Source organism: Slackia heliotrinireducens DSM 20476, from assembly GCF_000023885.1.
Classification (GTDB): domain Bacteria; phylum Actinomycetota; class Coriobacteriia; order Coriobacteriales; family Eggerthellaceae; genus Slackia; species Slackia heliotrinireducens.
Window position 1 is genome coordinate 1,837,351 of sequence record NC_013165.1, and the last position, 115,343, is coordinate 1,952,693.

General features: G+C 61.6%; 92 protein-coding genes (2 of these 92 only partly in view). 26 read left to right on the plus strand and 66 right to left on the minus strand.

The genetic code is table 11. The features are described 5' to 3' along the window. From SHEL_RS07990 to SHEL_RS08005, 4 genes are all read right to left on the minus strand, one after another. Nucleotides 1–637 carry the 5' portion of an undecaprenyl-diphosphate phosphatase gene (locus tag SHEL_RS07990; protein ID WP_012798756.1) on the minus strand. The gene continues 308 nt to the left of window position 1, outside the view, so only the first 637 of its 945 coding nucleotides appear in the window; the start codon lies at nt 635–637; its stop codon lies beyond the left edge, outside the window. Nucleotides 638–1,525: 888 nt separating this feature from the next. Beyond that, nucleotides 1,526–3,286 carry a threonine--tRNA ligase gene (thrS, locus tag SHEL_RS07995; RefSeq protein ID WP_012798758.1) on the minus strand — a complete coding sequence of 587 codons (1,761 nt, stop codon included), beginning with the start codon at nt 3,284–3,286 and terminating at the stop codon, nt 1,526–1,528. A gap of 116 nt (nt 3,287–3,402) precedes the next feature. Continuing rightward, nucleotides 3,403–4,221, minus strand: coding sequence for a hypothetical protein (locus tag SHEL_RS08000; protein ID WP_012798759.1), 819 nt, complete (start codon nt 4,219–4,221; stop codon nt 3,403–3,405). Continuing rightward, a complete protein-coding gene (locus SHEL_RS08005; protein WP_012798760.1) occupies nt 4,215–4,781 on the minus strand; it encodes an SGNH/GDSL hydrolase family protein in 567 nt (188 codons plus the stop codon). Before SHEL_RS08005 ends, SHEL_RS08000 begins: the two co-directional genes overlap by 7 nt. A 90-nt stretch (nt 4,782–4,871) precedes the next feature. On the opposite strand from SHEL_RS08005, the gene SHEL_RS08010 reads away from it, so the two are divergent. Further along, nucleotides 4,872–5,483, plus strand: coding sequence for an ATP/GTP-binding protein (locus tag SHEL_RS08010; protein ID WP_012798761.1), 612 nt, complete (start codon nt 4,872–4,874; stop codon nt 5,481–5,483). A 62-nt stretch (nt 5,484–5,545) separates the two neighbouring features. On the opposite strand, the gene SHEL_RS08015 is transcribed toward SHEL_RS08010, so the two are convergent. Then, complete coding sequence (locus SHEL_RS08015; protein ID WP_050749560.1) at nt 5,546–7,603, minus strand: ABC transporter ATP-binding protein; 2,058 nt, start codon at nt 7,601–7,603, stop codon at nt 5,546–5,548. Nucleotides 7,604–7,804: 201 nt separating this feature from the next. Between SHEL_RS08015 and SHEL_RS08020 the strand changes: the two genes are divergently transcribed. The 3 genes from SHEL_RS08020 (at nt 7,805) to SHEL_RS08030 (ending at nt 11,265) form a co-directional block, all read left to right on the plus strand. Further along, a complete protein-coding gene (locus SHEL_RS08020) occupies nt 7,805–8,773 on the plus strand; it encodes an NADase-type glycan-binding domain-containing protein (RefSeq protein ID WP_012798763.1) in 969 nt (322 codons plus the stop codon). A 195-nt stretch (nt 8,774–8,968) separates the two neighbouring features. Then, entirely contained in the window at nt 8,969–10,105 is a 1,137-nt protein-coding gene (locus SHEL_RS15380; RefSeq protein WP_012798764.1) for a tocopherol cyclase family protein, read from the plus strand. Between the two features lie 263 nt (nt 10,106–10,368). Next, nucleotides 10,369–11,265, plus strand: a complete 897-nt coding sequence (locus SHEL_RS08030) for a proline iminopeptidase-family hydrolase (protein WP_012798765.1) — start codon at nt 10,369–10,371, stop codon at nt 11,263–11,265. A 62-nt stretch (nt 11,266–11,327) separates the two neighbouring features. On the opposite strand, the gene SHEL_RS08035 is transcribed toward SHEL_RS08030, so the two are convergent. The 15 genes from SHEL_RS08035 to SHEL_RS08105 form a co-directional block, all read right to left on the minus strand. Continuing rightward, nucleotides 11,328–11,873, minus strand: coding sequence for a hypothetical protein (locus SHEL_RS08035; RefSeq protein ID WP_012798766.1), 546 nt, complete (start codon nt 11,871–11,873; stop codon nt 11,328–11,330). An 8-nt stretch (nt 11,874–11,881) separates the two neighbouring features. Continuing rightward, entirely contained in the window at nt 11,882–13,669 is a 1,788-nt protein-coding gene (locus tag SHEL_RS08040; protein ID WP_012798767.1) for an ABC transporter ATP-binding protein, read from the minus strand. A 144-nt stretch (nt 13,670–13,813) separates the two neighbouring features. After that, nucleotides 13,814–15,157: a sodium-dependent transporter gene (locus SHEL_RS08045; RefSeq protein ID WP_012798768.1), complete on the minus strand. Its 1,344-nt coding sequence runs from the start codon at nt 15,155–15,157 to the stop codon at nt 13,814–13,816. A 76-nt stretch (nt 15,158–15,233) separates the two neighbouring features. After that, nucleotides 15,234–16,565, minus strand: a complete 1,332-nt coding sequence (locus tag SHEL_RS08050) for a Na+/H+ antiporter NhaC family protein (RefSeq protein ID WP_012798769.1) — start codon at nt 16,563–16,565, stop codon at nt 15,234–15,236. Between the two features lie 231 nt (nt 16,566–16,796). Continuing rightward, nucleotides 16,797–18,047, minus strand: a complete 1,251-nt coding sequence (gene hydF, locus SHEL_RS08055; protein ID WP_012798770.1) for a [FeFe] hydrogenase H-cluster maturation GTPase HydF — start codon at nt 18,045–18,047, stop codon at nt 16,797–16,799. Nucleotides 18,048–18,109: 62 nt separating this feature from the next. Beyond that, nucleotides 18,110–19,564, minus strand: a complete 1,455-nt coding sequence (gene hydG / locus SHEL_RS08060; protein ID WP_012798771.1) for a [FeFe] hydrogenase H-cluster radical SAM maturase HydG — start codon at nt 19,562–19,564, stop codon at nt 18,110–18,112. Between the two features lie 75 nt (nt 19,565–19,639). Beyond that, nucleotides 19,640–20,695, minus strand: a complete 1,056-nt coding sequence (gene hydE / locus SHEL_RS08065; protein WP_012798772.1) for a [FeFe] hydrogenase H-cluster radical SAM maturase HydE — start codon at nt 20,693–20,695, stop codon at nt 19,640–19,642. A gap of 24 nt (nt 20,696–20,719) precedes the next feature. Further along, nucleotides 20,720–20,971, minus strand: a complete 252-nt coding sequence (locus tag SHEL_RS08070) for a TM1266 family iron-only hydrogenase system putative regulator (RefSeq protein ID WP_012798773.1) — start codon at nt 20,969–20,971, stop codon at nt 20,720–20,722. Between the two features lie 123 nt (nt 20,972–21,094). Then, on the minus strand, nt 21,095–22,804 hold the full coding sequence (locus SHEL_RS08075; RefSeq protein WP_012798774.1) for a [FeFe] hydrogenase, group A: 1,710 nt from the start codon (nt 22,802–22,804) through the stop codon (nt 21,095–21,097). After that, the gene (locus SHEL_RS08080) at nt 22,798–24,636 is read right to left on the minus strand and encodes an NAD(P)-binding protein (protein WP_012798775.1); all 1,839 of its coding nucleotides are present in this window, start codon (nt 24,634–24,636) and stop codon (nt 22,798–22,800) included. Before SHEL_RS08080 ends, SHEL_RS08075 begins: the two co-directional genes overlap by 7 nt. A 453-nt stretch (nt 24,637–25,089) precedes the next feature. Continuing rightward, nucleotides 25,090–25,380 carry a hypothetical protein gene (locus tag SHEL_RS08085; protein WP_012798776.1) on the minus strand — a complete coding sequence of 97 codons (291 nt, stop codon included), beginning with the start codon at nt 25,378–25,380 and terminating at the stop codon, nt 25,090–25,092. Nucleotides 25,381–25,481: 101 nt separating this feature from the next. Then, a complete protein-coding gene (locus tag SHEL_RS08090) occupies nt 25,482–26,999 on the minus strand; it encodes an aminotransferase class I/II-fold pyridoxal phosphate-dependent enzyme (protein WP_012798777.1) in 1,518 nt (505 codons plus the stop codon). Between the two features lie 294 nt (nt 27,000–27,293). Further along, on the minus strand, nt 27,294–28,985 hold the full coding sequence (locus SHEL_RS08095; protein WP_012798778.1) for an FAD-dependent oxidoreductase: 1,692 nt from the start codon (nt 28,983–28,985) through the stop codon (nt 27,294–27,296). A 4-nt stretch (nt 28,986–28,989) separates the two neighbouring features. Continuing rightward, nucleotides 28,990–29,310, minus strand: a complete 321-nt coding sequence (locus SHEL_RS08100; RefSeq protein WP_012798779.1) for a rhodanese-like domain-containing protein — start codon at nt 29,308–29,310, stop codon at nt 28,990–28,992. 113 nt (nt 29,311–29,423) lie between these two features. Next, the gene (locus tag SHEL_RS08105; RefSeq protein WP_012798780.1) at nt 29,424–30,536 is read right to left on the minus strand and encodes an aldo/keto reductase; all 1,113 of its coding nucleotides are present in this window, start codon (nt 30,534–30,536) and stop codon (nt 29,424–29,426) included. Between the two features lie 128 nt (nt 30,537–30,664). On the opposite strand from SHEL_RS08105, the gene SHEL_RS08110 reads away from it, so the two are divergent. Further along, nucleotides 30,665–31,132, plus strand: coding sequence for a GNAT family N-acetyltransferase (locus SHEL_RS08110; protein ID WP_012798781.1), 468 nt, complete (start codon nt 30,665–30,667; stop codon nt 31,130–31,132). Nucleotides 31,133–31,143: 11 nt separating this feature from the next. Here the strand turns inward: SHEL_RS08110 and SHEL_RS08115 are convergent, their stop codons facing one another. After that, a complete protein-coding gene (locus SHEL_RS08115; protein WP_012798782.1) occupies nt 31,144–32,619 on the minus strand; it encodes a response regulator transcription factor in 1,476 nt (491 codons plus the stop codon). A gap of 875 nt (nt 32,620–33,494) precedes the next feature. On the opposite strand from SHEL_RS08115, the gene SHEL_RS08125 reads away from it, so the two are divergent. From SHEL_RS08125 to SHEL_RS08140, 3 genes are all read left to right on the plus strand, one after another. After that, entirely contained in the window at nt 33,495–35,297 is a 1,803-nt protein-coding gene (locus SHEL_RS08125; protein WP_012798784.1) for an FAD-binding protein, read from the plus strand. 622 nt (nt 35,298–35,919) lie between these two features. After that, nucleotides 35,920–36,720 carry a metalloregulator ArsR/SmtB family transcription factor gene (locus SHEL_RS14430; protein WP_012798785.1) on the plus strand — a complete coding sequence of 267 codons (801 nt, stop codon included), beginning with the start codon at nt 35,920–35,922 and terminating at the stop codon, nt 36,718–36,720. Nucleotides 36,721–37,255: 535 nt separating this feature from the next. Continuing rightward, nucleotides 37,256–37,609, plus strand: a complete 354-nt coding sequence (locus SHEL_RS08140) for a hypothetical protein (RefSeq protein WP_012798786.1) — start codon at nt 37,256–37,258, stop codon at nt 37,607–37,609. Nucleotides 37,610–37,793: 184 nt separating this feature from the next. Here the strand turns inward: SHEL_RS08140 and SHEL_RS08145 are convergent, their stop codons facing one another. The 3 genes from SHEL_RS08145 to SHEL_RS08155 all read right to left on the minus strand — a co-directional run bounded on the left by SHEL_RS08145 (nt 37,794) and on the right by SHEL_RS08155 (nt 40,083). After that, complete coding sequence (locus SHEL_RS08145) at nt 37,794–38,177, minus strand: RidA family protein (RefSeq protein WP_012798787.1); 384 nt, start codon at nt 38,175–38,177, stop codon at nt 37,794–37,796. A gap of 368 nt (nt 38,178–38,545) precedes the next feature. Next, nucleotides 38,546–39,232, minus strand: a complete 687-nt coding sequence (locus SHEL_RS08150) for an MBL fold metallo-hydrolase (RefSeq protein WP_012798788.1) — start codon at nt 39,230–39,232, stop codon at nt 38,546–38,548. A gap of 47 nt (nt 39,233–39,279) precedes the next feature. Further along, a complete protein-coding gene (locus SHEL_RS08155) occupies nt 39,280–40,083 on the minus strand; it encodes a TlyA family RNA methyltransferase (protein WP_012798789.1) in 804 nt (267 codons plus the stop codon). Between the two features lie 275 nt (nt 40,084–40,358). Between SHEL_RS08155 and SHEL_RS08160 the strand changes: the two genes are divergently transcribed. From SHEL_RS08160 to guaA, 4 genes are all read left to right on the plus strand, one after another. Further along, complete coding sequence (locus SHEL_RS08160) at nt 40,359–41,744, plus strand: alpha/beta hydrolase family protein (protein WP_012798790.1); 1,386 nt, start codon at nt 40,359–40,361, stop codon at nt 41,742–41,744. Between the two features lie 18 nt (nt 41,745–41,762). Next, nucleotides 41,763–42,203: a LytTR family DNA-binding domain-containing protein gene (locus tag SHEL_RS08165; protein ID WP_012798791.1), complete on the plus strand. Its 441-nt coding sequence runs from the start codon at nt 41,763–41,765 to the stop codon at nt 42,201–42,203. A 3-nt stretch (nt 42,204–42,206) separates the two neighbouring features. Continuing rightward, nucleotides 42,207–42,647 (plus strand): hypothetical protein, encoded by a 441-nt coding sequence (locus tag SHEL_RS08170; protein ID WP_012798792.1) that lies wholly within the window; start codon nt 42,207–42,209, stop codon nt 42,645–42,647. Nucleotides 42,648–42,792: 145 nt separating this feature from the next. Beyond that, on the plus strand, nt 42,793–43,776 hold the full coding sequence (guaA, locus tag SHEL_RS08175; RefSeq protein ID WP_012798793.1) for a glutamine-hydrolyzing GMP synthase: 984 nt from the start codon (nt 42,793–42,795) through the stop codon (nt 43,774–43,776). 89 nt (nt 43,777–43,865) lie between these two features. Here guaA and SHEL_RS08180 read toward each other — a convergent pair whose 3' ends face one another. Further along, the gene (locus SHEL_RS08180) at nt 43,866–44,864 is read right to left on the minus strand and encodes a radical SAM protein (protein ID WP_012798794.1); all 999 of its coding nucleotides are present in this window, start codon (nt 44,862–44,864) and stop codon (nt 43,866–43,868) included. A gap of 190 nt (nt 44,865–45,054) precedes the next feature. Here SHEL_RS08180 and SHEL_RS08185 point away from each other — a divergent pair, with 190 nt between their 5' ends. Further along, entirely contained in the window at nt 45,055–45,870 is an 816-nt protein-coding gene (locus SHEL_RS08185) for an alpha/beta fold hydrolase (RefSeq protein WP_012798795.1), read from the plus strand. Between the two features lie 86 nt (nt 45,871–45,956). Here SHEL_RS08185 and SHEL_RS15300 read toward each other — a convergent pair whose 3' ends face one another. Further along, complete coding sequence (locus SHEL_RS15300; protein ID WP_012798796.1) at nt 45,957–46,508, minus strand: hypothetical protein; 552 nt, start codon at nt 46,506–46,508, stop codon at nt 45,957–45,959. A 202-nt stretch (nt 46,509–46,710) separates the two neighbouring features. Here SHEL_RS15300 and SHEL_RS14435 point away from each other — a divergent pair, with 202 nt between their 5' ends. After that, nucleotides 46,711–47,631 (plus strand): MerR family transcriptional regulator, encoded by a 921-nt coding sequence (locus SHEL_RS14435; RefSeq protein WP_012798797.1) that lies wholly within the window; start codon nt 46,711–46,713, stop codon nt 47,629–47,631. Between the two features lie 70 nt (nt 47,632–47,701). Here SHEL_RS14435 and SHEL_RS08200 read toward each other — a convergent pair whose 3' ends face one another. The 6 genes from SHEL_RS08200 to SHEL_RS08225 all read right to left on the minus strand — a co-directional run bounded on the left by SHEL_RS08200 (nt 47,702) and on the right by SHEL_RS08225 (nt 53,695). Beyond that, nucleotides 47,702–47,980: a molybdopterin-binding protein gene (locus tag SHEL_RS08200; RefSeq protein ID WP_012798798.1), complete on the minus strand. Its 279-nt coding sequence runs from the start codon at nt 47,978–47,980 to the stop codon at nt 47,702–47,704. Between the two features lie 4 nt (nt 47,981–47,984). Beyond that, the gene (locus SHEL_RS08205; RefSeq protein WP_012798799.1) at nt 47,985–48,791 is read right to left on the minus strand and encodes a molybdopterin-dependent oxidoreductase; all 807 of its coding nucleotides are present in this window, start codon (nt 48,789–48,791) and stop codon (nt 47,985–47,987) included. A 12-nt stretch (nt 48,792–48,803) separates the two neighbouring features. Then, a complete protein-coding gene (locus tag SHEL_RS08210; RefSeq protein ID WP_012798800.1) occupies nt 48,804–50,393 on the minus strand; it encodes a molybdopterin-dependent oxidoreductase in 1,590 nt (529 codons plus the stop codon). An 84-nt stretch (nt 50,394–50,477) separates the two neighbouring features. After that, nucleotides 50,478–51,482 carry an NrfD/PsrC family molybdoenzyme membrane anchor subunit gene (gene nrfD, locus SHEL_RS08215; RefSeq protein ID WP_012798801.1) on the minus strand — a complete coding sequence of 335 codons (1,005 nt, stop codon included), beginning with the start codon at nt 51,480–51,482 and terminating at the stop codon, nt 50,478–50,480. Nucleotides 51,483–51,509: 27 nt separating this feature from the next. Beyond that, entirely contained in the window at nt 51,510–52,172 is a 663-nt protein-coding gene (locus SHEL_RS08220; RefSeq protein WP_169304514.1) for a 4Fe-4S dicluster domain-containing protein, read from the minus strand. Nucleotides 52,173–52,564: 392 nt separating this feature from the next. Continuing rightward, nucleotides 52,565–53,695, minus strand: a complete 1,131-nt coding sequence (locus SHEL_RS08225) for an Ldh family oxidoreductase (RefSeq protein WP_012798803.1) — start codon at nt 53,693–53,695, stop codon at nt 52,565–52,567. A gap of 239 nt (nt 53,696–53,934) precedes the next feature. Here SHEL_RS08225 and SHEL_RS08230 point away from each other — a divergent pair, with 239 nt between their 5' ends. Next, nucleotides 53,935–54,429, plus strand: coding sequence for a flavodoxin family protein (locus SHEL_RS08230; RefSeq protein WP_012798804.1), 495 nt, complete (start codon nt 53,935–53,937; stop codon nt 54,427–54,429). 79 nt (nt 54,430–54,508) lie between these two features. Here SHEL_RS08230 and SHEL_RS08235 read toward each other — a convergent pair whose 3' ends face one another. From SHEL_RS08235 to SHEL_RS08265, 7 genes are all read right to left on the minus strand, one after another. Then, nucleotides 54,509–55,474 (minus strand): 4Fe-4S binding protein, encoded by a 966-nt coding sequence (locus tag SHEL_RS08235; protein ID WP_041422525.1) that lies wholly within the window; start codon nt 55,472–55,474, stop codon nt 54,509–54,511. Then, a complete protein-coding gene (locus SHEL_RS08240; RefSeq protein ID WP_012798806.1) occupies nt 55,471–56,199 on the minus strand; it encodes a 4Fe-4S dicluster domain-containing protein in 729 nt (242 codons plus the stop codon). Before SHEL_RS08240 ends, SHEL_RS08235 begins: the two co-directional genes overlap by 4 nt. Nucleotides 56,200–56,273: 74 nt before the next feature. Beyond that, nucleotides 56,274–57,164 carry a DUF6273 domain-containing protein gene (locus SHEL_RS08245; RefSeq protein WP_126513789.1) on the minus strand — a complete coding sequence of 297 codons (891 nt, stop codon included), beginning with the start codon at nt 57,162–57,164 and terminating at the stop codon, nt 56,274–56,276. A 94-nt stretch (nt 57,165–57,258) separates the two neighbouring features. Then, nucleotides 57,259–58,128, minus strand: coding sequence for a dimethyl sulfoxide reductase anchor subunit family protein (locus SHEL_RS08250; protein WP_012798808.1), 870 nt, complete (start codon nt 58,126–58,128; stop codon nt 57,259–57,261). Beyond that, on the minus strand, nt 58,128–58,745 hold the full coding sequence (locus SHEL_RS08255) for a 4Fe-4S dicluster domain-containing protein (RefSeq protein WP_012798809.1): 618 nt from the start codon (nt 58,743–58,745) through the stop codon (nt 58,128–58,130). Before SHEL_RS08255 ends, SHEL_RS08250 begins: the two co-directional genes overlap by 1 nt. A 16-nt stretch (nt 58,746–58,761) precedes the next feature. Next, entirely contained in the window at nt 58,762–61,818 is a 3,057-nt protein-coding gene (locus SHEL_RS08260) for a molybdopterin-containing oxidoreductase family protein (RefSeq protein ID WP_012798810.1), read from the minus strand. A gap of 282 nt (nt 61,819–62,100) precedes the next feature. Continuing rightward, nucleotides 62,101–62,886, minus strand: a complete 786-nt coding sequence (locus SHEL_RS08265) for a hypothetical protein (RefSeq protein WP_012798811.1) — start codon at nt 62,884–62,886, stop codon at nt 62,101–62,103. 273 nt (nt 62,887–63,159) lie between these two features. Between SHEL_RS08265 and SHEL_RS08270 the strand changes: the two genes are divergently transcribed. The 4 genes from SHEL_RS08270 to SHEL_RS08285 are packed head-to-tail and all read left to right on the plus strand — an operon-like array spanning nt 63,160 to nt 68,046. Further along, a complete protein-coding gene (locus tag SHEL_RS08270; protein WP_012798812.1) occupies nt 63,160–63,981 on the plus strand; it encodes a hypothetical protein in 822 nt (273 codons plus the stop codon). Between the two features lie 54 nt (nt 63,982–64,035). After that, nucleotides 64,036–64,794, plus strand: coding sequence for a TorD/DmsD family molecular chaperone (locus tag SHEL_RS08275; protein WP_012798813.1), 759 nt, complete (start codon nt 64,036–64,038; stop codon nt 64,792–64,794). Nucleotides 64,795–64,796: 2 nt separating this feature from the next. Beyond that, complete coding sequence (locus SHEL_RS08280; RefSeq protein WP_012798814.1) at nt 64,797–66,680, plus strand: DEAD/DEAH box helicase; 1,884 nt, start codon at nt 64,797–64,799, stop codon at nt 66,678–66,680. Continuing rightward, the gene (locus SHEL_RS08285) at nt 66,673–68,046 is read left to right on the plus strand and encodes a 4Fe-4S binding protein (RefSeq protein ID WP_083762285.1); all 1,374 of its coding nucleotides are present in this window, start codon (nt 66,673–66,675) and stop codon (nt 68,044–68,046) included. The genes SHEL_RS08280 and SHEL_RS08285 overlap by 8 nt, the downstream gene beginning before the upstream one ends. A 15-nt stretch (nt 68,047–68,061) precedes the next feature. Here the strand turns inward: SHEL_RS08285 and SHEL_RS08290 are convergent, their stop codons facing one another. Both SHEL_RS08290 and SHEL_RS08295 read right to left on the minus strand, forming a co-directional pair. Continuing rightward, the gene (locus SHEL_RS08290) at nt 68,062–69,012 is read right to left on the minus strand and encodes a LysR family transcriptional regulator (protein ID WP_012798816.1); all 951 of its coding nucleotides are present in this window, start codon (nt 69,010–69,012) and stop codon (nt 68,062–68,064) included. A gap of 22 nt (nt 69,013–69,034) precedes the next feature. Then, on the minus strand, nt 69,035–70,132 hold the full coding sequence (locus SHEL_RS08295) for a 4Fe-4S binding protein (protein WP_050749562.1): 1,098 nt from the start codon (nt 70,130–70,132) through the stop codon (nt 69,035–69,037). A 394-nt stretch (nt 70,133–70,526) separates the two neighbouring features. Between SHEL_RS08295 and SHEL_RS08300 the strand changes: the two genes are divergently transcribed. After that, nucleotides 70,527–70,814, plus strand: a complete 288-nt coding sequence (locus SHEL_RS08300; protein WP_012798818.1) for a putative quinol monooxygenase — start codon at nt 70,527–70,529, stop codon at nt 70,812–70,814. Between the two features lie 194 nt (nt 70,815–71,008). Beyond that, nucleotides 71,009–74,356: a VIT domain-containing protein gene (locus SHEL_RS08305; protein ID WP_012798819.1), complete on the plus strand. Its 3,348-nt coding sequence runs from the start codon at nt 71,009–71,011 to the stop codon at nt 74,354–74,356. 69 nt (nt 74,357–74,425) lie between these two features. Here SHEL_RS08305 and SHEL_RS08310 read toward each other — a convergent pair whose 3' ends face one another. Further along, a complete protein-coding gene (locus SHEL_RS08310) occupies nt 74,426–75,454 on the minus strand; it encodes a PspC-like choline-binding domain-containing protein (protein WP_012798820.1) in 1,029 nt (342 codons plus the stop codon). A gap of 200 nt (nt 75,455–75,654) precedes the next feature. Then, nucleotides 75,655–76,494, minus strand: coding sequence for a class I SAM-dependent methyltransferase (locus SHEL_RS08315; protein WP_012798821.1), 840 nt, complete (start codon nt 76,492–76,494; stop codon nt 75,655–75,657). A 594-nt stretch (nt 76,495–77,088) separates the two neighbouring features. Here SHEL_RS08315 and SHEL_RS14440 point away from each other — a divergent pair. Continuing rightward, entirely contained in the window at nt 77,089–79,674 is a 2,586-nt protein-coding gene (locus SHEL_RS14440) for a 4-alpha-glucanotransferase (protein WP_197720349.1), read from the plus strand. Between the two features lie 15 nt (nt 79,675–79,689). On the opposite strand, the gene SHEL_RS08325 is transcribed toward SHEL_RS14440, so the two are convergent. The 7 genes from SHEL_RS08325 to SHEL_RS08355 all read right to left on the minus strand — a co-directional run bounded on the left by SHEL_RS08325 (nt 79,690) and on the right by SHEL_RS08355 (nt 91,113). Beyond that, on the minus strand, nt 79,690–81,873 hold the full coding sequence (locus SHEL_RS08325) for a glycoside hydrolase family 13 protein (RefSeq protein ID WP_012798823.1): 2,184 nt from the start codon (nt 81,871–81,873) through the stop codon (nt 79,690–79,692). Between the two features lie 33 nt (nt 81,874–81,906). Further along, complete coding sequence (locus SHEL_RS08330; protein WP_012798824.1) at nt 81,907–84,351, minus strand: glycogen/starch/alpha-glucan phosphorylase; 2,445 nt, start codon at nt 84,349–84,351, stop codon at nt 81,907–81,909. 87 nt (nt 84,352–84,438) lie between these two features. Beyond that, nucleotides 84,439–85,896 carry a glycogen synthase gene (locus SHEL_RS08335; RefSeq protein WP_050749563.1) on the minus strand — a complete coding sequence of 486 codons (1,458 nt, stop codon included), beginning with the start codon at nt 85,894–85,896 and terminating at the stop codon, nt 84,439–84,441. Between the two features lie 262 nt (nt 85,897–86,158). Continuing rightward, entirely contained in the window at nt 86,159–87,286 is a 1,128-nt protein-coding gene (gene glgD, locus SHEL_RS08340; protein ID WP_012798826.1) for a glucose-1-phosphate adenylyltransferase subunit GlgD, read from the minus strand. A gap of 12 nt (nt 87,287–87,298) precedes the next feature. Continuing rightward, nucleotides 87,299–88,498 carry a glucose-1-phosphate adenylyltransferase gene (locus SHEL_RS08345; protein WP_012798827.1) on the minus strand — a complete coding sequence of 400 codons (1,200 nt, stop codon included), beginning with the start codon at nt 88,496–88,498 and terminating at the stop codon, nt 87,299–87,301. A 39-nt stretch (nt 88,499–88,537) separates the two neighbouring features. Continuing rightward, complete coding sequence (gene glgB / locus SHEL_RS08350; protein ID WP_012798828.1) at nt 88,538–90,502, minus strand: 1,4-alpha-glucan branching protein GlgB; 1,965 nt, start codon at nt 90,500–90,502, stop codon at nt 88,538–88,540. 185 nt (nt 90,503–90,687) lie between these two features. Next, nucleotides 90,688–91,113 carry a TIGR04076 family protein gene (locus SHEL_RS08355; RefSeq protein WP_012798829.1) on the minus strand — a complete coding sequence of 142 codons (426 nt, stop codon included), beginning with the start codon at nt 91,111–91,113 and terminating at the stop codon, nt 90,688–90,690. A 310-nt stretch (nt 91,114–91,423) separates the two neighbouring features. Here SHEL_RS08355 and SHEL_RS08360 point away from each other — a divergent pair, with 310 nt between their 5' ends. Beyond that, nucleotides 91,424–92,881 carry a response regulator transcription factor gene (locus SHEL_RS08360; RefSeq protein WP_012798830.1) on the plus strand — a complete coding sequence of 486 codons (1,458 nt, stop codon included), beginning with the start codon at nt 91,424–91,426 and terminating at the stop codon, nt 92,879–92,881. Between the two features lie 145 nt (nt 92,882–93,026). Here the strand turns inward: SHEL_RS08360 and SHEL_RS08365 are convergent, their stop codons facing one another. The 13 genes from SHEL_RS08365 to SHEL_RS08425 all read right to left on the minus strand — a co-directional run bounded on the left by SHEL_RS08365 (nt 93,027) and on the right by SHEL_RS08425 (nt 109,884). Beyond that, nucleotides 93,027–93,281: a hypothetical protein gene (locus tag SHEL_RS08365; protein ID WP_012798831.1), complete on the minus strand. Its 255-nt coding sequence runs from the start codon at nt 93,279–93,281 to the stop codon at nt 93,027–93,029. 22 nt (nt 93,282–93,303) lie between these two features. Beyond that, nucleotides 93,304–93,975, minus strand: coding sequence for a hydrogenase nickel incorporation protein HypB (hypB, locus tag SHEL_RS08370; protein ID WP_012798832.1), 672 nt, complete (start codon nt 93,973–93,975; stop codon nt 93,304–93,306). A 265-nt stretch (nt 93,976–94,240) separates the two neighbouring features. Further along, nucleotides 94,241–95,638, minus strand: a complete 1,398-nt coding sequence (locus SHEL_RS08375; protein ID WP_012798833.1) for a hypothetical protein — start codon at nt 95,636–95,638, stop codon at nt 94,241–94,243. A gap of 175 nt (nt 95,639–95,813) precedes the next feature. Next, nucleotides 95,814–97,364, minus strand: a complete 1,551-nt coding sequence (locus tag SHEL_RS08380) for a 4Fe-4S binding protein (RefSeq protein ID WP_012798834.1) — start codon at nt 97,362–97,364, stop codon at nt 95,814–95,816. A gap of 87 nt (nt 97,365–97,451) precedes the next feature. Beyond that, on the minus strand, nt 97,452–97,850 hold the full coding sequence (locus tag SHEL_RS08385; protein WP_012798835.1) for a hydrogenase maturation nickel metallochaperone HypA/HybF: 399 nt from the start codon (nt 97,848–97,850) through the stop codon (nt 97,452–97,454). Nucleotides 97,851–98,230: 380 nt separating this feature from the next. Next, a complete protein-coding gene (locus tag SHEL_RS08390; RefSeq protein WP_012798836.1) occupies nt 98,231–100,717 on the minus strand; it encodes an AMP-binding protein in 2,487 nt (828 codons plus the stop codon). Next, a complete protein-coding gene (locus SHEL_RS08395; protein WP_012798837.1) occupies nt 100,717–102,132 on the minus strand; it encodes an alpha-isopropylmalate synthase regulatory domain-containing protein in 1,416 nt (471 codons plus the stop codon). Before SHEL_RS08395 ends, SHEL_RS08390 begins: the two co-directional genes overlap by 1 nt. Before the next feature lie 366 nt (nt 102,133–102,498). After that, on the minus strand, nt 102,499–103,656 hold the full coding sequence (locus tag SHEL_RS08400) for a DUF362 domain-containing protein (RefSeq protein WP_197720350.1): 1,158 nt from the start codon (nt 103,654–103,656) through the stop codon (nt 102,499–102,501). Between the two features lie 350 nt (nt 103,657–104,006). Beyond that, nucleotides 104,007–104,252, minus strand: coding sequence for an acyl carrier protein (locus SHEL_RS08405; protein ID WP_012798839.1), 246 nt, complete (start codon nt 104,250–104,252; stop codon nt 104,007–104,009). A 15-nt stretch (nt 104,253–104,267) separates the two neighbouring features. Beyond that, a complete protein-coding gene (locus tag SHEL_RS08410; protein ID WP_012798840.1) occupies nt 104,268–105,455 on the minus strand; it encodes an alanine racemase in 1,188 nt (395 codons plus the stop codon). Further along, the gene (locus tag SHEL_RS08415) at nt 105,455–106,969 is read right to left on the minus strand and encodes an amino acid adenylation domain-containing protein (protein ID WP_012798841.1); all 1,515 of its coding nucleotides are present in this window, start codon (nt 106,967–106,969) and stop codon (nt 105,455–105,457) included. The genes SHEL_RS08410 and SHEL_RS08415 overlap by 1 nt, the downstream gene beginning before the upstream one ends. Nucleotides 106,970–106,973: 4 nt before the next feature. Further along, nucleotides 106,974–108,320, minus strand: coding sequence for a triple tyrosine motif-containing protein (locus SHEL_RS08420; protein ID WP_012798842.1), 1,347 nt, complete (start codon nt 108,318–108,320; stop codon nt 106,974–106,976). Beyond that, on the minus strand, nt 108,307–109,884 hold the full coding sequence (locus tag SHEL_RS08425; protein ID WP_012798843.1) for an MBOAT family O-acyltransferase: 1,578 nt from the start codon (nt 109,882–109,884) through the stop codon (nt 108,307–108,309). The genes SHEL_RS08420 and SHEL_RS08425 overlap by 14 nt, the downstream gene beginning before the upstream one ends. A 346-nt stretch (nt 109,885–110,230) precedes the next feature. On the opposite strand from SHEL_RS08425, the gene SHEL_RS08430 reads away from it, so the two are divergent. Together SHEL_RS08430 and SHEL_RS08435 are read left to right on the plus strand one after the other, a co-directional pair. Next, nucleotides 110,231–111,382 (plus strand): DUF697 domain-containing protein, encoded by a 1,152-nt coding sequence (locus SHEL_RS08430; protein WP_012798844.1) that lies wholly within the window; start codon nt 110,231–110,233, stop codon nt 111,380–111,382. A 180-nt stretch (nt 111,383–111,562) separates the two neighbouring features. Continuing rightward, a complete protein-coding gene (locus SHEL_RS08435; RefSeq protein ID WP_012798845.1) occupies nt 111,563–112,030 on the plus strand; it encodes a hypothetical protein in 468 nt (155 codons plus the stop codon). 143 nt (nt 112,031–112,173) lie between these two features. On the opposite strand, the gene SHEL_RS08440 is transcribed toward SHEL_RS08435, so the two are convergent. Beyond that, nucleotides 112,174–112,872 (minus strand): 5'-methylthioadenosine/adenosylhomocysteine nucleosidase, encoded by a 699-nt coding sequence (locus SHEL_RS08440; RefSeq protein WP_012798846.1) that lies wholly within the window; start codon nt 112,870–112,872, stop codon nt 112,174–112,176. Between the two features lie 96 nt (nt 112,873–112,968). Continuing rightward, a complete protein-coding gene (locus tag SHEL_RS08445) occupies nt 112,969–113,499 on the minus strand; it encodes a DUF3990 domain-containing protein (protein WP_012798847.1) in 531 nt (176 codons plus the stop codon). Nucleotides 113,500–113,677: 178 nt separating this feature from the next. Between SHEL_RS08445 and SHEL_RS08450 the strand changes: the two genes are divergently transcribed. Further along, entirely contained in the window at nt 113,678–114,601 is a 924-nt protein-coding gene (locus tag SHEL_RS08450) for an alpha/beta fold hydrolase (protein ID WP_012798848.1), read from the plus strand. Here SHEL_RS08450 and SHEL_RS08455 read toward each other — a convergent pair. Continuing rightward, nucleotides 114,598–115,343 carry the 3' portion of a dipeptidase gene (locus SHEL_RS08455; protein WP_012798849.1) on the minus strand. 457 nt of this gene lie beyond the right edge of the window, so 746 of the gene's 1,203 nt are visible here — the last part of the coding sequence; its start codon lies off the right edge, out of view; the stop codon is at nt 114,598–114,600. The two genes, SHEL_RS08450 and SHEL_RS08455, sit on opposite strands and share 4 nt — an antisense overlap.

Consider the following 115,343-nt stretch of genomic DNA (forward strand, 5'->3'; position numbering starts at 1 on the left):
CGGTGAGCATGCCGCCGATGATGGTGGCGCCGGAACGGCTGGTGCCGGGGATAATGGCCAGGCACTGGAACAGGCCGATCTTCAGAGCGGCCTTCCAGTCGATGTCGTCCACCGTCTGGATGGCGAACATACCGTCCGGATCGACCGAACCGTCCTCCAGCCGAGGCGCTTGGGCACCGATGGCCCCGCCCTGCTCGACCAGAGCCTCGTAGTTTGCCAGTTTCTCGCGGTTGCGTCGTTCAAGCACGATAAACACGACGCCGTAGAGGATCAGCATGGATGCCACGACGGCGGCGTTGTAGAAGTGATCGCCCACCCAGTCGTCCAGCAGCAGGCCGACTACCGCAGCGGGCAAGCATCCGATGACGACCATGCCCCACAGGCGCCACGTGGCACGCCGTTCCTGCGCGGCCTTCTTGCCAGAAAACGGGTTCAGCTTGTTGAAATACAGGATGATGACGGCCAGGATGGCACCGATCTGGATGACCACCAGGAACAGCTTGAGGAAGTCGTCGGAAACGTTGAGCTTCACGAATTCGTCGACCAGGATCATGTGGCCCGTCGACGAAATGGGCAGCCATTCGGTAACGCCCTCCACTACGCCGATGAGGAAGGCCTTCAGTATTTCAAACAACATGTATGGTTCTGCTTTCTACTTAATGCCGATGCCCGACGACGCCGATCCGCTCCGGGCGGTTCGCAACAGGTGGAAGCACGGCGGCCGTACCGAGCTCGGACGCTGCATGTGCATGCGCCGGTGCGGCCACGAGTCGTTCGCCATGGCGACGATCCCGATGATGCCGGCATCTTGCGGAATGCGGCTCGGCCGACGGCCGGTTCGACGGCGCGTCGCTTTCGCGAACGGCCCACCGAAGGACATGCCGCCCGGTTTTCCACGGAGGCTATTCTATAGGCTGGCAACGGCCACGGCCCCGCTGCCCCTCCGTTCCGACAAAAGGAACAGAACGACCGCCCAGAGCACCACCCGTTTAGACGAACGGGACGTTGGGGACGGAGCCCTTTGTCCCGTTTGGCAAGGGAGGCCACGGGGCATTGGAGGACGTTGGGGACGGAGCCCTTTGTCCCGTTTGGCAAGGGAGGCCACGGGGAAGGACCACTTTTGCCCATTACCGGCGAGGTGAAGGTTGGGCCGGCGTGCAACCCCGCGGCATCCTGCTCCTCGGTTCGAAAACCTCGTTTTCCGCCAGAAAAAACAAGTAGTGTACGACTTTGGGAAGACATGGGTCGCGCATGTCATATCGGCGAGCTTTTGACCTGGGGTTACGCATGGTTGCATGTCTCTGGGAGCGAAGCGGGGCCGAATGGTCGTGCACTAGTTGATTTTCTTGGCGCAGAAGCTGGTTTTGGGCTGAAGGAGCGGGCTGGAGATACCAAGAAGTGTCCCCACTGACTCAAAAACGTGCCAGTTGGAAACGTCCCTACTGACACAGAACGACCGCCCAGGAAAGCGGTCGTTCGGAAAAATGGGGCAAAGGGGACTGTCCCCTTTGCCCCAGGTATGCAGCTAGCGGCGTTCGGCGATCTCGGCCGTGATATCGGCGATGAACTCGTCGAGCTGGCGGGCGACCGTCTCGTTGGAGCGGTCGCGGACGCTGATGTATTTGCCGTCGCGTTCCTGCTCGCCAAGGATGAGCATGTAGGGAACACGGTCGGTGGAGCGTGCCTCGCGGATCTTATAGCCGATCTTCTCGTCGCGGGTGTCGACGACGGCACGGACACCGGCGTCGCGAAGGACCTGGCCCACCTCGAGGGCGTAATCGCGGGTCTTCTCAGACACGGGCAGGATCTTCACCTGCAGCGGAGCAAGCCACGTGGGGAACTTGCCCGCGTACTGCTCGGTCAGCATGCCGATGAAGCGCTCGAAGCTGCCGAAGCCGGCGCGATGGATCATGATGGGGCGCTTCTTGGTGCCGTCGGCGGCCATGTACTCAAGTTCGAAGTTCTGGGGCAGCTGGAAGTCCAGCTGGATGGTGCCGCACTGCCAGGTACGGCCCAAGCAGTCCTTCAGGTGGAAGTCGATCTTGGGACCGTAGAAGGCGCCGTCGCCCTCGTTGAGGATGTAATCCTTGCCCATCTTCTCCAGCGCCTCGCGCAGGCCGTTTTCGGCGCGCTCCCAATCCTCGTCGGAACCCATGGAGTCCTCGGGGCGGGTGGACAGCTCCACCTTGTACTCGAAGCCGAACTGCTGATAGTACTCGTCGAACAGGCGTGCAGTCTCCAGCACGATGTCGGAAATCTGCTCGGGCGTGACGTAGATATGGCCGTCGTCCTGCGTGAAGGCGCGCACGCGGAACAGGCCGTGCAGGGCGCCCTTCAGCTCATGACGGTGGTCGAGACCGGCCTCGGCCAGCTTCAGCGGCAGGTCGCGGTAGCTGCGCGGGCGGCTCTTGTAGATGAGGCACGCGCCGGGGCAGTTCATCGGCTTGACGGCGTAATCCTCTTCGTCGATGACCGTGGTGTACATGTTCTCTTTGTAGTGGTCCCAGTGGCCGGAGGTCTCCCATAGCTTGCGGGACAGGATCTGAGGCGTTTCCACCTCGTCGTAGTTGTACTTGGCCATCATGTCATGCCAGTACTCGATGAGGGCGTTCTTCAGCTTGGTGCCGTTGGGCAGCCAGAACGGGAAGCCCGGGCCCTCGTCGGCGAACATGAACAGTTCCATCTCCTGGCCGATCTTGCGGTGGTCGCGCTTCTTGGCCTCTTCCTGGATGCGCTCGTACTCGGCGAGCTCTTCCTTGGAGGCGAAGGCGATGCCGTTGATGCGGGTGAGCATCTTGTTGTCCTTGTCGCCCTTCCAGTAGGCGCCGGACACGGCGGTCAGCTTGAAGGCCTTCAGGGCCTTGGTGTACAGGATGTGGGGGCCGACGCACATGTCGACGTATTCGCCCTGCTTGTAGAAGGTGATGCGGGCGTCGGGGTCCAAATCGCCGATGTGCTCGACCTTGTACTGCTCCTGACGTTCTTCCATGTGCTTGATGGCCTCTTCGCGGGGCAGCTCGTAGGTGGAGAACTTCAGGTTCTCTTTGCAGATCTTCTTCATCTCGGCTTCGATGGCGGGCAGGTCGTCCTCGGAGATCTTCTCGTCGCCCAGGTCGACGTCGTAGTAGAAGCCGTTTTCCGTGGCAGGGCCGTAGCCGAAGTCGGCCTGCGGGTACAGACGCTTGATGGCCTGCGCCATGATGTGCGCAGCGGAGTGGCGCAGGACATGCACCTCTTCCTCAGCCGGGCACTCGTCCACATGGCCGTCGTTATATAAAACCTTCATCAGGACCTCTTCCAATCAGGAGTGATAACACAAGGTTGCATATTAGCACGTCGAATGCGGACGTGGTCAAATACACGGTGGAACCACAGATGAAAGTGCGTGAAACCTCCGTGGAACTACGCTTCGAGATACATGTACAGCCGCTGCGCGTAGCCGATCAGCTCCGGCGCGTGTGAGCAGCGCAGGTAGCTGGGATCGAAATCGTTGCCGCCCAGGCGCACACGGTCTAGCCCGTCCGCGTCCTTGAGAATTCGATAGAAGCGCACCGCATCCACCCCGGAAACCGGGCGACCGCTGAAAAACGCGCGGATGGCTTCCTCCCCCTCCGCATCCTCACGGTCGTGCCATGCGACGGCGAAGTACACCCTGTCGTCATAGGCGATGGATCGCCCCGCCAGCGTGGCGCGGGCGTATCCGCGCTGGGTGTCTTCGCAGAAGCGCTTGTAGTATTTGGCGGCGCGGGCCCCGTGGCCCGTGTCCAGATAAGGGTCGGCGCGTCGCGAGTCGTGAAACGACGCCGCCGCAGCCAGCGCCTCCAGGTCGGTGTCGGACAGGCCCTCGAGCTCACCCAACGCCTGGGACAGCATGAGCACCCGGCCCCAGTGGGGACGGAAATGGATGGAACCGCCCGTGGTCCAAGGGTTCAAATCCGTGTTGATGAACGCCAGCCAGCGCAGAAACGTGTCGCGGGCTCGCTCGGATGGAGCCAGCTCGGCCAGAGCATGCAAGGGACCGTTCGCCATGGATTCCGTAGCGACCTCCTTGCCGATGATCTCGGCGAACCGCGGGTCCAGCATAAGGTTGTCCCAGCTGTAACCCATGTCTTCGGCGAACTTGAGGAAATGGGGCGCCACCGCGCCGTCTTCGGTGTGCAGCGGGGTGACGGAGTAGTGCGCCAAACCCTGGGCCTGTTGCAATGTTATGTCGTCTACCATGGCCGAATGCCCTTCCCCATCGTTTCTGCCAGCACGAGCGCCGCGAGCCGCGACCCCGCAGGACTCGGATGCACGCCGTCTGCAGCATACAGCTCATCGGCCGATCCCGCACGAAACGGCGCGGCGACATCCGCCAGAAGCGCCCCCGAATCGGCGGCCGCCTGAGCAAAGGCCTCGGCCATGCGCAGGCTCATGTCGTCGTGGGACATCCCCAGTTTGACGAGCTTTGCGCATCCCGCCCGATAAGGCCAGGTGCCGTAGATTACCGGCTGCGCCCCCGCTGCCTTGGCGGCTTCCGACAGCGACGCCACGCTGCGGGCATAGGCCGTAGGCGACGTGGCAGGGCCGTGGCTCATCTCCTGCATCACCACGAAATCCCAGGCCTCGTTTGCAAGCGCCGCCTGAGTGAGGGCCCCGTTGCGGGTCTTCGGGTTGAGATGCTCGGCCAGGCGCGCCCCGCCCCGCGCATGCACCCGGACTTCGGCCGTCAGGAGCTCGGCCAGCATGTCCGGCATGTGGTTCGCCGTGGTCAGACTGTTTCCCAGCATGAGTATGCGCATGGCAGATCCCTTCTAGCGTTCGTTTCACCCACTATACCCCGAAAAGCCTTAAGATAGGCAGGGTTTCAAAATCGAAGGACAAGGAGCTGCATGAAGCGGACGCCACGCATCATCACCGTCGTGCTGACGGGCGGTCCCTGCGGCGGTAAGTCGACGGCCGAGCGCCTCCTGCACGCACATGCGTGGCCCGCAGGCTGGCAGGTCGTTTTCGTCGAAGAGTCCGCCACGGCGCTCATCAAAGCGGGTGTGACCAGGGAGTCCTGCGGCGAGCAGTACGCGTTCCAGTGCCGCGTGATCGAGCGGCAGCTCGTGCGCGAGCAGGACGCTCTTGAGCTTGCGAGACAATCGGACTCCGACACGGTCGTCGTATTCGACCGAGGAGTCCCCGACAGCGATGCGTATCTTGCCCCGGCCGAATACCGGCAGGCCTTGGCCACGTACGGGATGACGCCCGAAAGCGCCCTGCTGCGCTACGATGTTGTGTTTCACCTGGTAACATGCGCAATCGGAGCAGAAGATCACTACGAGACCACAGGCAATGCCGCCCGCCGCGAAACCCTGGCCCAGGCTGCCGCCGTCGACGCCCGGCATGCCGCCAGCTGGTCGGCGCACCCCAGGCTTGTCACCTTGCGCAACGGCCAGGGCTTCGACGCCAAGATGGACGCGCTAATCGAGTACATCCAGGGCCTCATGCGCTCCTAAGAACAGCATTCGACACCGCTAACGAAGCCGCCGCACCCGGATCGCAGCATTCGATTCGGTACCTACTTGCGCGTGAAGCAGAACGGCGGCCCGAAATAGCTGGCCAGTTCCAGATAGGGATCGTTCTCGTAGAGCCGTCCGATCACGCGGCGCTCCCGTTCGCTTTCCTGCAAGCGCAGCGCCAGATCGGGGTCGGCGCCCTCGTACATCGCATCGAAGTCGCGCCCGAACATGGGCTCGTAGGCAAACTCATCCTCGGCGGGCGGCTCGAATGCGGGCTTACCGAGGTCGGGCACCGTCGCGCCCTTGAACTGGGTATCGTAGAGCTGCGAATACACGCCGCCCGTTTTGACCAGATCCGCATGCTGGCCACGCTCCACCACATGACCGTCCTTGATGACCAGGATCTCGTCGGCCGCCAGAATGGTGGACAGGCGATGCGCGATCAGAATAGACGTGTGGGTCTGCACCAGCGAGTTTATGGCGTCCTGGATCTTCGCCTCGGAAATCGAGTCCAAAGCGCTGGTGGCCTCGTCGAAGATGAGCAGCGCCGGGTCCTTCAGCAGCACGCGTGCGATGGATATGCGCTGTTTCTCGCCGCCGGAAAGCTTCAGCCCGCGGTTGCCTACCATGGTGTCCAGGCCATGTTCCTGGCGCTGTATGAACTCGAGGATGTTGGCCTTGTCGCACACCTCGAGGAGCTCCTCTTCGGTGGCGTCGGGCTTCACATACAGCAGGTTGTCGCGAATCGTGCCGTTGAACAGGTACGTCTCCTGCGTCACCACGCCCACGTTGGCCCTAAGGAAATGCAGGTCCAGCTGACGCACGTCCACGCCGTCGAACTTGACGGAGCCGGCGGCCACATCATATAGGCGCGGTATCAGGTTCACGATGGTGCTCTTGCCGCTGCCCGACGGACCCACCAGCGCGATGCTCTTCCCCTTGTCCAGCGTGAAGCTGACATCGTGCAGAATCTGCCGCTCGGGGTCGTAGGCGAAATCCACGTGCTCAAATGCCACGGACCCTTCGGCATGGTCGGGAACGATGGCGTCGGGAGCGTTCTCGACCTCGGGCTTCATGTCGAAGTATTCAAAGATGCGGGTGAACATGGCCATGGAGCGCACCCAGTTGACCTGGATGTTCAGCAGCGAATTCACCGGCCCGTACATGCGGCCGAGCAGCGTCACCATGACGGTGATGTCGCCGACGGTGAGCGACGAGTCGTACCGCATCATGAGGATGCCGCCGCCCAGGTAGAGCAGCATGGGACCCACGCTCGAAATGGTGTGCATGGTGACGAAGAACCAGCGGCCGGCCATGCTCTCCTTAATGTTCAGGCCGATCATCTTCTTGTTGGCCGCCTCGTAGCGCTCGTACTCGCGGTCCTCGGCGCCGAACAGCTTCACCAAGGTTTGGCCCGACACGGACAGGGTCTCGTTGAGGATGCCGTTGATCTGGTCGTTGCACTCCTGGGCCTGGCTCGTCAGGTTCCAACGCACGCGGCCGGCACGGCGCGTGGGGATGACGAACAGCGGGATGAGCGCGATGCTGACCAGCGCAAGGATCCAGTTTTTGGAGAACATGGCCACCATGGCCACGATGAGCGTGATGGTGTTGGACAGCACACTTGACAGGTTGCTGGAAATGACCGATTCGGCACCGGCGATGTCACTGGTCATGCGTGTGATGATGTCGCCCTGGTTGTTGGTGGTGAAGAACCGCTGCGACATGGTCTGCAGATGGCGGTACATGGCGTTGCGCATGTCGTAGCCGATGTGCTGCGACACCCACGAGTTGAGGTAGCTTTCCGCCACGCCGATGAGCTGCGCCACCACGGTAACGCCGAAGGACAGCAGGATGAGCTGTACCAGCACGGCGAGGTTGCGACCGATAAGGCCGTCGTCGATGATCTTGCCCGTCAGAATGGTAGGCAGAAGCGACAGTACCGACGACGCGATGATGCAGACCAGGATGAGCGCAAGACGCCATTTGTACGGCCCGAAATACGAGAAGACGCGCTTAATCAGCGGCCAGGTGAGCTTCGGCTGGTTTCTCTTCTCCTCTTCGGTCAGAAACACGGCGCCGGGACCTCCCGGCCCCCTTCCAGACGGTGCAGGCATACGGCTTCCTCCAAACGCAGACAGGGCAACACTCGGAAATACGCACCCAAACGCGCGAATGCGGCATACCTGCATTGTAAACGCTCGAGCCGATTCCCCTACGGAAAATGCCTCGTCGTCAGCCAACGGAGTACGAACAGGTACAATGAACGCAGCCTCGGCGTCCGACGCGCCGACATGCACCGAAACGAAAGGGCTGCCATGAGCCAGCAATTCTGCACCTCCTGCGGTGCCCCCGTTCAAGAGGGGCGCAACTTCTGCACCTCGTGCGGAGCACCCGTCGCGTCCGCAAACACGCAGACCGAAGTTCGGAAGCCCTCCACGCAGCAGCGCATCTGCCCCAACTGCCATGCGGCCGTTGCCGACGGCATGCCGTTCTGCACCTCCTGCGGGCACTATCTGGACGCGCCGGTGGCCGCTCCCCCGACGCAGCCGACGGCAAAGGGGCCCAACAAGACGCTGGTCGCAGCCGTTGCGGCAGCGGTCATTATCGTGGCAGCCGTTGCGGCCACCCTCGCCATAATCCAACCTTGGGCGCACGATGAGCCCGATGCGAAATCCGAGCCGGCCGTCGCCCATAAAGCCGACAAGGACGACGCCGAGACCGAAGACGCATCCGATGCAACGGCCGATTCCGACGGCGCGGCTGATGCCACGGCCGATTCCGAAGAAGAACCCCAGGCAGACCCCGCAAACACGGATGCCGCAAAGGAAGAGGCCCTCGACGCCTCCGTTCCCGCCGTGTTCGACCACGTGCGGGCGTCCTCCGAACTGCCACCCGACGAATACAACTCCTATTACGGCGTGAACAACGCCGTCGACAACGACATGGCCACCGCTTGGAACGAGGGCAACGAGTCCAACAACGGCGAAGGCGAATGGATCGAGATCTACGCTGACACCGAGCAGGTGTGCACGCAGGTCAGATTCGTGCCCGGATATCCCAAATCCGAGTTGGTCTACAACAACAACTGCCGCCCGAAAAACGTCACCGTCAGTTTCAGCGACGGCACAAGCATCGATGTGGAGATTGAAGACATCATGGGTCAGGAAATCACACTTGACCTGGACAAGCCCGTGAAAACGACGTTCGTGCGCTTAACGATCAACGAGGTGTTTCCGGGAGACCAGTGGACCGACTGCACCGTCGCTGAATTTCACGCGAGCTAGGCGTGGCGGCGCAGTGTTTTGCTGCTACGGCGCCTTCCATCCGATGGAGTCGCAAACCTTCACGCGCCTTGCGGCCCGGCCGAACCTTGCAGCAGGTATCAGAGGACTTATGGTGGTTTCGACGGGCGTAGTCCGGAGAATGCGGCTATACTTGCTGAAAAACCCTGCCCCTTCGATAGAAGTGAGGGAAGACCCATGGATTCGAACACCCACGATATAGCCCGCAACCAGTTCATGCTCACCGGAGGGTTGGCCCGCCAAGGTTACGACTGGTGGTGGCATTCGTTCACAGGCCGCGATGCGCAGACCGGCGAAGAGAAGCCGTTCTTCATCGAGGTATTCGCCTGCAACCCCGCCTTGGGAGGCGACGAGCCCGTTTTCGGCCAGCTGCCTGAAAACAAGGCGGCCGGCATCAAGCCGAGCTACGTCATGGTGAAGGCGGGCTGCTGGGGCAAGGACGCCCGCCAGATGCATCGTTTCTTCGGATGGAATCAAGCGACGGTCAAAGGCGGCGTGCCGTTTTCCGTCAAGGCCGGCGACTGCTATGCCAGCGAAAACGTCCTTCGCGGCAGCGTCTCCGTGAGCTGCGAGGACGCCGCCGCCCATCCCGAATGGATGAGCGATGCGGGCACCATGGAATGGAACCTGCTGTTGGACAAGCAAATCGCCTTCAACGTGGGTTACGGAGCCTCCGCACCCATGCGCCAAGCCGAGGCCTTCGAGATGTATTGGCACGTTGAAGGCATGAAGACCCTGGTCAACGGCACGGTTAGGCTCGATGGGCGCACCTACACGGTGGACGGCCCCACAAGCTACGGATACGCGGATAAGAACTGGGGCAAGAATTTCACGAGCCCGTGGGTGTGGCTCGCCTCCAGCCACCTGACCAGCACGTTAACCGGCAAGTCGCTCGAAAACAGCGCCTTCGACATCGGCGGCGGCAGGCCCAAGGTGTACGCCATGGCCCTGCCCCACAAGCTGCTCGGCAGCATCGTCTACGAAGGCAAGACCTACGAGTTCAATTTCAGCAAGGCCTGGACGGGCAGCACGACGGAATTCGACTGCCGCGAGACCGACGAGGACGTCGTGTGGCACGTAGTCCAGGACACGCATACGGCGCGTCTGGAAACGGATATACGCTGCTCGAAGGCGGATATGCTGCTGATCGACTACGAAGCGCCCGACGGGTCGAAGCGCTACAACCGACTGTGGAACGGCGGCAACGGCGAAGGCCTGCTGCGCCTGTACAGCAAAAAGCACGGCGTGCTCACCCTGATCGACGAGATCCTGGCGGAAAACGTGGGCTGCGAATACGGCGAATTCGACGCCTAGCGCACGGAAGAAAGCTACGGGAATCCTGGGCACCGCGCCAGAGAATCGACCGGACAAGCACGCCTGCCCCCTCAGCCGGCGCATCCCCGGCACCGCGTGCGCACCGCATGCTGAAAACCCAGCCGATCCGACTTCAAACCGCACTTTGGCCACAAGCGTTTCCTTCGAATTGCTCCATATCGCAGACAAGAGTATGATTCTTGAAGCAACGGCGCCGCGGCCTACCCGACGGCGCCCTCCAAAACCCATCGGAAGGAGCCAACATGGCCGAGATGAAGTCGGGATACGTGGATTACAAGGGCTTCAAAACCTACTACGAGATCTATGGCGAGCGCAAGGACAACGGCAAGAAACCCCTGCTCATCCTGCACGGTGGCCCAGGCGACACGCATCTGTACCTGCTCAACTACCGCGACATGGCAGATTTGTACGACCGCCAGATCATCTTCTACGACCAGATCGGCTGCGGCAAGTCCAACATCCCGCACCAGGAGGACGACTTCTATAACTACGACCTGTGGATCGACGAATATTACACCGTGATCGACGCTCTGGGTCTGGACGACTTCCATCTGTTCGGCAACAGCTGGGGCGGCATGCTGGCCATGATGTGCATGATCAAGGACGACCGTGGCGTGGCCTCCATGGTTGTCAACGGCTCGCCTGTCGACAACCACACCTGGCTGTCCGAGGCGAATCGCCTGATCATGTACCTGCCCGAGGAGATGCAGCAGGCCATCGCCGACGCCGAGGCCGAAGGCGGCCTGTACAACACGCCTGAGCGCGAAGCCGCCTACATGGAGTACTACCGCCGCCACGTGGTGGGCTGCGACCCCTGGCCCGACTATGTTCAGGAGGCCTTCAAACCTGAGAACGTGGGCGAATGCTTCGGCGTCATGCAGGGTTCCAGCGAGTTCGTCATGACCGGCAAGATGAAGGACTTCTACATCAAGGACCAGGTCAAAGACATCAAGGTGCCCACCATGCTGCTGTCCGGCACCAACGACGAGGCCACCCCGTACCTGATCAAGGAATGCTATGACGCCATGCCCGCAGGCACCGAGTGGGTGCTGGTCCAGGGCGCGGCGCACATCGGCAACGCCACCCACGCCAAGGAATACTTCGAAGCGGTGGAGAACTTCATCTCCCGCCACGAGTAACTCCCTCTTGACGTAAAAAACGGCCCCGGCAAAATTGTCGGGGCCGTTTCTTTTGAGCGTCTTTAGGCGAACCGCTTGAAGGCCAGCCTGCAGGCAGCAACCGCGTTGTCGTAGCGGGCGGACGCATTGGTCCAGCCAGGAACGTTTCCGCTGTCGGAAGGTTCGCAGTTGAAATCCGCCAAGGCGACGACCAGGCGCTTGTAGCGGTCGCGCAGCATGGGAGCCTTCATGGCCAGGCGGATGCCGCCGTCCTCACGACCGGAACCTGCCATGGCCTCCAGCACGAGAATGCGCTGCCGATGGTTGAGCGCGTTGCAGGTCAGCATCCATTCCAGCTTGTCAGAAAGGGCCTTCATGGGGTCAACGAACCCCGTGCGCATATCGCCCACCACATCGACGATCGCCGCCACGCGACTTCCCGCGTTGTCAGGGTCGCCCATCATCTTGGACAGCAGGTCGTCGGCGAGTTCGGCACGCCAGAGGTCCTCCTGCTCGGCCGACACGCCCAATTCCTCATAGGCGTCGTAGACGGCATGGCTTTCCGCATCCATCAGATACGTGCTTCCGTAGTAGCTCTTGAAGAACGCCTCGGCTTCTTGCAGGTTCATGGCAACTCCTAGCTTTCCAAATAAGCACCCGTCTGACGACCCCACAGGTAGGCGTATTCGCCACCCGCCTGGATAAGTTCCTCGTGCGGACCGTCCTCTGCGATTTTACCATCGCGCAGCACGACGATGCGGTCGAGGCTGGCAACCGTGGACAATCGGTGCGCCACGACGATGGCCGTGCGTCCCGCCATAAGCCGCGCCAACGCATCCTGGACCAAGCGCTCGCTTTCGGAGTCAAGGGCGCTTGTGGCCTCGTCAAGAACCAGGATGGGGCAATCCGCCAGCATTGCGCGGGCGATGGCGATGCGCTGGCGCTGGCCGCCGGACAGCTTGATGCCGCGCTCGCCGGTGACGGTCTCAAACCCTTCGGGCAGCTTCTCGATGAACTCCAAGGCGTTCGCCTGACGCGCGGCCTCGCGGATCTCCTCCATGGTGGCGTCGGGCTTGCCGTAGGCTATGTTCTCAGCGATGGTTCTGTGGAACAGCAGCGCCTCCTGGGGAACATAGGCAATCTGTCGGCGCAGGCTCTGCTGGGTGGTTTCGGCCACGTTCTGGCCGTCCACCAGGATCTCGCCCTCCTGGATGTCGGACAGGCGGAGCAGCAGTTTGGTCAGCGTGCTTTTGCCGGCACCGCTCATACCCACCAGGCCGATGCGTTCGCCCGGCTCGATGGTCATGTTGAACTTGTCGAACACCTGGGTCTTCACGTCGCCGTCGGTATACCAGAAGTCAAGGTCTTTGAACTCGATACGGCCCTCGGTCACCACCAGGGGCTGCGCATCTTCTGCGTCGGCCACCAGGCGCGGCTCGTCCAGCACCGTAGTCATGCCGGCTGCGTCGCCGAATGCGCGGTTCAGACGCTGCAGGCCGCTGTTGATGAAATTGAACTGGTTCGTGATGGTGTAGGTGTAGGTGAACATGAGCACCAGCGTGCCCGGGGTGATGCCGAACCAGGCGTTGCCGCCCGCGATGAACACGGTGACCATCGACATGATGCACAGCGCGATGCATGCCGTAATGACGCCGCGGGCCAGGCTGGCCATCATACGCTTGCTGTCGCGTGCCACCACTTCGCGGTTCGCCTGGTCGAACAGAGCGCGTTCGTAATCCTCGCGGCCGTAGGTCTTGACGGCGAGGATGTTCGTCACGCTGTCGGAAAGCTCGCCGGACAGGTTGTTCTGCGCGCCTGCGGCCTGTTCGTTCAACCGCAGGATGCGCTTGTACATGCGGTAGCTGATGAACGCGTACACCACGAGCATCGCCATGAGGATGGCCACGTAGACAGGCACCCTAGGCAGCAGGATGATGCACACCATGACCACCGATTCCAGCACAGGCAAAAACGGGAACGTGAGCGTTTCCACCAACTGCGAGTACGCGTTCATGTACTTCGTGGTCTGGCTGACCAGTGTGCCGCCGAAACGGTTGGAATGGAACGTCATCGATTGGTTGCTCAGCGCGTCGAAGGCCTGCGTGGCCAAGTCGTAGGACACGGCGATTTCGAGCTTCCAGAGCGTGTAGTCCTGAAGCTTGCTGGACGCCTGACCCAGAAGGTTGATGGCGATAAGCGCAACAATATAGGGCCAGAATACCTGGAACACCTGGTCGGCTGCCACTGGTCCGGCGCTCACCCGGTCCACGATGAGGCTCATCATGAACGGGTTGCCATAAGTGAGCAGCACGCCGAAGCCGATGGTGGAACACACCATCGCGATAAACAGCCCCAGGTGGTTGCGGGTTGCCTGCCAATAATAATGAAGGGTGCGACGCGTCAGCGTCGGATCGGTTTGGGCCATGGGTATCCCCTTTCGTCCGGTCTGCCGCCGGACACAAGTCTCGTGTTTCGTCGGACACCTTACCACGCCCCGTGGTGCGTTGCACGCGGAACTCAGGCGCGATGCCCAACCGTCAACAAAAGACTCAAGACCCGAAGGTGCAGCCTAGCCGATGCCGCCGAACACGACACCTGCCACCAGCACGACGATGGTCACGCCGCAAAACACGTACTTGGCCAGAGGGAAGAACCAGGCTCCCACCGGGGCGGTGCGGCCCTTGTTCACTTCGTCTTCCACCCGTTCGCGGCCCATGACCCAGAAGAACATCACCGCCGCCAGGAAGGCGCCTATCGGACAGAAGTACACGGAGCACACGTCCATCCACTGCGCCACAATGAGCTGGATAAGCAGGCCCACGACCAAACCCACCAGGCCGATGACCAGGCAGGACACACGTCGGGACATGCCGAAGAACTCTTGCAGCGACGCGATGGGCGCCTCGAAGAGGTTGATGAGGGACGACAGGCCGCCGAACAGCACCGCCACGAAGAACACGATCATGAAGATGCGGCCGCCCGGCATTTCCGCGAACAGTGTGGGCAGATAGATGAAAAGCAGCCCCGGGCCGCCGCTTTCCAGCTGCTGACCCGCCACCGCCATGACGGGGATGATGACCAGCGAGGCCAACAGAGCCGCCAGCGTGTCGAAGAGCGCCACCATGGCGGCGCTGCCGGGCACGTCGACGTCTTCCCCCAGATACGACCCGTAGATGAGCGTGCCGCATCCCGCGATGGACAGTGAGAAGAACGCCTGGCCCAGCGCATACACCCAGACCATAGGGTCGGTCAGGCCTTCCGGCTTCAGCAGGAAGATGTACTTGTAGCCTTCCATGGCTCCAGGAAGCGTGGCCACGTACACAGCCAAACCTACGAACAGCAGGAAGAACAGGGGCATCATGACCTTGTTGGCCTTCTCGATGCCGCCGCCGATGCCGAACACCAAAATGGCGATGCAGGCCACCATTCCCACGGTCTGCCAAAGGGCGTTTCCGGCAGCCACCTCGCCGAATGCGGCGCCGAACGCATCGGCGCCCGACATGCCCGCGTAGATGCCGGCGAATGCGTCGAAGGTGTACTTGCAGATCCAGCCCACGATGACCGAGTAGCCGATGGCCATGGCCAAGGAGTTCGCCACCGGGAACAGGCCCGCCGCCATGCCGTAGGACCGTGTGCCGAACCGCTCCAGCGTAGCCTGGCCGAAAGCGCCCACGGGCCCTTGGCGGGTGGCGCGGCCGAAGCACATCTCGCCGATGACGCCCGTGGAGGCGATAAGCACCACGAATATCAGGTACGGGATGAGAAACGTCGCTCCCCCGTACGCGGAAATGCGGGTCGGGAACAGCCAGATGTTGCCCATGCCCACGGCGCTGCCGATGCAGGCCAGGATGAATCCCCAGCGGGAGCGGAACCCGTCGCGTTTTTTGGCTGGGGCGTGCTTGGTGTTGTCCACGGTGACTCCTCGAGCGTTGAAAAGGCGTCCCTGTCAGGGACGCCTTTAGGGCTGTGCTATGCGCAGCGCTGCGCGGTTATGCCTGCTGATCTGCGGCCTTCGGCTCCTTGGCCGGAACCAGGAAAATGAAGACCAGCGAGCTGATAAGCAGCATGAACGGATAGAACAGGCACGGGATGATGTCGAAGGCCGAAACCGCGTAGCCCAGTTCGGTGGCTGCGGAGATTGCGACCAGCATCTGCGCGCCGTAAGGAATGATTCCCTGGGCGACGCAGGAGAAGGTGTCCAGAATAGAAGCGGTCTTGCGCTTGGAGATGCCGTAGTCCTTGGCCATCTCAGCTGCGATGGGGTTGGCCATGACGATGGCTACCGTGTTGTTGGCGGTTGCGATGTCCATGGCCACGACCAGCAGGCCCATGCCGAACTGGCCGCCCTTGCGGCCCTTGAACACTCTCTTGATGCCGTTGAGCAGCGCGACGAATCCGCCGTAGTCGCGGATCAGCGCACAGATGGCGGATACCAGCACGGCCACCATGGTGGTTTCGAACATGCCGGCGGCGCCGGAGCCCATGTTGGCAAGCAGGTCGGTGGGAGCGACGGCGCCCGTGCCCATGACGATGAGAGCGCCTGAGACGATGCCCAGAAGCAGCACGACGAACACGTTCACACCCACGATGCCGCCGATGAGGACGATGAGGTACGGGATGAGCTCGATGAGCTCGTAGTCGTTGCTCACGCTGCCGGAGATGTCGGCGTTAAAGGACATGATCAGAATGATGACCAGCGTGACCAGTGCGGCCGGCAACGCGATCTTGAAGTTCTCGCGGAACTTGTCCTTCATCTCGCACCCCTGGCCCTGGCATGCGGCGATGGTGGTGTCGGAGATGAACGACAGGTTGTCGCCGAACATGGCGCCGCCCATGACGGAAGCCACGCACAGCGGCAGGTTGAAGCCGGACGCGGTGGAAACCGCCACGGCGATGGGCGTGATCAGGGTGATGGTGCCCACCGACGTGCCCATGGAGATGGATACGAAGCAGCTGACCACGAACAGGACCGCCACGGCGAACTCGGGCGGGATGATGGTGAGCAGCAGGTACGCAACGCTTTCGGCGCTGTTGCGGCCCACGGTGCCCACGAACACGCCGGCAGCCATGAAGATGAGGATCATGGTGACGATGGTCTTATCGCCAATGCCCTTGCCCATCGACACGAGCTTGTCGTCGAATGACATGCCGCGGTTCTGGAAGCACGCCACACACAGCGCGACCAGGAACACGACGACGATGGGGATGTTATAGAAGCCCATCGGGATCTTCAGCACGTACTCGAACAGAATGCCGAAGCCCAGATACAGAACAAGGAACACTCCGATGGGAAGAAGTGCTTTAACGTTGCCTTTTTCCATTCTTACCTCTATCAATACTTCCGTTATGCAGTCCGCCAATTATACCCATTAGCGGTATAAGTTGCAGCCGTTTACATCAAAAGTCGCAGGAAGCGGTCGGTTTGCATAGGCCGCGAAGGTAGAATCCCAAGACTTCGCGCCTGGTCCGCCGACCCCACCCCTGCAAAACAGAATCGGGACGGATCGAAATCCGTCCCGACCGAATGCGTCGATGCGAAAGCGCTGCTGCGCCTATTCCTGGTTCAGCGGAGCCAAGGAGCGTTCCAGGATGCCGTGGGCCTTCGCGATGGCCATGCCGTAATTGGTGAAGGGAACGCCCTGCTCGGCCGCCACCTGCATGCGATGCTCCATCTCGCGGGCATTCAGCATGCACCCGCCGCAATGGACCACGACGTCGTAGCCCTCGAGGCTTTGCGGGAACTCGCGTCCCGACGTGAACGAGAACGTGGGCTCGGCCTTGCACATCTGCTTGATGAGCCGAGGAAGCTTCTTCGTGCCGATGTCGTCGCACTGGCGATGGTGCGTGCACCCTTCGGAAATGAGCACGTTGCTCTTGTCCGTCAGGTTCTCCAACGCGTTTACGGCCTGCATCTGGGCCTCAAGCGTGCCTTTATAGCGAGCCATGAGGATGGAAAACGACGTCATAGGCACGTCCGCAGGTACGATTTCCGCCACAGGTTTGAAGGCCTGCGAGTCGGTGATGACCAGACGGGGCGGTTCGGAAAGGGCGGAAAGCATCGCAGGCAGGCACTCCACCGACGTGGCGCACGCGGAGGCGCCGGCCTCCAACAGGTCGCGGATGACCTGCTGCTGCGGCAGGATGATTCTGCCCTTGGGCGCGGCAGAGTCGGTGGGGATAACCAAAACGACCATGTCGCCTGCATCGACCAGGTCACCCACGACCCTGCGCTCAACGGTCTGGGTTCCCGCCAGGGCGGCGATGGATTCCTTGAGCTCGTTGATGCCCCAGCCCTCCAGGGCCGAGACGCTCACCTTGACGTGCTTGACGCCCGCCTCGTCGGGTTCGGGAACGGCAGGTGCGCTCGCCGTCTGCTCCCCCGCCAGGTCGGCCTTGTTCAGCACGACGGCGTAGGGTACCTCACGTTTGCGGAACTCATCGATCAGCTGTTCGTCGACGGCGCCGAGCCCCTGCGTGCCGTCCACCACGAGCACGGCGACGTCCGCCGAGTCCATGGCGCGACGCGCTTTCTCCACACGGAGTTCGCCAAGCTCGCCCGTGTCGTCGATGCCGGGCGTGTCCACGATGACCACCGGGCCGACAGGCAGAAGCTCCATCGCCTTGCGGACCGGGTCGGTAGTGGTACCGGGAGTATCGGACACGACTGCCAGATTCTGACCGGTCACCGCATTCACCAAGCTTGATTTGCCGGCATTGCGCACGCCGAAGAATCCGATGTGCACGCGCTCGCCCGACGGCGTCTCGTTCAATCCCGCCATGGTGTGTTCATCCACATGAGCCATGATTCACCTCTATTCGAAAAAGACGGGCCGGCAAGGTTCGCCCCGCCGGCCCGCCCCATGTTCTAGAACCTGAAGTCGCGGGCGTTGCCGGTGCGGATCTCCTCGATGTGGGCCGCGCACAGCTCGCGCCTGCGGGCGTCGGGGATCTTGGTAAGCTCCTCGCGAATCATCTCCCAGCCGCGCTCGGCCGTTGCCGGGGTCGCGTAGTCGACCAGGTACTCGGACAGCGTCATAAGCGCGTTCGGATGGCAGTAGTTCAGAATCTCGCCCGATTTGCAGAAGCTCATGAAGCGGTCGCCCGTGCGCCCTGCGCGGTAGCATGCCGTGCAGAAGCTGGGGATGTGGCCGCAATCCATAAGCCAGGCAATGACCTCGTCGAGCGTACGCTGGTCGGACACGTCGAACTGCTCGGTGTCGTGGGGACGCTCCTCCTCGGTGTAGCCGCCCACGCTGGTGCGCGAACCGCCCGAAATCTGCGAGATGCCGTACTGCAGCGCGGCAGAACGAACGGCCTCCGACTCGCGGGTGCTGATGATCATGCCGGTGTAAGGCACGGTGATGCGGATGAGGGCGATGATCTTCTCGAACATCTCGTCGGGAATACCGTTGTCGAACACGTCGGGGTCAATGTCCATGGCGGGCTTCACGCGGGGCACGCTGATGGTGTGCGGACCCACGCCGAAACGCGCCTCGAGGTGCTCGGCATGCATGATGAGTCCGCAGAACTCGTAGGCGTAGCCTTCCAGACCGAACAGAACGCCCAGACCCACGTCGTCGATGCCGGCCTCCTGGGCACGGTCATGCGCCTCGGTGTGCCATTCGTAATCGGACTTCGGTCCCGTGGGATGCAGCTCCTCGTAACGGGCGCGGTTATAGGTTTCCTGGAACAGGATGTACGTGCCGATCTCGGCCTCTTTGAGCATGCGGTACTCTTCGACGGTCGTGGCCGCGATGTTGACGTTCACACGGCGGATGGCGCCGTTCTTGTGCTTGATGGAGTAGATGGTCTGCATCGACTCCAGGATGTACTCGATGGGATTGTGCTTGGGATCCTCGCCCGCTTCGATGGCCAGGCGCTTGTGCCCCATGTCCTGCAGTGCGATGACTTCCGCCCTGATCTCGTCCTGAGTCAGCTTGCGGCGGGGGATCTCGCGGTTCTTGGCGTGGTATGGGCAGTACAGGCAACCGTTCACGCAGTAGTTGGAAAGGTACAGCGGCGCGAACAGCACGATGCGATTGCCATAGTAGGCAAGCTTGATCTGACGCGCCAGCGTCTTGATTTCCTCGTTGATTTCGGGGTCCTCGCAGGCCAACAGCACAGCCGCCTCGCGATGCGTGATGCAGGTGCAATGCTCCTTCTTCGGCGCCAGGTTGGGGTGTGCCTTCTTCAGGATGCTACGGCACAGCTCAAGGTCGTCCTTGTGCTCCTGGGCGTACTGAAGCGTATCGAGAATCTCCTGGTGATTGATGAATTCGTCGGCATGCGGCGAACTCGGGTTGTAGACGTGTTCCGTCATTTGATCATCTCCTTCTGGGTCAGAACCATCTTCCCCATCAGAACGGTATATATCCGCATGCGCGAAAGGCATGCATTACTTCATGGGCCTCGGATCGCCCCTATCGACTAGAAGCTCGAAGCCGATAGCGACCATACGTTCGGCCAGTTCGTTCAAGCCTTCGGCGGATTCGCCACCCGTCGAGACCTTGTCGTCGTACAGCTCGTAATCCTGGCGCACGTCCTGTGGCGACAGGTTCGGCATGACGACGTTCGCGCCGGCAAGCATGCCCTTTTCCCTTCCGAAGGGATCCGCCGTGCCCAAAGCCGTGGTTGCGGGCAGAAGCAGGTTTGGCTGCATGATCCGCAGAAGCGACAGCAGAAAGCAGGTCATGTCCACCGTTCCCGCAGGCTCTGCCGCAAAGGGCGTTGCATGGTGCGGAATGAAGGGTCCTATGCCGCACATCTCGGGAGCGAAGGTTTCGATGAACTTCAGATCGGCTGCCAGGTCGGCGGGCGTTTGGAACGGCGAGCCCACCATGAATCCGCATCCGACCGTGAAACCTGCCTCCCGCAAGCTGTAAAGACATGCCATCCGCGCATCCCAGCTCATGTCGGCGGGATGCAGCCTTGCATAATGCCCGGGCGTCGCAGTTTCGTGGCGAAGCAGGTACCTGTCGGCCCCTGCCTCACGAAGCGCCTGGTAGCTTTCGGGGCTGCGCTCGCCGAGCGACAGGGTGACGGCGCAGTCGGGATGCCGCTGCTTCAGACGCCGCACGCAGTCGCATACGCGCTCGTCGGTAAACCACGGGTCTTCCCCACCCTGCAACACGAAGGTGCGGAAACCCACTTCGTATCCCACGTCGGCGCAGGCCAGAATCTGGTCGACAGCCAGGCGGTACCGATGGCACGAGCGGTTGCTGCGACGAATCCCGCAGTACAGGCAGTCGTTCTTGCAGAAGTTCGAAACCTCTATCAGACCTCGCGTGAACACCCCGTTTCCGTACACGGCCTTGCGCGCACGCAGGGCACGCTCCGCCGCGAACCGGGCAACCTCGGCATTCATATGGGACACGAGGTGCTCGTATTCATGCAGCTCAAGGCAACGGGTCTCGCCGAGCTTCTCGATCAGTTCGCAAGAACGCGGATCCATCGGGGGCCTTACGTCGGTTCGGCTCTACGAGACGACGCCGGAATAGGCGGTCTTCACGCTCACGCCGTCCAGGTTGCCCAGTTTACCGGCAAGAGCGGAAATCTCGTCTTCAGGAGCATCCAAAGCGACGCTGATGATGCTTACATTGCGCTCCTTGTAGGGGATGCCCATCCTGCCGATGATGTAGGCTGCGTAATCATGCAGCGTGGCGTTGAGCCCCTCGACTGCATCGGGGTTGTCGACGATGATGCCCATGATTGCAACACGTGTTTGCATCGGGTGCCTCGATTCTCCGCCTCTCGGGCGGCTCGTCTTTAAGGTAAGGACCCGAGCGCATCGTGCGCAGGGGTCCTGGGTGCAGCGCCGACCCCAGGCGGGGCCGGCGCTTTCGGAACTAGATTAGATGTCCCACGTGGTCTGATCGGTGTGCAGCCACTCATGCGCAACATGAGACAGCGGCTTGCCGACCCAATCGGCGTAGAGCTTCTGGATATCCGGGTTCTCATGCGAGTAACGCAGGGTGTCGGCCTCGTCCAGAGCGTTCAGGTTGGCAGCACGCTCAAGCGCGAGCTCCTTGTTGAACTCGATGGGCTGTCCGCCACCGCCGACGCAGCCACCGGGGCACGCCATGATCTCGACGAAGTCGAAGTGGACTTCGCCAGCCTCGAGGGCGTCGAGCAGCTTGGCGGTGTTGCCCAAGCCGCTGGCAACGGCGATATTCACCTTGGTGCCGGCAACGTCGAGTTCTTTGGAGATCCAAGGCTTCTCGGGGGTCGACTCGGTGGTGTCGCAAGCGGAGAAGTCCGGGTTCTGGCCCGTGATCAGGAACACAGCGGAACGCAGGGCGGCTTCCATAACGCCGCCGGTACGACCGAAGATGGTGCCAGCGCCCGTCGACAGACCCAGCGGGTTGTCGAAGTCGGTCTCTTCCAGAGCCGCGCAATCAACGCGGAACATATGCAGCATGCGGTCGAATTCGCGAACCGTCAGAACGGCGTCGACGTCACGGCCGGCCTCGGTGGACAGCTGCGGGACGTCGCATTCGTACTTCTTGGCCACGCAGGGCATGACGGACACGACGAACAGGCGCTTGCCTTCTTCTTCGGCCTGGGCCTTCATGGTGTTCTTGACGACCGCGCCCTCCATCTGATGGGGAGACTTGGCCGAGGACAGCTGAGGAACGAACTGGGGGTAATGCAGCTTGACGAAGCGCACCCAGCCCGGGCAGCAGCTGGTGAACATGGGGCGAGGCTTGTCGGAGCTCAGGAACTCGACGAACTCGCTGCCCTCTTCCATGATGGTGAGGTCTGCGGCGAAGTCGGTGTCGAACACCTTGTCGAAGCCGAGGGCGCGCAGGGCGGAAGCCATGCGCTTAGGCGTGGCCTGCTCGCGGGTGAGGCCCACGCCTTCGCCCCAAGCGGCGCGGACGGCGGGAGCAACCTGGACAACCGTGATGACCTCGGGATCGAGCAGGGCCTTCATGACCTTGCCCGTATCGTCGCGAGCGGTCAGGGCACCCGTCGGGCAGTGCGTGATGCACTGGCCGCACAGGGCGCAGCCGGCGGCGTCGATGGCCAGGCCGTCCTTGACGAACACGTTCATGTGCGGGCCGGGGCCGGAATGCTCCCAGACGGAGCAGTACTGGACCTTGGAGCACTCGGCCACGCAGCGCATGCACTTGATGCACTTGGAGGCGTCGCGGATCAGCGGGAAGTCCTCATCCCAGATGCCCTTCTCGGGCAGGCAGTAGGCGGATTCGCCCACGTTGAAGTCGCTTGCCAGGGCACGCAGCGCGCAGGTCTCCTGACGCACGCAGGAGGAGCACTCGCCGCGATGGCTTTCCATGAGCGTTTCGATGTTGGCCTTGCGGGCGGCAACCACGCGCGGCGTGCCGGTCTTGATGACCATGCCTTCGCGAACGTTGGTGTTGCAGGACGGCACGAGTTCGCCGTCGCAGTCGACAACGCAGACACGGCAGGAGCCGATGTCGTTCAGGCCCTTCATCCAGCACAGCGTGGGGATGTCGGCCCCGGCCTGTTTGCAGGCGCCGAGGATGGTGGCGTTGTCCTTAACCTCAATAGTCTTGCCGTCGATGGTCAGCTTTACCATTGCTCAAGTCCCCTTCCGGTCAGAGCGCCAATGCCGAACACGTCGCAGCGGAGGCAGCGACCGCATTCCTGCGCCGCTTCTTCGGCGCTGACAGGGCACTCAACGTAATCGAAATCGTTCTTGCGCTCACGTGCAGGACGCTCGGCGACCTGGACGCGACCGTATGCGCAACGATCGTTGCGGCGGGCCTGCGGGACCTCGATGCCGAAGTCGATCTGATGATCGAAGCCGAGCATCGTGTCGATGTTGCGGGCAGCGGTCTTGCCTGCGGCGATAGCCATGATGACGGTCTTGGGACCCCACTGGCAGTCGCCACCGACGTAGACGTTGTCGAAATTCTTGACAGCCAGGTACTCGTCGGCGACGAAGAAGGTGCGATCGGCTTCCATGCCGGCCTCTTCGAAGGGTGCGGACTCGATTGCCTGGCCGACAGCGATGAGCACGATGTCCGCGTCGATGCGGATCTCGGGCTTGGCGGCGTTGACGGGGGCCGGACGGCCGCGCTTGACAGCGCCGATGTACTGGGGCTGGCAGATCAGGGCGCAGGCGTTGCCTTCGGCGTCCTTCTCGATGCGGACGGGAGCCTGCAGGCACATCATCTCGATGCCTTCGGCGATGGCGCTTTCGATTTCTGCGTCGAGAGCGGTCATGTCCTCGAGACGACGGCGGTAAGCGACGGTGACCTCTTCGGCACCGGCGCGGATGGACGTGCGGGCGCAGTCCATGGCAACGTTGCCGCCACCGATAACGGCTACCTTCTTGCCGGTGAAGTCGGGATACTCGCCGTCACCGATCTTGCCGAGCAGTTCCACGGCACTCATGACGCCTGCGGCGTCGGCGCCGTCGAGGGCCAGCGTCTTGCCGCCCTGGGCACCGATGGCGACGTACACGGCGTCGAACTCATCGGCGATGCGCTTCATCTCGGCTGCGTCGACGGCATGCTCGTAATTGACCTCGATGCCGCCCACGCCCAGGATGGCGCGGATGTCTTCGTCAAGACGCTCACGCGGGAAGCGGTACGCAGGGATGCCGTAGCGCATCATACCGCCGAGCTTCTTGCGGCCTTCGAACACGGTGACGTCATGGCCCATGAGGGCGCTGAAGTATGCGCAGGTCATGCCAGAGGGGCCGCCACCGATGACGGCGACCTTCTTGCCGGTGGATTCTGCGCGGGCAGGGGTTTCAACCTTGTCGGCAGCGATGGTGTCGACGGCGAACTTCTTGATGCCGCGGATGTTGATCGGAGCATCAACCAGGGTACGGCGGCAACGAGCCTCGCAAGGATGCTCGCAGACGAGCGCGCACGCCGTCGGGAACGGATTGTCCTTGCGAATCATCTTGATGGCGCCGGCGCAATCGCCTTCCTGCACCAGGGAGATGTAGGCGGGAACGTTCACATGGGCCGGGCAGAGCGTGACACAGGGAACCGTCTGTTCGCTGTTGTCGGCGCACACGCCGCGGTTCACATGACTGTCGAACTCGGCTGCGAACTCTTTGAGGCCCTCCAGGACCAGTTCGCCAGCATGATAGCCGATGGCGCAGTCTGCCGTGTCGCACAGCAGCTGGGCGCGCTTGCGGATGTCTTCCACAACGCTTGCGTCCGCGTCGAAGTCGAGCAGCAGCTCGTAATCGGCGAGGATTTTAGGAATGCCCTCACGGCAAGGCGTGCACTTGCCGCACGTCTGAGCCGCGCACGTCTGCAGCATTGCCTGCTGCACCGCGATCGGGCACGTCCCCGGCGGCATCGACTCGACGCGACGCATGTACGGCTCCAAGAAGGCGCCGGCGCGCTTCGCGTCATCAACGTAGGATCCAATGGACAGTTTACCCATAGCCTACCCCCTTATTTATTGATTGGCCAAACCTGCCCCATACCAGCAGGTTAAACGCGACACCCCCTTTAGATAATCGCGTTTATTAAATTATATGATTTGGGATTTGATTTTGCAATACTTATATATGAGTTGCATGTGAGTAACTTTGCCAGATCGACAGCGGCTCGAGCGATAAACTGCCCGAGTTGTCCAACGAAACTGGAGCTGGTAAAACGTTGGTTGACGGCATATCCAACCCGCAGAACAACCCCGCGTCCGAAAGCTGGGCCGCAGGGTGCTGCCAGCCACCGTTCACACCCAGGTTTCGCCCTATCGTTCGGGCCACGCGCATACGCTTCTGTTCGAGCAACTCCGCATCGGCAAAGCGCCCGCCAGACGTTTCGAGCTAAATGGAAACGTCCGAGCAGCAACAAAAGCCGCAACCAGCCCTCCCCGCCGACGATCGGGATGCTACATCCGGGTGCCCTCGATGTTGAGCGAGGCCCCCTCTGCCTTGGCCACTGCAGTCAACCTGTCGCCGTCGACCTTACCGTCGACCTGGAAACGCGCCTTTTTGAACAGCACCTTCACCACGCCGTCGAACCGAAACGAATCCCCTGACGCTGTGCCTTCGAACTCGCCCTTGATGATGAAGGCATCAAGCTTGGCTTTCACCTTGGACCCGGCGGTTTTGAGGGTAACCGTACCCTTTTTCTCCTCGTTTCCGACTCGCGCGGCTATGGCGTACGTTCCGTCGATCATGGGCGGATCCTTTCTTCAAGGGGCGATGGTGCAGCCCCATTCAACCACGACGGGCGCCGCATAGCAACGCCCGATTTCAAGGTATGAGATTGTTGAGCCGACTACTGGCGGTAGTAGCTCAGGAAGTCCGCCAGCTTGGTCATGCACTCGGAGAGGACCTCGATGCGCGGCAGGTACACCACGCGGAAGTGGTCCGGTTCCTTCCAATTGAAACCGGAGCCCTGCACAACGAGGATCTTCTTGTCCTTGAGCAGATCCAATGCGAACTGGACGTCGTCGGTAATGTTGAACTTCTTCACATCGATCTTCGGGAAGATGTAGAACGCCGCGTCGGGCTTCACCACGCTGATGCCCGGGATGTCCTTGAGCGCGTTGTACACGTATTCACGCTGCTCGTAGATGCGGCCGCCCGGCGTGACGTAACCTTTGACGCTCTGATGGCCCCACAGCGCGGTCTGAACGATGGATTGGGCAGGCACGTTGGAGCACAAGCGCATGTTGGAAAGCATGTTAAGGCCCAGGATGTAATCCTTGGCCAGGCGTTTGTTGCCGGAAAGGACCATCCAGCCGATGCGGTAGCCGGCAATCATGTGGCTCTTGGACAGGCCGCTGAAGGTGACGCAGAACAGGTCGGGGCACATGGACGCGATGCTGATGTGCTCCTTACCGTCCATCACCAGGCGGTCGTAGATTTCATCGGAGAAGATCATGAGCTGATGCTCGCGGGCGATGTCGATGATGCCCTGCAAGATCTCCGGCGGGTAGAGGACGCCGGTGGGGTTGTTCGGGTTGATGATGACGATGGCTTTGGTGCGGTCGGTCACTTTGGAGCGCATGTCGTCGAGGTCGGGATACCAGTTGGCTTCTTCGTCGCAAATGTAATGCACGGGCTTGCCGCCTGCCAGCGTTGCGCATGCGGTCCAAAGCGGATAGTCGGGAGACGGGATGAGAATCTCGTCTCCGGAATCCAGCAGCGCCGACATACATATATTGATAAGCTCGCTGACGCCGTTGCCTGTGTAGATGTCGTCCATAGTGACGTTGGGAAGGCCCTTGATCTGCGAGTACTGCATGATGGCCTTGCGGGCGCTGAACAATCCCCTGCTGTCGGAGTAGCCTTCGCACTCCGTAAGCTGGTGGGCCATGTCGTAGACTACTTCGTCGGGCGTGCGGAATCCGAAGGGCGCCGGGTTGCCGATGTTCAATTTCAACACGTTGACGCCGTCCTGCTCCATGCGCATGGCCTCGTCGACCACAGGACCGCGGACGTCGTACAGCACGTTATCGAGCTTGGAGGATTTTTTGAAAGTACGCATGGGTCTTCCTTCCGAAGAGATAGGTTTGGAAAGTTCAATTTCAGAAACAGGCGCGGGAGCTTCAATGGCTTGAGTTTGTGCAGCTGCGCCGTTCAACAGCCAATCGGGATTGACGTGCAGCGCGTCTGCCAAGAAGTGCAACGTATCGCGTCGCGGTATGGTTTTGCCGCTCACATACTGGCTGAGCTGGCTTTTCCCTAGTTTTTGCTCTGCCGCCGCAGCCAATCGCAGCAAATCCGCCTGCTTAAGGCCTTGTTCAGCCATGGACCGCTTCAGCCGCTCCGCAAAAGTCGTGCTTGCCATCTCGCCTCCTTCGTTCAATTCAGAAGTTCAATTTTGTATGGAAGGAGGATACCGCGCACTACGACGAAAAGAAAGCAAAAGTTCAATTTATGGACAAAACGGGACAACCTTTCGGTCAAAGTTCAATTTCGCCTCGCATGTGCACATAGATATGTCCCCACCGACTCGTTATTGTGTCAAAAGGAAACGTCCCTACTGACACATTTTTGAGTCAGTAGGGACGTTTCCGATTGACACATCGGTATCGTTTTTTATGTATTTGGGACAAAGGGGGCTGTCCCCTTTGTCCCGATTCTATTTGTCGGCGCCGCAGGGATGGGCCTGGTCGGCGGCCAAAAGGTCGGACGTCACCATGTTGTAGAAGCGGTACCCACCGGAGAAGTTGTAGCAGTCGTATCCGTTCTGGGCCAGGATGCAGCATGCCAGATAACTGCGCAGGCCGCTCTGGCACATCACATACAGCGGCTTGTCCAGCGGAATCTCGTCCAAACGGCCGCGCAGCTCATCCAAGGGGATGTTCACGAATCCTTCCGCACAGCCGCGGGCGTACTCGGCGGGCGTGCGGGCATCCAACAGCGTCACGCTTCCGTCTCGCGGCAGGTCGGCCACATCATGCCAGTGGAACTGCTTTACGCGGCCCTCTTCGATGTTCTCGATCATGAAGCCCGCCATGTTCACGGGGTCCTTGGCAGAAGAGTACGGCGGCGCGTAGGCCAGATCCAGATCTTTCAGGTCGACGGCGTTCAGACCTGCAAAAATGGCCGTCGCCAGCACGTCGATGCGCTTATCGACGCCTTCGTAACCCACAATCTGGGCACCCAGCAGACGAAGGCTGCCGCGCTCATACAGAATCTTGCAGGTCATGACCTTGCCGCCCGGATAGTAGCCCGCATGGTTCGCAGGCGACAGGACCACCTTCTCGTAATCGATGCCGGCGGCCTGGGCCAGCTTCTCGTTGATGCCGGTAGTGGCGGCCGTCATGTTGAACAGCTTGATCACCGAGGAGCGCTGCGAGCCGCGGTAGTAGCTGTAACCGCCGCAGATGTTGTCCGCAGCGATGCGCCCCTGTTTGTTCGCGGGGCCCGCCAGCGGCACCAGGGCATCCAGCCCCGTAACGGCGTCGACGACCTGCACGGCGTCGCCCACCGCATAGATGTCGGGAACGGAGGTCTCCATGCGGTCGTTCACCACGATGGAACCCTTCGGACCCATCTCAAGGCCGGCCGCCTGGGCGATGGCCGTGTCGGGCGTCACGCCGATGGCCAGCACCACCATGTCCGAAACCAGGGGCTCCTCCCCTTCCAGCAGCGTGGACACCTTGCCGTCGCGCTCTTCAAACCCGGCCACAGAACTGCCAAGCTTCAGCCCGATGCCGTGGCTGCGCAGCAGCGCATGCAGCTGGCAGGCCATGTCGGCATCCAGCGGCGCCAGCACCTGCTTCGGGCGCTGCACGATGGTGACCTCGACGCCCATCTCACACAGATTCTCGGCCACTTCCAGACCGATGAAGCCGCCGCCTGCGACGACGGCCGACTTCGGCGCCTTCTCCACCACGAAGTTGCGCATGGCGAAGGTGTCCTCGACCGTACGCAGGGTGAACACGCGCTTGCCGTCCACACCCGCCAGGCGCGGCACGGTGGGCTTGGCCCCGGGCGACAGCAACAGCTTGTCGTAGGGTTCGTCGAACACCTCGCCGGTTTCCAGATTGCGCACGGTCACGGTCTTTAGATCAGGGTTAATGGCCTCGACCTCATGATGCACGCGCATGTCCACACGGAACCTGCGCAGGAAGCTTTCAGGGGTCTGAAGCGTCAGGGCGCCCGGATCGGTGATCACGCCGCCCACAAAGTACGGCAGACCGCAATTGGCATACGACACGTACCCCGTGCGCTCGAACACGATGATTTCCGCGGTTTCATCCAAACGCCTGATGCGCGCGGCCGCAGAAGCTCCGCCCGCCACTCCGCCGACGATGACTACCTTCATGGTCCTACCTTTCAACAGGTCCGCGATATCCGGAGATGCCGCCGATCGATTTCACGTTTTCGTATCCCATGGCGCGCATGGACAGTTCGGCCTTGTCGGCCCGCCCGCCGCCGAAGCAGTAGATGAAGACGGGCGTCGACTTGTCCGGCACCACGGCTTCGACCTCGGAAATCCGCTTCACGCTCAGGTTGACCGCTCCGGGTATGCGACCGCGGGCGAATTCGTCCGGCTCGCGCACATCCAGCAGCACCGCACCCGGCATGTCCGCGCAGGCCTTCGCCCCATCGTTGATATTCGGTCTTGAGAACATGTCGAAGAGCCCCATTGGCATACCTCCAAGATCGGTCGGACGGACCGCTAGATTATCCCATATTTATATATGTTGGCGATGGCGGCACCAGAGAAGCGGCCGCGGCGACCAGCCGTTCGGACCCTTCCCTATTCGAACAGTTCGGCTGCCTTTTCCAGCTCGTCCATAACGGCGATGTGCTGCGGGCAGGCGTCTTCGCACTGGCCGCAATGGATGCAGTCGCTGGCTTTGCCGTAGCTCTGAACGTTCATCTTATACGTGCGTTTCGCCCGGTCGTTGCCGAATTGCGCGCCCCGGTTCACAGCGTCGAAAATGCCGGCGATGTTGATGTTCATGGGGCATTCCTTCATGCAGTACTTGCAGCTGGTGCACGGCACGGCGATGGCGTCGGCCAACGCCCGCTGAGCCTTCTCCAACGTGGATCGCTCGGCCTCTGTCAGCGGCTTGAACGCCTGGTAGGTGGCGATGTTTTGACGCATCTGCTCCAGCGAGGACATGCCGGAAAGCGTGGTGATGGTGCCTTCCAGCCCCCAGACGAAGCGAAGCGCCCATTCCACGGGGGTCATATTCGACCCGGAGCCGTTCAGCACGTCGGCCACAACGGCCGGCGGGTCGGCCAGCGTGCCGCCGCGGACCGGCTCCATGATGATGACCGGCAGACCGTGCTTGCGCGCCACCTCGTAGCACTTGCGGGATTGGATGGCCTCGTTTTCCCAATCCGCGTAGTTGATCTGCAGCTGCACGAACTCCATCTCGGGATGAAGCCCGATGATCCGCTCCAGTTCGTCGGCGGTGTCGTGCAGCGAGAACCCGATGTGCTTGACCTTGCCTTCCGCCTTGAGCTGCTTCACGAAATCCCACATGCCGAAATCGTCGAACACCTTCGTGCGGTTGTTCCCCACGTTGTGAATCAGGTAGAAGTCGAAATAGCCCGCGCCGGTGGTCTCCAGGCTCACATCGAAATCGGCCTTCGCCTCTTCAGCGGTCTTTTCGCCGATCCAGGCCGCATTCTTGGTCGCAAGCTGATAACTCTCCCGAGGATAGCGGTCGACCAGCGCCGCCTTGATGGTGGCTTCGCTTGAACCGTACGCACGGGCCGTGTCGAAATAGGTAAGCCCCGCGTCCAAAAAGGCGTCGACCATCTGCTTGACCTGCTCGACGTCGTCGGTGCCGTCCTCCAGCTTCGGCAGACGCATCAGCCCGAAACCCAGTTTGGGAATGGATTCGCCCAGGTAGCTCATGGTTCCCCCTTAGAACGCCGGTTTGTTCGCTTTACGGTTGTTTATTATACGCGCACCGCATTACACGTCGAATCGGAACCTTCGTTCATGTATACTCGCATCCGTTGTTCGATTGGAAACGGAGTTTCATGGCCGCAAGCAAAGTGCATATCACCCTCCGCGTCATGACCGCAGACGACTACGACGGCGTCTACGATCTGTGGAAGCGCACCTCGGGCTTCGCCCTGCGGTCGACCGACGATTCCCGCGAATACGTCGAACGGTTCCTGCGCCGCAACCCCACCACCAGCGTCGTCGCTCTGGACGGCGAACGCATCGTGGGCACCATCCTGTGCGGGCACGACGGCCGCCAGGGCAGCATGTACCACGTCGCCGTGGACAGCGACTACCGCGAGCACCACATCGGACGCAAGATGGTGGATTTCTGTCTGGAAGCCCTGAAGGCCGAAAAGATCAGCAAGGTCACGCTGGTGGCCTTCGAAAGCAACGAGGGCGGCAACCGCTTTTGGCAGCGCCTCGGCTGGATCCCCCGTCCAGACCTGAACACCTACGAGATCATCATCGGCGACGATTACGTCATCCACGTGGTGGACTGACGCCGCGACCCCTACTGCATCTGCTCCCGGTCGAACAGACCGATGATTTCCTCACGGTTATGCACGTCGCATTTGCGGTAGATGCTGCGCATGTGCGTCTTGACCGTGGATTCCGAGATGAACAAAGTGTCTTGGATGTATTTCAGCCCGTGCCCGGTCACCCACAGCTTGAACACGTCCGATTCGCGGCGCGACAGCCCATGGGCCTCCACGAAGGCCGCGGCACGGGCATCGAACGAAGCCTGGGCACCCGCCGCATCCACCGGTGCGTCTTGGGGTTCTCCGGATTCCGCCTCATTTCCACCAGCCGCATCCGACGCGTCTTCTCCAGAATCCATCGAGTCCTCACCCAAATCGAGCACGAACAGTCCGTCGGAAAACGCGAACCCCACCGCAACGATAATCAGCAGCACGACCACCCCGAGGAACATCGGCGTGTCCGAAATGAACGGCGCCACATTGTGGCCCAGCACGTTGCCCAAGCATTCGGCGAGCCAGCCCATGGCGAACACCGCGAACGGGGCCACCGGCGTGGACTTCGCACTAAGCGCCAGCACGACCCACAGAAGAACGTCCGCCGCAATGTAGGAATAGAACACTAGCGACGACCGCACGCCTCCGAAATAGGCGATCAGGAATGCGCCGCCGGCCAACACCAGAAGGAAACACTTGTACAGAAGCGATGCGTCGAAGCGCTTCTTCACGACCAGGGAACTCGCGATGAAGAACAGGCCCAGGCCGATGGGCAGCACAAGATAGACCGGGGACATCACCGTGCCGAAACGGTCCATGTCCGGCGCGATGACGCTGATGGACCCGATGACGAAGAACACGATCACCACGCCCAGCAGCGTGCGTCGGGTAATCGCTTCGGAGGTAACGCGCATGAAGCTGGCCGAACCCGTCGAGTCATGTCGCATGACCCCGTCCGACGTCGAGCTGGAACCGTCGGCACAGGAGAGCATCGGCAGCAGTGCGAAAGAGACGAGCGGCGCCGCCACCGCCACCAGGCTTTCGATTTCGGCGGGCAGGCCCAGCACGAAAAAGCATATGACGGAACTTGCCATCAAAGCGAAGCCCGACAGCATGACGATGGCGCGCGCAGACAGTCTGACGAACGCATCGAACCAGGTCATGATGAGGATGATGGCGAAGAATCCCGAAACCGCCAGCCCGACGGAGCGCATCGGCCCTACCGCGGCGACCACTGGATAGGTGCACAAAAACGTGCCCACCGACATGCCGGTTGCCGCCAGAGCCGAGAAGGTGGTGCGCCCGTTGAACGCCGGGAGTTTGCCGCGGAAGAGCAGCAGGCCCAAACAGGCGATCACGCCCGAAAGCATCGACCCGGTGACGACATGCGTGCCCTGGGCCTGCACCAACGTCGGCGAAAGCAACACGACGGTGGCCCACACGCTGGTAAGGCTGTACCCAAGCGTATATGCGATATGTTCAGGCCGCACGCCGATGGCTGACGCATGCGTCACGATGATCCCTCCTCATTATTGAGGTTCCATTATTCCACAGAAACGAATGAACGAACATAACGATTGAAAAAAGCGTCCGAGAACTGTCGATCCGCATCGACTCTGCCTGCGTTGGCGCTTATAACACGAGTTCAAGAAGCCATCTGCCCTCCTGGCGTCACGGCGAACCTCAGAGCGGGACCTCAGCTACCTTATCCAGCATGGAGTCAAGGACCTCCGTCATGCAGACAAGATTTGGGGCTTGTGGCATCCGGACCGAAGGATTGCGAACCCCTTCCGAAAGCCCTTTGCAACGAAAATGGGAATTCGTGCGCACTTAGGGGGATAATCTGCACGCACTCGACCGATCTTGGTCGTCTTCGCCCATATCGGACAAATGTTAGACCACACTATTAGTTGTTCTGTGGCGTATTTACCACCTGTACAACCTTTTGCAACGCACAGTTGAGAGATTTGCGGCAGATTATCCCCTCAAGTGCGCTCGAAAACCAAATCTCGTTGCACGGACGCTCCGATCCACGCCTGACGAGCCCGAAACACCGCCCACCCGCGACTCCGACCGCAATCCGCATGCTCCGATAGCCCCGAACGACCCACGGCGCGACCACGTTCGTCTTTTCCATCCTGCCGAGGCTGGACAACACTCTGGCTTTTGGGCCATCAGCCACCAACACCTGCCTGAGCTGGTTATTTGCCGCACTCATCATCCACAGTCGAGAGAAAATCAACCCTTTCGGTCGATACACCAGACCCTCGTCCCCGGCGTTTTTCGACCATGGCGGTCGGTTTCAAAACCAGGAAAACGGTGCATAGTTCGGGTTGTCCGACAAAGGCGCATCGTGGGAGGGTGCGCCGACCTCAGAAAGGTGGAGATCATGTCCAAGAACACCAAGAACCTGTCCCGTCGCGGATTCCTGTCCGGCGCCGCCCTCGCAGGCGTAGCCGCGGCCGGCTTGGCCGCATGCTCGCCCAGCGCATCCGGCACGGGCGAAAGCGCAGCCGCCGCCGACGGCGAAACCGCTGCAGCAGCAACCGGCGAAGGCACCCTCGGATACGACGGCACCGGCAACATGCCCTGGCTCGGCGAGATGCCCGTCATCGACGATGCTTCCGTTGAGGAAGAGCTCGACGCCGACGTTCTGGTCATCGGTCTGGGCGCAGCCGGCGTGCCTGCATGCCGCGCTGCTGCGGAAGCCGGCGCCAAGGTCGTGGCCTTCGAAGCCTCTTCCCATCTGAACAGCGTCGCCAGCGACATGGCCATCCTCGGCGGCGAGACCCAGGCCATGTGGGGCCGCGGCGAAGGCTACATCGACCGCTGGACCATCATCAACGAGCACATGAAGGAATGCAGCCACCACGGCAACTACGCCATCATGAACCGCTGGGCCGACGTGTCCGGCGCGGCTCTGGACTGGTTCGTGGCCGGCAGCCCCAGCCTGTACTTCGTGAAGGATGACGCCTACGAGGAGATTCCCGAAGAGGGCCAGGCCAACTACATGTTCCCCTACTGCTACCCCGTGCCCGACACCTATGACTGGACCAAAGAGGAGATGCCCTGCTATCCCACGTCCGTCGGTTTCAGTAGCCTGGGTACCGTCATGAAGGACAACCTGCAGATCGCCATCGACGCCGGCGCCGACATCCGCTACGACACCCGCGGCATCGAGCTGATCACCGACGACTCCGGAGCCGTCATCGGCGCATACGGCCAGGCGAAGGGATCCGAGGGCTACATCAAGGTGAACGCGCCCGCCGTCATCCTGGCAACCGGCGACTACCTGGCCAACGAGGACATGATGAAGTACTTCGCCCCCGAGTGCATCGAGAACCAGATCCCCATTCTGAGCCTTGATATGGACGCCGACGGCAACTACACCAACGTGGGCGACGGCCACAAGATGGGCGCCTGGGTCGGCGGCGCCATCGAGCAGTGGCACGCACCCATCATCCACCACATGGGCGGCGGTGCAGGCCCCGACGGCCGCGGCGTCATCGGCAACAACGGCTACCTGTGGCTGAACCTGCGCGGCGAGCGCTTCATGAACGAGGACCTGCCCGGCCAGCAGCTGGAGAACCAGGTGGAGCTGCAGCCGCAGCGCAAGGCCTACCAGTTCTTCGATTCGAAGTGGCCCGAGCAGCTGGCCTACTTCCCCATGGCCCACGGCGTCGCCTGCATCTACCGTGAGGAAGCCCTGCCCGATTACACCGCATCCGGCCTGCGCATCAACGTCCGCACCAAGGAGGACATCGACGCAGCCATCGCCGACGGCCGCTGCCTGACCGCAGACACCGTCGAGGACCTGCTCGCCCAGATCGAAGGCATGGACGTGGAAACCGCCAAGGCCTCCATCGAGCGCTACAACGAGCTGTGCAACGCCGGCCAGGACTCCGACTTCGGCAAGGCCAGCCAGCGCCTGTTCGCCCTGGAGAACGGCCCGTTCTACGCCGCCGAATGCGGCTGCGCCCTGACCCTGGGCAACCTGGGCGGCTTCGAATCCGACGCCGACTGCCACGTGTACAACACCGACCGCGAGCGCATCCCCGGCCTGTACGTGTGCGGCGCTCCGCAGGGCGGCCGCTTCAACGTCCAGTATCCCATCTCGCTCAAGGGCCTGAGCTGCGGTATGTGCATGGTCTTCGGCATGATCGCAGGCCAGAACGCTGCCGCCTTGGCATAACCGAACCGCTTTTCAGCATCGGGCGGCCCACCCCTCCACCTGTCAGCCCCGATGGAAAAGAAACGGCACCCTCCTGCAGGGTGCCGTTTTTCATTCCTAGACCCGGCATCATGCCGGCCTGGTGGTATCCGACTGCGCGTCCAACAACAAACGCTGCTGTGCAACGAGTTTTCAGCCTGTGGAGCACTTGAGGGGGATAATCCGCGCATAAAGACTTGTAACGCGACCCTCGGAACCCATTTGCGGACATGTTTCGCCACAGTTTTATCGGTTTGTTGCATAAAAGTAAGCGACGTTGCATCGCCTCTCGAGAGCACCACGAAGGCAATTCCGGGCGGATTATCCCCCTCAAGTGCTCCTTGGATCGGTTTTTCGTTGCACGACGCCCTCGCTAGGAGCCGCGAACAAAGCGAAACGGCGGTCTTTCGAAGGAACACCCTCGGCATCGGCCCATGCAGGAATGCAAGACACGGCTGCCCCGGTATCGGCTGCTCCTCAGACCCGAAGGACACGCGGACCCACAGACCGGATGTCGAAATTCTTCCTTTTGACTATGATGACTTGCATATAGAAAAGATTGGTATACCATGCGATTAAGTGACGACTTAATTAAAGGAGGAACGTGGCCGATCTGGAATCACTCTTCAAGGCACTGGGGGAACCGACTCGCCTGAAAATCGTGCGCCTGCTCACCGAGCGGCATCACTGCGCACGCTCGCTTTCCCAAACGTTGGGCATCAGCGAACCGGCCGTTTCCCAGCATATGACCGTTTTGAAACGCGTGGGGCTGGTAAGCTCCTATCGACATGGATATCACATGCATTACGTGCTCAACACTGAGGCCTTGGCCGAGCTTTCAGACGAGCTACACCTGTGGCAGGAACGCGCCGAGAATGTCCTGAGCTGCCACTCGCAGCAGGAATCCTGCGCGTACCTGCTCGGCGACGGCACAAGCGGCTGCCTGTACGGCATTGCCAATGCCGCCGAACCCATCGACGCAAAGAAATCAGAAACCAATAGCGGCGAAGCCGCTCAAACCGAACCAGATGAAAGGACATCCATGAGAATCGCCATCCCCTCCGAAACCGATGCCGGCCTGCAGAGTGTCCGCAGCGGACATTTCGGCCATGCGCCCTACTTCACCATCGTGACGATTGAAGACCGCCAGGTCAAAGATGTCGAAGTGGTCAAGAACGTCGACCACGACCAGTACGGCTGCGGCGGCGTGATCCAGTACGCCCTTACCCTGGGCATCGACGGCATCCTGACCGTCGGCATGGGTATGCCTCCCTACACCGCATTCACGAACAACGGCATCACCGTGTACTCCGAGACCAACACCCCCATGGTGGGCGATGTCGCCCAGCTGTTCGCACTGGGCCTGGTCATGCCCATGGATCCGAACAAGGCCTGCAGGCACTAACCCGCACACAGCCGAACCAACAAGAACCTCCCCTCCTTCCTTCAGGGCCGGCGGTGCGTAACCGCCGGCCCTTCATGTATACGCCTGCATCTCGGGGCGCACACCAAGGCGGCGCGCGAGTCCCCGAAGATCGCTGTTCTTGATCGGGGCGCATGACCGCCCAGCGCGTGATGCCCCGACGCACAGCCGTCCTCGATCGGGGCATACGCTCGGCTGGTGCGCAAGGTCTTGAGTGCGACCCCTTCGAACTGAAGAACACGCTGCGGCATAAGTCCCTCATCCCATACGCAAGGGTCAATTGCCACAGTATTCTCCTACCCGTCCCATTAAGAATCACGTGACGCTTTTCTGCGATACAATGCCCACAGGCTGTATCTGCGACAAAAGGGTCCCATCTGCAAGCAGGACCTATTGCCCAGCCGGTTTCTCACACACCATATCTGCACCTATGCAAGCAACGACCGCACAGCCTGTGGTCTGGTTTTTTACACTCATTACGCTTATTGCCCGTGCAAGGGTTGGGAAAGGATTCATCATGGACTTCAAGGACATCACCGCTGAGCAGATTATGGCCGCCATGAAGGCAGGTTCTCGCGAAGAAATCAAGGCGTACCTCGCCGAACAGGGCATCGAGCTGCCCGCCAAGGCTCCTTGGACGGTTCATTTCACCGAGAAGAACGTCAAGGACAACGCCATGAAGCTGTGGAACAAGGCCATGATCGAGCCGCGCGTCCTGTGCGCCGACGACGAGCACGACTTCCAGCGTGAAGGCAGCGCTGAGATGGAGCGCACCGCCGCAACCGGCACCGGCTCCTCCTTCAGGTACGCCCTCAAATGCACCAAGTGCGGCGCCGTCAAGTGGATCAGCGAAATGCCCGTCGAGGCGTAAGCTTCCACCACACATAACACTTGCCAAATCCCGCCGGCCGTCTATTCTCCTTCGACGGCCGGCGGTTTTTTATGCCCGCGAAGCTCTTGGGCCGTTTCGGCGAATGGAAACGACAAGGGGACGCATCCGATCGGCGCGAAACGACCGAATGCGCCCCCCTTTAAGAACGTTTGCCTTAAGCAAACTAGATGCGGGCTACAGCCTTGATCTCGACCCTGGCGCCCAAAGGCAGCGCGCCCACTTGGAAAGCGGCGCGAGCGGGATACGGCTCGCTGAAGAACTCGGAGTAGACGGCGTTCATGGCCGCGAAATCGGCGATGTCGGCCAGAAGAACCGTGGTCTCCACCACAGAAGACATGTCGGTGCCTGCCTCTTCCAGGATGACCTTCATGTTGGTCAGGCTTTGGCGGGTCTGACTTTCGATGTCGTCACCAGGAAATTTCCCGGTTGCCGGGTCGATGGGCAGCTGGCCCGAAATGTTGATGGAAACGCCCTCCGCGCGGATCGCCTGGCTGTACGGACCGACTGCGGCAGGCGCCTTGGGAGAAGCAATGGCTTGGTTGTTCATGACGGTAGACCTCTCTTCCGATTCGATTTCCGACCGATACGTTCGCGACCGGGGTTATCAACGTTCGATGCGTCGTTCGGCGACGACCTCGGTGATTTCTCTGCAGACGAACGAGAATCAATCGCACCTCGATACTTCGAACCCATCAAATCAGGCCGATTCCACGTTCCGCTGCTGATTCGCAACGGAAACCATCCGATTCAGCGGCGGACCCGCACGGCGAAAACGGCAACCATCCCAGAGTAGATCAGGTCCACCGACCGCACGACGGTAACGAAGCGCAGACAAACAAACAGGCCTGCCGCCGAAATATCGGCGTCAGGTCTGAACAATGACAAAAAGGTTCGGGGGAACGTCACGCAGCCGGGCTACTCGCCCATGATGACTGCCGAGGCGATTGGCGAAGCGATGCCCACCTGGCAGGCCGCGAGCTCGTCGGCAAAGCGCTTGCCGCAATCGGCGTCGCCCGCCACCGTGCCGTAGTGCATAGGCACCGCGACCGTTGGAACAACCGAAAGCGCGCAGGTCACAGCCTCGTCCACGTTCATCGTGTACGTGCCGCCCACGGGAATGAGCAACACGTCGCAATCCACGTGCTCGTTGTCGGGGTTCTGGTCGGTATCGCCCATATGGAAGTAGAGCTTGCCGTCAACGCTGACGATGTAGCCCAGCCAGCCGTTTGCCTTGGGATGGAACTTCTTACCGATGTTGTAGGAAGGAACCGTCTCGACGGATACCGTATCGCTCAACGCGACGGAATCGCCTATGGCAAGAACGAAGGTCTCGACGTCGGGAAGCGCGGCAGCATCCTTGGCCGTGCTTTCCGGGGTGCCCACGCGGGTGCCGGGCTTGGACACCTTCGCGATGTCCTCGGGCGAGAAGTGGTCGTAGTGGTCGTGAGTGACCAGCACCACATCGGCGTCGTGGGGCTCATCAGGAACATCGTAAGGATCGACGTACACCACGAATCCGTCGGACGCCTCTAGGCGCACGCAGCTGTGGGTGATCAGTCGGACCGGCTTCAAGAGCTTATGTATGTCGGCATCAGCGTTCATGGTTCTCTTTTCTCTTCGGTTACATGATGCCCCTACAGTTTATCCGTTTAACCTGCATGTACGGCATGAGCCGCCTGCACAAGCGCGGGAATGTCGAAAATCGGCACAGATTCGTCTGGCGACGGCGAACCCTTGCGGATGTGCATGAGATATTCGATGTTGCCGTCTCCGCCGGAAATGGGCGAAAAGTCCAGGCCGCACACCGTAAACCCGGCGCACTGCGCCTCGGAAAGCACCTGTTCGATAACGGATTGGTGCACCCGAACGTCCTTTACCACACCCTTTTTGTTCAAGGCGGTGCGGCCCGCTTCGAACTGAGGCTTGATCAAGCACACCGCCGAGGCGCCTTCGCGAATCATGCCCGCCATGGGCGTAAGCACTTTGTCAAGCGAAATGAACGAAACGTCCGTCGCCGCGAAATCCGCAGGCCCTCCCAGGGTTTCGGACGTGACCGAACGAGCGTCGATGCCCTCGAGGCTCACCACCCGGGGGTCAGCCAGAAGCTTCGGGGCCAGCTGGTCGTGACCGACGTCGATGGAGAACACGCGCGCCGCTCCGAACGACAGCATGCAATCGGTGAACCCGCCCGTAGACGAGCCCACATCCACGCAGGTCATACCCTGTATATCCAGACCGAACGCCCGCAGGGCATGTTCGAGCTTCAATCCCCCGCGGCCCACATACGCGCAAGCCGTGCCCTGCACCTCGATAGCATCGCCGTCGTCAACACCAAGACTCGCCTTTGTCACATTCCGTCCGTTGACGAACACCAGTCCCGCCGCAATCGACGCCTTCGCCTTGGCCCGAGAGGGCTCAAGGCCGCGCTCCACCAGCGCCACATCCAAACGCATACCCAACACAGTCCCTTTCCACGTACCCACACACATTGTACCAACGCGCATTCGGAAAGAGGTACGGCAATCGGCATGGCGCCGCGCGGGTCTGCGGAGCTTCAAAAGGACATCAGCCGACAGCGTCGCGACACGGGTTTTCGGGCTGGCCCCTGTTCATGTTTGCAGTCAACCGTGCATCTTATTGGCCCAGAATGCATCTTGGCGCCACGCGGTCGAACGACGACAACTCGACAGATACAATGCCGCCGAATCCAATAAGAAAGGCAGCAACCATGGGTTTGGCGGTGTTCGTTGTATTGGCGGCTTTGGAAATCGCGCTCGCGGTGCGGACATACACGAAGAGGCACGAAAACTCGAAGCAGCGAGAGGCCCGCATCTTCGTCCGCGTAGTCCAGCTGGCTGTGGTATCGGTTGCGCTGATTGTGCCCACCGGGCAGAAATGGCGGTTCGTTCCTGTGCTCTGCTTCCTGACATTGCTGCTGGTCATCGCAGTCATAGTTGCGCTGGCCAAACGGAACATTGCAGGCAAGCCCCGCAAGCAAGCCGGCGTTATTGCCTCCTGCGTGGCGTGCGTGTCAGCGCTGAGCGTTCTGCTGGTTCCCGCATTCGTGTTCACGGGATATTCCGGTCTGCCGACCACAGGCGAATACCAGGTCGCGGAAACCTCCGCCATTCTGGTCGACGGCTCGCGCATCGACCCGTTCGAGCAAGACGGAAGCGCCCGCGAAGTGCCGGTCCACTTCTATTACCCCGCTGCCACGAACGGCCACGCAAGCGAGTTTCCGCTGGTCGTGTTCTCGCACGGCGCATTCGGCTACTATCAGAACAACACCTCCACATACATGGAGCTCGCAAGCAACGGTTACGTTGTCGTGGCGCTGGACCATCCGCACCATGCCTTCTTCACCACCGACACCACCGGGCAGACGGTCATCGTCAACCGGGATTTCCTGAACACCGCGCTCGACATCTCGTCGCAGGACGCCACCAAGCTGGACCCGCAGGAGCAGCTCGCCATCTATCAGGATTGGATGGCACTGCGCACGGCGGACATGGGATTCGTGCTTGATGAGCTGGAGCAGGCCGGCGAAAGCGCCGTGCTGGACGGCAGCTGGTTTACAGCGGACAACAACGACGATGAAATCCTGGGCATCCTGGGCACCATCGACTACTCGAAAATCGGCCTGATGGGACACTCCATGGGCGGCGCGACCAGCGTTCAGCTGGGGCGCGAGCGCGACGACGTAACGGCCGTCATCGATCTGGACGGCACGATGCTCGGAGAGTACACGGGCGTATCCGACGGCAAACTCACCGTAAACGAAGAGCCCTACACGGTTCCCGTGCTTGAATTCGTGAACTGGGAGACCTATAACGAATTGGCCAAAGGTATGGAGGAGTTCCGCGCAGAAGGCGGCGCGTACGCCAACGACGAGCTGATGCGCAACGCTGCGGACGGCTACACCGTCACAATTCGCGACACGGAGCACATGGACTTCACCGACCTGCCGCTGCTGTCCCCCACCCTGGGCAACATGCTGGGCAGTGGCGAGCGCGACTCAGCGGAGACGATGACCATCGTCAACTCGGTTGTGCTGGACTTTTTCGACTGCTATCTGAAAGGACAGGGCGCTTTCTCGGTGCAAGACGTGTACTGATCGCCCGCGAAACGAAACATGGATGTTGAAATCGAACGCATTGGCGAAGGCGAAAAGGAGCTCGTCCTGATCCGCTGCCGCGCGGTGACCGACGAAGTGCGCGAAATCGCCGACTTCGTCAAGTCACGCCAAGGCAGGCTGATGGGCGTGCTGGAAGGCATGCAGTACGAGGTGCCGCTGCCGGACGTGCATTACATCGAGTCGGTGGACGGCAGAACCTTTCTGTACACGAAAGACCAGGTCTTCGAGACGCCGTACCGCATTTACGAACTTGAAAACCGGCTTGCAGGCAAGCAATTCCTGCGCATCTCGAAGTCGATGCTGCTGAACCTGATGAAGGTGGGTTCCATCCGGCCGGCGTTCAACGGACGCTTCGTGGCCGTGTTGCGGTCGGGTGAGGAAGTTATCGTATCCCGCAGCTACGTAAAGGGTCTCAAAGCCGCTCTGAGAGGAGAATAGAGCATGGACCTGAAGCAGTTTCTTGTTCAAAAACTGTCGCTGTTCTTTATGCTGACCACTCTGATCACCCTTGTGATATGCGCGTTCGGGCTGTACTTGGACGCGGATGCGCAGTTCGGCTACAACGAGCTGCTGACGCCCGTGCGCATCGCCGCCCTGTGCGTGATTCCCACGCTGGTGACGTATTCGCGCCATGAGCTTACGCCCCGCCAGATGAAGGCGCGCATGGCGCTGGAGCTGGCACTAATCGAAGCGGTCGTGCTTGCCCTTGCGTTCACGAGCCCCGCCATCGACACGGACCGGGCGTCGGTGGTTGCGGCCATTGCGGGCAGCGTGCTGGGGATTTACGTGCTGGCCAGGCTTTTCTCGTGGCTGCACGACTCCGCCCAAGCCCGCGAGCTGAACGCCGAGCTGGCCCGATTCCAACAACTCTTTGAGGAATAACCCGCAGCTGAACCGTGGACAGGAGACGCAGGTTCGCTCAACAAAGCACAAACCTACCTATGCTCCCTGCTCACCCACCCACAATACGTGTCGAATCCGTTACAATAGGCAGGTGTCTCAACCCCTACGCGCAAAGGAGCTGCCCATGGACTTCACTTCCAACAAACGCCCTGACGATATGGTGCGCATCACCACCCCCGAACTGGCCGACGCCTTCATCGAAGAGGCCGTCGCGTACACGCGCGAGCAGGTCGGCGACGGCAAGGTGCTGCTGGCACTGTCCGGCGGCGTCGACTCCAGCGTGGTCGCCGCGCTGCTGATCAAAGCCATCGGCAAGCAGCTCGTGTGCGTGCACGTGAACCATGGCCTCATGCGCAAAGGCGAATCCGAGCAGGTCATCGAGGTGTTCCAGAACCAGATGGACGCCAACCTCATCTATGTGGACGCCACCGACCGCTTCCTGGACCTGCTGGCCGGCCAGGCCGATCCCGAAACCAAGCGCCACATCATCGGCGAGGAGTTCATCAAAGTCTTCGACGAGGAGGCCGCAAAGCTTGACGGCATCGGCTTCTTGGGCCAGGGCACCATCTACCCCGACATCCTGGAGTCCGAAGCCGGCGTGAAGGCCCACCACAACGTGGGCGGGCTGCCCGAAGAGCTGAACTGGGAACTGGTCGAGCCCGTCAAACTGCTGTTCAAGGACGAGGTCCGTGTGGTCGGCAAGCAGCTGGGCCTGCCTGACGGCATGGTCTACCGCCAGCCCTTCCCCGGTCCCGGCCTGGGCGTGCGCTGCACCGGCGCCATCACCCGCGACCGTCTGGCCGCACTGCGCGAGGCGGATGCCATCGTCCGCGAAGAGATCGAAGCCGCCGGCCTTGACATCTGGCAGTACTTCGCCGTGGTGCCCGACATGCGCGCCACCGGCGTGCGCGACGGCCAGCGCGCCTACGAGTGGCCTTGCATCATCCGCTGCATCAACACGGTCGACGTCATGACCGCCGAGGTGCCCGAGCTCGACTGGGCGCTTCTTAAGAAGATCACCGACCGCATCCTGGGCGAAGTGCCCGGCATCTGCCGTGTGCTCTACGACCTGTCCCCCAAGCCCATCGGCACGGTCGAATTCGAATAACGCCTGATAACACCTGGTATGCAGAAGGCCCTTCCGATTCAACGTCGGAAGGGCCTTTTCGCAGATCGCAACCGTACGGGGACGAAACGTCACCCGCGCTCGGTCATGCCGGGGATGGGTATGGGCGGCACATGGTCGTACCCCGGCTTTTCGAGCAGCTGGTTCATGGCGGCCAGCACCTCCGCCTTCTGCTCGGGGAAATGTCCGCGCACCGTGCAGTCGCCGAGCACGGTGGAATCCACAAACTCGCAGTCGTCCAGCTCGAGGCCCGCAACCATGTTCCGGGTCTCGATAAGCCGCTGGTGGAAGGTGAGCTGATGGAAGCCGCCCTCCTGGGCGATTTTGAACAACGGCGTGTTGGGCCACAGAAGCAGGCCCGTCACCCAGATGCGCTTCGGCTGAGCCGCATTCAGAAACGCGATGGAGCCCGGCGCATGCAGATGCGTCAGTTCCGTACCGCCCAGACCTGCGATCATGGTGAATGAGAAGTCGATGTCCAGCTTATGCAGCCTGCGGCAGGCCTCCAAGGCGTCGTCAATCTTGATGCCCTTGCACATGAAATCGAGAATCTCCTGCGCGCCGCTTTCCAGCCCGATGTGCACCTCGCGCAAACCCGCGTCGGCAAGCTCCTCCAGTTCTTCTTCGGTCTTCGCGAGCACGTCGTCGAAGCGGGCGTACATGGCTATCTCGTCCACCCACGGCATGAAATAGGCGATAATCTCGAAAATCTGCCTGAGCATGTCCATGGGAAGCGAAAGCGGGTTTTCGCCCAGCAGGAACACCCGGTGTTTGTCCTGCGCGTACGGAATGAGCATCTGGGCCTTCGCGGCGATTTCCGGCAGGGAGAACACGTAGCGCTCGTCGTTGGCGAAGTCGCAGAATTTGCACCTATGCCAGCTGCACCCAAGCTGCACCTCCAGCGGCGCCGACGTGCGCCCTTCCCAAATGGGCATGTAGATCTGCTCGCCCGTGAATAGCCGCACATCCACGTAGCGCTGCTCCTGCCCGGCCTCGGACGCTTGTGTCCCGCCCTGGACCTGCGCGTTCATATCGGGACCGTCGGCATGGTCATGGCCGTTGCTCGTCATGGCAAGTCCTCGCATTCTCCCGTAGCGTCTGTGACAGGTGCCCTTCGCTATGTATAATCTGATAGTGACATTATACGGCAGCCGCCACGGCATCGTTCTTCATGAGGGCATATGACACTGTTGTGGCTAGCCGAGCGCAGGCAACGCGCACCAGAACAAGCCTTGAAACCGAACTGGAGGGGATGCGGCCATGGACGCCAGAACGTACCGGACCGAAAGCGGAACCGTGCACTATTGGACCGACACCACCGCCGGCCCGGATGCGCCTTGGCTCGTGTTCCTACCCGGCCTTACCGCCGACCACACGCTGTTCGACGCGCAGATGGAACACTTCTCCGGAAGGGCGAACTGCCTGGTGTGGGACGCGCCCGCCCACGGGGCATCGCGCCCCTACCCGCTGGACTTCACCATGGACGACTACGCCTGCATCCTCCATGACATCCTGCAAAGCGAAGGGGCTTCGCGCCCTGTGCTGATCGGCCAGTCGCTGGGCGGCTACGTCTCCCAGGCGTACATGGACCTCTTCCCCGGAACCGCGGCCGGGTTCGTCTCGATCGACTCGTCGACGCTCAAGCGGAAGTACTACCCCACCTGGGAAGTGAAGTTCCTGCGCCACACCAAGGGCATGTACCTGTCCATTCCCTGGGCGCTGCTCAAACCCTGGGGCGCATGGGGCGCCGCCGAAACGCCGCAGGGCCGGGCCAACATGCGCTCGTTCATGGACGGCTTCGCCAAACGGGAATACTGCGAACTGGCCGGGCACGGCTACCGGATGCTTGCCGACGCGCTGGAATCGGGCCGGACGTACGACATCGACTGCCCCGCCCTGCTGCTGTGCGGCGAAAAGGACCATGCCGGCGACGTGAAGGCGTTCAATCGGGAATGGACCGCCGGCGAAGGAATCCCCCTGGTGTGGGTGCCCGGCGCGGGCCACAACGCCAACGTCGACAATCCGGAATTCGTGAACGTGCAAATCGAACGGTTCGTCGCGGGTCTGGACGCATAGCTCGCTCCGCGCGGCCGCCTGCCCGCACCGCAAAAAAGCCGGGCGCGAAGGCCCGGCTTCCGTTCTCTACCTATGTATACGCAGCGCTAGTCGATGGTGTCGGCGTAGGCTTCCACGCTTTGGGCGCTCAGCCCGAACTCGTCATCCCCTCCCAGCGGGATGGCCAGGATGGAATAGGCGTAGCCGTCATCGGTCCAGACGGTCTTGGCCGCCGCGTCCTCCACGTACCCGTAGCAGGTCGCTTCGACATCGGAATCCAACTGCATGGTCCACTCCAGAGGATACTCGCCGTAGTCGCCGGAGATGTCCCCGCCTTCGGCCAGGCTCGGGTCGCCCTTGCGCACGATGACCTGGTTCGCGGCGTTGTCATAGGTGACTTCCACCAAGCCTTCCATGGCGCGGTAGGTGACCTCGAAAGGTTCGCCGACCCCGGCGTCGAGCGTCTCGTCGACGTCGAATTCGATGCCCGAGAACTCGACCGCCTCTGCGGCGTCGGCGGCATCGATCCAGGGGTTGGCGATCTGGGTGTTCTCCCCCTGCGCCTGCGTTTCCTCGGCGGCGTCGTTTCCGGCGCAACCGGCAAGCGCGACGCAGCACATCAAGGCGGCGCATGACACAACAGCGATCAGCTTCTTCATAACAGCACCTTTCTGTCGGAGTTGCCTGCACACCGGTATTGTATCGCGAACCGAGGCCGGCATGCACCCCGACCTCCAGGCTATGCCGATTTGCAACGTTCGGCAGGTCGCGCAGCGTTTGCAGCATAGGCAGGCTCCGCACCGCACGATTCCGGACACCCCGCTGGTGTATAATCCGCAGAAAGGATCTACGGGGGAATGTATGGAACACCTGACCATAGGCCAGATGGCCGAACGGAACTGCGTCAGCCGCAAAACGCTTCGCCTCTACCATGACCTGGGCCTGCTCGTGCCCGAATACGTCGACGAATCGAACGGCCGCCGCTACTACAACGAGGACCAGCGCTACGTCCTCGACGCGATCCAGCGACTGCAGGCCATAGGCATGTCGCTTTCGGAAATCAACGAGGCCGTCAACGAGACGGATGCCGAAGAGCTCAAAAAGCTGCTGGAGCATCAGCTCGAACTGAACCGTCAGAAGCAGGTCTCCCTCGGAGTCGCCATGAACACCAACCGCGAACTGCTGGAAGGCATACGCATGCGCATGGAAATCGACCGCCGGCCCCATGCCCTGCCCTCGGTGCAGATCCAGGAGTGCGAGGCCTTCCCCATGCTGGTGTTCACCTGCGAAGAGCTGGGCATTCCGCCCATCACCTACGGCATGCACCCGGATTGTCTGGACCAGTGGTACCGCGTCATGGACAGCACGAAGCGCATGATCGCCGAGCTGGTCGACGAATCCGGCATCGACGTTCCCATCCCCTTGCTGTTCCACCGCGTCGGAGTCGTGAACGAGAAAGACGACCACGACGGCCGCGTCCGGTATTGCCGGAAGGTGTTCATCGGCATCGACGCTGCCCTTGCCGACGTTTTGAAGAGGAGCACCGAGCTGCCCGCGGGAACCTACCTGACCCTCGGCGGCGAGTGCACCGACATGGTGGGCATGTGCAGCGGCCAGTGCATGACGAAGGTGTGCATGGACCGCCTGTTCGAGTTCGCCGAGAAGCACCGGTTCAAGACCGACGGGATGTGCTACACCGAATGCCTTCCCGACCCGTTGGCGCTGCGGTCCTCCGCCGTCGAGACCCTGAACCGCACGCGGCTGCGCATCCTGGAGGAATAACCCCGTCCGAACGCACAAGGCCGGAACCCGTTACGGACTCCGGCCTTCTTGTGCGGTTCGAACCGCCCCGCTAGGAGGCGGATATGTACACCGTATCCACCTGCGGGCTGCACCGTCCCTCATCGTTGACCGAGCGGACCTTCAGCTCGAACACTCCCGCCTGAGGCGGCGTGAACACGAACGACCAGTTCACACGGCGTTCGTCATCGGTGTTCTCCGTGGGGTACGTGGTCCAGTTCCTTCCGTCGTCCAGACTGAACTGCACCGCCGACACGGCGTGTCCGACATCGATGGCGTATCCCTTGAGAAGGACGGGATGCCCGGCTTCGCATACGACCTGGGGAATCATGGCGCTAGACCTCCGCGCTGGACACGCCGACGCCCGGGAAGTTTCCGTAATACTCGTCGCCCTCGTCGGTGTAAGGGTTCGGCGGAGGCGTCTGGCGCTGCTCGAATGCGACGTTCGTGATGTCCTTCGCGAAATAGCGGGCCGACGTCGAACCCAGCCATAGCTGGTTCGAGCTGCCGACGGACTCCCCTATGGGCTCGCCGTTCACTTCGGTCACGATGACGCTGTGGCGCTGGGTCACATAGCTCAGGGGCATGGCCACCTCGTAGCCGTCGGCCGAGGTGAAGACGACGGTGTTCACGTCTTCGGCCGCGCCCGCCTGCTCCATCAGGTCGGTCACCTTCACGCCGGTGATCTCGGCGTTGGCGGTGCCTCGCCCGCCTGCCAGGTTGCCTGCGCAGCTGCAGCCCATGACCACGGTGATCTTGTTCTGCTTGGTGTCGGTAAGGTCCACGGCTATCTGCTGATCCACGTTTCCCGACACCAGGATGTTCGTGACGCTCGCCTGTCCGAGCTGCTGGGGGGCCGCCTCGACCCCTTGGGGACCGCACAGGTACTCAGGCACGGTGCCCAATGCAAGCCGGATCTCCTCGATGGAAGACAGCTGGTCCTGGTTGAACGAGAATATGCCTTCGACCGTGCTCAGGCTCACGCACTGGTCGGAGATCGTCTTCAAGCCCTGCGTTTCCAAAACGCCGCCCTGCGCTTCGTCCGGCACATCCGCTTGCGCCACAGCGGGAAGGGCCTGCACCGCCATCAACGTGGTTCCTGCCATGACGGCCAGTCCCACGGCTCCGATCCTGTTCCTCATCTGCATTCCCTCCTATTCTTCCTCTTCGGCGTCCGCGGCCGGCACAGCGCTCACCGAGTCGATGTCCTCCACGGCGGTGAACATGCGGCTGAAGTTCAGCGACGAGGTCTTTCCGTCACTGTTGACGGCGCGCGCCTCGACGTAGTAGCTGCCCGCGTCCGGCGTGAAGGTATACTCCCAGATCAGCAGCTTCTCAAGGTCGGTCCCGGATACAGGGAACGTCTTCCAGGTGGCGCCGCGGTCGAAGGAGAGCTCGACGGCCGTGATCTCCTTGTCGAAGGCGTCGGCGTAGCCCTGAATGGTCAGCGGCTCGCCGGCCTGCACAACCTGGCCGTCCTTCAGGCCGATGATGCCGACGTTGGGGTTGTTGTACTGAAGCGTGTCGTTCTCGTCGGCGCTTGCCGGACGTCCGGTGACCATGTTGAAGAACGGGGTCTCGGGGCCGGTCACCACGATGTCGCTCAGCTGCTTGGCCCAGCTGCCGCATGCGGTGCCGCCTGCCATGCCGAAGCACGGATAGCCGACGCTCCAGGTCAGAGGTTCGCCGTTCACCTCATACACCACCAGTGCGGTGCCGTCGGTCACAAGTTCCAGAGGAACCGACGCGCCGTCGCTGAAACCGTCGGCCGAGAAGTTCTCGATGCCGTTGGCGTCTTCGGTCAAACCGCCGCACTGCTCGATGAGCCACGAGTACGGGATGCCCGTCACCTCGGCCTGGCCGATCACATTGCCGCCGAAGGCATTCAGCACGCAGTGCCACTTCACGACCTTGGTCTCTTTCGGGACGTTCGGGTCGTCGATGAGATCCTGCAGATTCCAGGTCTTCTCTTCCTTCACCTTGCCGGACATCGTGATGGTCCAGTCCTTCATCATCTGCGCGTCCAGCGGCACGTCGTTCGCTTCGTTCTCGATGCGCTTGTAATCCCACTCGTAGAACTGCACGTCGATGCTGGGAAGATCCTCGACATCCATGACCAGGTCCTGGTTGTAGGTGAACTCACCGTCCATGTCATCGGACGCGATGTCGGTGAAGCCGCGCAGTTCCTCGGTGCGCGCGTCCTCCCACAGAAGCATAGTGCCCTCGGTGTCGGAATCGTAGATAAGGTTCGAAGACGACGTGGCGTGGCAGCTCCAGCATTCGGTCTCCACGTTCATGTGCGTGGCATGCATGATGTCGCCGAACTTGTTGTCTTCGGTGATGTCGATGCCGTAGCCCGACGTGCTATGACAGCCACGGCACGTCTGCACGGTCCACTCCACGTTCAAGCCGTAGCGACCGGGATGGTAGTACTCCGAGTTCCAGACCAAATCGGCGAGGTCGGAATGGCACGACTTGCATCCGCGCTGATCGGCGTGGAGATAGTTCGTGTTGAACTGCTTGAACGGGTCCTGCTGGTACCATGCGGCGTTCGTACGGTCGTCGAACGGCGCCAACTGGATCAAGTCGCCGTCGTCGTCCACGAACACGGCGGGGTTCTCGATGACGACCGACGACGCATCGTCGGGATTCTCGGCTTCCGTCTGCGCGCATCCCACTGCGCAGAGCGCGCCCGCCAAAAGCGCCGTGGCGCCCAAGGCGAACAGTTTCTTCTTCCTACTCACTGCGGTTCCTCCCTTGCTTCTCTTCTCACATTCCTTTTGATTGCGGTTTTCAAAATCGGTGCCTTCCCGCACCGGAACAACGGGCTAGATCAGCACGTTTATGAACGTGTCCGCGACGTAGTCCACATGCATGCCCGCCAGCACCACCGCGAAGCGCAGCACGCATCCGCCGACCAGCGCGCAAGCGGCGCCCGTCGCCATGGTCTTCAGGGAGATATGGGCCCTTGAGCCGCGGAACGCCACATACAGCGGCACCGCCAGGCCGACGACGACCAGCAAGACCCAGAAGAACGGGGCCAGGACGCCAGACAGCATCAGCCGGACCGACTGCTGTGCGGTTGCGGCGAACGATGCGGAATCTGAGCCGCCCAGCGGGTTTCCGACCAGCATCGTGCCGATGAACACCGCGAGCACCACGATTTCCAAAGACGCCAGCAGCACCACCGCGCGATCCAGTTTCCGAAGCACCGCCGCATCCACCGGGTCGCGCTTCTCCATGGCCCACGCCACGACCTCCACGGCCGCTATGCCCGTATCGAACGCCGACACGGTAAACAAAACGGGCAGAATGGGCGTGTTCCACAGCGGGACGCCAGGGGCGCTCATGAGCAGCACGCCGGTGTAGACGGCCACTGCGAATCCCAGCACGATGCCGAGCACGGCCAAGGCGGCAAGCAGGCCGCCGAAACGCAGCGGGGCCTTCGCACCCTCAGCGGAACCGTCGTCGGACGACTGCTTCGCACCCATGCGGTCCTGGATAGCAGGCGTGGTCAGCAGCGCGAAGACACCGAACGCGATGACGGCGCAGAAGATGATCCATGCGCCGATGGTCATCCACGACGTGAAGTGGCTGAAGCTCTGCCACAGCATGAGGCCGCGCAAGGGCGAGACGAGCTCGGTGACCAGCAGCAACAGGCCTACACCGAGACTTACGACGGCAACCCAGGCGCTCGCGTTCACCACCGGCCGGTGCGCGTCGCGGTTGCGCAGGAACATGATCGCTGCGGTCACGAACGCGCCAGCGCCCATGCCGCCCAAAAACAGGTACATGGCAGGTTGCCAGTTCCAGATCAATTGCAGGTTCTCCATGTGCGTTACTCCTCCAATCCCGCGCCGCTACACCAGGACCGCAGACGGGTCCGTGGTTCCTCCGACGCGGCGTACGCGATCGCTCAGCTCAAGCAGCTCGTCGAGCTTGCCGAATCGCAGGGCTTGGGTCTTGCATGCCCGCACACAGTTGGGCGTGTCGCCGAGGGCGACGCCCGCACCCAGGCAGTAATCGCATTTGTACATGCTGACGGCGTCGTAGTGCGGCGCCTGGAACGGACAGGCCTGGTAGCAGTACTTGCAACCGATGCACAGATCCTTGTCCACAACCACGATGCCGCCGATCGTCTTGCTGATAGCTCCTGCAGGGCACACCTCCAAGCACGCCGGCTTCTCGCAATGCATGCACGACACGGAGACGTACCGTTCGATCCCCTGCTCGTCGATGTAGCACTCGATGCGGCGCCGCGCCGGCAGGCTCTCCGGCGTACCGTTCGCGCGGCGGCATGCCTCGACGCATTTGCCGCAGTCGATGCAGCGCTGCACGTTCATGAGGAACCCGTACTGCGCGTCGGCGTCTCCCCGGCTGCTCACCTGGTATGCATCCTCGGTTGCTTCGCCGTCCGCCGCGGCATACGCCGCAGGGCCGGCCTCGCCGACCGAAGCCGCCGCGAACGAAGCCGCACCGAGCGCCGCACATGCGAGCAGGCTCCTTCTGCTTACGTCCTTCATCCCCCTCACCTTTTTCCTTCCGATGGACATGTGTAACCATCCAGAAGTCTAGGCACTCCCCCAACGGAGGTTTCAAGGGGTCAGATATGCATTTTGAACTGGTGTTTTACAGCAATTTGAGCACAAAGCTCCCCTAGGGGGAGCTTTCTTGGGAAACGATGCCGCGGAGGGCGCATCGTTCAAGGATCGGCGGCTTTGTCCGAACCCCGTTTTCGTTTTTGCAGCTGGAATTAATTCGTCGTTGAGAATATTTCTACTACCGTCTAAATCAGGTCCGCACGTCCGCCGAAACGGCGCACCAAACGAAAAGGGTGCCCCTAGGGCACCCTGTCGGTTTCGTTTTCCGGCGCGATGGGCCGTCCGGCTTCCGCTGCGGCCCCGAAACCGTCGCACTAGTAGTTTCCAGCGAATCCCGCGAACTCGGCGGGCGGCTCGTAGCCCGGGAAGTAAGACGCGAAATCCAGCTTCAGGTAGTCGCACAGGTCGAGCAGTTCGACCATGGTTCCGTCGTTGACGGGCACGCCGTTCTTGCGGCGATGCTCCTGGGCGAGCACCTCCTTCTCACCATGGGTGTAAATGCGGGTGGCGCCGTCGGCCAGCGGGGCGCAACGGAGCTCCTTGAGATACTCGGAGAAATGCTCGCGGATGGCGTCCGGGTCGCCGAAAGCAGCCGGGTCGATGGCCGCGAACCCGTGGCAGATGCCTGTCCTGCCCTCGAACGTGCAGCATTCGTTGCTGGTCACGCCTTGGGAAAGAATGGAGCTGAACAGTTCGGCCACCATGCCCCAGCCGTAGCCCTTGTGGCTGCCCAGGGTTTCCGACGAACCGCCCAGCGGCATGATGCCGCCGCCGTTCTTCCCCACGATGTTCGATAGCACGCGCGGGGCCTCGCTGCAGGGCACGCCGTTCTCGTCCAGCGCCCACCCTTCGGGCAAAGGCTTGCCCATCTTGTTGTACATTTCGAGCTTGCCCCTGGTCACAACCGTGGTGGAGGCGTCGAACAAGAACGGTACGGGGTCGGCGGGCACGGCCACGGCGATGGGGTTGGACCCGATCATGGCCTGGCGGGCGAAGGTCGGCACCATAATGGCCTCGGAGTTCGTGCAGGAGAAGCCGATGAGCCCCTGGTCGGAAGCCATCTTGGCGTAGTAGCCCGCAATGCCGTAGTGGTTCGACTCGCGCACGGTGACGATGCCGATACCGCAGGTTTTCGCCTTCTCGATGGCCTTTTTCATGGCGAACACGCTGACCAGCTGACCCATGGCCGAATGGCCGTCGATGGTGGCGCTGATGGGTGTTTCGAAAACGACCTCGGGCTGCGCGTCCAGGTGAATCTGCCCCTTCTCGATGCCCTTGTGGTAGCGGACCATGCGCTGCATGCCGTGGCTTTCGATGCCGAACAAATCGGCAGTCAAGAGCACATCGCTGATCTGGGCGCTTTCCTCGACGCTGAATCCGAAGGTGGTGAACACGTCTTTGCAGAAGCGCTCGAGGGTTTCCAAACTCCAGGTTACGTAAGCCATGATGTCTCCAACGGTCGTGGTTGTATTTGCAGAAACATGGTACCCCACGCATCAGCCGGCTTGCCCCGCCCATCGCAAACACCAGGCAACGCACAGACAGCGACGCGCCCTGTGTGGCCGAACAGGGATTCTCTTATTCCATTCAACCATCCGAATTGGAATAACCGAAACACGTCCTGCGCCTGGTCAGTCGCCTATAATCAGACGCGTGAGTTGAATCTGGACGAAAGGGGGACGCCATGGCGCGCAAGCTCGTCGTGTACTACAGCTGGAAGAACAGCGCGGCGTCATACATGGCACAACGCATCGCCGACGCAATCGGTGCGGACATAGAAGGCATTGTTCCCGAACTTGCCTACAACGGCAATTACGATTTGGCCATGGAACGTGCCAAGCGGGAAGTCGGATGCAATTTCGAGCCGAAAATCAAACCCATGCAATCGAACCTTGAAGATTACGACGAGATCATCATCGGCGGGCCGTGCTGGTGGCAGAAGATGAGCTCCCCTGTTCGCACGTTCCTGGTCAAGAACCGACGCCGCCTTGCAGGCAAGACCGTTTCCTGCTTCATTACCAATTACGGCCGCAAGCCCTGGGCGATCGAAGACATGGAGTCGCTGCTTCCCGAATCCTGCACTGTGATTCCTGGAATGGAGATACGTTTCGAAGACGAGGACGCATCCTGCCAGGAAACCCCCGACGAGCAGGTAACAGCCTGGATAGAAACGCTGTAACCCCTCCCCCTCCACAAGAAGGCCCGCTCAGGCGGGCCTTCGGCATTTCTGGTTGGTTTTTCGTCCGACTATGCGGCGTTTATGCGCCGTTCGTGGTCGAAGCGGATTCGGACACCTTCTCAACCTGCGGCAGCACCGCGAACGGCTCTTCGGCATTGTTAATCGCAACCATCCTGATGGCTCCCGCCGGGCATTCCTGCACGCAATCCATGCATCGGCTGCAATCGCGTTTGCCTAGCTCGCCGTACTCAGGATGACGTAAATTGATGTCGAACGAGCACACGCTGGCGCATTTGCTGCAGGGGCTACCCTTCGACGTCTCCAGGCACAGCGCGTTGTCGATTTCGGGCACCGTCGTCCTGCTGAAACGACCCACCAGGTTCATCAGCGCCGACAGCGGGCAGAACCGGGTGCACCACTTGCGCAGGAACAGGACCTCGATAAGCAGCATGGCGGGAATGATGACCGCCGACCAGGTCACGTCGCCGACACCGAAGAGGCGCACGACCACGAGCACCGTCGCAAACGATAATCCGACAGGACACACCAGGCAGAACACCGGGAATCCGAAAACCGCAGCCGAGAGAATGGCTCCGCCCAGCACGGCATGGCGGCTGTCCAGTTTGGACTGCTTGCTGCGCACGGCCTTGCACGACGAGCAGTCGTGCCCCAACGACTTGGCAATCTCGAACCGGGCGATGTCCCTGTTCTCGCTCTCGCGTTGAGCCTGCGCCTCGCGACGCTTCTTCTGAGGCGTGAAGAAATCCCGCACATGGTTAAGCACAGTCACAGGACAGACCCAGCTGCAGAACGCCCGTCCGACGAAGAACACCAGACCGGCCATAACGACGATGCTGACAAGGGCTCTGGGCGCAAGCATCCGCGATGCGATCATGGTCTCGATGGCCCCCAAGGGGCAAAGCAAGGCGATGTCGCCCCATCCGAAACCGCAGAGCGTGCCGGTGGACACGCCGGTGACCAGGCAGACGGCAAGCACCAAGAACACGGCGCTGGCGACTATCGTCCGCACATTCCTTAATTTCATTCCGCCACCTCCAGATACTCCAGAGACCTGACGACGATGGCGCGCTCCTTCGCATTGACCACCGATCCGTCTTGAATCGACACGCATACGGATTCGCAGGCTCCGCACCCGTTGCATCTCTCGGCATCCACGACGGGCAGCATGCTGGTGCCGTCTTCCGAACCGACATAATAGATTGCAGCTGCTTCCTCGCCGCGCGCTTCGATGCACGCGTCATGGCAGAAGGCGCAGAAGCCGCTTCGGTACGCCATGCAGAGGTCCTTGTCGAGCTCGGCGACGCCGAGAATCGTGTCTTCGACCACTTCGCCTTCGGGCACTTTGAGGGCTTCCGTAGGGCATACCTGCACGCAGAGCGGAACGCCGTCGTTCGCCTCGGCGCAGAAATCGCAAAACGCGATCCCGTCCATGTCGCCCGGAGGGTTCTCGGAGAACTCCAGGCGGGGTGTACGCATGCCCAGGATGCCGTACTCGATCCTCGACGGAACGATGACTTGCATGGGGCATGCCTCGACGCAGCGGTTGCAACGTATGCATGCTGCGATAAGGTGATCTTCGTCCTGTCCTCCAGGCGGACGGACCTGGGGAACGGAACCGACGTAGCGCAGGCCGCCGACCCCCAGCAATACGGCAGTGGAACCCGCTCCGATGAGCAACGTGCGGCGGTCGACGCCCGCAGAGCCGTGGACCTCATCCTCGCGCACCATACCGGCATCAGATGCAGCCATGCACTCCCCCTTACACTTGAAAACAGGGGCAGCCGATCGATTCGGCCGCCCCTTGCGGATAATCCGCCGAAACCTTACGACAGAGCCGCGGTTTCCACCCAGATGCACGGGCGGACGCCGAAGTTTCCACCGTAGTCCGAAGTCAGCTCGGTACCATGGTCGGCGTTGCCGTCCTTGACCTCGCCGTCCTGGCGGAAGCCGTCGCCGTTGACGTAGCCGCTGTCCAGAACAACGGACGCATAGCCTGCGTAATAGCCCTCGGAGCGCAGCCAATACGGTGCGTTGCCCGACGCCTCTTCGTCGATGGCGCCCGACGCATCGGATTCGACGCCTGTGTACACGCCCTTGGCGATGGCGTATTCCGTGGGTGCGGCGGCGCGGGCGGCGTCGTTGTTGAACAGGTCCATCGCCTCGATGCGGCTCAGCAGGAACACGTTGTCCGTGGTGTCCGTGCCGGCGCGGCTATCCTGATAGGACAGCTCTTCGCCTGCTGCAGGAGGAACCGCGTTCTTGGCGGTGCTCAGGTCCGCGGCGACGATCTGGGCCTGCTCGTCGGCGCTGAACGCAGCGTTGTAGAACTCGCCGTTGAGCCAGGCGCGGATGGAGCTGTCGGCCCATTCGACGTCAACCGTGGCACGGGTGTTGTCGTTGCTCCAAAGCTGGCCGGTGTTACCCTGGTTGAAGGGAACGGCATCCAGGACGTATTTGCTGACCAGCAGCGTCTTATCGCCGTCTTCGGCAAGGACGTACCATTCGATAGGTTCGGGAGAAGCCGACTCGCCGCCCTGTGCGTACGAGCCGAACGTCACCGTTTCGAACTCCTGCACCTCAGCCTGCTGCTGGGTGGTGATAAGCAGCGACGAGTTGTCGCCGGTGCCCGTGGAGCTTTCTGCGGCGCATCCGACCATACCGGCTGCAAGCACGCAGGTCAGCAGCGCCACTCCCCATGTAGTAGGTGCTCGCATGAGAACCTCCGATCTTTTCAAATAGAAGCGTTGATTGCTTTTCCCGGGCGCAAGGCCCGGTGCGGCGGGCGGGAACCCGCCGCACGATGCGTACTTAGTAGATCATGAACAGGGACGCACCCATCACGTACATGACGACGCGCAGCGCGAAGGCGCACACAAGCCCAGCCGCAACGATCACGGCTCCCCACAGCTTCCAGTTGCCGTCCTTCTTCCCCATGAACACCGCCAGCAGGGACACCACGATGGCGACAATAGCGATAACGGTCGCAGGCAGCGCGCTGCCGGAGAAGATGCTCACATCGGCGGACGCCTTCAGGGCGTAGTTCGGATGCGTAGGGTCGAAGTAGTAGGCGAACGACTGCAGCGAGGACGATGCGACCTGCATGAATCCCAGGTAGGCCGCTGCCAGCACGGCGTTGGCCGCGGTGCCGATCAGGTTGTACATGCCGAGCTCTTCGACCTGTTCGCCCTTGACGGCGGCAAGCACAGCCACCGTCGCGGGACCCAGGATGCAAGCGGCGCCGAGCAGCGACAGCAGCTGCAGCACGGAATCCCATGCAGGGCGCGCTGGCATCATGTAGGAATGGCCCATAGCGACGATCAGAACCAGCGACACCAAAACGCCCGCAACGGCAACCCATTTCGGGGTGTCGCCGGATTCGGAACGGCGCACCATCAGGAAATGGATCAGCATGACGACGACCATCAGCACGATGGCGATGAGCTCCTGGGTGATGCCCGAGCTCAGATGCCCGAAGCCCTTGAAGATGTTGAACAGGTGCGTCAGATGGAACGTGACGGCGATGCCGCCGACGGCCAGGATGACCACGGAAACTATGATGGCCAGCTGCTGGATGGAACGGGCCTTGCCCTTGAAGGCCAGAATGCACTGGGTCGCGTACGAGCCGGCCGCCCAAGCCAAGAAGGACGTGAAGATCACAAGAGGAATCTGAACTTCCATTATTCAACCCCCTGCCATTTGATGTCGCGCATGATGTAGACCATGCTCGGGCCGTTGCCCGTGTCGGTAAGCTTATGCACCTGCGACTCGTCGAACTCGTTCAGGAAATCGCCCAGCTTTTCGCCGCGGGGACCTTGGAAGGATTCCAGTCCCTGCTCGATGTCGCCATACCAGCGGGCCATGCCGCAGCACTGGGACACGCATTGCGGAAGCTCGCCCTGGGCGGTGCGCTGCTGGCACAACGTGCACTTCTCGACGACGCCTTCCTCCTCGTTGAGGTAGCGGACGCCGTAGGGGCACGACATGACGCAGAACTGGCAGCCGATGCATTTGGCTTTGTCGATCTGCACGGTGCCGTCGGGCATCTTGCGGGAGGCCTCCGTCGGGCACACCTTGACGCATTCGGGGTTTTCGCAGTGCTGGCACTGGACGTTGAGGAAGTACATCTCAACGTCAGGATACTGGCCGGACCCGCCCTCCTTGGGCGTAGGGCCGACGCGAAGGGTCTTGTTCCAGAAGTTGCCAATCGGAACACCATTGACAACCTTGCATGCTACGCTGCATGCAAGACAACCGACGCAGCGGTCAAGGTCGGTGGCAATAGCTAATTGCGTCATTTCAATTGGCTCCTTTCTAGTCCTCGAAATGGTCAGGGTTGATGCCTTCGCCGCCAATGACCCAAAGCTTCAGGCGCGGGTCGCTGGAGTCGTGGATGATCTCGGTGCCGTCATTGCCACAGGGAACCGGATTGCCGAAGGGGCTGTTCTCGGGGGTTGCCTTGTAAACCTTGACCGGATATCCGCGGACGGTGGACGAACCGTTGTACTTGTCCTGGGCCGTGCGGTCCACGATGCAGTTGATGCACGACAGTTGGAAGCCCTTGTCGGCCTGGGCAAGCTCTGGATACCACCACTGATGTTCGGCGTTGATCATGTTCGGGCGGATGCCGTAGTACAGGTCGACCGTCTGGCGGACCTTGCCCCACGGAGATTCGATCCAAGCCCAATCGCCCTGCTCAAGACCGAGCTCCTTCGCCGTGACGGGATTGATCTCCATGCGCGGCACGGGCCAGAGCTCGCGGCACCACGGAAGCTGGCGGTGTTCGGAGTGGAAGTACACCGGGATGCGGCGGCCGGTGATGCACAGGATGGGGTATTCCTTGTACAGCTCGGGGTCGCGGCGCTCGGAATGGATGCCTTCGACGTAGTACGGCAGCGCCTCGGTGTGGAATCCGGGCAGGATCTCCGGGCCGTCGGAGCCGTTCGGGAAGTGCGATTCGATAGCGGTCGACCAGAACTCGTGTTTCATGGTAGGCGTCGTGAAGCCCGGGATGTTGATGTCGAGCAGCGCCGGTTTCTGATGAGGCGGCTTGCGGTAGGCCTGACCGTACTCGTAACGGCGGTAGACGCCCCAATCGGTCGGGAACACTTCCTTCATGTTCCACGTGCCATGCTCCTGATACGCCTGGACGAATTCCTCCCAGGACTCGTAGGGAGCGCAGCCGCCGCCCATCTCATAATTGAAGCATTCATGCTCAAGAGCCAGGATGTCCAGGTCCTTGCCGGTCTCTTCCTTCTTCTTCAGCCAGTAGGGGTCGTCGGGATCGCCCGAGGAGTTGACGCCGAAGTACGGGGCGAGCTCCATGAAGTACAGCGGGTCGGACTTGACTTCTCCCGGAGGATCGACCGCGCGGACGCACAGGCTGAACGATCCACCGGCGCCCTGGGCAATGCGCGTTGCGTTCATTTCGGTCCAGTGGCTGACGGGCAGCAGGATGTCTGCGGCGCCGGACGTGGGAGAATGCCAGAGGTTGGCTTCGAACAGGAAGTCGAGCATGTTCAAGGCCTCCCAGTTGTAGGAAGCGTTGGCCATGTTCATATGGTCGCCGGAACCGATCATGCCGCCATGGACCTCGTAAGGGGCGTTGCCGTCACGATGCGCATATTCCATAACGGTGTTGGCGTCCGCCCAAACGGCGTACCAGTACAGCATGGGGAACTTCTCGTAACCGGCGATGCGGTGGTAGATGTCCATGGGGAAACGGCTGAACGGCAGCGGCGAGAAGTCGGATCCAGGATACATGGACGTAGGACCGGACTGGGTGGTCCAACCCACGGTTGCGCCGCGCTGGCCGCCCGGGGTGTCGATGGCGCCGACCATAGCGCATGCCGCCATGATGGCACGGCAGTTCTGCGTGGAGTTGCCGTGGTGCTCGATGGCCAAGCCGTAGTTGATGCCGCTGTTGGGCAGGCGCGGGTCGTCGCGGGTCGCCCATTCGAGGCAGGAATCGACGATAAGGTTCTCGTCGACGCCGGTGATGTCGGCAACCACGTCGGGGGTGAATCCTTCCAGGTAATCAGCCCACAAGTCCCACACGGGACGGCCGGTATGGGTGGTGCCGTCCTTCAGCTTGACTTCGAATTCGCCGTGCAGGGCGGGGTCGATCAGCGGGTTGAATTCGGACAGGTCGAAGATGTGGCCGGGCTTCTTGGACTCGTCGTCGCGCAGACGGGACAGATCCTGGTCCCAGGCCTCGGAGATGTCGGGGCGCTGCCAGTCTTCACCCTCCCAGTGGGCGCCGCCCACCTCGGGATGGGCCTGCCAGTACGTCCAGCGCTCGTTGAGCTGGTCGTACACCAGGTAGCGCTGCGGGTCGCCGTCACCTTCGATCTCCCAATCCACCATCTCGGGATCGATGTCGGCCTCGGTGAGAAGGCGGGTCTGATAGGTGTAGGGGTACCCGCCGTTGAGAACGGCCTCGGTGTAGCCAGTGGCATCCATGTCGGGCACCACGATAAACGGCGCGTTGGACCAGCGCTTGATGAACTGGTAGTCGCACAGGTCGTTCTCAAGAATCAGATGGCACCAGCCCAAGGCTAGAGCTGAGTCGGTACCGGGACGGATGGGCAGCCAGTATTTGGCGGTACGGCCGAGGTTGGTCTGACGGGGGTCGATGCTGATGAAGGCGTCCGCGCAACGGGCCACGTCGACGACGGTACGGGCGGCGTCGTCGTAGTTGGACTGGGACTGCTCGGTCGCCCATTGCACGAACTTGGTGGAATGGTTGATGACCTCGCTCCAGGACCAAGCCTGCATGTTGTCGATACGCGACGAGAAGTGGCGCGGGCCCTTGCACACCTGGTAGGCAGCGACGATGTTCGGCGAACCGAACAGCAAAAGCGCCATGCCGGCGTCGGATTGCATGCACCACTGGCGGCCGGTGCCGCACCAAGAGAACGTGGACTCGCGACCGTACTTTTCCGTAATCTCGAGAATGTTGTCTGCGATGGTCTGGTACGCCTCATCCCAAGAGATGCGGACCCAGCCGGGATCGTCGTCGCCCTTGGGGTTCGTACGCTTCATGGGATACTTGATGCGGTCGGGATGGTACGCGGCCTGGATGGACGCCTGGCCCTTGGCGCAATGGTTTCCCATGGTCAGGTAGCAATCCGGGTCGCCTTCGCTGCGAATGACCTTGCCATCCTGAACGTATACCCACACGCCGCATTCGACTTTGCCGCAGCCACGGCAGCACGAGCGAATGCGGGTAACGGTGGATTCCGTAGTTGCTGCATTCTCGTTTTCTGCCAGCGCCGTGATGGGAGCGGCGGATCCGACGAGTGCGGCAGCTGCGGCAGACGCGGCGACGCTCTTGACGAACGAACGGCGCGTCATGTTCAGTTTGCCCATTTCCTCCTCCTTCTCATGTAGTTCCTTGGATTCGATGCTCGCCGGAATGACGGCATGGATCTGAATCCCCCTGTGGTTCAAAGTATGGTTTGATGAAGTCGAATAAGGAATTTCCAAACATGCGCGATGCCGCATAAACGATTCGAAGCTTTCATAGCTTATTCCGCCGAAGAATAAGTCGATTCCCAGGGGTTTTCGCTTCTCCGTAAACGCAGAAGAGCCGGCTTGCGCCGGCTCTGGGAGGGGTTCGGTTCTTTGGGGATGATGCGGGTGAATGCTGGGCTACGCCTTTGCGTCGAATTCCAAAACGGTGCCGTCGGCATACTCGATGCCCCACACGCTGTAGTCCAAGGTGAATTCGGGCTTGACGAGCGGTTCGGGCTCCGACGCCGCATCGGCATCGCCTCCGTCGACTGCAAGGCGATCGCCTGACGCAGAGGGGTCCTGCGCATGTTCTGCCTGCATGTCCTCGGCTTCGGCGGCAAGCTGTTCGCGGCGGCGCTTCTCCTCCTCGTAGGCGGCCGTCTCTTCCGCGAACGCCTCGAGCTGTCGGGTGTAGCTGGCCTTTGACGGCATGCGCACAAGAACGATGTCGGCATCTCCAAACGCCTGGTCGTTCAAGAGTTCCCTACCTTTGGAAACCATATGCGGCGCGTTTTCGGGAATCTGGTTTTCATCCAGCAGTTTGATCCGGAACACGCCCTTGCCGCGGCCGAAGTCGAAATCCACATAGGAGTAATTGATGGCGGGCAATCCGCCCGGATGGGCGCACTCGTTGTACTGCTTCATGTCGTTCGACATGATACGGGTGGTGTTGCGCAGCCAACGCATCATGGACACGTTCCACAGCTCGCAGGCCGCAGGGTCGTCGGTGTCCCAGAACGGCTTCATCAAACGGGCGCTCAACCGCATGATGGACCCGTCGTCGCGGGCGTCTTCGGGCAGCTCGGACACGATGGCCTGAGCCAGATGGATATAGCTGCGCTTGAGTTCGACATCGACACCATCGCGATAATCTTCAGGCATGAGCATGATCTGTATGATCGTGGACGGTCGCACCAACGACATGGCATTCACCCCTTCAACGTGATTCGTCCATCCGGTTTCTCGCCGGCTTTCGGAGAGGCAACCGAAGATGTTGCTGCAAGGTATGACGGAAGCCCGATTGCTTGTCAAGCGAGGACCGCTCCGTCTTTCCGTTTTGGAATAACACCGTTCCAAATCGCTATCTAGCTGGGCTTTTGAAAGCTTGCCAGGCAAATGCGGCCCGTTCTATCATCAACCTCGGAGCCGCCGAGACGGCTTCGCGCTTCCCGCAGCACAACCCCCGAGGAGGACCTAATGGACGACTTCGCCACATCGAGCCGCGTGTTCGAAGACGACAACGACGCGTTTGATTTCAACCCTTTGGAAGACTTCGCGTTCGACGACATCGACGACGATGACGACATCGTCTCCGGCATCCTTGACGACGGCCCGTATTCCATACCCAACGCCGACAACAAGCCGAAGTTCAAGAGCGTCTCGTTCGACAACGCCGAGACGCCGGAAGAGCGCATCGAAACGCTGTTCAACCAGATGCCGACTCAAGACGACCTGCTCTTGGGCATTCTCGACGCATCCCAGACGCCGATCTTCACCGATGACCTTGAGCAGAAGGTCGAGGAGCTGAAGCAGCACCACCACTCCGTGTACTCCCCCATGTCGTATTGCCGTCTGCTCGAGCGCGCCGGCGCCATCGAACAGACGAACAACGAGGGTCTTCCCCTTAAGGAAGTCGAAGTCGAGCCCGACAAGGTCGTGGTCGAAGGCGTCGAATACTGGAAGGTAGCCGCCGCACCCGACGTGTACTGGACGGCCACGCCCGCAGGCCTTGCCCATTTCCAGGCCTATCAGCCCATGGAGCTTCTAAGGCAGATGGTGCAGAACGAGCCGCAATACGAGGAGATCTTCCGCATGGTGCTCAGCGCCACGGCGGCAGACGGCGGCGAGTCCGTCAAGAACATCGACGACCTGGTCAGCGACGACCCCATCCTGCAAAGCCCACGACGTTACGCGATGTACTTCATCGACAAGCTCGAACGCGCAGGCGGCATCCAATGGCGCGGCGCTTGGGTCGCGATCCAAGCCGGCAAGGACTTCCTCGCCGAGCTGAACGCCTAGCCGCATCGGCCGCACTGCCAACTGCTTTCCGAATCAACACACAAAGGGGACACCATGAGCGATACCGCTGACACCACCATGCTGGATACCGTCGATACGGCTGCCGAGGCCGAGGAACTTACACCTGCCGAGCTGGCTGCCGAATGCGAGGCGCGCGCCGCCACATATGCGCTGCTTTCGCGCCTGTACAACCTGGAAGTCGACGAGAAGTACCTGAACGCCCTTAAAGAGATGCTCTACCCCGTCGAATCGGGCAACGAGCTCATGAACGAAGGCCACTACCACATCGCCAAATACCTCAGCAACAGCTGGGTGGAGCCTTTGACCGACCTGTCCGTCGACTACGGCCGCACGTTTTTGGGGTCGGGCATAGACACCTACGCGGCCGCCTATCCTTTCGAGAGCGTGTATACATCCGAACGGCGCCTGCTCATGGCGGACGCTCGCGACGAGGTGCTGGCCATCTACCGCGCGAACGGCCTGGACAAGTCCGACAAATGGACCGTCGGCGAGGACCACATCTCCGTCGAGCTGGAGTTCATGCGCATCCTGTGCCTGCGCGCCGCCCGGGCGCTTTCCGAAGGCGACATGGACCGTGCATTCCGCCTGTTCAAGACTCAGCAGGGCTTTCTCGAGCAGCATATCTGCATTTGGACGCCGGTATTCACGGCCGACATCCGCCGCTTTTCGAACACGTCCTTCTACCAGGGCATCGCCGAGCTTACGGACGGTTTCCTCCAAACCGAGACCGATCTCCTTGCCTCGCTGGTGGGCGACAACTCCGAAGATGCGGATGCGGAAGCCGAGGCTTAGCGATGAACGCAACGACGTATTCCACATCGGCGGCGGTATGCTGCTATTCGGGACACGCCGCCACCGGCAAGACGACCTCCCTCGTGAACAGCGCCTGCAAACTGCTCAGAGCGGGCGTATCCCCAAATGAGATTCTTTTTCTAGCCGCCACGCCAAGCGCCGCCCAGCGCACGGCGGACCTTTTCTGCCAGGCACTCGAGCCCGATGCCGCTCCGCGCGTGACCACGCCGCTTCAGGCCCAGCTCGAAGTGCTCGCCACGCCCGAAGCCGTCGCGCGAACCGGAAGGGAGCCTCGCATCGCGCACCGCTTCGAGGAGAACATCCTCATGGAGGACATGAAGACCTGCGGCATGCAAAGCCGGCGCCTGTCCGAAATGCTGCGGTTCTTCTACCGGAGCTGGACCGAGCTTGAGCCCATGGACCACAGTTGGTTCTATTCGGACGAAGAAGAGAACACCCACGCGCTGCTTGAGGCGTACCTGCGCTACTACCGCGTGTACCTGAAAAACGAAGTGGCCGCAGCCGCCTATCGGTTTTTGGACGGCAACGCGGACGCCCTGCAGAACCACAGGGTGGGCTACGTGTTCGTGGATGACTACCAATCGCTGTCCAAGGCTTCCCAGTGCTTCGCCGGGCTTCTTGCCTCCCAGGGCCTATGGGTCGCAGGCGATGGCCAGGTAAACGTCGGCGCCGAAGATTTCCCCTACCCCAAGGGCCTTTCTGAGCTTGTCGCAGGCAACCCGCATGCGCAGGTGCACAAGATGAACGAATCAAATGCATCCCGAAGCGTTGTCGACGGGCTCAACGGCCTGCTGACCGACGAAGCCATAGCCGCACAACCCCTCGACAGCTGCGACGGAGCGTCGAACGGCACGTGCGACGCCATCGCAGCCCCGCTTCCCGACGACGAATTCAACCGCGTCGCCGAGATCGTGCGCACGGCCCTGGACGCGGGCGTCGAGCCCGAGCTTGTCCACGTTGCATCGCCCAACAGAAAGTGGATGAAGGTCATCGCGCGGACCCTTGCCGAGCAGGGCGTTCCTGTGGCCGTCTTCCCCACCTTGAAGATCGCAGGCGACATGCGCGACACCGACCTCTGCCTGGAGGCGCGCATCGTCACGATCCTCCGGCTGATGGCAAATCCCGACGACCCTTTGGCGCTGCGGTGCTGGTACGCCTTCGGCGATTACCTGGGCAACAGTGCCATTGCGCGCATGCTATGCGAACAGGACTATCCGCTGTCCCTTTCCTCTGCCCGGCTCGACCTGGCAGGCGAAGGCAACGCGCTTTTGGAGCAGCAAGGGGGCGCCGTTCTGGACAGCCTCGAAAGCGCCCGAACCGTCATCGGCCGCATCCTCGGCGCAACCGGTCTCGACTTGGTGGCGCGCATCGCCGCCGAGCTTTCAAACGACCGGTCGGCAACCCTGCCCCGCACCCTGGAGCTTGCCATCGGGCACAAGGCCGCAAACGCCGCGCCTTCCGCATTGTTGGATGCCATCCAAGACGCCGTGTTCTTTGCGCAGTTCGCATCTGCAGGCGTGCGCGTCGGCATGCTCGAAGACTTCGTCGGCCTGCGTGCACATTGCGCCGTTGCAGGCGGCATGGTGAACGGGTTCGTGCCTTCACGCGCGTACTTCGACCCAACCATAGTCGAGAGGGACAAGCGCCCCAAGATCCTTGCCGGCGACATGCGCCGCATCTACTCGTTCGCCCGCAGCGCCGACTCCGAGCTGCGCTTCACCTACTTCGAACAGGCGCCGCTCAAGGACGCCGAGCAGCTCAAACTCAAAATCGAGCGCATCCGGCTCATCCGTAGCCAGCGTCTTTGCGAAATCCATCCCAGCGAAACCATCCGAAGCCTGACAGGGGTGTCGTTCCATGAGTAAAACCTCGCACCTGATGTACGTGATCAGCGAGATGAACAGCCCGAAGCTCTCAGTGCACGCCAACCGCTGCGTCTTTGTCAGGAACCGCAATGCCGACTGCCTGCGCTGCGCCTCGGTGTGCACCACCGGCGCCATTTCCAAAAGCGAAGCCGGCGTGACGGTGGACCCCGACAAATGCATTGGTTGCGGGACCTGCGCCACCGCATGCCCGAGCTGCTGCCTGGAGGCCATGAACCCTTCGGACGAGACCATGTTCTTCCAGATGCGCCAGGGCCAAAAGGCCGGCGGCGGGCATGTCGCCGTGGCCTGCAGAAACGCCCGCATGCTGTCGGGCGCCTCCAAGGACGACGAAGGCGTATGGACGCTGCATGACGGCACGCCCGTCGTCTCGGTGGAATGCCTGGGTCGCGTCGACGAGTCGGTGCTCGTGGAAACCGTCGCCCGTGGCGCTGTACGCATCACCTTGATCGAAGGCTCATGTTCCACCTGCGAACACACCAAGGGGGGATCGTTCTGCAGCACCATCCTGCAGGAGGCGAACAACCTGCTCCGCGCATTCGACTCGGATGCCGTACTGGAGAAGATCCCCGTGTCCCAAGTTGACATGCGCCACCGCCCCTTCACGCCCGAGGAGAAGGCGGCCGCCGCCCGTCCCGCCTACGAATGGAAGGCAGACGCCCCCGCTGCCGACCCGCGCCGCATCCTCAACGATGTGACCAAGGCCAGCGCCGACGTGGACACCATCGCCGAGTACGCCAAGCGCAACGCCGTCGCCTCGAAACGCGTGCAGCTGGAGGAGCCGGCCCTGCGCCACGTCCAGACCGACGGCACGCTGCCCCATTTCACACCGTCGCGCAGGTTGCGTCTGTTCAACAGCTTGAAGCACCTGGGCATACCCACATGCGAAACAGTCAAGACGCGTTTGTGGGGACAGGTGAACATCGACACCGACATCTGCCGCTCGTGCCGCATGTGCACGGTGTTCTGCCCCACGGGCGCCATCAGCCGATTCGACACGAAGGACGACGCGTTCGGCGTCGAACACCGAAGCGCCCTGTGCATGCAGTGCCGCCTGTGCGAGACCATCTGCCCCGAGCACGCTATAACCGTGTCCGACACGGTCTCCCTCGACGAGTTCGTCAGCGGCGCCAAGATCCGCTTCGAGATGAATCCCATCGGATGGAGCCCTTCGAGCCCGAACGCCATCGGAACGCGCTACGCACGCTTCCTTAAGACGCCAAACCTGCAGGACCCGCAGGCCACGAACAAGCCTGAAGACATACGCGAGGCCCAGGCCTTTGCACACAAGAAAGAGGCTGCCCGCGCCAAGGCGAAGGCAGCCAGAGAGAAAAGACAGAGCGAATAGACCGGCTGGTCGGCATCATCTTTTGCCGACCAGCAACCCTCCTCCGGCATTCATGCCGTGGGACAGGACGATCTTCCGAGCGCGGGAATACGCTTCCAGAACCGGCCGCAGCCGTTCTTCATTTTCGGCCTTGTATATACAATAGAGATGGAACGCGGCATCGTCGTCGTCGATCGGCACGACCGCCACGCGGGAGAAATCGCTCAAGAAGCGAAGCTGAGGCATGTTGGCCTGCAAAATCATGACGTCGTTGTCATCCAGAGGAACGGTGCAGTAATTCGTCGCGTTGTGGTCGAGCACGATGCGGGTCCTCGGCACAATCCCATGGTTGTGGCACACCGACTCGATGGTGCGCCAACCGCTCGAAGCGTATCTGTCGGCGAACTTGATGAACCGCGCATTGCGCAGCTGGTCCATGGTGATGCTCGAGTAGCCCGCCAACGGGTTGTCCGCACTGACCAACGCCACGAAACGGGACCGCGTCATGGGGAGGAAGCGAAGGCCCATCTCCTCCATCTCGTCCGTACCGCAGTTGGTGACGGAGATGTCGATTTCGTCCTGTATGAGGTCGTCGATGGAGCTTGAATCGTTGTAATGGTAGATGACGGGCGACAACCCCGCCTGGTCGATGAACGTGGCTCCGATGCTGACGATAGACGAGATGGTCGCGTCATGCAGCACGCCGCCGACATGGATAGGCGCGCTTCTCTGGACTTCCGAGATCCTGGCCTGAGCCGAATCGTACGACTCGACGATTTCCGTTGCTGCGGCTGCGAGAATGTTTCCTTCCGGCGTCAGGATGACCTTGCGCCTGTCGCGCTCCAAAAGCTTGCAGCCCAGCTCTTTCTCCAGGCTGACGATGTGCTTGGATAAGGTCGGCTGCGTGATGTGCACTTTCGCAGCGGTCTTCGTATAGTTCAAGCAACGCGTCAATTCGAGGAACTCCCGCAGATACTCGATATCCATTGCCCCTCCTCTTCCCTCTCGACTAGTTCGTCGTGTAGCTGGAAACACTCACATTGTCGTTGAACAGGCGTCTCATGGACGAAGCCATCGTATCATGACCGTCCAAGCCGCTCTGGAGTGCGCCCATCAGATACCGCTCGGTCACCCCGTCGGATATGTCGCGTGCGAACACCTCTTCGGACAGCTGCAGCGCCTTGTCGGGGCAGATGTCCAGGCAGAGCCTGCAGTTCGCACACTGAAGCACCCGGTGCTTGACCCCGACGCTTCCCGATTTCGTCTGGAACTTGAAATTCGCCCCGGTCGGGCAGAACGTGGCGCACATGCGGCAACCACGGCATTCGTCGGTGTTGATAAGGACTTCGCCCCAAAGACGCGTGTCGATCATCGTGTCGAGAGGAGCGCCGTAGCGGGACTCCAGGACATCGAGGGCGCCGATGATGGTTTTGCGGCGCTGCGAAACCTCATGGGGCAACGTGCCCCTGGAGTCTACATGGACGAACCTGTCCTCTTTCGGCGGAGCCATGCCGAGCTTGTCTTCGCACACAGTATCGACCGCAGCGGATGCCGCATCGGCGGTACCTTCCCTCACCGTCGCGAAAAACGCACGTCGGGACTGGTCGTAACCCAGTTCGCGCGCACGAACCGAACCAGGAAGCTTCTGCGAGGTCGATACGCGCTGCGGAGCGTTCCATGCTTCAAGAAGCTCGTTCGCAGAGGCGCAGACATGCTGGCATGCGACATAGCCCTTCTTATGCGCGCATTCGTCGCACGCATCCCTGACCAGGCGAATCGATTGTGCACCGCATACGGCAAGATGCAGGACGAGGCTTTCGTCGACCCGGCCCAGGCAAGGCACCCGCACTACTTTCGAACGGTCGTAAAGCCCGTCTGCGCGGTCGAGCATATTCTTGCATGCTATGACGACGCGGCCCGAGTTGGCTCGCGCAGCATCAAGGCATTGCTGGGCCAGCTCCGCATCCGTAGGCTTTTTGGGATGGATGGCATCGGTCGGGCATACGGTAGCGCAGGTGCCGCAGCCGATGCACTTCGTGGGGTCGACCGTGATCTCGTTGTCCTCGTATCCGATGCAACCGCCGGCGCAGGATTCCAAACACCTCATGCATTTCGCGTTCCTGTTGCGGACGCGCACGCATCTGCGCTGCTCAACAGCGAGAGGAGCAGCCTCCAAGCGCGCCAGGAAGTTCAACACATCAGACACCGGAAATCCCCCAATTCCCATTAACGATGCATGGTTCCGTACCGTCATTCTATCAACCGCAGCTTGCATTAACTAATTCCAATGCGTAATCAGAGCCCGTGAGCATTCTGATTCGGCATACTACGTCCGCCGCCGCTACCAGCCATCGTTTGAGCGGCAGCAGACATCGGCTATACGCTTTCGGCACATCGTGCATGCAGCGGCCGAATCGCCTTCCGACTAGGCCCTCGACGTGATAGGCTTTCCCGTGAAGCGGTCGGATGCAGCCTTCCGCATTTCCAGAAAGGAGCGTGCCATGATCAAGATCGTTGCAAAGCAGACCATCCGCGAAGGGTGCGTAGAGGATTTCCTCGCCTTGTGCAAGGAGCTCGTAGCAGCCTCCGTCAACGATCCGGGCAATGTGTACTACACGCTGAACGCCAACACCAAGGTCCCCAACGAATACGCCTTCATCGAGTGCTGGGAGGACCAGGCCGCCATCCAGAACCACATGGCCCAGCCGCATTTCCAGAAGGCCGCCGCCGCAATGCAAGAGATGCTAGTCGGCGAACCCGTCATGGACATCTTCACCGAAGTCTGCTAACCCCGGCCCATCGGCCCGACACCCCTTGCCAATGCCAGCCCCGTGCGAACACCCGGATTCGCACGGGGCTTCTTCTTGATGCGACGCCGAGCCGATCAGGCGCGTCGACGACTGTCGCTTCTCAAGCGACATGCCCATTGGACGTGCGTGCTACACTTTTTTCAGATGACAGACAACGCGGAAAAGGAGTCGGCATGTTCGAATTCATCAGGCATTTCACCAGGTCTCATGTCCAGACCTATCCCACATTGGTCCATTGGCTCGACACCACGCCCGTCCAGTCGAAGGACAAGCCCTGCAGGCTTGCCGAGCTCAATCTCGAGGCGCATGTCAGCGGGCTTTACGCCCAGGTCACGCAAACCCTGGTCATTGCGAACCCCAACAACCGCAGCTTAAGCGTCTCCGTTACCGTTCCCATGCCGGACCGCGCGGTCGTGTGCGGGTATGCGCTGGACATCGACGGACAGCTCATCGACGGTGTGGTCGTGCCCAAGGAGAAGGCGCGGGTCGCCTTCGAAACCGAGCAGCGTCGCGGCGCCGACCCCGGTCTGGTTGAATCCGTCAAGGGCAACGCCTATCAGACGCGCGTCTACCCTGTCCCCGGCCATGGGAGCCGTACGGTGCGGCTGACCTACGTGGCACCGCTGCTGCTGACCGAAGCGAACGGTGCCGTTTTGGACCTCCCCATGCCGCAGGAACACCTGGCCAAGCGCACCATCCGCATCGACGTGGAGCGGCTCGACTGCCCTGCGCCCGCCGTCACAGGCATCGACGGCCCGCAGTTCACGGACCTCGGGACCTGCTGGAGCATCGCATCCGAGGAAACCGACGTTACGGCCGCGGCGCCGGTGCGAGTCGCCCTGCCCGAGCTTCCCGCATCCTTCGTTCTGACGCAGCGCGACGACGACGGAACCGTGTGGTTCTCCGCATCCGAACAGGCGTCACGCGTAAAGACGAAACCCGTGCCCGACATCACATCGCTCACGGTGCTTTGGGACGTTTCCGGGTCCCGCGCCGCCATGGACCATGCGGCGGAACTCGAACTGTTGCGCTCGTACTGCTCCGGCGCGTCCATCCGAACAATGCGACTCGTCCCCTTCGGGGACGGTGCCGAGCCCCCTTGCACCTGCAGCAATGCCGATGAACTGGTGCGCAAGGTCGGTGCGCTGCGCTACGACGGCGCAACCGACTTCCGGGCTCTGAAAGACTTCCTGACGGAACTCGTCGATACGGGCAATACTGAACCGAACGAGGCGTTCATCCTGTTCACAGACGGCATGGACACCCTGTCCGGCAAGGCTGCAACGTTTCCGGACCCACTGGCGATCATCGCTGTCGTGTCGGGTTCCCAGCGCGATACGGAATCGCTTCGCCAGGCCTGCAAAGGCCGCGTGTTCGACCTGGCCAACGCCCCGAAAGACGCCTGTGACCTGGCTCGCATGCTCTTCTGCCCCGAAACGCTCTCGGCTGTGCTCGGCGAAGGGTTCGCCGACGTGGTCGGCATCGGATCGGGTGTTGACGGACGCTTCGCGGTCATCGGAAGGCTTGCCGGGCAGACGGCCGCCATCACGTTCGAAAACACCGGCACGACGTTCAAGGTCTCGGCCGACGACGCGAGGCTCGGCTGCACCATCGCCCGCGCCTGGGCGGCCCAGCGCGTGGCCCAGCTGTCGACCCACGCCGATGACAACGCCGACGAGCTGCTGGCACTCGGCCGTCGACACGGCGTCGTGTCGCCCTCCACATCGCTTCTGGTCCTGGAGACCTTGGACCAGTGGCTTCGCTACGACATCGAACCGCCTTCGACCTGGGCCTCCATGCACCGCAAATGGACCGATGCCCAAAGCGGACGCATGAACCTGTCTTCGGAAGCCGAGCGTAAGGCCGTCCATCTGCGCAACCTACGGGCGCAGTGGAGCCAGCTGCAGGACTGGTACAACCGACCTATGCCGGAGCCGGAAACGCCGGTCTCCGACGCGCGAGGCGACAGGCGATGCACGTACTGCGGTGCGGCCATCAGCGACAACGCTCGATTCTGCCCCCAATGCGGCACCCATGTTGATATGCCGGCCTATGCGAGCCCTGCCGATAGCCTGCCGACTGTCGGGCAGAGCTGGCTGGACACCGGCTCTATGGCGCCTGTGTCCGAGGGCCTACCCAACATGTCCGGAAGCCGACCCCGCATGCACATGCGCATGGCCTCCGCCCCCGTTTTCAGTGGCGCGCCCATGATGGCCATGGCCGACGCCGCCGAATCCGACCGCCCATTCGATGCCGCTTTCGGTGCCGCACCCGACGAAGCCTCCGCAACAACCCCGACAGGGCCCCGCGTACAGGTGCAGCCTTGGATGCCGAACGCCCCGTACCTGGGCGCGCTTGACACGGCGCAAGCCCGCGGGCCGCTGGCCGCCATCGACGCGTACTTCGAGCTGCGCCGCGAATACGCCGCATCGCCGTCGTTCTTCATCGACTGCGCGGGCTGGTTCATGGCCCATGACGCCAAGGATTTCGGAATCCGCGTGCTGAAGAACCTGGCCGAGCTGCGCATCGAAGACGCAGGCCTGCTGCGAGTTCTGGCATGGCGTCTGCGGGAAGCAGGCGATCTGGAACAGGCGCTGGTCATCTTGAAGCGCGTGCAAAGTCTTCGCCCCGAAGACTCCCAGAGCCACCGCGACGTGGCCTTGGTGCTGGACGAACTGGCACGTAAGGCCTACGCCTGCCACGACGAAGACACGTCCCGGGCATACGCCGAGGAGGCCGCCGCGATATACCGCAAGATCGCCCTGACCCCGTGGGACCGCAGGCCTATGGCCATCGGCCTGTTCGCCGTTGAGGAATACAACGTGCTGCGGGCCTGGGCCGAGGCGCAAACGTGGAGCGCGGCGCCTCGCCTGGAGCCGCTTGCCGCCGGGCTCGAAGGCGTGCTTGCCTGCGACCTGCGCGTCACGCTGGCGTGGGACGCTGATGAGACCGATATCGACCTGCACGTGACCGAACCCTGTGGGGAGGAGGCCTATTATGGCAACCGCCTCACCTACCACGGCGGACGCGTATCCGAGGACATCACCGACGGCTACGGTCCCGAAGTGTACGAGATCCGCAAAGCGGAAGACGGCGTCTACACCGTGCGCGCCCACTACTACGCATCGCACCAGCAGACGGTTTTCGGGCCCGCCACCTGCACGCTTACGGTTTACACCGACTGGGGCCGCCCGAACCAGAAGCAGCAGGTCGTATCCACGCGCCTGGAAAACGAACGCCAAATGATCCTGGTGGGAACCGCATCCTACAACGGAGAGGACCTGGATGCCCACAATGAGCCAACGGATACCTCCCCAAACAGCCCCGTCATGAAAGGCGCCGACGCGTCCGTTCTCATTCAGGCTTACGGCAACCCGGACGAAGGCGGCACGTGCGTCGACGGCCAATGGGTTTGGCACCTGGCCGGCGGACGTACACGCATCGCCCTGGTTCGCGACGGCAAGGTCGAACGGGTGGTGGAGAGCATGTCTTGGGGTGAAGAAATGATCATCGTGCAATAACCGGTACGCACGAAAAAGGGCGGCGCCCCGAAGACGCCGCCCTTTCTTTAAACCATGTGCGAATCGGAATTAGCCGACCCAATGGCCCGAGCTGTCGAAGGTGTATGCCTTGCCGCCGATTTTGTACGTGTCGCTCTTCTGCATCTCGCCCTTGTACAGGTAATACCAGTAGCCGCCCGACTTCAGCCAGCCGTCATACGCCACGCCGTTCGACTTGCAGTAGCACCAGATGCCCTGCACCTTCGCCCAACCGGTCACCATCTCGCCGGAGGACTTGAAGATGTAGTAGCTGCCACCGATCATCTCCTTGCAGTTGGAATACATGGCACCGTTGTTGGGATCAAGGTAGTACCACTTGTTCGACACCTTGGTCCAACCGAACGCCATGGCGCCTGAGGATTTGAAATAGCGCCAGTAGCCCTCGATTTTCTGCCAACCGGTACGCATCTTTCCGTTGTTGCCGAAGTAGTAATATTTGCCGGAAATCTCCTGCAGTCCTGTCTGCATGGTGCCCGAACCGACCATGTAATACCAGGTACCGGAAACTTTGACCCAGCCGGTCTGCATCTTGCCAGAGGGTGCGAAATAGAACCAATAGCCTTCGTCGTTTTGGTACCAGCCAGTGAACATTGTACCGTCGTCATTGAACAGATACTTATATCCGTCAATCGTGACCGCACCACTGTGGTAGTAACTACCGTCATCGAAGTAATACCATTTCCCGGAAATCTTCAGCCAGCCATTTGCAGCAGCACCGTAGTCGTTGGGGTCGAAATAGTACCTGGCCCCATCTTTTTTAAACGTAATCCAACCGTCGTAGTACGTTCCTTTGTAATAGTAATAATACTTGTCGCCGATCTTCCTAACGTACTGATAGTCGGCGTCCTTCAAGTCCAGAGGGACGACCTCCAGATCGCCCTCGACAGCCGAATCATCGACCGATGCATCCGCCGAATCGTCAACCGATGCCACCATGTCGGAAAGGTTGCCGTCGATCACCGCCTCGTCGGCATACGCATTCGGCAGCGCGACGAACGCAAGCGCGAACACGGCCGCAACCATCGCCGCCAGTCCATACCACACCCGTTTCAGCTCCATGCTTCCTCCTTCGTCCTTGCGCTGCAAAACACGTATTCCGCAGCAAATACCCATAGAAGCATTTAATCGCAAACGAATTGTTGCGTCAACGCAACACTTTCGCCAACACGCCGAAACGTCTGGACAAAGGCCGCCCGAACCGAAGATTCTCTTTTAAGGACGATACACGTCGTATCGGCAAAAAGCCGAGACGCCGGGCGCTACCCGTTGAAGTCGATGCGCACGATGCACATTTTCATGAACCCGTCGGCCACTTTTGCAAGCAGGCGGAACAGCCCGGGCACGCTAGGGTCCTTCAAATCGTTGTAGCCGAGCATGTAGCCGCGGGACGACACCTTGCCATCAATCATCCACGAGGCCACGTCGCGCTGCAAATCGTCCACACTGAAGTAATCCGTGACGCTTGTGATGCCGGCATCCTTCACCATCGTCTTGAACATGATCTTGACAGCCCGGGTCCCTGCAGCGTCGAACGCGAGCCTGCCGCCCGGAAACCTTTTCGCCATGGCCGTGAACAGGCGCTGGATGTCTTCCTTTTTGAAGTAATAGAACACGCCAGCCGCAAAGAACACCGCCCCGTCTGAAGCGTCGATCCGATCGAACCAGACCAGGTCGTTCAGATCGGCGGCAACCGTGAACGTGCGGTCGTTCTTCTCCACGAGCTGGTCGCGAATCTCGATGATGTCCGGGAAATCCACGTTGTAGATCTTACAGGTTCCGTTGTCGCAGTTCTCCCCCGTTTGGTCGAGGCCGCACCCCAAGTTGACGACGGCCGCATTCGGATGCGTGGACAGGTAGTCCCGCACCTCAAAGGCCAGGTCAGTCTGGCGCATGGCAACCTCGAGCGCTCCGAACTCCTGGGACAGCTTCGAGGCTTTCGTCGCAAAGGCCTCGTAATCGTAATCCAGCCTGTCGATGAGCTCAACGGCCTTCGGGTCCTGGAACAGGCTCGGGAACCGCTCCGTGCACAGCTTGCGGCCATACAGCGGAATGACCAGGGTTTCCTGAACCGTATCTTTTTCGATATGCATCTTGTCCATACTCGCTCCTTGTCGTTGCGCCATCCGCCACTCTAGCACAAGTTAGCGACGTGCAACACTCTATATTATGTCGCGTATGGGCTCGCAGCGGCATTCGGACACGCGCACGGATCGGCGATTCCACCCATGCATGATGGGTTTCGCCCCTCCAGAACCTCGCTGTGCAACGAGAACTCAATTTGCTGTGCACTTAAGGGGATAATCTGCACAGAAAGACCCTCGACATGATGCCGCGTAGCCTTACGAACATCATGTTTCGCCACATATTCGACCATTCTGTTGCGTATCTTTTGGCATACACGCCGCCCGAATGCCTTCAAAGTGCGTCCGAAGGACGATTCCGTACAGATTATCCCCTTAAGTGCACACGAAAACCGATTCTCGTTGCACGACGCCTTCAAACGAGAGCGGACCCCGCCCAAAAGAGGATAGGAACGGCAAAATCAGAATGTGACGGACATGGTGAGCCAAGCCAGAGGTTGTAGTATCCTTCGGCAATGGACATCCGCACACAGAAGAGCACGGCGCACCCCTTCGCATGCAGCTTGAGGCTGTATGCAGGCCAAGACCGCAGGCGCGCCGACCGATAGGGAAATGGGAGTTTCGAACATGCAGGCCTGCCATAATTCGCGAGACGTCGCGTACCGACTGCCTTACGGCGCCGTTCAACAGGGCGAATCGGTTGCGCTTTCGATAGACCTTTGGGACGCACAAGGCGCCATCGTTCGGCTGCGCACCTGGACCGCCGAATCGGGCGAACGCATATACCCCATGGATGCCGTTGTAGAGCTGCACGGGGCCGTGCGGCACAAGGTTGAGCTCGCATTCGACGGCGCGGGCATCGTGTGGTACCACTTCATCATCCAGATGGCAGACGGCCGCGTCCTGCGCTACGGAGCCTGCGACGGCAAGACCGGAGGCGAAGGCCGCCTGTACGACTGGGAGCCGCCCAGCTTCCAGCTGACCGTGTGCGACCCGAACGGCATCGCCCCGTCGCGGGACGAAGACGATCTGCGCCGGAGCCAATCGATGTTGGGTCCCGTCGCCGATTTTCTGCTAGGGCGAATTTCGGCACCTGAGCTGGCCGAAATGATCGAGGCGCTACGTGAGAACTACCCCGATGAAACCTTCCGCCATGCGCTGGCGTTTCTGGAAGGAATGGACGATGACCGACTGCTTGGATTGTTCAGCGGCCTTCCCGAAAGCGAACTGACATTAAATGACGGTGGACCCCTGGTTCTGGATGACCACCATGCGGGCATCGCGAAAGGACGCTTGTGGTGCGCAAGCCTGCTGCAGATGCTTTCGCCGGCTGGCACGCGACAGACGGAATCGTGCCCGGTCGTGCACACGGACCGCGACTGCCAGGCCATTTTCGACAACGCACGGGACCTGCGCGAAACGCTTCCCCTATTTATGGACGGAACGTTCTCCTGCTTTGCGGCGAACGAAGACGTGCTGGGCTTTTGGCGGCGCGGGGCCGACGGGACATCGGCATGCGTCCTGGTCAACGGCTCGCTTCAAAACGCGCACGACGTGTTCGTCCCTATGACGGGCGAAGCGGTATCCGAGGTGATAGGCGGCTACGATGTGCCGGTGTGCGACGCCTCCGAGCTGGACGGGCGCGTCGACGCTCCGCCAAAAGCGCAGCGGTACGCGCGGGTGCGCCTGTCCCAAATCGGCTCGGCCGTGGTGTATTTCCATCCCACACAACGGCTGCAGCTGCCCATGGATGCAGGGCTGGGCGTGCTGGCGCATATAACGAGCCTTCCCGTATCGAAAAACCCGAATGCTCCGGAGGCGTCCGATAAAGCCGACGCCGGACGCACCGCTCCAGCCGCATCCGAGAAGGCCGAAGCCGAACGCGACCCCTCGGGCGTACCCGACAAAAACCCAGGCACATTGGGCGCGCCGGCGCGGGAGTTCGTGGATTGGCTGGCCCAGGCGGGCGCGCGGTACTGGCAGGTGCTGCCGGTTAACCCCACCGACGAGTACGGCAGCCCTTACGCCGGCATAAGCGCCTTCGCCGGCAACACACGTCTGTTGGAGAGACCGTCGGCGCCCGATACAGGCGATGCCGCCGACCGCGACCCTGATGCGTACCGCAGGTTCTGCACACGCGAAGCCGACTGGCTGGAACCCTATGCGGCATTTATGGCCATCCGACAGAAGCTGGCCGCGACGTCGGACGTCGAACCCCTCCCCTGGCAGGACTGGCCCAATGCGTACCGCAGCTTCGACCCTTCCGTCATTCAGGCCGATCCTGAACTGCGAGAACATGCCGAACGGTGCCGCCGCGCCCAATTCGAGTTCGAGCAGCAGTGGGACGACCTGCGCCGATACGCCAACGCACGAGGCGTGCTCATAGTAGGCGACATGCCTATATATGTAAGCGCGGACAGCGCCGACGTGTGGGCCAACCCCGAGCTGTTCCAGCTGGAACCCGACGGGAGGCCCGCCGCCGTGGCAGGCTGCCCTCCGGATGCCTTCGCCGAAGAGGGCCAGCTGTGGGGAAACCCCGTCTACAACTGGGACGCTTTGCGGGAAAGCGGCTACGACTGGTGGCTGCGCCGTCTGCAGCGGGCCTTCAGGCTCTACGATTTCGTGCGCCTGGACCACTTCATCGGGTTTTCGCGCTACTACCGCATCCCCAAAGGCAAGCCGGCCACGGAGGGAAACTACTGCCCGGGCCCGGGCGCGGACCTGTTCCGCACCGCCTACGAACAGTTCGGGCCACTGCCCGTGATCGCTGAGGATCTTGGCTCCATCACGCCTGCCGTGCGCGCGCTGGCCGCCGCGTGCGGGTTCCCGGGCATGGACGTCGTGCAGTTCGCCGACGGCAACGACCCGCTTTCGGGCTGGCGCCCGCGCCCCGCCAAGGTTGCCTACACGGGCACCCACGACAACCAGACGCTGGTGGGCTACGTGCGGAAGCGCTACCCTGACCTGGACTGCCAGGCTGCGGTGGACAGGCTGATGCGGGATGTGGTCACCTGCGAAGCGCCCGTGGCGGTGCTGCCCCTGCAGGACCTGATGGGACTCGACGACGACGCGCGCATGAACACCCCGGGCACGTCGCAGGGCAACTGGACGTGGCAGGCCGACAGGCAGGCCCTGCGCCAGACAGGTGCTACCCTGCATGCGCTGGTCGACATGAGAAACGCTTCGCTTGAAGCGTAGCCGCAGGCCAGAACCCTACTGGGCCCCGCCAGCAGGAATCCGGAATATGACCGTGGACAGCGCAGGCGCCTGGGCGTGGACGATACCGTCGCACAGATTCGCCGTCGGGGCGCATGGCCGTGCCTTCGCCTCCGAATCGAACAGCACGGGGCATGCGACCGCTTCGGTCATCACGGTCTTCGAAAGGGCGCACGGCAGAGGCACGTCCAGCTTGGCCAAATCCACGACCGCCGGCCGGTCCGCTTCGTCCTGGTTCGCAACCGCAAGCACGGTTTCTCCGTTCCGGTCGTCCCAACGCAGCACGCACAGCACGTCGGAGGCAGGCGCCGCATAGGCGGTCTGACCCGCGCGAAGCACGGGGCTGCCCTTGCGCACCTGGCCCAGATCCTGGTAGAACCTGGTCAAATCCTCGCCGCAATCGGAACGCCCGGCCCGCGACGCGTCGCCCCAAGGCATGGTCTGCCGGCAGAAGGGGTCGCCTCCACCCTGCAGCCCGGACTCGTCACCGTAGTACAGGCACGGCACACCGGGAATCGCGTACAGAAGCGCCGCCACCAGACGCTGCAGCCGCGCCCCTTTACGGTCCTGATCTGGTGTGATGGCGTTCGTCAAGCGAAGCTGCCCCGCACGGTCCTCATCCTTGAGCGAGCGACCCAGCGCCAGCACGCTGCGCACCCGTTCGACATCGTGGGAGGAAAGCAGGTTCATCAGGCACCTGTGCATGGCGGCGGGATAGTTCGCCTGCTGCAGCTTCAAGAACGTCGCCAGCTGCAGGGCGTCCACCGACCCGAGCGCGAAGCCCAGAAGCGCGTTTCGCATCGGATAGTTCATCACGCAGTCCAGCGAGCGGCCGAACGCGTAGGTTCGCGGCGAACCGTAGCTCGTCTTGGTGGTGGCGTCTTCCCACACCTCGCCGAGCACCACGGCCTCGGGATCCGTCCGCTTCACGCACGTGCGGATGAGCTCCAGCACGTCGTCGGGAAGTTCGTCGGCCACATCCAGCCTGTAGCCCCGCGCACCGCGGGTCAGCCAATGCGGCAGCACCCCCTGCTGGCCATGGCCGCCCAGCATAAAGCTCTGCCACGACGGGTCGTGCTCGTTCACCTCGGGCAGCGTCGGATGCCCCCACCAACACCGATACGGCACGCCGCTTTCCGTCGGCGTGAAATCGTACCAGCTGTAAAAGCGTGAGGAAGGTCCCTGCGCGGCACCCGGCTCGTCGTAGACATCCGCCGCATCGAAGTACCGACTGTCGTTGCCGGTGTGCGAAAGCACCGCATCCAGCATGATGGATATACCCTGCTCACGGGCCGCATCGACGAGCCGTTCGAAATCTTCTGCAGTACCCAGCAAAGGATCGATTGCCAAATAGTCGGCCGTGTCGTAGCGATGGTTCGACCGCGCCTCGAACACCGGATTCAGATACAGCGTCTCCACGCCCAGCGACGCCAGGTACGAAAGCTTTTCCGCAATGCCTTCCAGCGTGCCGCCGTGGAAATCCACCGGGTCGTAGGCCGCGATTCCATCAGGGTTTTCGACGTCGTCCCATTCTACGGGGTCGTCCCAGGACGCATGCAGGTGCACCGGACGACCCAGCGCCTCGTGGCTGTGGACGCCTTCTTCACGCACGCCGCCTCGGCCGCGGGCGAAGCGGTCGGGAAAGGCCTGGTACATGACGGATCCGGCGAACCAATCCGGCGTGGTGAACGCCGGGTCGAACACCGTGACCTGAAAGCCGCCCAGAGCATCGGGCACGCCGAAGGACGCATCCGCCCCGTCGGAAACGCTCGCGGGGCGCCAGCCGTCTTCGGTCCATTCCCCATCGGTACCGGGACGGACCAGCTCCCCGAACGTGGCGCGGCCGTCGGCGCGAGGGACGTAGTACAGCAGCAGGTCATCCGCCGTATAGATGGCGAAGGCGTAATAGGCCACGTGCAGGTTCGGCGTAGGCTCGAACACGGCGGAATACCCTTCGCCGCAGGCGTCCATGGACTGCTCGCACCACACGAGGCGCTGCGCCCGCCCGTCGTATTCGCCTGTGAGCAGGCTCGCCTTCCGAACGGCCTGCCGGGCGTTTTCGTCTACTCGCAGGACAATCCGCACGGACGCGCCCAAGGGCAGCGCGCCCTGGGGCAACCGGAAGCGGGCCGAGCACGGATCGTGCGCGACCGACCACTTCAGCTGTTCGAAACCCGCCATCCGGACAACCTTCCCGACGCCAGAAAAAACTGCCTACAGCTGCCAGATTTGGTTGGCGTAATCCTCGATGGCGCGGTCCGAGCTGAAATACCCCGCCTTGGCCGTGTTGACCACCGCGCTGGAAATCCAGCGGTCGCGGTCGACGTATGCGCTCATGACCTGCGCGAACACCTGGTCGTACGATGCGAAGTCATGCAGTACGAAGTAGGCGTCGCCCTGCCCGCCTTCGGGTGCCAGCGAGTAGTAGATGTCTTCGAACCGGCTGCCGTCGCTGGTGGGCAGGCTGCCGTCCACCAGATGGCGCAGCACGCGCTGCAGATGCGGGTTCGCCTCAACCACCGCGCGCGGGTTGTAGGAACCCTCAGCTTTCATGCGGTCCAACTCCTCCACACGCGCGCCGAAGATGAAGATGTTCTTGGGCCCCACCTGCTCGGCAATCTCGATGTTGGCCCCGTCCATGGTGCCCAGGGTAAGGGCGCCGTTCAGCATGAACTTCATGTTGCTGGTACCGGAAGCCTCCATGCCGGCGGTGGAAATCTGCTCGGATATGTCCGCCGCAGCCACCAGGTGCTGGGCGGCCGTCACGTCATAATTCTCCAAGAACACCACACGGATCAAGTCGCGGGTGCGCTCGTCGGAGGAGACCAACTTCGCCACGGAGTTGATCAGACGGATGATGTCCTTTGCCCGCTTGTAGCCGGGAGCAGCCTTCGCTGCGAACACGAAGGTGGTCGGAGGCATCTTGTGGGCGCGTCCCTCGACGATGCCGTCGTAGATGGCCAGGATATGCAGCGCCTTCATGAGCTGGCGCTTGTATTCGTGCAGGCGTTTGGCCTGGGCGTCGATCACCATGGCGGGGTCGACCTCCACGCCGCGGCTCTTCAGCATCCAATTGGAGAACTCCACCTTGTTGGCGGCCTTCACCTGGTCGTAGGCCTGTCGGAAGGAGGCGTCGGCCGCAAAGGGCTCAAGTTCCGAGATCTTGCGCCAATCGGTCATGAAGCCTTCGCCGATGGTGTCGTCCACCAGGCGGCGCAAACGCGGGTTGGCAACGCCCAGCCAGCGGCGCTGGGTCACGCCGTTGGTGATGCCGCAGAACCGCTCGGGGTACACCGTGTAGAAGTCCCTGAACACCGTCGATTGCAGGATGCGGCCGTGCAGCTGGGAAACGCCGTTCACATGTCCGCAGCTCAGCACGCAGAGATTGGCCATGCGCACCTTGCCGCCGTTGATGATGGCCATGCGGCCCACCAGATCGGCGTCGCCCGGATGGTTGCGCCACACGCGGTCGCGGAAGCGGGCGTCGATGGTCTCGATGATGCGGTAGATGCGCGGCAGCAGACGCTGCATCGTTTCGGCCGGCCAGCACTCCAACGCCTCGGGCAAGATGGTGTGGTTCGTGTAGTTGAAGGTACGTTGCGCCAGGTCGACGGCCTCTTCCCAGGTGAATCCCTCCTCGTCGATGAGGATGCGGATGAACTCGGGAACGGCAAGCGCCGGATGCGTGTCGTTGATCTGCACGGCAATCTTGTCGGCGAACGTGCGCAGGTCGCCGTATTGGTTCTTGTGCGACTGCACCAGGAACTGCATGGTGGCCGACACCAGGAAGTAGAACTGGCGCAGGCGCAGCTCCTGACCCTGGTTGTGGCTGTCATCGGGATAGAGCACCTTGGAGATGGATTCCGCCAGCTCGCGCTCGGCCACGGCGCCTTCGAAGTCGCCCTGGTTGAACCGGGTCAGGTCGAAGGAGCTGGGCGCATGGGCGCGCCACAGGCGCAGGGTGGCCGGAAGCTTGCTCCGGTAGCCCACGATGGGGATGTCGCAGGCCTCGGCCAGCACCGTCTGGGCGTTGTGGTAGACCACCTTCAGGCGGCCGTCGGCGCCCCACTGCTCCTCGACCTGGCCGCCGAACTGCACGGGGAACACGCGGTCGGCACGCTCGGCTTCCCACACGTCGCGGTCGATGGACCAGGTGTCGGGCATTTCGCGCTGCATGCCGTCGTGGATCTCCTGACGGAAGAACCCGTACTCGTAGCGGATGCCGAAGCCGATGGAAGGTATGTTCAGCGTGGACAGGCTGTCCAAAAAGCACGCGGCCAGGCGCCCCAGGCCACCGTTGCCCAGACCCGCGTCGGCCTCCTGCTCCTCGATGGCGCCGATGTCGAACCCGAGCTCCTCCAGGGCCTTCTCGTAGGTCTCGTACATGCCTAAGTTGATGAGGTTGTTCGTGAAGGCACGGCCGATCAGGTATTCCGCACACAGATAGACCACGTTCTTGCGGCCGTCGCCCTTCGAGCGTTCGCGCTCGTCGGCCCACACGTCCATGATGTCGTCGCGGACGCACAGCGCCGCCGCCTGATATACCTGCTGGATGGCGGCCGACTTCACGGTCACGCCGAATTCGCGGCGCACCCGCCGTGCGATGCGGTCGCGCACCTCGTCCACCGTCTGCTTGTTCATATTCGATGTAAGGCCCATGCCTTGTCTCCTCATGCTCGGTTCAAAAAAGGCAGAGCCGGCACGAAGCCGGCCGTCCGCCGAAAAATCAATTGTCCCAGTGTACAACTAAAGCGTCAGGTACAGGTCGGCGTAGGCGCGTGCGCACCTTCCGAAACCAAAATCACATGCCATGGCCTGCTGAATGAGCCGCTTGCGTGCGGGCTTGTCGTGCCACGTCTCCAGCGCGTAGTCGATGCAGCCGAGCATCTCGTAGGCGTCGTAGTTCGCAAATGAGAAGCCGGTGCCTTCGCCGGTGTAGCGGTTGTACGGAACCACCGTGTCCTTCAGGCCGCCCGTCTCGCGCACGATGGGCAGCGTGCCGTAGGCCAGCGCGATCATCTGGGAGATGCCGCAGGGCTCGAAGGCCGACGGCATGAGGAACAGGTCGCTGGCCGCATAGATGCGGTGGGACAGGTCGCCGTTGTAGCCGATGTAGGAGCACAAACGCCCCTTGTAGCGGTTCTCGCCGTCACGCAGGAAGTTCTCCAGGTCGGCGTCGCCGGAGCCCAGCACAACCATGCGCACGTTGCGGGCCATGATGTCGTCCAGCACGGGACACAGAAGGTCGATGCCCTTCTGAGGCGTAAGGCGTCCCACCATGCCGATCAGCGGCACGTCCTCCCCTTCCCCAATGGGGTCCAGGCCCAGCTCCTCCAGAAGCGCGGCCTTCACCAGGCGTTTGCGCCAAGCGCTTTTCGCCGAGAAACGTGCAGGCAGCGCGGCATCGTCGGACGGGTTCCAGATTTCGCGGTCGATGCCGTTCAAAATGCCGGACAGGTCGCTTCCGCGGGAGCGCAGCACGCCGTCCAGGCTTTCGCCCAGCTCGGGGGTGCAGATTTCCTGCGCGTAGGTTGGGCTAACCGTGCTCACCTTGTCGGCGAAGACGATGCCCGCCTTCAGCATGTTGTCGCAGCCGTAATGCCCCACGAAGTCAGGCGTTGCCAACGAGTCGTCCACACCCAGAAGGTCGCGGTCGAACTCATGGGAGAACTGGCCTTGGAAGTGCAGGTTGTGGATGGTGAGCACCGTGCGAAGCCCGCCTTGCATAGCGCCTTGGTACTGGGTCTTGACCAGCAGCGGCATCATGGCGGTGTGCCAGTCGTTGCAGTGCAGGATGCCCGGCTCGAAGTCGAGGCACGGGATGGCTTCCAACGTGGCGCGGGTGAAGAACGCGTACTGCTCGCCTTCGAACTCGCCGCCGCAGTACACAGGCCCGCCGAAGTAGAACTCGTTGTCGATGAAATAGTAGGTCACGCCGTCGAGCACCAGCTTCTCCACGCCCACATACTGCGAGCGCCAGCCAAGCCCCACGTGGAAGTCGCACAGGTGCTCGGCCTGCGCGGCGTAGCGGTCTTTGATCTGACGGTGGAACGGCATGATGACGCGGGCGTCGATGCCCAGCTCGCCCAGGTACTTCGGCAGGGCGCCCACCACGTCGGCCAATCCGCCGATCTTCACCAAGGGGGCGCATTCCGCGGAAGCGATCAGGACGCCGGGCAAGTTCTCGTAAGCAGATTCGGACATTTCGTTCTCCTCGGTCACATGAATGGAATCAGTGTTTCATAGCACCCGATTGTACAGAAACGCAGCGCCCTTTCCGGCAATCACCATCCGAGCTGCATACGTCTCTGCCCGATGAAGGACGCGTGCGAGGCAGACCTGTTGAGGGTCTGCCGCTTGCGCAGGCGGGCAATGCCCTGCGGTTCGGCATACGCTCTGCCGCCGAGCAGCCGTAGGCAGACCCTCTACAGGTCTGCCTCGCGGATGGCTTTCGCCGATTGTGACGCTACGCTTCTATGATGGAACCCTTGCGGATGACGACGGGCAGGTCGGGCGTGCCGACGATGCGGGCGTTCGGCCTTACCACGACGTCCTTGTCGATAATGGCGTTGCGAAGGTGTGCCCCTTGGCCTATACGGGCGTTCTGCATGACGACGCAGTTCTTGACGTCGGCGCCTCGATCGATGGTCACGCCGCGGAACACGACGCTTCCGGACACGCGGCCGAACACGTCGCACCCGTTGCCGAACACGCTTTCCTCCACACGGCAGCCCGCGGCGAAACGCACCGGGGGCGCATCTTTGATGCGGGTGTGAACGGGGCCGTGGGCCACGAAGAGCTCTTCGCGGACCTCGGGGTCGATCATGTCCTTGGAGATGTCAAAGTACGATTTGACGCTGCTGATGCGGGCCGCGTACCCCGTATGCTCGACGCCGGCCACCTTGTACTTCCTCAACGCCGGTTCGAGCACGTCGGTCACGAAGTTGTAGCGGCCCTCGGCGCAGGCGTCTTCGATCAGACGCTGCAGCAGGTTCTTGTCCATAAGGCAGGCGCCCAGGCTGAAGCAGGAGTCCTCGCCGACCTCGTCGGAATAGTCCACGCCGCGGATGAAGCCGTCCGCATCCACATCGAGGCGCGCGGCCCCCATGACCTCGTTGGAGATAAGGCGCGCGTCATGGGAGTACAGAAGCACGATGTCGGCTTCCTTCTCGTTGAGCGCGTCGAGCATGCGGTTGTAGTCCTCGCGGTAGACCACGTCGGTATCGAGCACCAGGCAGTACTGGCCCAGCTGGCGGTTGAGGAAATACCTCTTGGCGAACATGGCGTCCCCGAAGCCGCGGTAAAGCTCCGTGCCCGTGCCCTGGTCGAAGGGTGCAAGCACCGCAAGGCCGCCCTGCTTCTTGTTCATATCCCAAGCCGCGCCGGAGCCGACATGCTCCACCAGCGACTGGTAGTTGCGCTGCGTGATAAGGCCGACGTTGCGCACGCCGCTGTCGGCCAGATTCGTGAACAGAAAGTCTATGTTGCGGAAGCGGCCCGCCAGAGGCATGCCCGCGACGCAGCGGTACGAAAGCAGGTCGCCCAGAAGCTGGTTGCCGTGGCCGGCGTACACGATGGCGAAGGTGTTGTTCATGGTAATCCTCCCCTATGCTTCGACCGACACGACGGCGTTCGGTTCGACGGATTCGCCCGGTGCGATGACCACCCCGGACTCGATGACGGCACCGGGCCCGATGACGGCCAGGTCGGCTCCGGCACGGCCGATGATGCAGTCCTCGCCGATAATAACGTCCTCTGCGATGACCGCCCGTTGGATGTCGGTGCCCGCGCCGACCTTTGCGCCGGCCATGACCAGGCTGTCGACGATCTGGGCCCGGGAGCCTACGCTCACACCCTGGAAGAGCATGCTGTGCAGCACCGAACCCTCCACGTCGCAGCCTTCGGCGATCATGCTGCCGCCCAAAATGGCGCCCGTTCCGATGCGGGCCGCGGGCAGGTCGGGGTTGCGCGAGTAGATGGTCCAGCGGTTGTCGGAAAGGTCGAGGTCTCCCCCTTCTTCCAACAGGTCCATGTTGGCTTCCCACAGGCTGTCGATGGTGCCGACGTCGCGCCAGTAGCCTTCGAACCGGAAGGCGAACAGGCGCTCGCCGCCACCGAGCATGGCGGGAATGACATTCTTGCCGAAGTCGTGGCTGCTGAAAGCATCGGCCGCGTCGTCCTCCAAATAGCGGCGAACCTTCGCCCAGTCGAACACGTAGATGCCCATGGACGCCAGGTTGCTAGGCGGGTCTGCCGGCTTCTCCACGAAGTCCGTCACGCGGCCGGCCTCGTCGGTGGCCAGGATGCCGAAGCGGCTGGCCTCCTCGATGGGCACGGGCATGACGGCGATGGTGGCGTCCGCCCCGTTCTCCTCGTGGAAGGCGATCATCTGGCTGTAGTCCATCTTGTAGATATGGTCGCCGGAAAGCACCACCACGTACTGCGGATCGAACCGGTCGATGAACTGGATGTTCTGGTAGATGGCGTCGGCTGTGCCGGCATACCAGCTGCCCACATCGCCCACGCGGGTGTGGGGCGACAGCAGATACGCGCCGCCGGTGGAGGTGTTCAGGTCCCATGGCGCGCCGTTGCCGATATAGCTGTTCAGCACGAAGGGTTCGTACTGAGTAAGCACACCCACCACGTCGATGCCGGAATTGGCGCAGTTCGACAGGGGGAAATCGATAATCCTGTATTTGCCGCCGTAGGGTACCGCCGGCTTGGCGCGCAGCCTGGTGAGCACGCCCAGGCGGCTTCCCTGGCCACCCGCCAGAATCATGGCCACGCTTCTCTTCCGATTGCTCATACCAGCTCCTTATCCGCAGGTCGTATAGAGGTAAAGGTCCTATTCTTTCGTTTCGGGGCCGCCTGGCAACGCGTCCTCGGTCTCCTTGGGAGGATTACTCCGCACGAACTCGAAGAACACGGCCGACATGGGCGGCAGTTTCAGTTTGGCGCTGCAGGGGTGCCCTTCGAAAGGCTCCTCGGCAGGCGCCTCGATCACGGCCGCGCCGCAATCGGTGCCGCCGTACAGCTCGATGTCGCTGTCCAGCAGCAGATGCAGCTCGCCGCAGGTCGGAAGCCCGACCGTGAATCCTTCGACCGCGTTGGGCGTGAAGTTGCAGCAGCACAGGACGTCGGGCGATCCGTCACGAGCCTGGCGCAGGCATGCCACCGCGCTTTCGTCCCGGTCGTCCACGTTGGCCCATTGGAACCCGTCCCAGCAGTCGTCGATCTGCCACAGGGCGGGATGGGCCGCGTACATCTTGTTCAGGGCTGCGCTGTACAGGTGAAGCCCGTTGTGTATGGGGTACTTCAGCATGAACCAGTCCAGCTGCTTGGCGAAATCCCACTCGATGAACTGGCCGAACTCCGAACCCATGAAGGTGAGCTTCTTGCCGGGGCGGGCGAACTGCCAACCCATGAGCACCCTCAGGTTCGCGAATTTCTGCAGGTAGTCGCCGAACATCTTGTCCACCATGGATTTCTTGCCGTGCACCACCTCGTCATGGCTGAAGGCCAGCACGAAATGCTCGGAGAAGGCGTACACCATGCCGAAGGTGAGCTTGTCGTGGTGGTCGCGGCGGAACAGCGGGTCCATGGAGCAGTACTCCAGCATGTCGTGCATGAAACCCATGTCCCATTTGAAGGTGAATCCCAGGCCGTCGTATTCCACCGGGGCTGTGACCTTGGGATACGATGTGGATTCCTCGGCGATGGTCACCGCGCCGGGATAGGTTTCCCGAACGGCCGTGTTGAGCTTGCGAATGAAATCGACGGCCTCCAGGTTGATGTTGCCGCCGTGGATGTTGGGCACCCATTCGGTGCGGGCGTAATCCAGGTACAGCATGGACGTGACGGCGTCCACACGGATACCGTCTATGTGGTAGACGTCCAAAAAGAACATGGCCGACGACACCAGAAAGCTTACCACCTGGGGCTTTCCGTAATCAAACACGAGCGTGCCCCATTCGGCATGCTCGCCCTTGCGCGGGTCGGCGTATTCGAAAAGCGGCGTGCCGTCGAAGCGAGCCAAGGCGAAGGCGTCCTTCGGGAAGTGCGCCGGTACCCAGTCCAGGATGACGCCGATGCCTGCGGCGTGCAGCGTGTCCACCATGTACATGAAATCCTGGGGCGTGCCGTATCGCGACGACACCGCATAGTAGCCGGTGGCCTGGTAGCCCCAAGATGCCGGCAGCGGGAATTCCGTCAGCGGCATGAGCTCCACATGGGTATAGCCCATCTGCTGGCAGTATTCCACCAGTTGGTCAGCCACAATACGGTAGTTGGGGAAGGTTTCCTGCTCGCCCACGCGCCACGAACCCAGGTGCAGCTCGTAGATGGACATGGGTCCGTGCAGCGGGTCGGATGCGGCTCGGGCATCCATCCAGTCGGCATCATGCCAGTCGTAGCCGTCCAGCGTCCACACCTTGGAAGCGGTGGACAGGCCGTTTTCCGCATGAAACGCGAAGGGGTCGGCTTTCAGCTGCACGGTGCCGTCGGCACCTTCGATGGCGTATTTGTAAGGGTCGCCGTTCTCAAGGCCTTCCACCACGCAGCACCAGATGCCTTCGCTCACCTGCTCCATGGGCGTTGCCGCCTGGTCCCATTGGTTGAAGGAGCCCACAAGGCTTACCGACCGGGCATGAGGGGCCCAAAGCACGAACCGGAACGTGCGGACGTCGGATTCGCTTTCGCGAGGCAGCTCGTGGCAACCGAACAGCAGGTATGCCCGACGCGCATCCCCATGGCCGAACAAATATAAGTCGGCATCCGGCAGATTCAGATTGGTACGGCTCGGCTGGTCCATGCAGGCAACTTCCTCATCTCTTCAAGAGGATTCATGGCTACCAGTATAACGGTTTCTCGATGCGGAACGGAGCTCACGATTAACTGCGGCCGTCCCTTTCCATCGTCGGCATCCGTGCGGCCCCGCTCTAAGACGAAGAAGGCTCCGACGGATGCCGGGGCCGTTCGTGTGTTTCAAGATGGGGATTACGCACCCGTGTAGGCATCTTCGGCACCGCAGGAGAAATCGTGCGTATCGAGCCAAGCACGGTCTTCGTCGGTCTCGGGCACGTCGATGCGTTCGATCTTGAACACCACCGGACGCGTGCCGTCGTTGCAGCAGGCGATCATGATGCGCTCGTCGTTGGTCCAGCCGCGCATGATTGAGCCGCCCTGCAGCGCCGTGTAGATGTAGCGGCTCACGCAGTCCCACGCCTCGGCACAGGGAAACGCCGGATCCAAATCGCGCCCGAAATGCCAGAAATCGTCCTTGCCGTCCTGGCGTTCGAACAGATACTCCTGTCCCACCTCGAAGCACGGGCACGGCCCGCTTGCCGGGTCGGCCAGATAACGCTGCTGGAAATCCTCGAAGCATTTCTTGTCGATAACCGTCACCTTGCACATGTGTTTCATAACGAACCCCCCTTGAATCGCCCGGCGTCCGGCAAAGCAGGCGGGGCGCGTCCATGGCCCTGCCCTGCAGCATGGCCCCAGGCACCGCCTCCGACCAACGTCGCCGCATATTCAAACGACAATGTCTCGCCGTCTCCGGTCGATTCTAACTTATAATGGAAACAACGAATAGCACGGCAGGCAGAGAGGGGCTGCATCACGGATCGCACCGTTCGATTCCGTTGCCGACTTGCGGGTTTCATCTTTTGGATGAACCATGGCGGTTATTGCCGTTCGCGCAAGGTTGGACCGATCGGGGGGGGTATTGCAGATGTCTTCTCAAAACGCATCCGAAACCAATTGGGGCATGAGAATCGCTCTCTGGATTGGATTCGGATTGTTCCTGGCCACATGGAGCGGCGGTCCTTTGGGGCTGATCTCGGGGCCCATCGGGCGGGAATACCCGTGGTATTCGGTCATCCTTGCACATACGGCGTTCATCGCGGGATCGGCTCTGGGATGCCTAGGCGTAAAAACTGTCCTGCGCAAAAACCCCACGCGGCAGATCGGGACTATCGGCGTAGCCTGCTACGTCGCTGCCGCGCTCATCGGACTTATCGCCCAACCCGTCTTGGCCCAATTAAGCATCCAGGCCGACTACATCGTCCGAATCGTGCTGTCCCCCGTCCTCGGAGCGCTGTATGCTCAGTCCCTGTTGTTCTGGACCGAGCGCTTCCTGCATATTCGCCAGACGGGCAAACGCTCCGACTTCATTGCGGCGTTCATTCCCTGCTACATATTCAACCCGCTGGTGACGGCCGCGTTGTCGCCCTTCGCCGATGTGTTCTACATCTTCTCGATCGTGACACTCGTATGCGCGCTGGGTTCCGCGGCGATCCAAGTCGTCCTGTCCAAGCGTCTGGATGAAGCCGTCCCCAAGCACGGCGAGGACTCCGAGCCCTACCGTTTGTCCGTATATTCGGGCTCGGTCCTGGCTTGCCTGGGCTTCACATGGGGCATCGTGCAGGCGGCAAGCATCGTCACCCTGGGAGCCAACATGTCTTCCAGCACCATGGCCATGTTCTTCATCAGCTTCGCAATCCTAGTTGTGCTAGCCCTGGCGATGCAGCTCTACCACCCCCACGACGACATGAGGTTCGGGTTCTTCATCAGGGTCTCCATCGTGCTGTGCGGTGCCGCCACGGTATCCATCCCCCTTGCCGTCGCACTGTTCCCGTCGCTGCTCCACGCGGTTTGCTCGCTTGCCATAACCACGGCCGAGGTGGCGGTGTTCGCGTTTACCATCGACCTCTGCAGCAACGAGGGAAAGCCTCTCGCAGACGTGTTTGCAAGCAACTTTCTGCTGTTCGCAGGCGCCATCAGCATCGCCAGCGTATTCTTTCTGGCAACTTTCGCATGGGTGGACGGTCAATACGCATGGTGGATCGTGGCCACAGTTTCCTCCTGGGCGGTCCTGGTCGTGATTCCCTTCCTGCCAAGCCGGTCCAGCGAAGCGATGGTGTTCGCGCTCAAGAAGCTTCCCGAAGACGAAGGCTACGAGACCAACGTGGCTTTGATGCGCGACCGCATGGCGCAGAAGTACTCGCTGAGCGAAGGCGAAACCGCCGTGCTGAACCTGCTGCTCCAAGGGAAGAACCGCAACCAGATCGCCGACGAGATGTGCCTGAGCGCCTGGACGATCAAGTCTCGCATCAGCTCGATCTACAAGAAATGCGGCATCCATTCCTACAAGGAGCTCGTCCAGCTGGCTTCCGACGACAGGCTGTAACCGCAGCCACGCGGAATAGCTTCGCCATGCCCGACACACGAAAACCCCGGCTTCCGCAATACGGAACACCGGGGTGAGGGGCGAATCTATACGCAATGCGTCCCCAAGCCGTTGAGGGGTTTGCCTAAGGACGCATTACGAGCCGTTAAACGAGCCTGACCGTTGCGGATGCCGCGGCCTCAGCGTCGTCTTCGAGAGCCATCTTCGACTCGTCGATCAAGGCCCGCACGTCGGCAAGCAACGCCTGGGCCCTATGCAGGTTTTCGGACACGTTCTCGTATCCGGCGTCTTCGGCAGTATGCGCCAGCTTGTGGGACCAGCGATACTCCAATGCGACATGGTCGTCGAGCTGATCGAGCATCTGCTCGAACTGGGCGGTGTTCACTCCGTTGGTGCACATGACGGTGCCTCCTGTCTGTCAGTTAACCTATTTCAGCGGCGCGGCGCCGTTCGATCCAGCCGGCCAGCTCGTCCATGCCCTCCCCCGTGCGGGCGGAGGTCACGAGAATCTCGAGGTTCGGGTTCAGCACCCTGGCCTGCTTCTTAAGCGCCTCCATGTCGAAATCCGGGTTCATGGGCAGGTAGTCGGATTTCGTCACGACAAGGGCGTCGCACACCGCGAACATGGGTGGATACTTGTACACTTTGTCGTAGCCTTCCGGTACGGACAGAAGCATCACTCGCAGGTGCGCGCCGGTATCGAAGTCGGCCGGGCAGACCAGATTGCCGATGTTCTCGAGGAACAGGTAGTCGAACCTCATTTCGCCGAACGCGTCGAACGCCTTCTGCATCATGTTCATCTCGACATGGCATACGCCAAGGGTGTTGAGCTCCACGGACGTGACACCCGCTTCCTTCATTTTCAGAGCGTCGACGTCGGATTCGAGGTCGGCCTCGATGACCCCGGCGGTGCCGCGCTCACGCAAGCGCTCGATGAGCGCGATCAGGAGCGTGGTCTTGCCGGCGCCCGGTGATGCCATGATGTCGACGACGAAGGTGCCTTCCTCCTTGCGCTTGGCGCGGAACACATCTGCAGCCTGGTCGTTCGCCGCAAGGATGTTGCGCTTCACTTCGATGATCTTGTTCTCATCCATGGTTTGCGTTCCCCCTCGATGATCGCCGTTGGATGAATGCTTGGTTTCCGGGCCGAAGGGCCTCTCGACCTTTGCCCTCTGGCGCAAGATTACGGGACGCACACCGACCGGGCAAAGGCCCCATAAGGGCTTTTTCGAGAAATACCCTTTTGGGTGCACCGTTTATCAGGCAAAACCGTCCGAGTGCCCCCCTTGCGGCCGCGAAGACCTCCGGCTTCATGGACGCCTTCTTCAGCCGTTTGCCCCATGCGCCGCGGATGCGGCCTTACAGCGTGCCGAAAACGCCTTCCACGATGCGTTCGGACGCACCGCCTCCCGCCGATTGCACGGTCAGGACCGCAGGCGGAAGGGATCCGTCCGCCGCCTCGACCGTGACCACCACGTGGGTCAGAGGTTCGGTGTCGCCTGCGTCACCCGTTTTCGCGCCAGGCGTGGAGCTGCTCGACACGCGATAGGCGAACGAGCCGTCCGAACCGAGCGCCTCCGCCTCGACGGCATCGGCCGAGCGGGCTGCAGACACGCATGCATACGATGCATCCATCGATTGCACCTCTTCGGTCGTCTCCACGTCGTATTCCAGCTCCGTGTATTCCCACACGTCCACACCGCCGTCCTTGGCGGCCATTTCTCGCTTCGTGCGCGTTTCGGTCGACACGACCGTCGCGTCGGACTCGTTGACCGTCAATACCACGTCAAGCGCATCCGACAGCTGCGCCTCGTCGCCGCAATAGGTTGCCACGACCGTGACGGAAGGTGCGATGTCGTGCACGTCGAGCGTTGTCGGCGTGCTCTCGACCGTGGTGGTCACCTCTTTGTTCCAGCTGCTTCTCGCCGTCGTGGATTCGCTCGTCGTCTCGCCGGCCGTCTGACCCTCGATGTCGCGGGTTCTCGTCCCAGGCACATCCACCAGCACTGTGCGCGCAATCGCCGCACCGTGGTTGTCCGCTTCGGAAACGGCATAGCACGTGATGGATGCCGATTCGGTCGCGTCGGATTCCACAACCGTCAATCCGCTTTCCGGCGAAGGAGACATCGTCAACGCGACCCCCATCGCCGCCGGCCCGTCTTCGTCGGCAAGCGCGATGGTGACCACAGCCGCTTCGCCGTTCTCATCCGTCACAGACACGGTCATGCCGTCGTCTGCGGGTTGCGACACAGCGACATCGTATGAGGCGCCGGAAGCGCCTGTCACACTCGCCTGCCCGCTCGATCCCGCTGCCCGTACGACAGGCGCGCCTCCCGCCGAATCGACAGCCACCGCCATGCCGCACACGGCATCCATCGGACGTTCGGAAAGGCCCCCTTCGCCGCTCTCGTCGCGCAGGGTCACCGTTACGGTTGTGTACGATGCCTCCGGCATGTCGCCCGAGCCGTCGCACGCCGCCGTCGCCACGGCGATGTTCGCCACTACGGCGCCTTCGCCCGCTTCCTCCTGCACGCTGAACGTCTTCACGCTTGCATCCACGTCCGCAGCGGTCTCGTCCGTACGAAAAACGCAGCCTTGCTCTTCGGCCGGCTCGCCTGCTTCCACGGCTTCCTGCGACACGGCTTCACCCGCACCCGCCGCATCGTTTGCGCTTTGGGCCGGTGCGCCTGCGCATGCGGACAGCAACGACACCGACAGGCCGAGCGCAGCCGCAAGGGCGGTCATCGCATGTTTCATGGGTATGCATTCCTCTCGCTTGGTGCCTGAATATGCCGCAGGGCAGGATTTCGCGTCCATATGCAAAGACGCTGTGCCGCCCCCAGCGAGGTAACGTGGGGCGGCACAGCTCGAGCAGGGATTTCTTAGGAGGGGGCGCCCCCGCAGCGAACAGGCTCGGAAACGTCAGTACGGGCTACTCGATGTAGGCGTCGATGGAGGGAGTCTCGCCGCGACCGACCAGGCCATGCTCGAAACGGAACGCAGCCTTGAGGTTGTTGTCGTCTTCCATCTGGTGCGGAAGCTCGATGAAGTCGTCGATCGGACGGTTGGCAAGCTTGCGGGCCTCCTGCGGGCACACGTAGCAGCACTGGCCGCAGATACGGCACAGGTAGCTGGTGACCACCGGCACGCCCGTGTCCATCGAGATGGCGCCCATGGGGCAGCGACCTGCGCATGTGCCGCAGGCGATGCACTTGTTGGCATCGACCTCGAGGCTGTAGTGCGAGCGGTGGTTGAAGGCGATGGACTTCTCTTCGAGCACGTCCCAGCCGCCCAGAGCCTCTTTGCCGTTCTCCCACTGTGCGATGATGCCGCAGGTCTTGGGGTTGCAGAAGCACACCCATGCATGCTCCTTGCCGTGCAGGCAGTGGATGATGCAGCCTTCTTCGACGCGGGCGTCGATGACCTCGAGGGCCTCTTCCAGATCGACGCGGCGTGCAAGGCCCAGCGAGACCAGGTACTCGGCGTCGTCGCCCATGGTCAGGCACGTCTCGATGACGTCGCCGTTGTTGTCGGTGAAATCGGTGAAATCGCCGGTCATGAAGTCGGTGAACGTCGGGAACTTCTCGCCGTCCAGGCCATGCTCCTCATACCACTCGTAGGCGAACGTCTCGTAACGGCAGGAGCAGGGCTGCAGTGCGAAGTACTCGTGGTCGGCGAGCATCTGGCGCACGTCGTCGTAGGCCAGGATCTGGCTGCCTTCGGCCATGATGTCCTTGTTCAGCGGCACCGACAGGTAGCACGCTGTGCCTTCGAGGGCGTAGTCGCCGCCCAGGTCCCAGTTGGTGAAGGGCCACTCGAAGCTGTATGGATCCTCATAGAACTCTTCGCAGTAGCTGTAGGTGATGATGCCTTCGGGCGCGATGGAGGGGATGTTGTACGTGCGGCCCTCGTTGATGGTGCGGAACGGCAGGAAGCCGGCCTTGCTGAACTTCTCGCAGATCTCCTTGCACTCTTCGTAGGTGCGGTCGATGCCTTCCACCTGGCACTTGTAGTAGTACTCGTTCGCCGTGAACTTGCGGTCCCAGGGCATCTGCAGGTAGGCTTCGACTTCCTCTTCAGTGAACTGGTCCATGACGCGGCTGAACATGCTCTTGGTCATGGCGCCTTCGCCGCCGCCCAAGCCGTAGCTGTGCACCAGGGCGCGCATCTTCACATACGGGGCCGGAACAACCGTTCCGTCCTCGGCCGTGAACTCGGTCTGGGAGTCCACGTACTCCTTGCGGCGGCGGGTCAGCTCCTCGAGCGGCATGGTGGAGCCGCCCTTCTCGACGATCTCGCGGGGAGTGCCGTACCAAACGGTGCCGTCGCTCAGCTTGACCTCGGTGCCCGTGCTTTCGGCGGCGGCTTCTTTGGCGTCACCGGCAGCAGCGCCCGACGCGCAACCGGTCAACGCAGCTGCAGCACCGGCGGCTCCCATAACGCCCATGCCACGCAAAAAATTCCTGCGGCTCATTCCCATCATGATAATCCCTCGCTCTTCCTCGTTGTTGTTGTTACTGTTTCCTCTTTTTGTATTGCCAGCGAATCGACTCCGTCGTTCGCCTCAGGCCTAAGCTGCCCCTCGCGTTGCGTTGGGATCCGCGAATTGCGTACCCCTGACGATTTCGATCCGGTTGACCATGAACTCCAAACCGGAGACGATGCGGTACTTCCGCTCCGCCCCGCAATGCGGGCACGTCCACGTCGACCGCTTGAATTGGTTGATTGTGAAATGTCCCTGGCATTCGTTGCATTCGGCACGGTACGGCACATGCTCGACGATCAGCTCTGCGTTTTCGGCAAGCGTGCCGCGGACAAGGTGCTTGAAGAGACCTTCCATCAGATCCATGACGATGTCGCGTCCGTCGCCGATCGTCACGTACACGGCCTTGACTTCGCTGGCCCCCGCCTGCACTGCGTAATCGACCACCATGTCCACCAAAGGATGGACCAAACCCATCTCGTGCATTCTTGCGCCCCCTCGATAATCGCTGTTTTCGAATGCCTGTCTTCGACCTCGGAGGCTTTCGCGACCCCCTGCCGTCGATGGCGCAAGATTACGGGACGGACAGGTGCCGTTTGAAGGCCCCATACGGGCCTATTTCGGAAATACCCATTTGGGTGTACCGTTTATCAGGCCTTTTACATTTTGGGAGTATTCGAAAAACACGGCGTGGGTATTGATTCCGCGAGGCATTCCAGGTCCCGTCCGCCGCCGATTGCGCCCGGGTGCACCGGCGGAGCGGCTCCCTTCGGCGTGACGCCGGCTGCGCCCGTCAACGGAAAACACCCCTGAAAACAGAAGAGCCCCGACGGTTGTCGGGGCTCGAAGCGTTTGCGGGCTTTCCGCTATTTCGCGATGTCCTGCAGGCCGAGTTCTTCGACGGCGGCTTCGCGCATCTTGTACTTCAGAATCTTGCCAGCGGCGTTCATCGGGAACGAATCCACGAACTTGATGTAACGAGGCACCTTGTGACGGGCGATGTTGGTCTTGATGAACTCGCGGATCTCGTCCTCGGTCATCTCCTCACCCTCCATCAGGATGATGCACGCCATGGCCTCTTCGCCGTACTTCTTGTCCGGCACGCCGATAACCTGTGCGTCGCTCACCTTCGGATGGGTGATCAGGAAGTCCTCGATCTCCTTGGGATAGATGTTCTCGCCGCCGCGGATGATCATGTCCTTCAAACGTCCGGTCACGCGGAAGTTCCCGTTCTCGTCGCGCATCACCAAGTCGCCGGAATGCAGCCAGCCGTCGGCGTCGACGGTCTTGGCCGTGGCGTCGGGCATCTTGTAGTAGCCCTTCATGGTGTTGTAGCCGCGGGAGCAGAACTCGCCGATGTGGCCGTCGGGCATCTCCTCGCCGGTGTACGGGTTGATGACCTTGCACTGGATGTGCGGGTACTCGTAACCCACCGTCTCGGTACGCCAATCCAAAGGATCGGTCCAGGTTGTCATGACCGAGCCGGGCGACGACTCCGTCTGGCCGTACACGCTGACGATGCCCGTCATGTTCATCTCGTCCGGCTGGGCGGCCTTCTTCATGAGCTCGGGCGGGCAGCCGGAACCGGCCATGATGCCCGTGCGCATATGCGAGAAGTCGGTCTTACGATAGTCGGGATGGTTGAACATGGCGATGAACATGGTCGGCACGCCGTTGAAGCAGGTGATGCGTTCCTGCGTGATGCAGGACAGCGACGCCTTCGCACTGAAGTACGGCATGGGGCACATGGTTGCGCCATGGGTCATGGACGACGTCATGGACAGCGTCATGCCGAAGCAGTGGAACATAGGCACCTGGATCATCATGCGGTCCGCAGTGGAAAGTCCCATGCGGTCGCCGATGCACTTGCCGTCGTTGACCACGTTGCGATGGGTCAGCATGACGCCCTTGGGGAATCCGGTGGTGCCGGAGGTGTACTGCATGTTGCACACGTCGTTGGGACGGACCTCGTCGGCCATGCGCTGGATCTTTTCCAGCGGCACCAGCTCGGCGCGGTCGAACGCCTGGTCGAAGTTAAGGCAGCCAGGCATGTCGAAGCCCACGGTGATGACGTTGCGCAAGAACGGCAGGCGCTTGCAGTGCAGAGGCTCGCCGGGCTTGGTGTCCTTGATCTCCGGGCAGAGCTCGTTGATGATCTCGCGGTAGTTCGAATCCAGCGCGCTTTCGATCATGACCAGCGTGTGCGTGTCGGACTGGCGCAGCAGGTACTCGGCCTCGTAGACCTTATAGGCGGTGTTCACCGTGACCAGAACGGCGCCGATCTTCGTGGCCGCCCAGAAGGTGATGTACCAGGCAGGCACGTTCGTCGCCCAGATGGCAACCTTGCTGCCGGGCTTGACACCCATGGACACGAGCGCACGTGCGAAGTTGTCCACGTCGTCGCGGAATTCCTCGTAGGTGCGGGTGTAGTCCAGCGTGGTGTATTTGAAGGCGTACTGGTTGGGGAACGCCTCCACCATGCGGTCCAGCACTTGCGGGAAGGTGAGGTCGATGAGCTCGTCCTTCTTCCAGAGGTACTCGCCGGTGCCGTCATGGTTCAAATACATCGTGCGGCGCTTGCCACGGGTATCCTCGAAGCGCTCCATATAGTTCACGAAGTGCGGCAGGATGATGTCCATGTCCGTGAGGTCTTCCATCCATTCGGGCTTCCACTCCAAGGAGACGAAGCCGTCGTAGTCGATGGAGGACAGGGCCAGCACGAAGCTGTCGAGGGGCATCGTGCCCTCTCCCACCAGGTTGTAGGTGCCGTCATCGTCGGAGTCGCGCATATGCACGTGCTTGACGTAGGCGCCCAGGTTCTTGATGGTATCGGCCGGCTGTTCGCCGTTGTCGCGGTACGGATGGTGGATGTCCCACAGCGCCGCCAGGTAATCGCTGGCGTACTCGTCCAACATGGCGGTCAGACGCGCCGTGTCGCCGTAGATGCCGCTGGTCTCCATGAGGATGGTGACCTCGAGGGCCCTGGCGTAAGGCACCAGCTCGTCGAGGGCGGCCTTGACGACGGACTCTTCGCCCTTCTGGGCCTTGAAGCAGACGTATTCGACATGGATTTCACCGGCCACGTCGATGAGCCTCTTCGCCTCGTCGACGGCGCCTTCCAGCGAAATGTCGACGGACGAGTCGAACACGGGAAGCGTCAGCTTCTTGTCGCGCAAGGCACGGGCCGTTGCGCGGGTGTTGTATTTGTCGAAAGCGCAGCCTTTTCCGACGAAGTTCTGCTGCTTGAACAGGTCGTACACCTCGATGCCGGCAAAGCCCATCTCGAGGGATGCATCAACCAGCTCGTCCCACGTGCAGTCGGACCAGCCTCGCGTAGAGAAAGAAAGCTTCATTAGTTCTCCTCCTCATAGACGATCTTGTTCAAAGCGTTCACGTATGCACGGATGCTGGAGCCCACGATGTCCGTGGAGATGCCGCGGCCGGAATAGATCTTGCCGTCGGCGACCAGTTTCACGATGGCCTGGCCCATGGCCTCCTGGCCCTCGGTGACGGACTGCATCTGCCAGTCGTCGAGCTCGTAACGCTTGCCGGAAATCTTCTCGATGGCCAAGAACGACGCGTCGATGGGACCGTCGCCGATGCAGACGGCTTCCAGCACCTCGTCGCCCTTGCGCATGCGCACGTTGGCCGTAGCCTTGATGGCGTTGCCCGAGTTGATGACGTAGTTCTCCAGAACGTAGGTGGCAGGAACCTGCAGCGCGGCGGACGCGACGATGGCGTCCAACTCCAGGTTGCTCACGCTGTCCTTCTTGGATGCGATGCGCAAGAACGCCTCGTACACGTTGGTGGCGTCTTCTTCGGACAGCTCGTAGCCCAGCTTCGCAACGCATTCCATGACGGCGTCGATGTCGTCATTGACGGTCAGGACGAAGGATTCGTCGCTGCCGGTGACGTTGGGGTTGAACGCCGAATACTTGGAGCGGCCCTGCTCGCAGATGCGGGCGACCTGGGCGGCCGTGCGCTTGAGTTCCGTGACGCGGACGGTGGTCTGCGCCTGGCAGATCTCAGGCTTGGCGGCCAGCACCTTGCAGACCTTCTCCAGGGAGATGACGTTCATGGGGTACGTGGTGGCCTTGATCTCGTCGACCCCGGACATGATGCCCGCAATGGCGCAGGCGTCGGCCATGAACAGGTCGTTGGAGCAGGAGATGCCCAGAGCCACATCGGCCAGTTCGGGAAGGTCCTTGCGCAGATCATCGATGAACTGGGCGAACTCTTCGGGAAGCATGGTGCCGGCGTCGTCGCACACGGTGATGGTCTTCGCACCGGCCTGGATGGCCTCCTTGATGACGGAACGCAGGTATACGCTGTCGGCGCGAGTGGCGTCGTCGGCCACGAACTCGACGTCGTCCGTCAGGGCCGCGCACTTGGCGATGGTGGCCGCAACGTCCTTCATCATGCCGTCCGCCTTCTTATGGTAGACATACTCCATGCGTGCGGGGCTCACAGCTGCCACAACCTGCAAGCGCGGGAATGCGGCGTTCTTCAGGGCGCCCCAGACCACCTGGATATTCTCGTCGTCCATTTTCACAGGAACCGCCAGAACGCTGTTCTTGACGATGGAAGCGATGGATTTGATGCGCAGCGCATCGGCTTTAGAACGCTCGACACCCTCGATTTCAATAGAGGAAACTCCGAGACTATCTAATAGCTTTGCGGTCTCCAACTTCTCTTTGAACGTTAGCGCTAGGGACCCCGAAACCTCCGCCTGGCGCATCGTCACGTCGCTGACTCGCACGTCTCTCATCTTCAGCCTCCTCTTCTTACTTAAAGGTGTATATTTTGCCGCTTCACACCAGCGCGCTAGAGTGCGATGGTAGAGCGTCCGAACATTGTATGCTTCATTTCGATGCAGGGCGAAGAAAATCTTTCATATATGGTCAGATATGCCGAATACCACACGAACCCATCAAATTTCGCGATGGGCACTCCGTCGAAAGCGTCGTGAACGAACGCGCCGCACACGAGAAACCAGGCCGGCTGGCCCGCAGAAGGCGGTCAAACCCGCATCCGAGCCGCGTTGCGATAGGCCCTCCCCGACGCAAAAGGCCCCGCATGCGAATCCTTTACAGGACGCATGCGGGGCCGACGGTCTTGCAAAGTGGCCAAACGCCTACTCGTAGGCGCCCTGCCCGTCGTCTTCCCACGTGGGCTTAGCATGGGCCACAGCTTCGGCCTGGGTGATCTCGCACCCGCCGTTGTCCAGATCGATCAAGGTGTAGCGGTCGTTACCCATGCCGAGCTCTTTCATGTAGCTCAGCTGGCGCAGGCCGTGGCGGGTCTCGATGCGCTCCACCAAAGCCTTGTGGCTTTCCTCCGGCAGCGCATACACCAGATCGACGCAGGCCTGGTCAAGGGCCAGGATGTCCAGCGACGCCAAAATGCCCACGTCCGGCGTAACCACCGGCTGGGCAGCGCGGCCCTCGCAGTCGCAGCTCACAGACATGTTGCGCATCACGTTCACATAGGCGATCTTGCCCGCGAAGTAGTCGGCCGTGGCCTTGGTGGACTCGGATATGCGCTCCATCAGCTCCTCTTCGGCGATGGACCACATGTCGCTGGAGCCTTCGGCGGTGTGAATGGCCTTCTTGCCAATGTGTGCGTCGGCGCAGCCGATGCCGATGTTCTTGTTGGACCCGCCGAAACCGCCCATGGTGTGTCCCTTGAAATGCGTTAGCGCCAGGAACGAATCATAGTTCAGCAGGTGTTCGCCCACGGTCATTTCGGTAAACCACTTGCCGCCCGCCACAGGCAGCTCGGCCGTGCCGAACTCGTCCATGATGTCGACGTCCGCAAAGGTCCAACCGTTGGCTTCAATGGTGGCGCGATGCTTTTCGGTGGTGTCGCGGTCGCCTTCGTAATACGTGTTGGTCTCGACGATGGTGCCGTTGGGCAACCTCTGCTCCATGAGGTTTTTCACCCACGGGCGCGGGATGATGTTGGGGCCGTGCTCCTCGCCTGTGTGCAGCTTGACGGCAACCTTGCCTTCCAGCACCGAAGCCACGGCGTCATAGGCCTTCATCAGGCCCGCAGCGGTCAGGTCACGAGTGAAGAACACCACGGACGATTCGCCCGTACGCTTGTCGAAGGGCACGTAGATGTTTCCGCCGGTTCCAGGCGTAGGCTGTGCGTTGGTCATGGGAGCCTCCTGATTTTCTCCGTCGATGGATTCAGCACCTGCTGCAGAGCCCGAACGGTCGGTACAGCCCCATAGCGCAGCCGACGCGACCAGCGCCGATGCTCCGCTCATGAAGGCCCTCCGGGTAAGCAAGGTGCATGTATCCTTTCTCTAAATATAACTGCATTGTATATACGACTGGATACGGAATGCAAATGCCTGGTACGCATGCCCGCCCATTCGCTTGCGGCATACCAGGCGCCACCCCCGCCGCCAAGCCCGCAGTTGCTCCGTCGGATGCCGAAGCAGACCTTGCCGAGAGGTTTCGTCTGGGCGAAACCCAACTGCAGCGGCCGAACCGCCAGACGAAACGCCGGCCTCGAGTCGAGCGAGCCAAACTCAGGCTCTGGAGCACGCGCCCAGCACCGTGCCGTCGCGGGCATACGCACTCCAAACAAAAAGCCCCGCCGAAGCGGGGCCTTCCACATACGATGCAGGTGCCGTTAGTCCTCGTCGGCGAGGCGCTGGATCATGGCGCACAGCGACGTGGCGCTGTTGAAGTTCGCAGGCACGATCTCCTTGGCGGGAACAGACACGTCGAACTCGTCGTCGATGGCCGATACGATCGCCAAGATATCGAACGAGTCGATGTAGCGGTCGTCCACCAACGTGGTCACGTTCTCGTAGTCGACGCCCTCCTTTACGTCTTCGAGCATCTCGATGACGTCCTCAAGCGTGATTTCGTCCATTGCTGGTCTCCTTTCCTACCCAACGGCCAGGCCGTTGAACTGGCTGCTCTCGATAAAGTCGCGGGCAAGCACCACCGAACCGTCCGCCTCGCGCAACAACACGCGGGGCAGCCTCCGGCTCAGGAACAGCGACACGCCCTCGGTCACGGCGTAGGCGCCGCACCTTCCGAACGCCAGCACGTCGCCGCGCTGCAGGCTGTCCAGTTCCACGGCACGTACCAGCACGTCGTTGACGGTGCACAGGCTGCCGCACAGGCACCATTCCGCAACCTCGCTTTCGCGGTCTTCCGCTTCGCGGGTCAGGTTGACGATCGGCGGCACATGCATGCCCATCATCTGGCCGAAGTACGTGATGTGGTGCATACCACCGTCAAGGATAGCGTAATTCGTGCCCTTGTTGCTCTTCAGGTCCATAGCCTTCGTAAAATACGTACCGCACGGCGAAGCGAAGAACCGGCCCATCTCGATGGTCAGCTCGGTCTTTGCTGCCAGGGCACGCAGGTCGTCCGCAATCTCGCGGATGGGCAGCAGGTCGTCGGAGAAGTCGTCATCCATGAAGTAAGGAACACCCAGGCCAGGGCCGTATTCCAGACGTTCAACGACGAAATCGTGCTCGTTCGCAAGCTCATCGATCAAGTCGCTCAGCATAGCCATCTCTTTGCGCTGGTGCTTGAGTTTCAAACGCTGGGTGTATACGAAGTAATGGATGCCGACCAACTTAAGCCCCGGGAACCGGTCGCGGTTGTCCACCAGCCACAGCAGCTCGTCTTTGGACATGCCGAACTGGGAACCCGCGTTCAGGCGCGGCAGCACGTCGACCACCAGGTTGTGCTCGCGGGCCACCTGGTCGATGTATTCGACATGCAGAAGCGACTCTGCGGTCAGGACGCCTGCGCCGTACTCGATGGCGTGGGTGATGTCGCAGATCTCCTTGTTGACGCCTGAATACACAATCTGATCAGGGTTGATGTTAGCGCGTTCGCACAGGTCCAGCTCGCCCGGGCTGCACACCTCGAGCTTCGACGCCACCTGGGCGGCGGCGTTGATGAGCCAGGGATTGGCCTTCATGGCGAAGCACAGGTGCACCTCGGGGCCGACGATGGCCTGACATTCGCGCAGACGGTTGCGGAACGCTTCCAGGTCGAACACGTAGGACGGCGTGCCGTAGTCCTGGGCAATCGCACGCAATTCGGAGGTCTCCATCAGTTGGCTCCCTTCATCTGGGCAAGCGCGTTACGGTCTACCTTGCCGTTCTTGGTCATGGGCATCTCGTCAAGCTGGAACACCTTGCTGGGCACCATGTACTGCGGCACCACGGCACGCATGCCTTCCAGCAGCTCGTCGGAACCGATGGACCCAGTATAGAACATGAGGATGCGCTTCTTGCGGGCGTTGTAGACGCAGCATGCGCGGGTGATGCCATCCAAGGCCTGGGCAGCCGTTTCAATCTCGCCCAGCTCGATGCGCTGCCCCAGATGTTTGATCTGGTGGTCTTTGCGACCCACGTACATGAGCTCGCCTTCTTCGGTCCACGTCGCGATGTCGCCGGTGCGGTACATCATCTCGATGGTACGGGTGTTCAGCGGGTTCTGCATGAAAGCCTTGGCCGTGCGTTCGGGAGCGTTGTAGTAGCCCAGCGCCAGGCACGTGCCGCAGACGCAGACTTCGCCCTGCTCGCCGGCCTCGGTCACTTCGCGGTCGTCCTCATCCAGCAGGAACACCCGCTCGTTGTCGAAAGCCCTGCCGGCGGGAATGGTCTCGTCCTTTGCGTAGTCGCGGTCGACGATATGGTACGTGCAGTTGCAGGTGACCTCGGTGGGGCCGTACAGGTTCACATACATGGCATGGGGCAGATACTTCTTCCACTTGGCCAGCTGCTTGGGCGGCATGACCTCGCCGGAGAACAGGACCTTCGAAATGGTTTCGGGGACCTTGTATTCGAATCCGCCCATGATGGACACGAAGCACATGGCGCTCACGGCCCAGGTGCAAACGGTCACCCGGCGTTCCACCAGGTAATCCATGAGCAACGCCGGCTGGCTGAAGTACTCGCGGGGGATCAGGTGCACGGTGGCGCCGACGCGCATGCCGCTGTAGAGGTCCTTGACCGACACGTCGAAGTCGAAAGGAGCCTGGTTGGCAATTTCGTCGTCCTGCGTGAAGCCGAAGGTGTCCGTGAAGCACCCGATGAAGTCGATGACCGAACGGTGCGCGACGCACACGCCCTTCGGCGTGCCGGTGCTGCCGCTGGTGAAGTTGACGTAGAGCGGATCGGTGTCCAGCGCCTCGGCGCGCAGGCGGGCGATGGCCCCGTCATCTGCGACGGCGTCGATGGACGATGCGAGCACAGGCTCATAAGGCGTTTCGGTGAACATCTCCGCCGCATGCTCGGCGTTGCGGGCATCCGTCAGCACGATGCCCGGTTGCAGCGTATCCAGAATTGAAGCCACACGATTGGCGGGCTGCCGGACGTCGATGACCGAATAGGGGCACCGAGCATACGTCGCACCCAACATAAGCGCCAGGCACTCGGTGCTCTTCTCCATATAGAGAGCCACCGGCACATGAGGCTGCACGCGAGAGGCCAACCAGGTGCCGATGCGACGCGCCTCAGCTTCCAACTGGGCATACGTCAACGTGGATTCCACATCGCAGACGGCGGGCTTGTCCGGAACGCGCTTCGCCGTCGCTTCCAACCATTCAAGAACGTTCTTCAAGGATCTAGGCCTCCTTGTTCACTTTAACCGTGCGGTACCTGTCGTATTCCGCATCGCTTCCCTGGGTACGGACGTTCACGCAAACCTTGTACTCGCCGGGTTCTTCGGGCGCGAACAGATATGCAGGGTCGTCGGACCAATCGCGAATGACTTCCCATTCGCCCGCCTCGTTTTTAAGCATGTACTGGTATTCCAGCTGCGCACTGGCACCCGCCAGAGCCTCCGCCTGCATGGCGAAGCCTTCGTCGTTCTTTTCGGAATGCAGCATGACGAAGTCGACGCGGGTCGAAACGGCCTTGTACTCTTCAGGCGTGTAGAAGTAACGGCTCACGTCCTCCCCTGCCGCCCGGGCGTTGTAAATCACGCTGAATGCCTTGCTGACTTCTTCCGCACCGGTGTGGTTGAGATGCTGGAAGTCAGCGAAGATGTCCGTGCGGTCCAAATCGAGCAGCTCAGGCTTTGCCATGTTCAGATCGTAGAACTCGCCGCCATGGGACTCGACCAACGCGCGGACCTGGTCGGACTGTTCGAAATACTTGTCGCCGTACTCGTAGACGTTGAACACAGGAATCGGCGGCATGACCACCAGGATGTCGACGCCCCGTTCAACACAGGCATCGCACACGTCCGCCAGTGCGGCCATCTTCTGCTCGTCGAAATCGGCACAATGGTAGTCGTCCTCATAGGTCTTCGCCGATCCGCAGTTGTAATTCTGAATGTAATCGTAGTTGCCGTAGCCCCGGCCGTAATAGACCCAGTCAGGCTCGAGAGCCACCGCCGCATCATAGACCGATGTGCCGTCGGTTTTGCGCTGGATGTTTCCCCACACGTCCGAAGGCGACAGGCCTACGTGGTTGTTGACCCATGGGAACACCCAGTTCAGCGAGTCGGTAGCCGTATAGCAGCGCTCATGGGTCAGGCACCACAGCGTGTCGTGCAGCGCGTCGGCGGGACGGCCCTTGTTCTTCCAGATCAGATACGACCTGGCGGGATCGGGGAACTTCTCGCCGATCAGGCTGCTGTATTCCAGACCGTACACCACGGTGTGCACCTGGCCGTCCTCCAGCAGCACGTCGAGGCCCAGGTAAGTCTCCTCCAGAAGCTGGCTGGGGGTGGAGGCGTTGTAGGAGTGCACGCCGCAGGCCTCGTCCACCACAGCGGGGTCGAAGGCGCGCTCCGAAATGGACGTGCCCGTGAACACCATGTCGACGCCTTCTTCAAGGCGATAGTCGGTCCACATCACTTCGCTCTTCGAACCGTATGGGAACAGTGCGAAGGTGATCGCCGCATTCAAGCAGGCCACGAACGCCAGCACGGCGAGGACTGTAAGGACAGGCTTAAAAATTCGCATAGATAAACCCTCCCCCGGCAGGCGCGATAACGAATGAGCAGATCACCATGAGCATGCAGAACGCGTAGATGGCGTAGCGCACGACCACAGGCTTCTTGAGCAGCTCACCGGTCACGTCCACGCCGCGCTCGCGCAGGACGCTCACGATGAACACAATGATGCACCCGATGGCAGATGCGACCAGGCACAGTTTCACATGATGGATATGGAACGTCTGGAACACCGGCCAGAACTCGCTGGGCGCGAAGTTGAACAACGTGTTGTAGAACCCGGTGAGCACGTCGCCGAACACGAGGATGCGGTCGAAGTACCAGCCTATGTTCACCACGATGAAGGTGCGCAGGATGCGCCACAGATGCCAGCCGGCGGACTCCACGTTCACATGGAACTTCGCGATAAGGAACTCCCACAAAGGCGTGGCGAGGTCGGCCGCCGCAATGACGATGCCGTTGTACAGGCCCCACCAGATGAAGTGGGCGTCGGCGCCGTGCCACAGGCCCACCAGGAAGAACACCAGGATGTTGGCGATGGACGCCGGAACCGTACGGCCCCAATGGCGGCCCAGGTGGGCGCCGCACCATTTGCCTAGGTTCTGCATTGCGCCGGTCAGCGCAAAGGGATAGAACACGTAGTCACGCATCCAAGCACCCAGGGTGATGTGCCAGCGGCGCCAGAAGTCGCCCAGTGAGATGGAGAAATACGGCTGGCGGAAGTTCTGCGCCATGTCGATACCGAAAAGCATGGCCACGCCGCGCACCATGTCGATGCCGCCGGAGAAGTCGCCGTACTGCTGGGCGGAATACAGCAGGATGCCGAACAGGATGATGGAGCCGGGCGTGTCGCCGGTCACGTTGTCCAAACACGCCGCGATGGTGGTGACAAGCAGGTCGGCGACGACATACTTCTTCAGCATGCCGTAGCCGATGAGCACCAGCGCGCGCCTGGAGCGTTCCGCGTCGAAGCCGTGGCTCTCGAAGAGCTGGTGGGCCAACGCGTCGAACCTGTTGATGGGGCCCTGGATCAGCTGCGGGAAGAAGGACACGAACAGCAGGTATTTGGCGAAGTTCCGCTCAGGCTCATACTTGGCGTTGTACGTGTCGATGACGTAGCTCGCCGATTGGAACGTGTAGAACGACAGGCCCAGCGGCAGCAGCAGGCTGGACGCCAAGAACGAGTCGCCGAACCCCACCGCTGTCAGCAGCGCATTCCAATATTTGATATACGCGAGCACCCCGAAGTTGAGGATGAGCGCGGCAAGCAGCACATACCATTTGTAACGGTTGTACTTCGCTTTTACGGCCTTCTTCTCTTTCCGATCCTTAATGGACGCACGGGCCTCCTTGGAGCGTTTTTCTATGGCGCCGAACGCCAATCCAACACCCCAGGTGGATGCCGCAGTCAGCAGGATGAAGAAGAAGTTCTGCCACCCCGTGGCATAATAGAACACCATGCTGGCGGCAAGCAGTACGGTCCACTGATAGGAAGGTTTGGCCCGTCCAAGCGCATAATACGCAACCAGCGCGACGCAGAGGAACGCCACGAACTGGATCGAATACAGCTGCATACGACGGAAACCCCCTTTCATCTGGCTTAATCAGCATTAGCACAATTTGTTAATAAGCAGAATCCTGCATACCTGTCGAATTCGATATCCTACCACCGAACCGCCGTTCCATCGGGACACATTCTCAGGCAGAAAGAACTCCCCATTTTTCCAACAATTTATATATTGGTGCTGCATGAAACCCTGCGTCGGCGTACCGCTTTCGAAACGCTTTTCCAGCCGTTCAGTCCACGCGCGTTCGACTGATTACCGATTCGTTAACGGAACGGGGCGGCACCGTCACGCGGCAGATGCACTGGCGACGCTGCAGGCGTGCTACACTTGCGCTGTACAGAAAGGGGCGCACATGAATCCCGAAAACGAACCCGCCATGGCCGAACCCGACGAGCCGAAGGCCCTGCCTTCCGCAGATACGCCGGCATTGCCGCCTGCGAAAACCGACCCGACTGCACGAAAGGCTCCGGGCGGTTCGCGGACCACAACCTACATCATCGTCGGCTGCATCGTGGCGCTGCTTGCGTTGACGCTGCTCGGATCGCTCATGAACGTGGGCGACCACCTCTTCAGGCTGCACCCGATTCTGGGATGGATGTTCTACGCGGTCCTTGCCGTGCTGGTGGCCGTCGGCATCGTCTGGCCCCTGCTCAGCATCGCAAAACGGCCCATTTTCTCGCTCTACCAGCTGCGTGACGAGCACGGGCATGCCAAGGCACGGCATTGCCGCATGCTCGTGGACAACCTGAAAGAAAACTGCGACCTGACCGACGAGGAGATCGCCCGTCTGGAAGGCTACCTGCAAGACAGCGAGAACGCCGACGACGAGCTCATCAAGTTCTTCGACGAACGCATCGCCCCCGGCATCGACGACGAGACCAAACGCGCCGCCACCACGGCGTTCTTCGTGGCGGCCATCTCCCACTCGCCGCTGATCAGCACCGTCACCATGCTTTCGATATGTCTCGACCTGGTGCGTGCCATCGTGGAGCACTGCGGATTCCGGCCCACCAACCTGGGCCTCGCCAAGCTGTACGGACGCGTCATGCTGAGCGCGCTGGTCATCGGCGGCATCGAGGACGCCGACCTGTCCGACATGCTGGGCCAGCTGCTCGGGGGCGGCGGTGCGGCACGGGCCGGCGGATTCGTGCTCGGATCGGCAACCGACGGCCTGGTCAGCGCCTTCCTCGTGTTCCGCGTGGGCGTCATCACCAAACGCTGGCTCACCTCCGAGGACGGCCCCGCACAGATGCGCACCCTGCGCCGCACCTCGTACAAGGAGGCCCTGCGCCTCATGCGCGACAGCGACTTCGCCTCCACCGTGGGCGAGACCATGAAGCAGGTCGGATTCAGCATGGGCGACGCCGTCAAGCAAGCGGGAAGCAACGCCGTACGCGAAGCCAAGGAGGCCGGCAGCAATGCGGCCCACTCCGTAACCGACAAGGTGGCAAGCGCCGCCAGGCACACCGTCGAGAAGACCAAGGGCATCTTCTCCCGCGGATAGTCCGTCATGCGCCGAGGCGATCTGTACGCGAGGGTGACGAATCGGACCATTCGTGCATGTCAACGGCTTGCCGCTTCATGTTTGTGCATCACTATGCGCATGCATGGAGTACAATAGGACCGTCATATTCCACCATCGCGCCAGACGTGTTGCGGCGCAAAGGTCAACAAGGAGGAAGCAATGGCTATGCAGGTTCAAGACATCATCGGAATGGTTGCAAAAGCCGTCATCCAGAACCCTGAGGTTCTCACGACCTTGATGGAGCATCCGTACTCGACGGTTCGCCAAGCCACCGGTGAAGAGAACGTTTCCAAGGAAGAAGCCAGCCAGGTCGTGGCAGGCGTCTCCGCCTTGGCCGCCGGCAACCAGGTGGACTACGGTTCGCTGGCCACCATGGCCGCCAAGCTGCTGTCCGAAAACGGCGACAGCGTGCACGCTCTGGCATCCAGCATGCTGGGCGGCGCCGTAGCCGCTCCCGTCGACGAGACCTCGGGCGCCACGGCTCCTGCGGCCGCCAGCGCCGACACCATCGCCAACTTGACCAAGCTGGCCGGCTCAGGCCTCATCCCCGGCGTCGATCTCTCCGACGGCATCGGCCTGGATGACGTCATCGGCTTCGCCACCTCGCTGCTGGGCTTGAAGAAGTAACCGGCCCCGACAAGAACCATTGCGCGCGCCGCGGACCTTCCGCGGCGCGTTTGTTATGCCAATCGGACCGGCGCAAGCTTCGCCCTGCACACGAAAAAGGACGGCCGAAGCCGTCCTTGCGATGCGTTTGCCAAACAGCGCGCTTAGAAGCGAGGCAGCATCTGGCGCACCATGTCGGCGCTGGCCGCGCCCATCTTGGCGCACCATGCGGGAAAGTCATCGATGCTCTGCTCGTTGGCGCCGTCGGAAATGGCACGCACGACCAAGCAAGGCACGCCCATCAGGTAGCAAACATGCGAAATGGCCGCGCCCTCCATCTCGCAGCACATGCCGTCCAGATGCTTCAGAATGTCCTGTTTCTGGCCCGCCGAGCCGATGAACTGGTCGCCGGAAGCCACGATGCCCTCGTGCACCTTGTACCCGCCGGCCGAGATGACGTCCACCGCCACGGCGCGCATGGCCTCGTCGTTGGGGAACACGCACAGCTTCGTGTAGGGGACCTCGCCGTAGCGGAAGCCCAAAGGCGACACATCGAAATCATGGTATCCTGCCCCCGTGGACACCACGAAGTCGCCGATGCCCACCTGATCGCTGAGCGTGCCGGCGACGCCCGTGTTCACCACATGGGTTGCCCCGAAATGGTCCACTATGAGCGTAGCGGCCATACCCGCATTGACCTTGCCGATGCCGCACAGCGCGATGACGGCCGGCGTGCCGTCCAACGTGCCGCAGTGGAATTCCATGCCGGCGATGGTTTCGGCGGTGTGGTTCTCGAGCGCCGCAATCAGGTTGGTGACTTCAACCTCCATGGCGCCGATGATGCCGACGGTCTTTTCTGCCATAAGAACCTCCTCGTTTGTCTGACGGCAAGAGCCTATCACACGTGCGAAAGCAAGCGGGGCACGCGCAGGCATTTCCCACCACAAGCGCGTGTTCCGCTAACCGGCAATGCCGTCGAAAACCAGCGAGGTGTCGATAAGCGACTGGTCGCGAAGGCAGTACTGGACGACCAGCTCACCTGGTTCGATGTATTCCGCCAGCTCGCCGGCAGAGACCATGCCCGACGAAACCATCTCCACGATGTCGTTGGCGATCCAGGCGCGCACTACGGCAGGCTCCCCCGCCGACCCCCACGCGGTCTCCCCTTTCCGGCAGGCAGCGATATAGGCAAGCCACGCGCGAAACCCCTCGACCGTCGGCTCGAACCGAAGGCCGAAGGGGCCGTCGTGCGACGCGGCGTCGGCTTCGGCTCCGCCCGCATGGATCCAGGGGACGCAACCCTCGTCGAAGCGGTACCGGGACACGACGCCTTCGGGCACGCCGTCGATGCGGGCCCGCGAGGCGGCGCGTCCAGCGGCGGCATCCGCATCGTCCGTAAGATAGAATCCGCGACCCAGATCGGAATAACCGCTGTTCATGGCGGCTATCGGATGCTCAATGGCCTGGCTGGACCCGTGATACAGATACATTGGGAACCTCCGTTGACGTTTCGATGGTCGGTGCCAGTGTATACCGCCTTTGCGCAAAGCCGACCCTTTGGCAAGAATCTGTTTACCATCAGGCGTCTCGGGGCGCATGCAGGCGCGCACCCCGTGCTTGCGCTACAATGCTTGACCGATGCAAAGGCTCTTTCGGAAGGTGAGGAACGTGACGGTGTTGATGATTGTTGCTGCGGTGCTGGCTGTCGTGAACGTGGCAGCGTTTTCCGCATACGGCATCGACAAACGCCGCGCCCGCCTGGGCCGATGGCGCATTCCCGAACGCACGTTGCTGTTGCTGGCGGCACTGGGCGGAGCGTTGGGAGCCCGACTGGGCATGGGCGTGTTCCACCACAAGACCCAGAAACGCCGCTTCCGCATCCTGGTGCCGTTGTTCCTGGTCATCCAGCTTCTGGCCTTCGGCTTCTATGCGGCGCTGGTCATCTATACGAGCGATTCCTACCAGCCTGACAAAACGGCCGAAGCCGCCCTTGAATCCTCGGATACCGTGGCCGTGACGCAGATTCGCCAAGGATGGTATTTCGACGGGCCCGGTACCGAAAGTGCCCTGGTGTTCTACCCCGGCGGCAAAGTGGAGGCTCAGGCCTATGCGGAGCTGCTACATGCCCTGGCCGAGGGCGGCGTGGACTGCTTTCTTGTGGACATGCCCTTCAACCTGGCGTTTTTCGGAGTCGACAAGGCGGCGAGCATCCAAGACGCCTACGATTTCGACCAGTGGTACATGGGTGGCCATTCCCTGGGCGGTGTGGCGGCGGCCTCATACGCCGCAAAGCACATGGACCAGTTGGACGGCATCGTGCTTCTGGCCTCGTATTCCGTCGACGACCTGAATGGCGAAGGGTTCTCGGCGCTTTCCATATACGGCAGCGACGACGGCGTGCTGAACCGGTCCTCTTACGATGAGAACTTGGCAAACCTGCCCGATGCCGCCGTGCAGACGGTCATCGAGGGCGGCAACCACGCCCAGTTCGGCAACTACGGACAGCAGAAAAACGACGGCGACGCAGCCGTGTCCGCCGAAGAGCAGCAGCGCCAAACCGTCGATGCGATACTTGAGTTCGTCGAATCCTAAGCTTTCACGTAACGGTTGAAGAAGTCTCGGGCGTTGGTGTAGAACAGCTTGTCGGCCAGTTCCTGACCCAGCCGCTCGACCGTGAGCCGGTAAAACTCGGCCTGGGTCTCGCACCCCGCAAGCCACGGAGCCACGTCCGACCCATCCCTATCGCCTCCCAGGGCAATGACGTCCTGGCCGCCTTCGATATCCAGCCAATGCTCCACGTGCGCGATCGTCTCGTCGAAACCCGTGTCGGCGTCGCCTTCCATCCAGTTCGCCCGGATGAAGGCCTGGTAGTAGTTGAGACCGACCAGCCCGCCGCGGGCGACGATGGCCCGGAACTGGTCGTCGGTCAGATTGCGAGGCGTGTCGCACATGGCCCGGGAATTTGAATGGGTGGCGATATAGGGCTTGGTGGCTGCGGCCTCGACATCCCAGAACCCGGCATCGTTGAGGTGCGACACGTCGAACACGATGCCCGCCGACTCCAACGCGGCCAAGGCCTGCCGGCCGTAGTCGCTCAAGCCGGCGTCGCTTTTGAACCCGCTGGCCATGGAGTTCACACCGTTCCAGCTAATGGAGGCGATCTTCACGCCGTCGGAAACGAACTCGTCCACGATGTCCAGGCCTTCCTCAAGGATGCGGGCACTTTCGACGGTAAGAATCGCCGCAACCTTGCCCTCATCCAGAATGCCGTCCACATCAGCCCAGTCGAACACTTGGGTGAACACGTCGGGATAGGCCGCCATCTGGGCCTTGA

Excerpts from the sequence above, each read along its gene's own strand:
- thrS (WP_012798758.1), bottom strand. The coding sequence starts at position 3,286 with ATGAAGGTTTTATATAACGACGGCCATGTGGACGAGTGCCCGGCTGAG.
- SHEL_RS08000 (WP_012798759.1), bottom strand. The coding sequence starts at position 4,221 with ATGGTAGACGACATAACATTGCAACAGGCCCAGGGTTTGGCGCACTAC.
- SHEL_RS08005 (WP_012798760.1), bottom strand. The coding sequence starts at position 4,781 with ATGCGCATACTCATGCTGGGAAACAGTCTGACCACGGCGAACCACATG.
- SHEL_RS08010 (WP_012798761.1), top strand. The coding sequence starts at position 4,872 with ATGAAGCGGACGCCACGCATCATCACCGTCGTGCTGACGGGCGGTCCC.
- SHEL_RS08015 (WP_050749560.1), bottom strand. The coding sequence starts at position 7,603 with ATGCCTGCACCGTCTGGAAGGGGGCCGGGAGGTCCCGGCGCCGTGTTT.
- SHEL_RS08020 (WP_012798763.1), top strand. The coding sequence starts at position 7,805 with ATGAGCCAGCAATTCTGCACCTCCTGCGGTGCCCCCGTTCAAGAGGGG.
- SHEL_RS15380 (WP_012798764.1), top strand. The coding sequence starts at position 8,969 with ATGGATTCGAACACCCACGATATAGCCCGCAACCAGTTCATGCTCACC.
- SHEL_RS08030 (WP_012798765.1), top strand. The coding sequence starts at position 10,369 with ATGGCCGAGATGAAGTCGGGATACGTGGATTACAAGGGCTTCAAAACC.
- SHEL_RS08035 (WP_012798766.1), bottom strand. The coding sequence starts at position 11,873 with ATGAACCTGCAAGAAGCCGAGGCGTTCTTCAAGAGCTACTACGGAAGC.
- SHEL_RS08040 (WP_012798767.1), bottom strand. The coding sequence starts at position 13,669 with ATGGCCCAAACCGATCCGACGCTGACGCGTCGCACCCTTCATTATTAT.
- SHEL_RS08050 (WP_012798769.1), bottom strand. The coding sequence starts at position 16,565 with ATGGAAAAAGGCAACGTTAAAGCACTTCTTCCCATCGGAGTGTTCCTT.
- hydF (WP_012798770.1), bottom strand. The coding sequence starts at position 18,047 with ATGGCTCATGTGGATGAACACACCATGGCGGGATTGAACGAGACGCCG.
- hydG (WP_012798771.1), bottom strand. The coding sequence starts at position 19,564 with ATGACGGAACACGTCTACAACCCGAGTTCGCCGCATGCCGACGAATTC.
- hydE (WP_012798772.1), bottom strand. The coding sequence starts at position 20,695 with ATGGATCCGCGTTCTTGCGAACTGATCGAGAAGCTCGGCGAGACCCGT.
- SHEL_RS08070 (WP_012798773.1), bottom strand. The coding sequence starts at position 20,971 with ATGCAAACACGTGTTGCAATCATGGGCATCATCGTCGACAACCCCGAT.
- SHEL_RS08075 (WP_012798774.1), bottom strand. The coding sequence starts at position 22,804 with ATGGTAAAGCTGACCATCGACGGCAAGACTATTGAGGTTAAGGACAAC.
- SHEL_RS08080 (WP_012798775.1), bottom strand. The coding sequence starts at position 24,636 with ATGGGTAAACTGTCCATTGGATCCTACGTTGATGACGCGAAGCGCGCC.
- SHEL_RS08085 (WP_012798776.1), bottom strand. The coding sequence starts at position 25,380 with ATGATCGACGGAACGTACGCCATAGCCGCGCGAGTCGGAAACGAGGAG.
- SHEL_RS08090 (WP_012798777.1), bottom strand. The coding sequence starts at position 26,999 with ATGGCAAGCACGACTTTTGCGGAGCGGCTGAAGCGGTCCATGGCTGAA.
- SHEL_RS08095 (WP_012798778.1), bottom strand. The coding sequence starts at position 28,985 with ATGAAGGTAGTCATCGTCGGCGGAGTGGCGGGCGGAGCTTCTGCGGCC.
- SHEL_RS08100 (WP_012798779.1), bottom strand. The coding sequence starts at position 29,310 with ATGGGGCTCTTCGACATGTTCTCAAGACCGAATATCAACGATGGGGCG.
- SHEL_RS08105 (WP_012798780.1), bottom strand. The coding sequence starts at position 30,536 with ATGAGCTACCTGGGCGAATCCATTCCCAAACTGGGTTTCGGGCTGATG.
- SHEL_RS08110 (WP_012798781.1), top strand. The coding sequence starts at position 30,665 with ATGGCCGCAAGCAAAGTGCATATCACCCTCCGCGTCATGACCGCAGAC.
- SHEL_RS08125 (WP_012798784.1), top strand. The coding sequence starts at position 33,495 with ATGTCCAAGAACACCAAGAACCTGTCCCGTCGCGGATTCCTGTCCGGC.
- SHEL_RS08140 (WP_012798786.1), top strand. The coding sequence starts at position 37,256 with ATGGACTTCAAGGACATCACCGCTGAGCAGATTATGGCCGCCATGAAG.
- SHEL_RS08145 (WP_012798787.1), bottom strand. The coding sequence starts at position 38,177 with ATGAACAACCAAGCCATTGCTTCTCCCAAGGCGCCTGCCGCAGTCGGT.
- SHEL_RS08150 (WP_012798788.1), bottom strand. The coding sequence starts at position 39,232 with ATGAACGCTGATGCCGACATACATAAGCTCTTGAAGCCGGTCCGACTG.
- SHEL_RS08155 (WP_012798789.1), bottom strand. The coding sequence starts at position 40,083 with ATGCGTTTGGATGTGGCGCTGGTGGAGCGCGGCCTTGAGCCCTCTCGG.
- SHEL_RS08160 (WP_012798790.1), top strand. The coding sequence starts at position 40,359 with ATGGGTTTGGCGGTGTTCGTTGTATTGGCGGCTTTGGAAATCGCGCTC.
- SHEL_RS08165 (WP_012798791.1), top strand. The coding sequence starts at position 41,763 with ATGGATGTTGAAATCGAACGCATTGGCGAAGGCGAAAAGGAGCTCGTC.
- SHEL_RS08170 (WP_012798792.1), top strand. The coding sequence starts at position 42,207 with ATGGACCTGAAGCAGTTTCTTGTTCAAAAACTGTCGCTGTTCTTTATG.
- guaA (WP_012798793.1), top strand. The coding sequence starts at position 42,793 with ATGGACTTCACTTCCAACAAACGCCCTGACGATATGGTGCGCATCACC.
- SHEL_RS08180 (WP_012798794.1), bottom strand. The coding sequence starts at position 44,864 with ATGACGAGCAACGGCCATGACCATGCCGACGGTCCCGATATGAACGCG.
- SHEL_RS08185 (WP_012798795.1), top strand. The coding sequence starts at position 45,055 with ATGGACGCCAGAACGTACCGGACCGAAAGCGGAACCGTGCACTATTGG.
- SHEL_RS15300 (WP_012798796.1), bottom strand. The coding sequence starts at position 46,508 with ATGAAGAAGCTGATCGCTGTTGTGTCATGCGCCGCCTTGATGTGCTGC.
- SHEL_RS14435 (WP_012798797.1), top strand. The coding sequence starts at position 46,711 with ATGGAACACCTGACCATAGGCCAGATGGCCGAACGGAACTGCGTCAGC.
- SHEL_RS08200 (WP_012798798.1), bottom strand. The coding sequence starts at position 47,980 with ATGATTCCCCAGGTCGTATGCGAAGCCGGGCATCCCGTCCTTCTCAAG.
- SHEL_RS08205 (WP_012798799.1), bottom strand. The coding sequence starts at position 48,791 with ATGAGGAACAGGATCGGAGCCGTGGGACTGGCCGTCATGGCAGGAACC.
- nrfD (WP_012798801.1), bottom strand. The coding sequence starts at position 51,482 with ATGGAGAACCTGCAATTGATCTGGAACTGGCAACCTGCCATGTACCTG.
- SHEL_RS08220 (WP_169304514.1), bottom strand. The coding sequence starts at position 52,172 with ATGAAGGACGTAAGCAGAAGGAGCCTGCTCGCATGTGCGGCGCTCGGT.
- SHEL_RS08225 (WP_012798803.1), bottom strand. The coding sequence starts at position 53,695 with ATGGCTTACGTAACCTGGAGTTTGGAAACCCTCGAGCGCTTCTGCAAA.
- SHEL_RS08230 (WP_012798804.1), top strand. The coding sequence starts at position 53,935 with ATGGCGCGCAAGCTCGTCGTGTACTACAGCTGGAAGAACAGCGCGGCG.
- SHEL_RS08235 (WP_041422525.1), bottom strand. The coding sequence starts at position 55,474 with ATGAAATTAAGGAATGTGCGGACGATAGTCGCCAGCGCCGTGTTCTTG.
- SHEL_RS08240 (WP_012798806.1), bottom strand. The coding sequence starts at position 56,199 with ATGGCTGCATCTGATGCCGGTATGGTGCGCGAGGATGAGGTCCACGGC.
- SHEL_RS08245 (WP_126513789.1), bottom strand. The coding sequence starts at position 57,164 with ATGCGAGCACCTACTACATGGGGAGTGGCGCTGCTGACCTGCGTGCTT.
- SHEL_RS08250 (WP_012798808.1), bottom strand. The coding sequence starts at position 58,128 with ATGGAAGTTCAGATTCCTCTTGTGATCTTCACGTCCTTCTTGGCTTGG.
- SHEL_RS08255 (WP_012798809.1), bottom strand. The coding sequence starts at position 58,745 with ATGACGCAATTAGCTATTGCCACCGACCTTGACCGCTGCGTCGGTTGT.
- SHEL_RS08260 (WP_012798810.1), bottom strand. The coding sequence starts at position 61,818 with ATGGGCAAACTGAACATGACGCGCCGTTCGTTCGTCAAGAGCGTCGCC.
- SHEL_RS08265 (WP_012798811.1), bottom strand. The coding sequence starts at position 62,886 with ATGTCGTTGGTGCGACCGTCCACGATCATACAGATCATGCTCATGCCT.
- SHEL_RS08270 (WP_012798812.1), top strand. The coding sequence starts at position 63,160 with ATGGACGACTTCGCCACATCGAGCCGCGTGTTCGAAGACGACAACGAC.
- SHEL_RS08275 (WP_012798813.1), top strand. The coding sequence starts at position 64,036 with ATGAGCGATACCGCTGACACCACCATGCTGGATACCGTCGATACGGCT.
- SHEL_RS08280 (WP_012798814.1), top strand. The coding sequence starts at position 64,797 with ATGAACGCAACGACGTATTCCACATCGGCGGCGGTATGCTGCTATTCG.
- SHEL_RS08285 (WP_083762285.1), top strand. The coding sequence starts at position 66,673 with ATGAGTAAAACCTCGCACCTGATGTACGTGATCAGCGAGATGAACAGC.
- SHEL_RS08290 (WP_012798816.1), bottom strand. The coding sequence starts at position 69,012 with ATGGATATCGAGTATCTGCGGGAGTTCCTCGAATTGACGCGTTGCTTG.
- SHEL_RS08295 (WP_050749562.1), bottom strand. The coding sequence starts at position 70,132 with ATGAGGTGTTTGGAATCCTGCGCCGGCGGTTGCATCGGATACGAGGAC.
- SHEL_RS08300 (WP_012798818.1), top strand. The coding sequence starts at position 70,527 with ATGATCAAGATCGTTGCAAAGCAGACCATCCGCGAAGGGTGCGTAGAG.
- SHEL_RS08305 (WP_012798819.1), top strand. The coding sequence starts at position 71,009 with ATGTTCGAATTCATCAGGCATTTCACCAGGTCTCATGTCCAGACCTAT.
- SHEL_RS08310 (WP_012798820.1), bottom strand. The coding sequence starts at position 75,454 with ATGGAGCTGAAACGGGTGTGGTATGGACTGGCGGCGATGGTTGCGGCC.
- SHEL_RS08315 (WP_012798821.1), bottom strand. The coding sequence starts at position 76,494 with ATGGACAAGATGCATATCGAAAAAGATACGGTTCAGGAAACCCTGGTC.
- SHEL_RS14440 (WP_197720349.1), top strand. The coding sequence starts at position 77,089 with ATGGGAGTTTCGAACATGCAGGCCTGCCATAATTCGCGAGACGTCGCG.
- SHEL_RS08325 (WP_012798823.1), bottom strand. The coding sequence starts at position 81,873 with ATGGCGGGTTTCGAACAGCTGAAGTGGTCGGTCGCGCACGATCCGTGC.
- SHEL_RS08330 (WP_012798824.1), bottom strand. The coding sequence starts at position 84,351 with ATGGGCCTTACATCGAATATGAACAAGCAGACGGTGGACGAGGTGCGC.
- SHEL_RS08335 (WP_050749563.1), bottom strand. The coding sequence starts at position 85,896 with ATGTCCGAATCTGCTTACGAGAACTTGCCCGGCGTCCTGATCGCTTCC.
- glgD (WP_012798826.1), bottom strand. The coding sequence starts at position 87,286 with ATGAACAACACCTTCGCCATCGTGTACGCCGGCCACGGCAACCAGCTT.
- SHEL_RS08345 (WP_012798827.1), bottom strand. The coding sequence starts at position 88,498 with ATGAGCAATCGGAAGAGAAGCGTGGCCATGATTCTGGCGGGTGGCCAG.
- glgB (WP_012798828.1), bottom strand. The coding sequence starts at position 90,502 with ATGGACCAGCCGAGCCGTACCAATCTGAATCTGCCGGATGCCGACTTA.
- SHEL_RS08355 (WP_012798829.1), bottom strand. The coding sequence starts at position 91,113 with ATGAAACACATGTGCAAGGTGACGGTTATCGACAAGAAATGCTTCGAG.
- SHEL_RS08360 (WP_012798830.1), top strand. The coding sequence starts at position 91,424 with ATGTCTTCTCAAAACGCATCCGAAACCAATTGGGGCATGAGAATCGCT.
- SHEL_RS08365 (WP_012798831.1), bottom strand. The coding sequence starts at position 93,281 with ATGTGCACCAACGGAGTGAACACCGCCCAGTTCGAGCAGATGCTCGAT.
- hypB (WP_012798832.1), bottom strand. The coding sequence starts at position 93,975 with ATGGATGAGAACAAGATCATCGAAGTGAAGCGCAACATCCTTGCGGCG.
- SHEL_RS08375 (WP_012798833.1), bottom strand. The coding sequence starts at position 95,638 with ATGAAACATGCGATGACCGCCCTTGCGGCTGCGCTCGGCCTGTCGGTG.
- SHEL_RS08380 (WP_012798834.1), bottom strand. The coding sequence starts at position 97,364 with ATGATGGGAATGAGCCGCAGGAATTTTTTGCGTGGCATGGGCGTTATG.
- SHEL_RS08385 (WP_012798835.1), bottom strand. The coding sequence starts at position 97,850 with ATGCACGAGATGGGTTTGGTCCATCCTTTGGTGGACATGGTGGTCGAT.
- SHEL_RS08390 (WP_012798836.1), bottom strand. The coding sequence starts at position 100,717 with ATGAAGCTTTCTTTCTCTACGCGAGGCTGGTCCGACTGCACGTGGGAC.
- SHEL_RS08395 (WP_012798837.1), bottom strand. The coding sequence starts at position 102,132 with ATGAGAGACGTGCGAGTCAGCGACGTGACGATGCGCCAGGCGGAGGTT.
- SHEL_RS08405 (WP_012798839.1), bottom strand. The coding sequence starts at position 104,252 with ATGGACGAAATCACGCTTGAGGACGTCATCGAGATGCTCGAAGACGTA.
- SHEL_RS08410 (WP_012798840.1), bottom strand. The coding sequence starts at position 105,455 with ATGGAGACCTCCGAATTGCGTGCGATTGCCCAGGACTACGGCACGCCG.
- SHEL_RS08420 (WP_012798842.1), bottom strand. The coding sequence starts at position 108,320 with ATGCGAATTTTTAAGCCTGTCCTTACAGTCCTCGCCGTGCTGGCGTTC.
- SHEL_RS08425 (WP_012798843.1), bottom strand. The coding sequence starts at position 109,884 with ATGCAGCTGTATTCGATCCAGTTCGTGGCGTTCCTCTGCGTCGCGCTG.
- SHEL_RS08430 (WP_012798844.1), top strand. The coding sequence starts at position 110,231 with ATGAATCCCGAAAACGAACCCGCCATGGCCGAACCCGACGAGCCGAAG.
- SHEL_RS08435 (WP_012798845.1), top strand. The coding sequence starts at position 111,563 with ATGGCTATGCAGGTTCAAGACATCATCGGAATGGTTGCAAAAGCCGTC.
- SHEL_RS08440 (WP_012798846.1), bottom strand. The coding sequence starts at position 112,872 with ATGGCAGAAAAGACCGTCGGCATCATCGGCGCCATGGAGGTTGAAGTC.
- SHEL_RS08445 (WP_012798847.1), bottom strand. The coding sequence starts at position 113,499 with ATGTATCTGTATCACGGGTCCAGCCAGGCCATTGAGCATCCGATAGCC.